Source organism: Plantactinospora sp. WMMB782 (genome assembly GCF_049179135.1).
Lineage (GTDB): Bacteria > Actinomycetota > Actinomycetes > Mycobacteriales > Micromonosporaceae > Plantactinospora.
The window spans coordinates 5,381,218-5,495,433 of the sequence record NZ_JBMHMC010000007.1 but is presented as its reverse complement, the minus strand read 5'-3'; the positions used below and the strand labels follow the sequence as shown (position 1 = coordinate 5,495,433).

General features: G+C 72.3%; 99 protein-coding genes, 2 pseudogenes and 1 riboswitch (1 of these 102 only partly in view). Of the genes and pseudogenes, 51 read left to right on the top strand and 50 right to left on the bottom strand.

Going from position 1 to position 114,216, the window contains the following annotated elements; translation table 11 throughout:
• Positions 1-1,982, top strand: the 3' portion of a protein-coding gene (locus ACN28A_RS26770; protein WP_421399430.1) for a BTAD domain-containing putative transcriptional regulator. 1,102 nt of this gene lie to the left of the window's left edge; only the last 1,982 of its 3,084 coding nucleotides appear in the window; its start codon lies beyond the left edge, outside the window; the stop codon is at positions 1,980-1,982.
• Positions 1,983-2,037: 55 nt separating this feature from the next.
• On the opposite strand, the gene ACN28A_RS26765 is transcribed toward ACN28A_RS26770, so the two are convergent.
• Positions 2,038-5,973, bottom strand: coding sequence for a lanthionine synthetase LanC family protein (locus ACN28A_RS26765; RefSeq protein ID WP_421399428.1), 3,936 nt, complete (start codon positions 5,971-5,973; stop codon positions 2,038-2,040).
• A gap of 367 nt (positions 5,974-6,340) precedes the next feature.
• On the opposite strand from ACN28A_RS26765, the gene ACN28A_RS26760 reads away from it, so the two are divergent.
• The 3 genes from ACN28A_RS26760 (at position 6,341) to ACN28A_RS26750 (ending at position 9,892) form a co-directional block, all read left to right on the top strand.
• Positions 6,341-6,859 carry a hypothetical protein gene (locus ACN28A_RS26760; RefSeq protein ID WP_421399425.1) on the top strand — a complete coding sequence of 173 codons (519 nt, stop codon included), beginning with the start codon at positions 6,341-6,343 and terminating at the stop codon, positions 6,857-6,859.
• 28 nt (positions 6,860-6,887) lie between these two features.
• Positions 6,888-9,140: a histidine kinase gene (locus ACN28A_RS26755; RefSeq protein ID WP_421399423.1), complete on the top strand. Its 2,253-nt coding sequence runs from the start codon at positions 6,888-6,890 to the stop codon at positions 9,138-9,140.
• Between the two features lie 80 nt (positions 9,141-9,220).
• The gene (locus tag ACN28A_RS26750) at positions 9,221-9,892 is read left to right on the top strand and encodes a response regulator (protein WP_421399421.1); all 672 of its coding nucleotides are present in this window, start codon (positions 9,221-9,223) and stop codon (positions 9,890-9,892) included.
• A gap of 31 nt (positions 9,893-9,923) precedes the next feature.
• Here the strand turns inward: ACN28A_RS26750 and ACN28A_RS26745 are convergent, their stop codons facing one another.
• The 8 genes from ACN28A_RS26745 to ACN28A_RS26710 form a co-directional block, all read right to left on the bottom strand.
• Positions 9,924-10,829: an endonuclease/exonuclease/phosphatase family protein gene (locus ACN28A_RS26745; RefSeq protein WP_421399419.1), complete on the bottom strand. Its 906-nt coding sequence runs from the start codon at positions 10,827-10,829 to the stop codon at positions 9,924-9,926.
• Positions 10,830-10,931: 102 nt separating this feature from the next.
• Positions 10,932-12,533 carry a phosphatase PAP2 family protein gene (locus ACN28A_RS26740; protein WP_421399418.1) on the bottom strand — a complete coding sequence of 534 codons (1,602 nt, stop codon included), beginning with the start codon at positions 12,531-12,533 and terminating at the stop codon, positions 10,932-10,934.
• 60 nt (positions 12,534-12,593) lie between these two features.
• Positions 12,594-13,757 (bottom strand): YihY/virulence factor BrkB family protein, encoded by a 1,164-nt coding sequence (locus tag ACN28A_RS26735; RefSeq protein ID WP_421399416.1) that lies wholly within the window; start codon positions 13,755-13,757, stop codon positions 12,594-12,596.
• The gene (locus ACN28A_RS26730) at positions 13,754-14,692 is read right to left on the bottom strand and encodes a diacylglycerol/lipid kinase family protein (protein ID WP_421404652.1); all 939 of its coding nucleotides are present in this window, start codon (positions 14,690-14,692) and stop codon (positions 13,754-13,756) included. The genes ACN28A_RS26735 and ACN28A_RS26730 overlap by 4 nt, the downstream gene beginning before the upstream one ends.
• 213 nt (positions 14,693-14,905) lie before the next feature.
• Positions 14,906-15,490: a Clp protease N-terminal domain-containing protein gene (locus tag ACN28A_RS26725; protein ID WP_421399414.1), complete on the bottom strand. Its 585-nt coding sequence runs from the start codon at positions 15,488-15,490 to the stop codon at positions 14,906-14,908.
• On the bottom strand, positions 15,487-15,723 hold the full coding sequence (locus tag ACN28A_RS26720; RefSeq protein WP_421399412.1) for a helix-turn-helix domain-containing protein: 237 nt from the start codon (positions 15,721-15,723) through the stop codon (positions 15,487-15,489). Before ACN28A_RS26720 ends, ACN28A_RS26725 begins: the two co-directional genes overlap by 4 nt.
• Before the next feature lie 31 nt (positions 15,724-15,754).
• Positions 15,755-16,591, bottom strand: a complete 837-nt coding sequence (locus tag ACN28A_RS26715; RefSeq protein ID WP_421399409.1) for a MerR family transcriptional regulator — start codon at positions 16,589-16,591, stop codon at positions 15,755-15,757.
• Positions 16,592-16,603: 12 nt separating this feature from the next.
• Positions 16,604-17,515, bottom strand: a complete 912-nt coding sequence (locus ACN28A_RS26710) for an alpha/beta fold hydrolase (RefSeq protein ID WP_421399406.1) — start codon at positions 17,513-17,515, stop codon at positions 16,604-16,606.
• A gap of 86 nt (positions 17,516-17,601) precedes the next feature.
• On the opposite strand from ACN28A_RS26710, the gene ACN28A_RS26705 reads away from it, so the two are divergent.
• The 3 genes from ACN28A_RS26705 to ACN28A_RS26695 all read left to right on the top strand — a co-directional run bounded on the left by ACN28A_RS26705 (position 17,602) and on the right by ACN28A_RS26695 (position 19,715).
• A complete protein-coding gene (locus tag ACN28A_RS26705; protein WP_421399404.1) occupies positions 17,602-18,606 on the top strand; it encodes a serine/threonine protein phosphatase in 1,005 nt (334 codons plus the stop codon).
• Positions 18,607-18,707: 101 nt separating this feature from the next.
• Complete coding sequence (locus tag ACN28A_RS26700) at positions 18,708-18,914, top strand: DUF3072 domain-containing protein (protein ID WP_421399401.1); 207 nt, start codon at positions 18,708-18,710, stop codon at positions 18,912-18,914.
• A 78-nt stretch (positions 18,915-18,992) separates the two neighbouring features.
• Positions 18,993-19,715, top strand: coding sequence for a class I SAM-dependent methyltransferase (locus ACN28A_RS26695; RefSeq protein ID WP_421399399.1), 723 nt, complete (start codon positions 18,993-18,995; stop codon positions 19,713-19,715).
• 36 nt (positions 19,716-19,751) lie between these two features.
• Here the strand turns inward: ACN28A_RS26695 and ACN28A_RS26690 are convergent, their stop codons facing one another.
• Positions 19,752-20,369, bottom strand: a complete 618-nt coding sequence (locus tag ACN28A_RS26690) for a bifunctional 4-hydroxy-2-oxoglutarate aldolase/2-dehydro-3-deoxy-phosphogluconate aldolase (protein WP_421399397.1) — start codon at positions 20,367-20,369, stop codon at positions 19,752-19,754.
• 140 nt (positions 20,370-20,509) lie between these two features.
• On the opposite strand from ACN28A_RS26690, the gene ACN28A_RS26685 reads away from it, so the two are divergent.
• From ACN28A_RS26685 to ACN28A_RS26675, 3 genes are all read left to right on the top strand, one after another.
• Positions 20,510-21,532, top strand: a complete 1,023-nt coding sequence (locus ACN28A_RS26685; protein WP_421399394.1) for a PP2C family protein-serine/threonine phosphatase — start codon at positions 20,510-20,512, stop codon at positions 21,530-21,532.
• Between the two features lie 133 nt (positions 21,533-21,665).
• Positions 21,666-22,511: a universal stress protein gene (locus tag ACN28A_RS26680; protein WP_421399392.1), complete on the top strand. Its 846-nt coding sequence runs from the start codon at positions 21,666-21,668 to the stop codon at positions 22,509-22,511.
• Positions 22,512-22,515: 4 nt separating this feature from the next.
• Complete coding sequence (locus ACN28A_RS26675) at positions 22,516-24,885, top strand: phosphoketolase family protein (RefSeq protein WP_421399389.1); 2,370 nt, start codon at positions 22,516-22,518, stop codon at positions 24,883-24,885.
• Positions 24,886-24,910: 25 nt separating this feature from the next.
• Here ACN28A_RS26675 and ACN28A_RS26670 read toward each other — a convergent pair.
• The 4 genes and pseudogenes from ACN28A_RS26670 to ACN28A_RS26655 all read right to left on the bottom strand — a co-directional run.
• Positions 24,911-25,336 (bottom strand): annotated as a pseudogene (locus tag ACN28A_RS26670) (S26 family signal peptidase); the annotation flags it as partial.
• Between the two features lie 27 nt (positions 25,337-25,363).
• Positions 25,364-27,112, bottom strand: coding sequence for an ABC transporter ATP-binding protein (locus ACN28A_RS26665; RefSeq protein WP_421399387.1), 1,749 nt, complete (start codon positions 27,110-27,112; stop codon positions 25,364-25,366).
• A gap of 86 nt (positions 27,113-27,198) precedes the next feature.
• Entirely contained in the window at positions 27,199-27,738 is a 540-nt protein-coding gene (locus ACN28A_RS26660) for a TlpA disulfide reductase family protein (RefSeq protein ID WP_421399384.1), read from the bottom strand.
• Positions 27,739-27,870: 132 nt separating this feature from the next.
• Complete coding sequence (locus tag ACN28A_RS26655; RefSeq protein WP_421399382.1) at positions 27,871-28,053, bottom strand: hypothetical protein; 183 nt, start codon at positions 28,051-28,053, stop codon at positions 27,871-27,873.
• A 144-nt stretch (positions 28,054-28,197) separates the two neighbouring features.
• On the opposite strand from ACN28A_RS26655, the gene ACN28A_RS26650 reads away from it, so the two are divergent.
• On the top strand, positions 28,198-28,965 hold the full coding sequence (locus tag ACN28A_RS26650; RefSeq protein ID WP_421399380.1) for an AfsR/SARP family transcriptional regulator: 768 nt from the start codon (positions 28,198-28,200) through the stop codon (positions 28,963-28,965).
• Between the two features lie 28 nt (positions 28,966-28,993).
• On the opposite strand, the gene ACN28A_RS26645 is transcribed toward ACN28A_RS26650, so the two are convergent.
• On the bottom strand, positions 28,994-29,521 hold the full coding sequence (locus ACN28A_RS26645) for a MauE/DoxX family redox-associated membrane protein (RefSeq protein ID WP_421399377.1): 528 nt from the start codon (positions 29,519-29,521) through the stop codon (positions 28,994-28,996).
• A 65-nt stretch (positions 29,522-29,586) separates the two neighbouring features.
• Complete coding sequence (locus ACN28A_RS26640) at positions 29,587-29,736, bottom strand: hypothetical protein (RefSeq protein WP_421399375.1); 150 nt, start codon at positions 29,734-29,736, stop codon at positions 29,587-29,589.
• Positions 29,737-29,823: 87 nt separating this feature from the next.
• Here ACN28A_RS26640 and ACN28A_RS26635 point away from each other — a divergent pair, with 87 nt between their 5' ends.
• Positions 29,824-30,336: an NUDIX hydrolase gene (locus tag ACN28A_RS26635; RefSeq protein ID WP_421399372.1), complete on the top strand. Its 513-nt coding sequence runs from the start codon at positions 29,824-29,826 to the stop codon at positions 30,334-30,336.
• 13 nt (positions 30,337-30,349) lie between these two features.
• Here ACN28A_RS26635 and ACN28A_RS26630 read toward each other — a convergent pair whose 3' ends face one another.
• The 5 genes from ACN28A_RS26630 to ACN28A_RS26610 all read right to left on the bottom strand — a co-directional run bounded on the left by ACN28A_RS26630 (position 30,350) and on the right by ACN28A_RS26610 (position 33,673).
• Positions 30,350-31,783, bottom strand: a complete 1,434-nt coding sequence (locus ACN28A_RS26630) for a xylulokinase (RefSeq protein WP_421399370.1) — start codon at positions 31,781-31,783, stop codon at positions 30,350-30,352.
• Between the two features lie 217 nt (positions 31,784-32,000).
• Positions 32,001-32,387 carry a VOC family protein gene (locus tag ACN28A_RS26625; RefSeq protein ID WP_421399368.1) on the bottom strand — a complete coding sequence of 129 codons (387 nt, stop codon included), beginning with the start codon at positions 32,385-32,387 and terminating at the stop codon, positions 32,001-32,003.
• On the bottom strand, positions 32,387-32,707 hold the full coding sequence (locus ACN28A_RS26620) for an ArsR/SmtB family transcription factor (RefSeq protein ID WP_421399365.1): 321 nt from the start codon (positions 32,705-32,707) through the stop codon (positions 32,387-32,389). The genes ACN28A_RS26625 and ACN28A_RS26620 overlap by 1 nt, the downstream gene beginning before the upstream one ends.
• 92 nt (positions 32,708-32,799) lie before the next feature.
• Complete coding sequence (locus ACN28A_RS26615; protein ID WP_421399362.1) at positions 32,800-33,429, bottom strand: disulfide bond formation protein DsbA; 630 nt, start codon at positions 33,427-33,429, stop codon at positions 32,800-32,802.
• A 79-nt stretch (positions 33,430-33,508) separates the two neighbouring features.
• Positions 33,509-33,673, bottom strand: a complete 165-nt coding sequence (locus ACN28A_RS26610; protein ID WP_421399360.1) for a hypothetical protein — start codon at positions 33,671-33,673, stop codon at positions 33,509-33,511.
• A 707-nt stretch (positions 33,674-34,380) separates the two neighbouring features.
• Between ACN28A_RS26610 and ACN28A_RS26605 the strand changes: the two genes are divergently transcribed.
• On the top strand, positions 34,381-34,998 hold the full coding sequence (locus ACN28A_RS26605; protein ID WP_421399358.1) for a helix-turn-helix domain-containing protein: 618 nt from the start codon (positions 34,381-34,383) through the stop codon (positions 34,996-34,998).
• Positions 34,995-35,327 (top strand): PCC domain-containing protein, encoded by a 333-nt coding sequence (locus ACN28A_RS26600; protein WP_421399356.1) that lies wholly within the window; start codon positions 34,995-34,997, stop codon positions 35,325-35,327. Before ACN28A_RS26605 ends, ACN28A_RS26600 begins: the two co-directional genes overlap by 4 nt.
• Before the next feature lie 101 nt (positions 35,328-35,428).
• Here ACN28A_RS26600 and ACN28A_RS26595 read toward each other — a convergent pair whose 3' ends face one another.
• From ACN28A_RS26595 to ACN28A_RS26575, 5 genes are all read right to left on the bottom strand, one after another.
• Positions 35,429-36,598 carry an alpha/beta hydrolase family protein gene (locus tag ACN28A_RS26595; protein ID WP_421399354.1) on the bottom strand — a complete coding sequence of 390 codons (1,170 nt, stop codon included), beginning with the start codon at positions 36,596-36,598 and terminating at the stop codon, positions 35,429-35,431.
• Positions 36,595-36,942 carry a transcriptional regulator gene (locus ACN28A_RS26590; RefSeq protein ID WP_421399352.1) on the bottom strand — a complete coding sequence of 116 codons (348 nt, stop codon included), beginning with the start codon at positions 36,940-36,942 and terminating at the stop codon, positions 36,595-36,597. The genes ACN28A_RS26595 and ACN28A_RS26590 overlap by 4 nt, the downstream gene beginning before the upstream one ends.
• On the bottom strand, positions 36,939-37,640 hold the full coding sequence (locus ACN28A_RS26585) for a hypothetical protein (RefSeq protein WP_421399350.1): 702 nt from the start codon (positions 37,638-37,640) through the stop codon (positions 36,939-36,941). The genes ACN28A_RS26590 and ACN28A_RS26585 overlap by 4 nt, the downstream gene beginning before the upstream one ends.
• A 174-nt stretch (positions 37,641-37,814) precedes the next feature.
• Complete coding sequence (locus tag ACN28A_RS26580; protein ID WP_421399348.1) at positions 37,815-38,186, bottom strand: hypothetical protein; 372 nt, start codon at positions 38,184-38,186, stop codon at positions 37,815-37,817.
• Between the two features lie 46 nt (positions 38,187-38,232).
• Positions 38,233-39,213 carry an aldo/keto reductase gene (locus ACN28A_RS26575; protein ID WP_421399345.1) on the bottom strand — a complete coding sequence of 327 codons (981 nt, stop codon included), beginning with the start codon at positions 39,211-39,213 and terminating at the stop codon, positions 38,233-38,235.
• A gap of 177 nt (positions 39,214-39,390) precedes the next feature.
• On the opposite strand from ACN28A_RS26575, the gene ACN28A_RS26570 reads away from it, so the two are divergent.
• Both ACN28A_RS26570 and ACN28A_RS26565 read left to right on the top strand, forming a co-directional pair.
• On the top strand, positions 39,391-41,175 hold the full coding sequence (locus ACN28A_RS26570) for a P-loop NTPase fold protein (protein WP_421399339.1): 1,785 nt from the start codon (positions 39,391-39,393) through the stop codon (positions 41,173-41,175).
• A 351-nt stretch (positions 41,176-41,526) separates the two neighbouring features.
• Positions 41,527-45,141, top strand: coding sequence for a discoidin domain-containing protein (locus ACN28A_RS26565; RefSeq protein ID WP_421399336.1), 3,615 nt, complete (start codon positions 41,527-41,529; stop codon positions 45,139-45,141).
• Positions 45,142-45,203: 62 nt separating this feature from the next.
• On the opposite strand, the gene fxsT is transcribed toward ACN28A_RS26565, so the two are convergent.
• Positions 45,204-48,776, bottom strand: a complete 3,573-nt coding sequence (gene fxsT / locus ACN28A_RS26560) for an FxSxx-COOH system tetratricopeptide repeat protein (RefSeq protein WP_421399334.1) — start codon at positions 48,774-48,776, stop codon at positions 45,204-45,206.
• Between the two features lie 427 nt (positions 48,777-49,203).
• On the opposite strand from fxsT, the gene ACN28A_RS26555 reads away from it, so the two are divergent.
• Together ACN28A_RS26555 and ACN28A_RS26550 are read left to right on the top strand one after the other, a co-directional pair.
• On the top strand, positions 49,204-49,839 hold the full coding sequence (locus ACN28A_RS26555; RefSeq protein ID WP_421399332.1) for an RNA polymerase sigma factor: 636 nt from the start codon (positions 49,204-49,206) through the stop codon (positions 49,837-49,839).
• The gene (locus ACN28A_RS26550; RefSeq protein ID WP_421399330.1) at positions 49,836-50,906 is read left to right on the top strand and encodes a hypothetical protein; all 1,071 of its coding nucleotides are present in this window, start codon (positions 49,836-49,838) and stop codon (positions 50,904-50,906) included. Before ACN28A_RS26555 ends, ACN28A_RS26550 begins: the two co-directional genes overlap by 4 nt.
• A 164-nt stretch (positions 50,907-51,070) precedes the next feature.
• Here the strand turns inward: ACN28A_RS26550 and ACN28A_RS26545 are convergent.
• From ACN28A_RS26545 to ACN28A_RS26525, 5 genes and pseudogenes are all read right to left on the bottom strand, one after another.
• A pseudogene (locus ACN28A_RS26545) lies at positions 51,071-51,997 on the bottom strand (ADP-ribosylglycohydrolase family protein); the annotation flags it as partial.
• A 107-nt stretch (positions 51,998-52,104) separates the two neighbouring features.
• Positions 52,105-53,139 carry a questin oxidase family protein gene (locus ACN28A_RS26540; RefSeq protein ID WP_421399327.1) on the bottom strand — a complete coding sequence of 345 codons (1,035 nt, stop codon included), beginning with the start codon at positions 53,137-53,139 and terminating at the stop codon, positions 52,105-52,107.
• Positions 53,140-53,268: 129 nt separating this feature from the next.
• Complete coding sequence (locus tag ACN28A_RS26535; RefSeq protein WP_421399325.1) at positions 53,269-53,916, bottom strand: hypothetical protein; 648 nt, start codon at positions 53,914-53,916, stop codon at positions 53,269-53,271.
• 142 nt (positions 53,917-54,058) lie between these two features.
• A complete protein-coding gene (locus ACN28A_RS26530; protein ID WP_421399322.1) occupies positions 54,059-54,925 on the bottom strand; it encodes a class I SAM-dependent methyltransferase in 867 nt (288 codons plus the stop codon).
• 32 nt (positions 54,926-54,957) lie between these two features.
• Entirely contained in the window at positions 54,958-56,229 is a 1,272-nt protein-coding gene (locus ACN28A_RS26525) for an FAD-dependent oxidoreductase (protein ID WP_421399319.1), read from the bottom strand.
• 243 nt (positions 56,230-56,472) lie between these two features.
• On the opposite strand from ACN28A_RS26525, the gene ACN28A_RS26520 reads away from it, so the two are divergent.
• The 3 genes from ACN28A_RS26520 to ACN28A_RS26510 all read left to right on the top strand — a co-directional run bounded on the left by ACN28A_RS26520 (position 56,473) and on the right by ACN28A_RS26510 (position 58,615).
• Entirely contained in the window at positions 56,473-57,291 is an 819-nt protein-coding gene (locus ACN28A_RS26520; protein ID WP_421399317.1) for a CoA transferase subunit A, read from the top strand.
• Positions 57,292-57,355: 64 nt separating this feature from the next.
• Complete coding sequence (locus ACN28A_RS26515; RefSeq protein ID WP_421404650.1) at positions 57,356-58,105, top strand: CoA-transferase subunit beta; 750 nt, start codon at positions 57,356-57,358, stop codon at positions 58,103-58,105.
• A gap of 45 nt (positions 58,106-58,150) precedes the next feature.
• Positions 58,151-58,615 carry a PPOX class F420-dependent oxidoreductase gene (locus ACN28A_RS26510; RefSeq protein ID WP_421399315.1) on the top strand — a complete coding sequence of 155 codons (465 nt, stop codon included), beginning with the start codon at positions 58,151-58,153 and terminating at the stop codon, positions 58,613-58,615.
• Positions 58,616-58,645: 30 nt separating this feature from the next.
• Here ACN28A_RS26510 and ACN28A_RS26505 read toward each other — a convergent pair whose 3' ends face one another.
• The 3 genes from ACN28A_RS26505 to ACN28A_RS26495 all read right to left on the bottom strand — a co-directional run bounded on the left by ACN28A_RS26505 (position 58,646) and on the right by ACN28A_RS26495 (position 62,862).
• Positions 58,646-59,023, bottom strand: coding sequence for a VOC family protein (locus ACN28A_RS26505; RefSeq protein ID WP_421399314.1), 378 nt, complete (start codon positions 59,021-59,023; stop codon positions 58,646-58,648).
• 70 nt (positions 59,024-59,093) lie between these two features.
• Complete coding sequence (locus tag ACN28A_RS26500) at positions 59,094-60,674, bottom strand: sulfatase (protein WP_421399311.1); 1,581 nt, start codon at positions 60,672-60,674, stop codon at positions 59,094-59,096.
• A gap of 562 nt (positions 60,675-61,236) precedes the next feature.
• Entirely contained in the window at positions 61,237-62,862 is a 1,626-nt protein-coding gene (locus ACN28A_RS26495) for a glycosyltransferase 87 family protein (protein ID WP_421399309.1), read from the bottom strand.
• 103 nt (positions 62,863-62,965) lie between these two features.
• On the opposite strand from ACN28A_RS26495, the gene ACN28A_RS26490 reads away from it, so the two are divergent.
• The 4 genes from ACN28A_RS26490 to ACN28A_RS26475 all read left to right on the top strand — a co-directional run bounded on the left by ACN28A_RS26490 (position 62,966) and on the right by ACN28A_RS26475 (position 67,005).
• The gene (locus tag ACN28A_RS26490) at positions 62,966-64,027 is read left to right on the top strand and encodes a hypothetical protein (RefSeq protein ID WP_421399306.1); all 1,062 of its coding nucleotides are present in this window, start codon (positions 62,966-62,968) and stop codon (positions 64,025-64,027) included.
• Positions 64,028-64,173: 146 nt separating this feature from the next.
• The gene (locus ACN28A_RS26485) at positions 64,174-65,259 is read left to right on the top strand and encodes a WD40/YVTN/BNR-like repeat-containing protein (protein WP_421399303.1); all 1,086 of its coding nucleotides are present in this window, start codon (positions 64,174-64,176) and stop codon (positions 65,257-65,259) included.
• A gap of 5 nt (positions 65,260-65,264) precedes the next feature.
• Entirely contained in the window at positions 65,265-65,540 is a 276-nt protein-coding gene (locus ACN28A_RS26480; protein ID WP_421399300.1) for a MoaD/ThiS family protein, read from the top strand.
• Positions 65,541-65,844: 304 nt separating this feature from the next.
• Positions 65,845-67,005 (top strand): magnesium and cobalt transport protein CorA, encoded by a 1,161-nt coding sequence (locus ACN28A_RS26475; RefSeq protein WP_421399297.1) that lies wholly within the window; start codon positions 65,845-65,847, stop codon positions 67,003-67,005.
• A gap of 62 nt (positions 67,006-67,067) precedes the next feature.
• On the opposite strand, the gene ACN28A_RS26470 is transcribed toward ACN28A_RS26475, so the two are convergent.
• Complete coding sequence (locus ACN28A_RS26470) at positions 67,068-68,198, bottom strand: magnesium and cobalt transport protein CorA (RefSeq protein ID WP_421399295.1); 1,131 nt, start codon at positions 68,196-68,198, stop codon at positions 67,068-67,070.
• Positions 68,199-68,296: 98 nt separating this feature from the next.
• Positions 68,297-68,355: riboswitch (guanidine-III (ykkC-III) riboswitch) on the top strand.
• Between the two features lie 7 nt (positions 68,356-68,362).
• On the opposite strand from ACN28A_RS26470, the gene ACN28A_RS26465 reads away from it, so the two are divergent.
• On the top strand, positions 68,363-68,656 hold the full coding sequence (locus tag ACN28A_RS26465) for a CBU_0592 family membrane protein (RefSeq protein WP_421399293.1): 294 nt from the start codon (positions 68,363-68,365) through the stop codon (positions 68,654-68,656).
• 55 nt (positions 68,657-68,711) lie between these two features.
• Positions 68,712-69,224 carry a VOC family protein gene (locus ACN28A_RS26460; RefSeq protein ID WP_421399291.1) on the top strand — a complete coding sequence of 171 codons (513 nt, stop codon included), beginning with the start codon at positions 68,712-68,714 and terminating at the stop codon, positions 69,222-69,224.
• 61 nt (positions 69,225-69,285) lie between these two features.
• On the opposite strand, the gene ACN28A_RS26455 is transcribed toward ACN28A_RS26460, so the two are convergent.
• Together ACN28A_RS26455 and ACN28A_RS26450 are read right to left on the bottom strand one after the other, a co-directional pair.
• The gene (locus ACN28A_RS26455) at positions 69,286-70,410 is read right to left on the bottom strand and encodes a 5-methyltetrahydropteroyltriglutamate--homocysteine S-methyltransferase (RefSeq protein ID WP_421399288.1); all 1,125 of its coding nucleotides are present in this window, start codon (positions 70,408-70,410) and stop codon (positions 69,286-69,288) included.
• Between the two features lie 77 nt (positions 70,411-70,487).
• The gene (locus ACN28A_RS26450) at positions 70,488-71,243 is read right to left on the bottom strand and encodes a FadR/GntR family transcriptional regulator (protein ID WP_421399285.1); all 756 of its coding nucleotides are present in this window, start codon (positions 71,241-71,243) and stop codon (positions 70,488-70,490) included.
• Positions 71,244-71,487: 244 nt separating this feature from the next.
• On the opposite strand from ACN28A_RS26450, the gene ACN28A_RS26445 reads away from it, so the two are divergent.
• From ACN28A_RS26445 to ACN28A_RS26415, 7 genes are all read left to right on the top strand, one after another.
• On the top strand, positions 71,488-72,666 hold the full coding sequence (locus tag ACN28A_RS26445) for an ABC transporter substrate-binding protein (RefSeq protein ID WP_421399282.1): 1,179 nt from the start codon (positions 71,488-71,490) through the stop codon (positions 72,664-72,666).
• Positions 72,667-72,770: 104 nt separating this feature from the next.
• A complete protein-coding gene (locus ACN28A_RS26440) occupies positions 72,771-73,697 on the top strand; it encodes a carbohydrate ABC transporter permease (protein ID WP_421399280.1) in 927 nt (308 codons plus the stop codon).
• On the top strand, positions 73,697-74,521 hold the full coding sequence (locus ACN28A_RS26435; RefSeq protein WP_421399278.1) for a carbohydrate ABC transporter permease: 825 nt from the start codon (positions 73,697-73,699) through the stop codon (positions 74,519-74,521). The genes ACN28A_RS26440 and ACN28A_RS26435 overlap by 1 nt, the downstream gene beginning before the upstream one ends.
• A gap of 66 nt (positions 74,522-74,587) precedes the next feature.
• Positions 74,588-75,736: a galactonate dehydratase gene (gene dgoD, locus ACN28A_RS26430; protein ID WP_421399277.1), complete on the top strand. Its 1,149-nt coding sequence runs from the start codon at positions 74,588-74,590 to the stop codon at positions 75,734-75,736.
• Positions 75,737-75,791: 55 nt separating this feature from the next.
• On the top strand, positions 75,792-77,021 hold the full coding sequence (manD, locus tag ACN28A_RS26425) for a D-mannonate dehydratase ManD (protein WP_421399274.1): 1,230 nt from the start codon (positions 75,792-75,794) through the stop codon (positions 77,019-77,021).
• A complete protein-coding gene (locus ACN28A_RS26420; RefSeq protein ID WP_421399271.1) occupies positions 77,011-77,661 on the top strand; it encodes a gluconokinase in 651 nt (216 codons plus the stop codon). Before manD ends, ACN28A_RS26420 begins: the two co-directional genes overlap by 11 nt.
• A 61-nt stretch (positions 77,662-77,722) precedes the next feature.
• Positions 77,723-78,904 (top strand): DUF5685 family protein, encoded by a 1,182-nt coding sequence (locus ACN28A_RS26415; protein ID WP_421399268.1) that lies wholly within the window; start codon positions 77,723-77,725, stop codon positions 78,902-78,904.
• 131 nt (positions 78,905-79,035) lie between these two features.
• Here the strand turns inward: ACN28A_RS26415 and ACN28A_RS26410 are convergent, their stop codons facing one another.
• Positions 79,036-80,301, bottom strand: a complete 1,266-nt coding sequence (locus tag ACN28A_RS26410; RefSeq protein WP_421399265.1) for a hypothetical protein — start codon at positions 80,299-80,301, stop codon at positions 79,036-79,038.
• 717 nt (positions 80,302-81,018) lie between these two features.
• Here ACN28A_RS26410 and ACN28A_RS26405 point away from each other — a divergent pair.
• The 3 genes from ACN28A_RS26405 (at position 81,019) to ACN28A_RS26395 (ending at position 84,726) form a co-directional block, all read left to right on the top strand.
• On the top strand, positions 81,019-82,071 hold the full coding sequence (locus tag ACN28A_RS26405) for an LLM class flavin-dependent oxidoreductase (RefSeq protein ID WP_421399262.1): 1,053 nt from the start codon (positions 81,019-81,021) through the stop codon (positions 82,069-82,071).
• Positions 82,072-82,227: 156 nt separating this feature from the next.
• Positions 82,228-82,902: a hypothetical protein gene (locus tag ACN28A_RS26400; protein ID WP_421399259.1), complete on the top strand. Its 675-nt coding sequence runs from the start codon at positions 82,228-82,230 to the stop codon at positions 82,900-82,902.
• Between the two features lie 276 nt (positions 82,903-83,178).
• Positions 83,179-84,726, top strand: coding sequence for a serine/threonine-protein kinase (locus tag ACN28A_RS26395; RefSeq protein ID WP_421399256.1), 1,548 nt, complete (start codon positions 83,179-83,181; stop codon positions 84,724-84,726).
• A gap of 10 nt (positions 84,727-84,736) precedes the next feature.
• Here ACN28A_RS26395 and ACN28A_RS26390 read toward each other — a convergent pair whose 3' ends face one another.
• The 3 genes from ACN28A_RS26390 to ACN28A_RS26380 form a co-directional block, all read right to left on the bottom strand.
• Positions 84,737-85,291, bottom strand: coding sequence for a hypothetical protein (locus ACN28A_RS26390; RefSeq protein ID WP_421399253.1), 555 nt, complete (start codon positions 85,289-85,291; stop codon positions 84,737-84,739).
• Between the two features lie 4 nt (positions 85,292-85,295).
• Positions 85,296-85,844, bottom strand: coding sequence for an RNA polymerase sigma factor (locus ACN28A_RS26385; RefSeq protein ID WP_421399250.1), 549 nt, complete (start codon positions 85,842-85,844; stop codon positions 85,296-85,298).
• A gap of 132 nt (positions 85,845-85,976) precedes the next feature.
• A complete protein-coding gene (locus ACN28A_RS26380; RefSeq protein WP_421399247.1) occupies positions 85,977-86,816 on the bottom strand; it encodes a hypothetical protein in 840 nt (279 codons plus the stop codon).
• 265 nt (positions 86,817-87,081) lie between these two features.
• Here ACN28A_RS26380 and ACN28A_RS26375 point away from each other — a divergent pair, with 265 nt between their 5' ends.
• Positions 87,082-88,380 carry an aldehyde dehydrogenase family protein gene (locus tag ACN28A_RS26375; protein ID WP_421399244.1) on the top strand — a complete coding sequence of 433 codons (1,299 nt, stop codon included), beginning with the start codon at positions 87,082-87,084 and terminating at the stop codon, positions 88,378-88,380.
• Between the two features lie 154 nt (positions 88,381-88,534).
• Here ACN28A_RS26375 and ACN28A_RS26370 read toward each other — a convergent pair whose 3' ends face one another.
• Positions 88,535-90,067 carry an MFS transporter gene (locus tag ACN28A_RS26370; protein ID WP_421399241.1) on the bottom strand — a complete coding sequence of 511 codons (1,533 nt, stop codon included), beginning with the start codon at positions 90,065-90,067 and terminating at the stop codon, positions 88,535-88,537.
• 178 nt (positions 90,068-90,245) lie between these two features.
• On the opposite strand from ACN28A_RS26370, the gene ACN28A_RS26365 reads away from it, so the two are divergent.
• Entirely contained in the window at positions 90,246-91,223 is a 978-nt protein-coding gene (locus ACN28A_RS26365; protein WP_421399238.1) for an SDR family NAD(P)-dependent oxidoreductase, read from the top strand.
• 76 nt (positions 91,224-91,299) lie between these two features.
• Positions 91,300-92,349, top strand: a complete 1,050-nt coding sequence (locus tag ACN28A_RS26360; RefSeq protein WP_421399235.1) for an SEC-C metal-binding domain-containing protein — start codon at positions 91,300-91,302, stop codon at positions 92,347-92,349.
• 274 nt (positions 92,350-92,623) lie between these two features.
• On the opposite strand, the gene ACN28A_RS26355 is transcribed toward ACN28A_RS26360, so the two are convergent.
• Complete coding sequence (locus ACN28A_RS26355; RefSeq protein WP_421399232.1) at positions 92,624-93,280, bottom strand: TetR/AcrR family transcriptional regulator; 657 nt, start codon at positions 93,278-93,280, stop codon at positions 92,624-92,626.
• Positions 93,281-93,415: 135 nt separating this feature from the next.
• On the opposite strand from ACN28A_RS26355, the gene ACN28A_RS26350 reads away from it, so the two are divergent.
• From ACN28A_RS26350 to ACN28A_RS26335, 4 genes are all read left to right on the top strand, one after another.
• The gene (locus ACN28A_RS26350) at positions 93,416-94,336 is read left to right on the top strand and encodes an alpha/beta hydrolase family protein (RefSeq protein WP_421399229.1); all 921 of its coding nucleotides are present in this window, start codon (positions 93,416-93,418) and stop codon (positions 94,334-94,336) included.
• A 217-nt stretch (positions 94,337-94,553) separates the two neighbouring features.
• Entirely contained in the window at positions 94,554-94,895 is a 342-nt protein-coding gene (locus ACN28A_RS26345; protein ID WP_421399226.1) for an ArsR/SmtB family transcription factor, read from the top strand.
• 1 nt (position 94,896) lies between these two features.
• Complete coding sequence (locus ACN28A_RS26340) at positions 94,897-95,361, top strand: SRPBCC family protein (protein ID WP_421399223.1); 465 nt, start codon at positions 94,897-94,899, stop codon at positions 95,359-95,361.
• A gap of 16 nt (positions 95,362-95,377) precedes the next feature.
• Positions 95,378-95,935, top strand: coding sequence for a dihydrofolate reductase family protein (locus ACN28A_RS26335; RefSeq protein ID WP_421399221.1), 558 nt, complete (start codon positions 95,378-95,380; stop codon positions 95,933-95,935).
• A gap of 69 nt (positions 95,936-96,004) precedes the next feature.
• On the opposite strand, the gene ACN28A_RS26330 is transcribed toward ACN28A_RS26335, so the two are convergent.
• A complete protein-coding gene (locus tag ACN28A_RS26330) occupies positions 96,005-97,414 on the bottom strand; it encodes an NAD(P)/FAD-dependent oxidoreductase (RefSeq protein WP_421399218.1) in 1,410 nt (469 codons plus the stop codon).
• Positions 97,415-97,600: 186 nt separating this feature from the next.
• On the bottom strand, positions 97,601-99,079 hold the full coding sequence (locus ACN28A_RS26325) for a family 43 glycosylhydrolase (RefSeq protein ID WP_421399215.1): 1,479 nt from the start codon (positions 99,077-99,079) through the stop codon (positions 97,601-97,603).
• A 199-nt stretch (positions 99,080-99,278) separates the two neighbouring features.
• Here ACN28A_RS26325 and ACN28A_RS26320 point away from each other — a divergent pair, with 199 nt between their 5' ends.
• Positions 99,279-100,784, top strand: a complete 1,506-nt coding sequence (locus tag ACN28A_RS26320; protein WP_421399212.1) for a family 43 glycosylhydrolase — start codon at positions 99,279-99,281, stop codon at positions 100,782-100,784.
• A gap of 92 nt (positions 100,785-100,876) precedes the next feature.
• On the opposite strand, the gene ACN28A_RS26315 is transcribed toward ACN28A_RS26320, so the two are convergent.
• The gene (locus ACN28A_RS26315) at positions 100,877-102,190 is read right to left on the bottom strand and encodes an endo-1,4-beta-xylanase (protein ID WP_421399209.1); all 1,314 of its coding nucleotides are present in this window, start codon (positions 102,188-102,190) and stop codon (positions 100,877-100,879) included.
• Positions 102,191-102,337: 147 nt separating this feature from the next.
• On the opposite strand from ACN28A_RS26315, the gene ACN28A_RS26310 reads away from it, so the two are divergent.
• The 4 genes from ACN28A_RS26310 to ACN28A_RS26295 all read left to right on the top strand — a co-directional run bounded on the left by ACN28A_RS26310 (position 102,338) and on the right by ACN28A_RS26295 (position 106,286).
• Positions 102,338-102,643 carry a hypothetical protein gene (locus ACN28A_RS26310; RefSeq protein WP_421399207.1) on the top strand — a complete coding sequence of 102 codons (306 nt, stop codon included), beginning with the start codon at positions 102,338-102,340 and terminating at the stop codon, positions 102,641-102,643.
• Positions 102,644-103,008: 365 nt separating this feature from the next.
• On the top strand, positions 103,009-104,031 hold the full coding sequence (locus tag ACN28A_RS26305) for a tripartite tricarboxylate transporter substrate binding protein (protein ID WP_421399204.1): 1,023 nt from the start codon (positions 103,009-103,011) through the stop codon (positions 104,029-104,031).
• 122 nt (positions 104,032-104,153) lie between these two features.
• Positions 104,154-104,642 carry a tripartite tricarboxylate transporter TctB family protein gene (locus ACN28A_RS26300; protein WP_421399201.1) on the top strand — a complete coding sequence of 163 codons (489 nt, stop codon included), beginning with the start codon at positions 104,154-104,156 and terminating at the stop codon, positions 104,640-104,642.
• The gene (locus ACN28A_RS26295; protein WP_421399200.1) at positions 104,643-106,286 is read left to right on the top strand and encodes a tripartite tricarboxylate transporter permease; all 1,644 of its coding nucleotides are present in this window, start codon (positions 104,643-104,645) and stop codon (positions 106,284-106,286) included.
• Between the two features lie 54 nt (positions 106,287-106,340).
• Here ACN28A_RS26295 and ACN28A_RS26290 read toward each other — a convergent pair whose 3' ends face one another.
• From ACN28A_RS26290 to ACN28A_RS26280, 3 genes are all read right to left on the bottom strand, one after another.
• On the bottom strand, positions 106,341-109,670 hold the full coding sequence (locus tag ACN28A_RS26290) for a ThuA domain-containing protein (RefSeq protein WP_421399197.1): 3,330 nt from the start codon (positions 109,668-109,670) through the stop codon (positions 106,341-106,343).
• An 85-nt stretch (positions 109,671-109,755) separates the two neighbouring features.
• Positions 109,756-110,862, bottom strand: a complete 1,107-nt coding sequence (locus ACN28A_RS26285) for a sugar phosphate isomerase/epimerase family protein (RefSeq protein ID WP_421399194.1) — start codon at positions 110,860-110,862, stop codon at positions 109,756-109,758.
• Positions 110,863-111,279: 417 nt separating this feature from the next.
• Complete coding sequence (locus ACN28A_RS26280; protein ID WP_421399191.1) at positions 111,280-112,521, bottom strand: alanine racemase; 1,242 nt, start codon at positions 112,519-112,521, stop codon at positions 111,280-111,282.
• Positions 112,522-112,710: 189 nt separating this feature from the next.
• On the opposite strand from ACN28A_RS26280, the gene ACN28A_RS26275 reads away from it, so the two are divergent.
• On the top strand, positions 112,711-112,932 hold the full coding sequence (locus ACN28A_RS26275) for a hypothetical protein (protein ID WP_421399189.1): 222 nt from the start codon (positions 112,711-112,713) through the stop codon (positions 112,930-112,932).
• 108 nt (positions 112,933-113,040) lie between these two features.
• A complete protein-coding gene (locus ACN28A_RS26270) occupies positions 113,041-114,144 on the top strand; it encodes a hypothetical protein (protein WP_421399187.1) in 1,104 nt (367 codons plus the stop codon).
• Positions 114,145-114,216: the final 72 nt, after the last annotated feature.

The window sequence follows — 114,216 nt, the reverse complement described above, 5'->3', positions numbered from 1 at the left end:
CCCGCCGTCGGCCCAGTGGCCGGGACGGTACGGCCGGGCAGCCGTCCGAGCACTGCGGCGAGCCGCCCGCCCCGCTTCCAGCGGGGGACGGACAGGCGGGCGACGGGCTGCCGGGCAGGCCGTGGCAACTACCGTCGGCGGTGGCCGACTTCGTCGGGCGGGAACTGGAGCTGGCCCGGATCCGAGCCGCGCTCGGCGGCGACAGCGGCCGAGCCGGACCTGCGCTGGTGGTGGTCGCCGGGATGCCCGGGGTCGGCAAGACGGCACTGGCGATCCGGGCGGGCTGGGACGTCGGCCCGGATCACCCGGACGGCTGCCTCTACGCCGAACTCGTCGACGACCGGGGCAGCCCGGTGGACCCGTACGAGGTGCTCGGCGGCTTTCTCCGCGCCCTCGGCGTACCCGAGGGATCGGTTCCGGTCGGGCGTTCCGAGCGGCGCGACCTCTACCGGTCGGTGGTGGCACAGCGCCGGCTCCTGGTGCTGCTCGACGGCGCCGTCGACGAAAGCCAGGTACGCCCGCTGCTGCCCACCGGCCCGGCCTCGGCAACGCTTGTCACCGCCCGGCACCCGCTGACCGGACTGGACGGCGCGCACCTGCTCCCCCTCGACGTGCTGCCGGTCGAGCCGGCGGTCCGGCTGCTCACCGCGATGCTGCCGGACCGGGTCGCCGACGATCTTCCGGCCGCGCACCGGGTGGTCCAGTTCTGCGACCGGCTTCCGTCGGCGATCCGGGTCACCGGAAGTCGGCTCGCGGCCGGCCGGGACGGGTCGCTGGGCCAGGCCGCCGAACGGCTCGCCGACGGCCCGCGCCGGCTCGACGGGCTCGTCGACGGCTCCCGGGACGTACGCCGGGGGCTGACCGAGGCGTACCGGCGGCTGGCAACCGGGTCGGCGACCCTGCTGCGGCGGCTCGGCACGCTGCCCGTGGCCGAGTTCCCGGGCTGGCTCGCCGTCCCGCTGCTGGACACCGATCAGGACAGCGCCGAGCAGGCACTCGCCGAGCTGGCCGACGCCGGGCTGGTGCGTGCCGTCCCGGACCGCCGCACCGGGCTGCCCCGTTACCGGATGCCCGAACTGGTCCGGCTGTACGCCCAGGAGCGGGTGGCGGTCGACGATCCCCCGCCGACCCGGGGCACGGCACACCGCCGGGCGTACTGGTGGCTGCTGGACCTGGCGCTGCGCGCCGACGGCCAACTGCCGGACCAGGTCTTCCCGGCCGGCGCACTGGGCCTGCCGGAGGGGTTCGGACCGTACGCCGGGATCCTGCGTGCCGTCGACGCCGACCCGCTGGGCTGGCTCACCGCCGAACGCCACCTGGTGGTCGGCGCCGCCGGACAGGCCGCCGCGCTCGGCGACACCGAACTGGCCTGGCGGCTCGCCGTGGCCCCGACCAACTTCCTGCGTCAGCGCCGGCTCACCGGGCTCTGGCAGCGTGCCGTCGACCACGGCCGGCGCGCGCTGCGGGGTCACGGCGGTAGCGACCGTGCCCGAGCCCTGCTCTCCCTGGGCAACGCCCTGCTGCTGCTCTCCCGGGCGGAGTCCGCGGCCGCCTGGACGTCCGCGCGGACCGCTCGGCAGCTCTTCGACGAGTTGGGTGACCGGGACCGGGCGGCGGCCTGTGCGACCGCCCAGTGGCTCGCCGAGCAGCACAACGCCCCCGTCGGCAGCCCGGTCGAGGAGCGGCTCGTCGTCCCGTGCGGGACCGACGAGCCGGCCGCTTCGGCCCGGAGCCGGACCCGGGGAACCCTGCGCGGTGTGATCCGGCGGATCGGTGTGCCGCCGAGGGCGACTCCCGTCCTCTGTGCCGCCGACCAGCCGGAGCCACCGCGCCGGGCTGCGCCGTCCGGGACGTGGACGGCGTCGGGCACCGCCAGCCTGGCCACACCGCGCCGGACCCCGGTCCAGCGGCCGTCGGAGGTGGTGACGGTGTTACCGGGCAGGTTCCGTCCGCCGGATCCCGCCCTCCCCCGCGGCGCCTGACTCCGGGCACACCCCACACACCACACCCACACCCACACCCGCACCTGTCGCCGGGTCAGCACCGACAGGTGGTGCCACCGGCGCAGGGTACGGTCGACCCGCCGACTCCGGTCCGCCAGGCGCCGATCCCGACAGCTCCGGCCGGGGCGCCCATCGGCTGTCCTGTCCCCGGATAGCCCGACTCCGTCGCCGGATCGGGGTGGAACAGCCGTGCACCGCCGAGGCGGAGCCGGAGCAGGAAGGACAGTCGGCCGGCCGGATCGGCGCCACCCGTGGCCGTCCACCACCGCCCGTCCGACCGATCCGCGCCCCCGACGTGCCGGACCTCTGTCGCCCACCACCGCGCGGCCAGCGCCTCGGCCCAGGCGGCGTACCGGACATCGCCGGTAGCTCGGGCCAGGTCGAGCAGGAACTCCCCGTCAGCGGGGGCCGCCGATCCGGCCCCGGATCGGACTCCGGCCGGCCCGATCTGATCGACCCCGACACTGCCGCTCGCGCCCACGAGGGGTGCCACGCCGCCGCTCCGGTGCCGGATCCAGCTGCTCGTCACGACCGCATGCGCGGCTGCCACCGCCGCTGCCCGGTATCGGGAGTCGCCGGTGTGGACGTACACGCGGCACAGGAAGGAGCCGATTCCGGCCGCGTCGCCGGACCAGGACCGCTGTCCGGGGCCGGCGTCGGACGACGGGTTCGGCCAGCACAGGGTCCCGTCGACGGTCTCGGCCGCGTCCAGCAGCGTCTCCGCGCAGCGGACCGCCGCGGCTGCCAGGTCCCGCCGCCCGAGCAGGTGTCCGGCGGCCAGCAGGAACGCGCCGATTCCCGCGGTACCCCCCGCCAGGTCGTACGTCCGCAGTCCGGCGCGTACCGAGTCGAAGGACGGGGGTACCGTCCAGACCATCGCGCCGCCCGGATCGACGGTGTCGAGCAGTTGTCGGGCCACTGCCGTGATCCGTTCCCGCAGGACGGGAAGATAGGTGTGCCGCCACAGGTGCAGCAGGCCGCTGCCGAGACCGGCGAGCCCGTACCCGAGCCCCGGGTCCGGCCAACGCACCGGCTGCCGGAGCGCCAGCTCCACGGCCCGGTCCACCAGATGCGGCCGGCCGAGCAGCCGGCCGGCGTCACAGAGTGCCCAGACCGTCGCGGCGGAGCCGGCCGCGAGTCCGGGCAGGCGCTGCCAGCCGCCGTCGGACGAACACAGCAGCCGGTCCAGCAGCAGGTCGAGTACCTGGCTCACCCGGGCCGGTCCCTCGGGCCCGCCGGCCACCGATCCGGCGACGACCAGCCGGGTCAACGCCGCCACCGACCGGGCGGCGTCGGCGCCTGCCGGATCGGAGGCGCCCTGTCGACCGGGACCCGGTCCTGCCCAGACCTGGCCCGCGCGTTCCAGCCGGCCGGACAGGTGGGCGCCGGTAGGCCGGCCCCGGGCGTCCGCCCAGCTACCGGAGACGTCACTCGCGTCCGAAGTGGATCCGTGTTCCCGGCTCGGGTCCAGTCGCCGGACCGCTTCCTCGACCAGGCCCGACCAGGCCGGTTCCGACAGCGTCGCAATCGCCTCCGGCGGCATCGCCAGGGGCCCTGGCAGCGTTTCCACCGCCTCCAGCGGCCTCACCGTCAGCCCCGCACGCCCGTCCGGACCAGCGCACGGACAGTCGCCCGCAGCAGCGTGCGCGCAGTCGTCCGAGCCAGCGTACGCGCAGTCGTCCGAGCCAGCGTGCGCGCAGTCGTCCGAGCCGGCCTGCTTCTCCCGCCCGGCCCCGACCTGCGGGCCGACGTCCGGATCGGGGTGCGGGACGGCGGCGCGCTTGGCGGTCGTCGCCGGTCGGCCCGGGGCCGGGCCGTCGGCGGCCTCGGCGCAGAGCGCGACCACCTCGTCCAGCCCGATCCGGTCGGCGGGCTCGACCCGGACCAGCCCGCTGACGATCCGGCGCAACAGCGCCGGAACCGGTGGTCCGCCGAAAGAAGGCTCCAGCAGCGCCGCCACCATCTCCTCGGGGGACCGTACCGGCGGCTCGCCGGGCCCGGCAGGTGAGCCGGCGAACACCGTGACCGCGTCCGCCGGCCAGACCCGACCGGCGAGCCACAGCGCCAGCACGCCGAGGCTGAACAGATCTGCCGCCGGGTCCGGCGTGGCGCCGTGCCACTGCTCCGGCGCCACGAACCCGGCCTCGCCGAAGTGCCGCAGGTCGAGGTACGACCAGTCGTCCCGCCCGCCGGTACGCAACGCGGCCAGTTCCAGGTCCACCAGCCGGAGTTCCCCGTCCGGCAACAGCAGTACGTTCTCCGGTGCCAGGTCCCGCAGCACGACGCCGACCGCGTGCACCGACCCGACCAGCCGGGCCAACCGGTCGAGCAGGTGGTTCCAGCCGAACCGGCCCGCCCCGGCCCCCGGAAGGGCTGCACCGGCCGTCGACGGGTCCGACGGATCGGCCGACAACGGCTGCCCGGCGAGCAGTTCCTCGACCAGGAACCGATGGTCGCCCTGCACGAACTCGCGGAGAGGCCGAGGCGTCACACCGAGCGGGAGCAGGTGCCGCAGAACCCGCGCCTCGTGCCCGAGCAGGTCCCGGACGTCCCGGTCGGACGCGTCCGCCCCGACGTACGGCCGGGCCTCCTTGATCAGGACGTCCACCCCGGTACGCAGGTCCCGGCCACGGTAGACACCGCCCTTGTTCGCCTGCCGGATCGCGCCGGTGACCGCGTACCTGCCGCCGATCAGTACCTCGGCCGGTCCGGCCGGGCCGACAGGCTCCCACGTCCCTGTCGACCCGGCCGCCCCCGTTGACCCGGCCGCCCCCGCAGGCCCGACCGGGCCCCCCGACCCGGCCGGTCCCCCCGACCGCGCGACTCCCCCGAGCCGCACGTCCACCCCCGACCGCGCGACTCCCCCGGGCCGCACGTCCACCCCCGACCGCGCGACTCCCCCGGGCCGCACGCGCTCCCCCGGCCGTGCCGGGCCCCCCGACCCGGCCGGACCCTCCTGCTCGGTCGAACCCCCCGACCGAACAGGTACCCCGGGCCCGGCCGGGCCCCCCGGTCCGCCCCCCACGGACCCGGCCGTCCCCGCCGCACCGGTATCCGGGTCGGCGGCGGACGTCCCCAAGACCTGCATCGACGCGATCGACCAGTTCGACGCCGTCGGACCGGTCGGCCACGCCGGCGCCCCTGATGCCGGTGCGGCCGACCGCTCCGGTACCGGGCCGAACGGCAACTCGACCCAGGCGGGTGGCCGGAAGACCGGCTCGCAGCGGTCCTCGACAAGGTTGCCGTCCGGGTCGACCAGACAGCGCCGGTACCGGCCGTCGTTGTCCCGCACGCCGAACTCGCCGAAGGCGCCGTACCGGTAGTGCACCACCCCGCCGGACCGGTACGCCCGGTCGGAGAGGATCGCCGGGCCCCCCTGGCCGGCCGTCACCTCGTCGAGCCGTCCCGCCAGTTCCCGGAAGAGCTCGTCGCCTGCCGGATAGACGGTGAGGAACTTTCCGGCCCCGGCCCGTGGCGCCCGGGGGCCGTTGAGTTCGGCCAGCCCGGCGGCGGTCGCGACGAAGGCGAACGCGGTACCCGACTCGACAAGCACGGGTACGCACGCGGCGAGCACCTCCGGAGCGTTCGACGGCGTCGCCGAGACGTGCAGCTTCCAACCCTGCATCCGGGCAACCGCCAACGGCGGAGCGACAACGGTCCGACCGGCCCGGTGCTGGACCGTCCAGCCGGTCAGGCTGATCAGGTCGAGCAGTTCGGCCACCAGGTCGGCCGGCTCCCGCTGCCCGACCGGCACCGCCTGCCCGGACCGTGCCGGGTGCCCGGACGACGAGGGATGGCCGGACCACGCGGGGCGGCCGGATGACGTCGTCCGGCCGAGCCAGGACGGGTGACCGGGCTGCGGCAGGTGACCGGACGACGGCCCGCGACCGGCCGGAGGCCGGGTCCGTCCGCGCAGCGGCACGGCGAGGCCGGGATCCCGGCTCGCGGCGGCCGACGACTCGGACGTCATAGGTCTCCCCAGGTAGCGGTTGACGAAGCGCCGGCCGTGGTGAGTGGCGACTGGCACCGCCGACGAGAGTGCCGGTCCGGCGCATCGTCCGGGCATCGACCCGATATCGAGTACCTCCGGCCGGCGGCCGCCGCCACTTCCGGCCGGGAACCGCCGCGCTCCGGTCGGGTAGCCGTCGAAGATCGGGTCGGTTACCGGACCGTACGGAGACAGACCAGATTTTCCCGAGTGGACTGGGACACCGGTCCCGGGCCCACGGGACGCCCGACGGGCCATGATGCTGAGCCGACGGACCGATCCGCCCCGTTGAACAGCGGGCCTAGGCTGCGGAGGGAAACGTCGCCCACCAGCGCGAAGACCGTCGAGATTGGATTACGAGGGGAGTGTCATGACCGCTAAGCCGATTCGCCCGGTTCACCCTACGGAGATCGAACCGATCGTTCTCGCCAGCGACAACAGCTTCGCGCACGCCTACGGCAGCGTCGCCGAGTTACTGAGTGAGAAGGACATCGGCGCCAAGGCCCAGGGCGGCCTGGAGTTCTTCGACAAGGCGGGCCGCCGACTGGCGCCGGTGTTCAACCACGAGTGGGCGTTGGAAGGGCTGGTTCCGACGCTCGAGGATCCCGACCCGGAGCTGATCCAGGGCCGGCTCCAGGCCGTCGTCCAGCATGTCGGGGACTACATCCGCCGGAATCCCGAGCTCGTCGCGGACTCCGGGCTGACCGTCGACGAGGCGATCGCCGCCCTGCCGCAGATCGGCGGCGGCACGCTGGCCGAGGACGCGGCGCACTTCCCGGGCGGCGACTCGCCGTCCGGCGGCGTCAGGCTGATGACGCAGGGCGGGTGGTTCCACAACTCGCTGCACGCCGCCGGTTGGACACACTGAAGTACCTGATCAGACAGGGGTCATAGGGGTGACGTCCACGAAGGACACCAGGCGGTGGCCCGCACGTCGGGTCGCCGCGCTGGTCGGGGCAGCCGTAGTCGTCGCGCTCGCGGTGACCGGGCAGGTGATCAACGCTGGCGGCACCACGCTCGTACTGACCGGCGAAACCGCGGTGATCGCGGTGGCATTCACCGCCATGGGCGCGTTGACTCTGGTAGGCGTACCCGGGCATCTCGTGGGCCGGCTTATGCTCGCCGCCGGGGGGGCGGCGAGCATGGCTGCGCTCGCGGAGAGTTGGGGAAACTGGTTGCCCGCCGCCTGGCTCAGCCAGTGGGCCTGGTGGCCGCCGTACGGACTGATCTTCCTTGCCCTGTTGGTCTTCCCCGACGGCCGGTTGCCGTCCCGGCGGTGGCGGCCCGTCGCCGTGCTGATGGCCGTCGCCATCGCCGTCGCCTCGCTGGCCTACGCGGTAGCTGCGCTGGACGATCCACAGAGTTTGGTCAGTGTCGCGGAAGCGGCTCCTACCCAGCGGGCACGCACGCTCGTCCTGGTCGGGCTCATCAGCATCGGAATCACCCTGCTCGGGCTGGTGGCGACCCTCTTCTCGCTGGTGCTGCGCTGGCGGCGGGCCGACGGTGAGACCCGGGCGCAGTTGGCCTGCCTGCTGGGTAGCGCGATCCTGCTGTTGCTCGGCCTCGTGCTGGAGGCCATCGACCTGCCCGGATCTTGGGTGATCATGGTCGTCGCGCTCCCGGTCGGAATGGCCGTCGCGGTGCTGCGCTACCGGCTGTACGGGCTCGACCAGGTGATCAACCGGACCATCGTCTGGCTGGTGATGAGCCTGCTGGTGGTCGCCGCCTTCGTCGGACTGATCACGCTGCTGCGGGACCTGCTGATGGCGGGCAGCACCTCGAACGCCTCGCTGGTGGCGACCGGCCTGATCGCGGTCGCCTTCGAGCCGGCCCGCGGCCGGGTGCAGCGGGGGGTCAACCGGCTGCTCTACGGCGACCGGGACGACCCGTACCAGGTGATGGCGCGGCTCGGCGACCTGCTCGGCCGTACCGTCGAGCCGGGCGCGGTGCTGCCGCAGCTCACCGACACGATCGCGCGGTCGCTGCGGGTGCCGCACGTCGCGGTCGAGGTCGAGGGGCGGGAGGGGCCCCGGGTCCTCGCCGCGCACGGCAGCGCGAACACGCCGGTAGAGGCGTTCGACATGGTCACCCGGGGGGAGCGGGTCGGTCGGCTGCTGGTGGCGAACCGGAGCGCGGCGAGCCGGTTCACCCCGGTCGAGCGGCGCCTGCTGGGCGACCTGGCGACGCAGGCGGCGGTGGCCGCCGACAGCGTCCGGCTCATCCACGACCTCCAGGACTCCCGGGAACGGCTGATCACCGCCCGGGAGGAGGAGCGTCGCCGGCTGCGCCGCGACCTGCACGACGGTCTCGGCCCGACCCTGGCCGGGATGGCCATGCAGGTCCGGGCGGCGCACAAGCTGGTCGCCGGGCAGCCGCGCACCGGCCGGATCCTGGACGCGCTCAGCGCGGACCTGCAGACCTGCACCGCCGAGGTACGCCAGCTCGTCGACCAACTCCGGCCGCCCGCGCTGGACCGGGGACTGGCCGCCGCGCTGCGCAACGAGTGCACCCGGTTCGACAGTCCGACCCTCTCGGTCCGGTTGCACGTCGACGGCAATCTCCAGGGGCTGCCGGCCGCGATCGAGGTGGCGGCGTACCGGATCGTCGCGGAGGCGCTGAACAACGTGACCCGGCACTCCCAGGCCACCACCTGCCGGGTGAACGTGCAGCGGGACCGGGCGCTGACCGTGGAGATCGTGGACGACGGGGTCGGGCTCGGGCCACGCCGGCCCGGCGGGGTCGGCCTCGACTCGATGCGGGAACGGGCCACCGAACTCGGCGGCGAGTTCGACATCACGCCGGCGAGTCCACACGGTACGTCGATCCGGGTGCGTCTGCCGTTCCAGCCGACCGTCCCGGACCAGGCGACCGGCACGCCGTCCCGGGACGGTCACCTCAGTTCCGACCGGGCGGCCACCGACACACCCGCCGCGGATGACGCCGACGGTGTCCGTACGGGCAGCGAGACCGGTACGGGTCCGGAGTCGGGCGGTCCGGACGGGTGCTGGGGGGTGGCCCATCGGGCGCTCGACCCCGACCCGGAGGCGGAGTTGCCGCAGCCGCGCGGCGCGGCGGCCCAGCCCGCCACCACCGCCCCACCGACCGGCGTCAGCCAGACTCCGGACAGCGACGCGGGGCGGATCGGCTAGCCCGCTACGCTGAACCCGCGATGCGCAGTCCGGCTCCGCGGTGCCATTTCGCCGGCCGCCGACTGCGCACAGGACGCGGCGTGCGGGCAGAGGCGGCGACGAGCATGGTGCACGGTGGACGGATCCTCATCGTCGACGACCACCCGGTGGTGCGCCGAGGGCTGCGCACCATGCTCGAAGGCGAGTCGTGGGTCAGCGAGGTCTTCGAGGCGGCGACCACCGCCGAGGCGATCAGCACGGCCGTCGGCGAGCGGATCGAGGTGATCGCGATGGACGTGACGCTGCCGGACGGTGACGGTGTCGACGCCACCGCGCGGATCATCCAGTCCCGCCCGGAGACCAAGGTACTGATGCTGACCATGGCCAACGACGAGGAGATCGTGGCTCGGGCGCTGCGGGCCGGCGCCCGGGGCTACGTGCTCAAGGACACGGATCCGGACGCCGTCATCGACGCGCTGCGCACCGTCGCCCAGGGCGGGGTGGTGCTGGGTCCGGGCATCGGGCCGTCGGTACTCACCGCGATGCACCGGGGGCCGGCCGAGCTGCCCGCCCCGTTCAACCAGCTCACTGCCAGGGAGCGGGACATTCTCGGCCGGCTCGCCTTCGGAGACACCAACGCCAAGATCGCGCGACACTTCGGGCTCAGCGAGAAGACGGTACGCAACCAGCTCTCCGCCATCTTCGCGAAGCTCGGTGTCGCCGACCGGGTCCAGGCGGCGCTGCTCGCCCGCGACGTCGGACTCGGCACCTGAACCGTTCCGCCGTTCCGCCCGGTCGGCCCAGTCACAGGTCGAGGTCGACGACCAGCGGGTAGTGGTCGGAGGCGGACTCGGCCGCTCCGCCGGTCACCACCCGGGGCGGCCGGGCCAACCGGGCGAGCGGCGGCGTGCCGAGCAGATAGTCGAGTCGCATCCCGGTGAACTCGACCCCGCCACCGGCGCTGGTCGGCACGGTGTCCGGCGGCTCCACCCGCCCCGCCGGCCCGGCGCCGCCCGCCGGCCCGGCAGCACGGTCGCCGGCCGGCGGCTCCAGGTCGGGGCTCGCCGCCGAGAAGAGGTCCACGAAACCCGCCCGGTAGAGCGCGGCGACCGCCCTGGTGTCCACGGTCACCCCGTCCGGCATCAGGTGCCGCCCCCGGTACTCCGGTGGCAGCCGGCTGATCCGCTCGGCGTGCCGGCCGTCCGGGTCGAGCGTGTTCAGGTCGCCCATCAGCAGGACCAACCGCTCCGGCAGCGACCCGCGGTCCGGCCGACCGCCGTCCCGCATTCCCCGATGGCCGCGCCGGGTTCCGCCGGCCGCGCCGACCAGCCAGCCGGCCTCGCGCAGCCGGCGCCGCCCGGAGTACGGGTGCAGGTGCGTGCCCAGCACGGTCAGCGGCCCCCGTTCGGTGGCCAGCACGATCCGCTGTGCCCCGTGGTGGAACGGGCGGCGCACCGGTGCGACCCGGAGCGGCTCGACCGGCGGGCGGACGAGTACGGCCACCGGCTGCCCGAACCAGCCGCCGGTCAGGTACGCCCGCATCCCCAGCCGCCCGGCGACCGCGTCGAGCCGCCGGCTGTCCCGGCGCAGTCCGCGAAGTTCCTGCAACGCCAGCACGTCCGGCCGCTGGTCGGCGACCACCTGGAGTACCCGGTCCAGCCGGCTCGGGTCGCCGCCGTCCAGCCCGCCGTTCTTGATGTTGTACGTCATCGCCCGCACCCGGCACCCACCCCGTCCGGTCCACGTGAAGCTCATCCGCCGGTGGGGGTGTGTCTGGTCTCGGCCACCCCCCGGCGGACGTGCGTCTGGTCGTCAGTCCGGGCGTGCCGCTCGGGCCAGTTCGTCGTCGAGACTCGACAGCCCGGCCGGCGAGCTGGGCACCTTTTCCCGCTCCGCCGTCCGCGCACCGCCGTCCGTGTTGTCCGGCACCCCCGGATCCGCGTCGCCACCGTCCCGGCGCCGCTCGTCCCGCCCGGCAGCGCCCCGTTCCGCCGGGCCACCGTCGGAGAGATCCTCGTTGGGGCGTACCACGAGCCAGAGTAGGCCGATCCAGAGCGTGGTGAGCAGCATCGCTCCGGCGAAGTCGCTCGGGTGGTGCATCCCCCGGTACATCCGGGAGGTGGCCACCAGCAGCGGCATGACGACCGCGGCCAGTACGGTCAGCCAGCGCCACCAGCGGTCGGTACGCGGCATCACCAGCAGGGCGATCGCCACCCACAGGCACATCGTGGCCGCGATGTGCCCGGACGGGAAGGACGCGGTCGGCAACTGGCCGTCCAGGTGCTCGACCGGCGGGCGGGGCCGGTCCACCGCGCGGGCCGTGGCGAGGAAGAGGGTCAGTTCGCCGAACATCGTCAGCGCGAGGAAGAGCACCGGACGCCAGCGCCGCCACCAGGCCAGCACCAGCGGGCAGAAGACCAGCGAGACGAGCAGGATGGCGTGCGTGTCACCGGCCTTGCTGGCCAGGTAGCTGAGGTGGTTGAGCGTCTCGGTCCGGTGCGCGGCGAACCAGGCCGGCACCTCCCGGTCGAGGGTCTCGACGAAGGTCCCGCCGAGGCGGTAACTGACCAGCATGCCGAAGCCGTAGAGCGCGCCGAAGACGAGTACCCAGCCGGTGAGCACCTCCGCGACGGCCGCCCGGGGATGGTTCAGCACGTGGTCCTCGGCCGGCGCCGGGGTGATCTCCCGACCCGCCTCCGGCTCCAGCCCCTCGCCGAGCGGCCGGACCGGGCGGCCCCGCTCGCGCCGCCACAGCCGGAAGGCGTACGCGGTGACGCCGAGCCAGGCGATGCCGAGCAGCCAGCCGGCGAGTACGTCGGTCAGGTAGTGCACGCCGAGCGCGACCCGGGTAACCCCGACCGCCAACACCAGGGCGATCACCAGGCCGATCGCCAGCTTGCGCCACCGGGGCCGCATCGCCGGCAGGAAGACCAGCAGCAGGGCACCGTAGGCGACCATCGACCCGAGGGCGTGCCCGCTGGGGAAGCTGTTGCCCGGCGCCGAGGCGACCGGGATGTCGACCACCGGCCGGAGCCGGCCCACCAGTTCCTTCATCGACGGGTCGAGCACCAGGGCGCCGAGACCGGTGACGATCAGATATACGGCCAGCCGGCCCTGCCGACGGATCAGCAGGCCCAGCACCGCGATGGTGACCAGCCAGATCATGATCGGCCGCCCACCCAGCGAGGAGATCGCCTCCAGCACGGTGACCAGGCCGCCGTTGGCCGAGACCAGCTCGTTGAACCAGGCCGCCGTCTCGTGGTCGGCCCGGTGCAGCGGGCTCCAGTGCACCCTCACCAGCAACAGGAGGATTCCGAACCCGGCTCCGGTACCGGCGACCAGCGCCCATCCGGCCAGGCTCCGTTCGGCAAAATGCCCGAGAGGTCGCCGCAACACTTCGCTCACGGTGGCCACGCCAGGCTCCCTTCTCGATCCTGGCCTGCCGGTACCCGGCACGCGGCCGGCGTACACCCGTCAGCGCTCGCGCGGCTCCCCGCCCGAGCCGACGACGTTGGCGGCCGGAGTGTCGGCGGCGGCGGCCGGAGTGTCGGCGGCGGCCGGCCCGGCACCGTCCGGCCCCGCGCCGGCCCGGTCCTCGGCGATGCGCGGGCCGGGTACGCCCGGACCGAAGGTCACCGCCGGATCGATGTCCATGATGTTCAGTTGCCCGGGGTCGGTCCGGTCGGGCTCCCAGCGATCCGGTTCGGCCGGCTCGTGGTCGCCGATGCGCAGTGCCTCCAGCTGGGCGGCGAAGGCCAACCCGCCGAAGAGCGCGATCCCGGTCAGGTTGGCCCAGAGCAGCAGCGCCATCATCCCGGTCAGCGCACCGTAGGTGGCGCCGAAGGCGTCGCTGTAGGACACGTACCCGGCAAGCAGCACACTGGCCAGCCACCACAGCGCGATGCTGAACCCGGCGCCGAAGAGCAGCCAGGACAGACCCGGCTGCCGGCGGCGGGGCGCGTGCCGGAACAGCACCGCCACCGCGAAGACGGTCAGCCCGAGGCTCAACGGCCAGCGCAGTACGGCCCAGGTGAGGCCGACCGACGGCCCCCACCAGTCGTAGTGCCGTTCCATCGAGCGGCCCATCTCGCCGCCGCCGACCAGGATGAAGAAGCCGGCCAGTGCGGGCGCCCCGGCGGTGAGCGCCAGGACGGCGGACCGGAGGTACTTCCACAGTGCCGGCCGGTCCCGCTCCACCCCGTAGATCCGGTTCGCCCCGCGCTCCACCTGGGCCATCGTGGTGGTCAGCGCGAACAGGCCGGTGAGCAGGCCGAGGGCCAGGGCAAGCTCGCCGGCGTCCTCGGTCTGCTCCGTGTCGACAAGCAACTCCTTGACCATCTGGTCGCTGGCGCCCGGCGTCAGCGCGATCACGGTGTCGGCGACGACCAGGCCGCCCTCGTCCGCACCCAGGTTACTGATCAGACCGGCCAGCGCGATCATGAACGGCACCACGGCGAGACAGAGTTGCAGGGCCAGGGCGCGGGCGTGGCTGAACGCGTCGCCGTACCGGAACCGGATGAAGGCGTCCCGGACCAGGTGCCAGCCGCCGTGCCGGCGCAGGGTGTGCCAGGCGTCGTCGGCGGAGAGCTCGTCGTCCGGCATGCACCGGGTCTCGGGTACCAGCCGGGTGCTGCTCACCGCGCCTCCTCCACCCGCCGCTCACCCCGCTCGGCGACCGCGTCGGCGTCCTTGGACAGGTCCGGCTCGCTCTCCGGCCTCGGCACGCAGAGCCAGAGCGCGTCGGGGCGTACCGACACCTTCAGGGAGCGGCCGGCGGGGATGACGTCCCCGTCGAGTTCGCGCGGCTGGGCGCGGTTGCTGGTGATGGTGACCCGGCGGCCCCGCAGCACCTCCATCCTGGGCACCCGGTGGCGTCGCCGCAGCACCGCCCAGCCGAGCGAGAGCCAGTGGTTGAGGGTCCGGGGGGTCAGCACCGCCACGTCCAGGTAGCCGTCGTCCGGCTCGGCGTCGGCGAGCAGGCGTACCCCGCCCTGCAGCCGCCCGACGTTGGCGACCAGAACCGTCCGGGCCCGGCGGCGCCGGGGCGGCTGGTCGTCGATCCGGATCGACACCCGCATCGGCCGGTCCCGCAGGTGCCGCAGCGCTCCCATCACGTACGCGGGCCAGCCGACCCGGGCCTTGGTGGTCTCGGAGGTGGCTTCGAGCATCTTGGCGTCGAAGCCCATCCCGGCCATCACCGTGAAGTACTGGTCGCCGCAGGAGCCGACGTCGATCCGCCGCCGGCCCTGCTCGATCGCCACCTCCAGGCCGGCGGCCAGGTCGTTGGAGATTCCGAGGTTGGCGGCGAGCAGGTTGCCGGTGCCCGACGGCAGGATCGCCATCGCCGCCTCGGTGCCGACCAGGGCACCGACACAGGACATCACCGTGCCGTCGCCGCCGCAGACGAAGACCACCTCGGCGCCGGCCTCGATCGCCTGCCTGGCCTGCCCCTGACCGGGGTCGTCGACCGTGGTGGTGTACCAGTCCGGTTCCGGCCAGCCGGCGGCGGCCAGTGTCTCGGTGACGGTCCGGCGCAGCCCGTCGAGGTCGTCCTGTTTCGCCGGGTTGACCACCACCGCCGACCGGGGGCCGGCCGGACCGCCGGACCGGGAACCCGCCGTCCGGGAATCGGCCGGCACGCCGGCCGGCGCGTCGTCCGTGCTCTGCTCGTCCGCCTTCACGGCCGCCAGTGTGCAGCAGCTTGCCGCCCGGAGCGACCCGGACCGGCGTGAGGTTTTCCGCACGCCGGGCAGGTTTCGGCGGTCAGCCCGGCCGGCCGGCGCCGGTCAGGCGGCCTCGCGGAAGGTGTCGAGGGTGCGGCGGCGAAGCTCGGCCGGGTCGAGGCCGGCCTCGGCGAGCAGCAGCGCGGCCAGGCCGTTCCCCTCCCGGAGCAGCCCGAGCAGGATGTGCTCGGCACCGATCTCCCGGTGCCGGAGCTGGATCGCCTCGCGCAGGGCCAGCTCAAGCACCTTTCTGGCCCGGGGCGAGAACCGGCCGGAGAACTCCCAGCCGCCGAAGAGCCTGCGTCGGGCCGACGGGGGCGACGGTGCCTCCAGGGCTCCCTCGCCGAACGACTCCTCCAGCCTGGCCCGGACCGCCGCCAGGTCGATGCCGATCGCGCGCAGCGCCTCGGCGTCGCGCTCGCCGAACTCCTCGGTGTCCCGGTCGATCCTCCGGTCGATCGCCTCGGTCACCCGTGCGGCGTCCAGGCCGGCCCGGTGCAGCAGCCCGGCGACCGAACTGCGCTGCTCGTCGAGGAGGGCGAGCAGCAGGTGCTCGGTGCCGACGTTGCGGTGCCCCAGCCGCTCCCGCGCCAGCACGGCCCCCCGGACCACGTCCCGGGCCTGCACCGTGAACCGCTCGAACATCATGCCCCTCCCTGGGTACGCGCCGACGCCCGGCCGGCGTGCTTCTTGTGTACTCCCTGCCTGCTGACTTCCAGCGCGTCGGCGATTTCCTGCCAGGACCAGCCCTGCCGCCGGGCGTTGTCGACCTGGACGATCTCCAGGCGCTCCAACAGCCGGCGCAGGGCCACCACCGCACGCAGCCCGACCCGTGGGTCGGTGCTGCCGGCCGCCGCCGCCAGATCCGTTGCCTGACTCATGCTGTCAACATAGGTTGACATGGCCCAACTGTCAACCCAAGTTGACATCATCCGGCGAGAGCACCGGGGATCGAGTGGTGCGGCGATTGTCGAGTGGCGCGGCGTCCACCCGTTTGAGTTCGGTCCAGCCGGTCCAGCCTCGCTGCCTGAGCAACTCGATCAGCCGACGGGCCGGCGGCACGCTGTCGAACACCAGCGCGTCCATCAGTTTGACCAGCGGTGGCTCGATGCCCGTGTCGTCGACGTAGTCCTCGCCCAGCTCGTCGGCCATCCGGGTGAGGTAGGCAGCCAGTTCGTCGGCCAACTCGACCAGCCGCGGGTCGTCCTCGGCACGGTCGAGTGCCCGACCGAGGGTGAGATAGAAGTCGACGAGCCGCGGGTCGGCGAGCTGCTCACGCTTGCGTGCCATCCACTCCGGGACCCGCTCGGGTGAGCGCGCGGCCAGCGGGATCCAGCCGTCGCGCTCAACCTGAACGATCCGCTCGTCGACCCCGAGCGCCCGCAACCGGTCGAGATAGTCGACCACCATCGGCGGAAGTACCAGGTTCTCCCCGGAGGTGAGCCGGGCGATCCGCTCCCGGCGCCGCTGCCGCTGCCGGATCTCCGCCCGTAACCGCTTGTCGATCTCGGCGACAGCCGCCCGGAACTCCTCCTCGCCGGCCTGGAGCAGCTCCCGTACCCGGGTGAGCGGAACCCCCGCCTCGGCGAGGGTCCGGATTTTGATCAGCTCGACCATGGCGGTGGCGTCGTACCTGCGGTAGCCGGAGTGGTCCCGCTCCGGCTCCGGCAGCAGGCCCCTGGCGTGATAGTGCCGAACCGCGCGCACCGTCACGCCGGCATAGAACGCCAGTTCACCAATGGTCAACATCACGTCAGTCTGCTACGCGCCGGGCAAGAAGCCGGCTCGGCCGGCTACACCTCGGGTCCCGCGGATGATCTGGGCGATCTCCGGGGCGTGGGTGAAGGCGAGCCGGTGGTCGGCCTCGAGCCAGAACGTGGCGACGTGCGGCTGCTCGCGGACGAGCCGCTCGACTCCGGCACGCCAGTTCTGGTTGAGACGCGGCGCCGGTCCCTCGCCGCCGTCGCCGGCCATCGAGGTCGACATGATCATGCTGATCGGCCGGTCGATCGTCCGGTACCGGTCCAGGATTCCGGACCGGACCACGTCGACCTCGACGTTGAGGTCGAAAATCTCCTGGGCGGTGAGCAACACCCGACGGGCGGCGTCCCGCCCGGACCCCTGCTGCGCGGCCAGCTCCTCCCACATCGCGAGAAAGTCCGCCGCGTCCGCCTCGGTGACGAACGGTTCGGGCACCGGGTTCGCCCCGTCGACGAGAACAAGCTCGGCGACGGTGCCAGGATGCTCGGAGGCGTAGTGCACGGCCAGGTCCGCACCCAGTGAATAGCCCACAAGCACGGGCGTCGAGGGCAGGTCGAGGCGGTCCAGCTCCGCCATCACGGCAACGAGATCACCGAGGAAAGCCTCGAAGGAGTACCGGTCGGCGGCGGAGGTGTGGCCGTGGCCGCGCAGGTCGAAGGTCAGCACGTCGTGGTCGTGCCGCAGCAACCCGGTCAGCTCGCGCAGGTCTGCCTGGGTCGAGTTCAACCCGGGGCACAGAACCAGCGGTCGTCCCCGACCGCCCCGGGAGACCGGGATCGTGACGCCGGCGTGCCGGATCGTGAACTGCCGTACCGCCCGGTCGCCTCTTGCGGCCCGCTCCCTGCCGTCGCCGTGCCCGCCGTGCGACCTGCGCGATCCGGCCAGCTCCGCAGCACTTGTTCCGTCGGTCATGCCACCATGCTCGAAGGTTGACCCTGGGTCAGGGTCAACCCGCCTCCGCCACCCGCCAGGGCGCGGCGTCTGGCACCATCGGCACGATGCCGGCCACCCGCCACTCCCGCCACCACCAGGTCTCGACCTGGCTCACCGCCCGCGACGACGCCGAGCTGGCGGCGATGCTGGCCGGCGCGCCCACCGTCGCCGTGGGCGTGGGCGGCGGCTGCGTCAGGCTCGACGTCGAGGGCGTGCCGGTGTTCGCCAAACGGATTCCGATCAGCGACCGGGAACTGGCCAGCCCGCACAGCACGGCGAACCTCTTCGACCTGCCGACCTACTGCCAGTACGGCATCGGCGGACCCACCTTCAACGTCTGGCGCGAGTTGGCCGCCAACCTCGTCGTCAGCGAGGCGGTCCTGGCCGGCGAGACGGAATCCTTCCCGCTGCTCCACCACTGGCGGGTGCTACCCGGCCGACCGCCGACAGCCGCCGAGCACCTCGACGTCGATGCGGTGCTCGCCCGGGTCGGTGGCGCTCCGGCTGCGGGTACCCGGCTCGCCGAACTGGCCGCCGCGACCCACAGTCTCGTGCTCTTTCTCGAACACGTTGGCTTTGCACTGCCCGAGTGGCTGAACGAGGACCCGGTCGGCAGAATCGAGACCGCCGAGCGGCAGATTTCGGAGACAGTGGCCTTCCTACGCGACCACGAACTGCTGCACATGGACGGGCATCTCGGCAACATGCGGTCGGACGGTGATCGGATCCACCTCGTCGACTTCGGCCTGGCCACCTCACCCCGGTTCGATCTCTCCGAGCCCGAACGCGGCTTCGTCGCCCGGCACGCCGGCCACGATGCCGGATACGCCGCGATGGTACTGGTGAACTGGCTCGTCACCACTGTCGGCGGGGTGCCGACTCCGGTCAGCGGCGGCCCTGTCGCCCGCAACGAGTACGTGCGTCGGTGTGCCGGCGGTGACATCCCGGCCGACGTACCCACGGTGGCAGCGGGGATCCTCGCCCGGCACGCTCCGGCAGCGGCCAGGATGAACGAGTTCTACTGGCGGTTGTTCGACGGCGACGTGCACGCCGAATATCCCGGTTCCTGAACGAGGACCCGGTCGGTCGACCCACGCTCGCTGCCGGGCTGGACGGCCGGGGTTCGGCGCCGAACCCGCGGGGTATAGGACACGCGTTCGAGAAAGAGGAGATGAGCATCGTGGCCGAACGCAACCCGGAGAAGGACCCCGAGCAGTGGGTGACCGGCGACGAGCCGCCGACCGGACCGCAGGAGTCGTACCTGGGCACCCTCGCCCGGGAGGCCGGTCGGGACGTACCGGACGACCTGACCAAGGCGGAGGCGTCGCAGCTCATCGACGAGCTGCGGGAGCAGACCGGTCGCGGCGGCCAGGGCTGAGCCGCACCCCGGTGGTTCCGGAGCAGGTGGCCGCCCCGCCGTCCGGCGGGGCGGCCGTCCGGCAGGTACCCTCGGCCGGTGTTCTCGCCCCAAGGCCCCTCCCTGCGTGAACTCTGCGTCCAGGCGCTCTCCTCGGTGGAGCGCGGTTACGACCTGCTGGCTCCCAAGTTCGACCACACGCCCTTCCGCACCCCGGAACGGATCCTCGGGGCGACCACCCGGGCGCTGGCCGAACTCGGACCGTTCGACGACGGGCTGGACGTGTGCTGCGGCACCGGCGCGGGCATGCGGGTGCTCGGTCCCCTGTGCCGAGGACGGACCACCGGCGTCGACTTCAGCGCCGGCATGCTTGCGCAGGCCCGCAGCGCACACCCGGACGCCACCTGGGTACGCGCCGACGCCCGCGCCCTGCCCTTCGTCGACGCCTTCGACCTCGCGGTCAGCTTCGGGGCGTTCGGGCACTTCCTGCCCGACGAACGGCCGGCATTCTTCGAGGGGGTGTACCGGGCCCTGCGGCCCGGCGGGCTCTTCGCCTTCGCGATCGGCACGCCGCCACCCGCCACCTCGGCCTGGCACTGGGCCACGCTCGGATTCGACCTGGTGATGCGGGTCCGCAACGCCGTGTGGCGCCCACCCTTCGTCATGTACTACCGCATCACCCCGCTGCCCGCCCTCCGTGCCGACCTGACGGCGGCCGGCTTCGCCGCGACGACCGAACCGCTGACCGACCTGGGCAGCCATCGGGACGGCAGCCCGGGCTACTGGCTCGTCCTGGCCCGCAAGCCGGCCGTCGCGACCTGAACGCACGCACCGACAAGTCGGGCCGGGCGGACCGGTTCAGGAGACGGCGGCGCGGAAGGCGGTGGCCCGCAGCCGCAGCGCGGCCAGGTCACCGCCCTGGGGCGCGGTGCCGAGCAGCGCCTCGGAGGCGCCGACCGCCAGCGCACCCGCCGCCAGGTATTCCGGAGCGGACTCGACGTCCACCCCGCCGAACGGCACGAACGGGACGTCCGGGAACGGCTCCCGGAGCGCCCGCAGATAGGCCGGGCCGCCGAGCGAGGCGGGAAAGAGTTTCACCGCCGCCGCGCCGGCCAGGCTGGCCGCGACGACCTCGGTCGGGGTCAGCGCGCCGACCAGGACCGGCAGGCCGAGCCGGACCGCCTCGGCGACCGCCGGGACCAGTCCGGGCGTCACCACGAAGGAGGCGCCCGCCTGTTCCGCCTGCACCACGTCGGCCTCGGTGAGCACCGTACCGGCGCCGAGCGGCGCGTCCGGCCCCAACGCCGCCCGGGCCCGGACGAGTACCCCGGCCTCGTCGCGGGAGGTCAGCGACACCTCGACCAGCGCGATTCCGGCCTCCGCCAGTGCCAGTACGCTGGCCAGCGCCGCATCCGGGTCGTCGCCCCGCACCACGGCGAGCAGCCGGTGTCGGCGCAGCACTTCCGGCAGGTTCACCGTCCCATCGTCGCAGTCGGAGTCCGGCCCGCGCGGCACAACGGGACCGGGACGAGCCGGCACCCGGCGATCCGGCGACGGGTCGGCCGGGATTCGCATATCGCACCGGGCCGGTCGGCGATCCTGCTAACCTCCCCGCCATGCACCGTAGCCCTGTGACGGGTCCCGACCGGATGCCCGCCGAGGGCGACGTGAGCCGCAGCTACCCGGTCGGCGCCCACCGGCTCAGTGTCGCCGGAGGCAGCCGGGTGGGCCAGCGCTACTCGGCGAACTTCGACGTACTGCACGTCGATCCGGTGCTGCCGTTCGTGGCGGTGGCCGACGGGATGGGCGAGGGCCGGGGCAGCACGGCCGCCGGTGGCACCACCATGGAGACGATGGTCGCCGGGGTACGCGTGGCAGCGCCGCAGATCGGTCCCGACCAGTTGCGGGCCGCGATGGCGCAGGCACAGTCCCGGGTCCGGGCGGCCGGTGCCGAACTCGGCGAACTGACCGGCTGTACCTTCACCGGCCTGGTCGTCGTACCGCCGGCCGGCGGGGCTGACGACGCCGGACGGGTTCCGGCACCCGGCGAAGGGCTCCCCGAGGCGGCCTACCCGGGCGGGTCCGGCGCCGCCGACCAGGTGCTCCGGGTGCGGCGTACCGCACCGGTCGCCCGAACGGCACCGGGCAGCGCGCCGGCCGGGCCGGCACCGGGCAGCGCGCCGGCCGGGACGGCACCGGGCAGCGCGCCGGCCGGGACGGGCGGGACGGGCGAACTCACCGGCTGGATCGTGCAGATCGGCGACTCCCGGGCGTACCGGCTGCGGGACGGGCTGCTCGAACTGCTCACCGTGGACCACACCGCGGCCTGGCTCGGTGCCGTCTACGGCTGGTATCCGGCGGACTCGCCGGCGGCGGCGGCCGCCCGCTACCAGCTCACCCGCTACGTGGGCCATCCGGCGATGCCCGAACCGGATCTGCTCAACGTCTCGTTGCGCCCCGGCGACGTCTACTGCCTCTGCACGGACGGGGTCGCCGAACAGCTCGACTACCAGCGGCTCTCCGGACGGCTCGGCGCGGCCGGCAACCTCCTCGAGACGGTCCGGGGCGTACTCGCCGACACCCTGGTCGCGGGCGGTCGGGACAACGCCACGATCGCCGTACTGCGGGTCGAGCCCTGACCGACCCTCCCGGTACGGCCGTGCTGGCCGAATCCGGCGACGGCCGCCGCCCGGCCCGGATACTCTCGGCTGGTGCGAGGGACACGGCAGGTGACCGACGCCGGGCCGGTGACCAGGTGATCGCGGGGCGACGGTGACCGCCCCGCCGGACGCGCTGGTCGTGGTCGGGATCGACGGCTCCCGGACGAGCATGACGGCGATCCGGTTGGCGGCCCGGGAGGCGGTCCTGCACTCCCGCCCGCTGCGCCTCGTGCACACCTTCAACTGGGTGGCGGACCCGTCGGAGCCGATGCCGGAGGAGCCGCGCCGTCCCGCCGAGGAACTGCTGTCCCGGGCCGCCGCCCTGGCGTCGCAGGCGCAGCCGGGACTCGACATCTCCTGCGCGCTCATCGAGGGACCGGTGATCACCACCCTGCTCCGCGAGTCGGGTTCCGCCGCGCTGCTGGTGATCGGCGACGGCGGGCTGGGGATCGATCCCGACGTGACGGCGTCCTCGGCGGCCACCGCCGTGCAGATCGCGGCGCGGGCCGGCTGCACCGTGCTGGTCGCCCGGCAGCAACTGCCGTCGGTCGGGCCGGTACTGGTCGGCGTGGACGGCTCGGCCAGCTCGCTGAGCGCGCTCGACTACGCCTTCGACACCGCCGCGCGGCACTGCACCGATCTGATGGTGGTGCAGGTCTGCGATCCGGACGGTACGGACGGCGGGCCGCCGCCCGAGGTGGTCGAGCAACTCGCCGAGGCGGTCGCGCCGTGGCAGCGGAAGTACCCCTCGGTCCGGGTCGACCAGCAGGTCCGGACCGGCGATCCGGAGTCGGCGCTGGCCCAGGAGACCCGCCGGGCCGAACTGGTGGTGGTCAGCGCGCGCGGTGACGAACCGTGGCGGGGCATGCTCGGCTCGGTCAGCCAGGCGATGCTCTACCACTCGGCCTCCCCGGTGGCCGTGGTACGCAACGCGCACGGCCTCTACGTCCAGGCGTGAGCCGGTGAGCGTACCGGAGCCGCGGCCCCGACTGGCCGACGAGGAGCTGGGCCGGATCGACGCGTACTGGCGGGCCGCCAACTATCTCAGCGTCGGGCAGCTCTATCTGCTGGCCAACCCGCTGCTGCGTGAGCCGCTGCGGCCGGAGCACGTCAAGCCTCGGCTGCTCGGCCACTGGGGGACGGATCCGGGGCTGAACCTGGTCTACGTACACCTGAACCGGGTGATCGTGGCCCGCGACCTGGCCGCGATGCTGGTGACCGGCCCCGGGCACGGTGCTCCGGCCATCATCGCGAACACCTGGCTGGAGGGGACCTTCACCGAGTTGTACCCGTCGGTGGGCCGGGACGAGGCCGGGATGGCCCGGCTGTTCCGGCAGTTCTCCTTTCCCGGCGGGCTGCCGAGCCACGTCGCGGCCGAGGTGCCGGGTTCGATCCACGAGGGCGGCGAGTTGGGGTACTCGCTCGCACACGCCTACGGTGCGGCGTTCGACAACCCGGACCTGCTTGTCGCGTGCGTGGTCGGCGACGGCGAGGCGGAGACCGGGCCACTGGCCGCCAGCTGGTTCTCCACGATGTTCGTCGATCCGGCCCGGGACGGGGCGGTGCTGCCGATCCTGCACCTCAACGGCTACAAGATCGCCAATCCGACGGTGCTGGCCCGGATGCCCGAGGAGGACCTGCTCGGCATGCTGCGCGGCTACGGCTACCAGCCGTACGTGGTGGCCGGGGAGGAGCCGGCCCGGGTGCACCGGGACCTGGCGGCCGGGCTGGACCGGGCGCTTGACGAGATCACCGAGATCCAGCGGCGGGCCCGCCGGGGTGGGCCGGTGCAGCGGCCGCGCTGGCCGATGCTGGTGCTGCGTACCCCGAAGGGCTGGACCGGGCCGGCCGAGGTGGACGGCGAGCAGGTCGCCGGAACGTGGCGGTCCCACCAGATCCCGCTGGCCGGGGTACGCGACGATCCGGACCACCTGGCCCAGCTGGAGCGCTGGCTGCGGTCGTACCGGCCGGAGGAGCTGTTCGACGCGGACGGCGCGCCGCTACCGGCGCTGGCCGCCCTGGCTCCGCGCGGCGACCGGCGGATGAGCGCGAACCCGCACACCAACGGCGGCGGCCTACTCCGTGACCTGGTACTGCCCGACTTCCGGCGGCACGCCGTCGGGGTGGACCGGCCGGGCAGCCCGTCGACCGGGGCGACCGGGGTGCTCGGCGGCTGGCTCCGGGACGTTCTCGCCGCCAACCGGGACCGGTTCCGGCTGTTCGGCCCCGACGAGGTGGACTCGAACGGGCTGGCCCCGGTCTTCGAGGTCACCGACCGGGCCTTCCTGGGCGCGACCGGCCCCGGCGACGAGCACCTCTCCCCCGGCGGTCGGGTGCTGGAGGTGCTCTCCGAGCACCTGTGCCAGGGCTGGCTTGAGGGCTACCTGCTGACCGGCCGGCACGGCGTCTTCACCAGTTACGAGGCGTTCACCCACATCGTCGACTCGATGGTCAACCAGCACGCCAAGTGGCTGAAGACCACCCGGGACATCCCGTGGCGGCGCCCGGTCGCCTCACTCAACTACCTGCTCTCCAGCCACGTCTGGCGGCAGGACCACAACGGCTTCTCGCACCAGGACCCGGGCTTCATCGACCACGTCACGAACAAGAAGGCGGAGATCGTCCGGGTCTACCTGCCACCGGACGCCAACACCCTGCTCTGCATCATGGACCACTGCCTGCGCAGCAGGCACCTCGTCAACGTGGTGATCTCCGGCAAGCAGGCCGCCCCGAACTGGCTGCCGATGGCGCAGGCGGAGCTGCACTGCCGGCGCGGACTGGGCATCTGGGACTGGGCCAGCAACGACGCCGGTGCCGAGCCGGACGTGGTGCTCGGTTGTGCCGGCGACGTACCGACGCTGGAGACCCTGGCCGCCGTCGACCTGCTCCGCCACCACCTGCCCGAGCTGCGGGTGCGGGTGGTGAACGTCGTCGACCTGATGCGGCTGCAACCCGAGAGCGTGCACCCGCACGGGCTGGCCGAGCCACAGTTCGACGCCCTCTTCACCCGGGACCGGCCAGTGATCTTCGCCTACCACGGCTATCCGTCGCTGATCCACCGGCTCACCTACCGCCGGGCCAACCATCCGAACCTGCACGTCCGGGGTTATCGGGAGGAGGGCACCACCACCACGCCGTTCGACATGGTGATGATGAACGACCTCGACCGGTTCCACCTGGTCATGGACGTCGTCGACCGGGTTCCCGGGCTGGCCGTCCGGGCCGCCCACCTGCGGCAGGCGATGGCCGACGCCCGGCAGGAGTGCCGTGACCACACCCGCCGCTGCGGCGAGGACCATCCGATGGTCGCGAAGTGGCGGTGGCCGGGCTGACCCGGAGCACCCGGTGTACCGACCCGAGTACCCGTTCGCCGGGGACGAAGCCGAAGTCCCGCGAGTCGCAGCTCTCACGGGGGTTGTCGCCGAGCACCACGAAATGGCCGGTCGGAACCCGGGGCCGGGCGTCACCGGCCGCCGGCGGCAGCGTGGCCGGCACCGGGTCCCCCGGGCCGGCGACGGCGCGTTTCACGATCCATCGGCGCTCGCGTCCAGGTGCGGCACCGTCGGGAAGCGGCGGGGTGTCCCAGGTGCCGTCGACCGGATCCTCGACGACGACCATCTGACCGATCCGCAACGCGGCGGGCGGAACGCGGCGGACCAGTACCCGGTCTCCCGGTCCCAGCGTCGGCAGCATGGACCGGCCGTCCACGGTGACGAGTACCCACCCGCGTCGGAGCCAGATCACCAGGGCGCCCAGCGCCAGGCCGACCGATGCGGCAAACATCGCCGAGGCCATCGTCCACCGCCTCTCTCAGCCCGCCACCGGCTGGTATCCGGCGGCTTGGAGGTTGAACAGCCGGGCGTACTCGCCCTGGGCCGCCATCAGCTCGTCGTGGTTGCCCTGCTCGGCGACCGCACCGTCGCGGAGCACGACGATGCGGTCGGCGTCCCGGACCGTGCCGAGCCGGTGTGAGATCAGCAGCGTGGTCCGGCCCTCCCGGAGCCCACGCAGCCGCTGCTGCAGGTCCGCTTCCGCCTCCGCGTCCAGGCCGGCGCTCGGCTCGTCCAGGATCAGCAGGTCCCGGTCGGCCCGGAGGAAGGATCGGGCGAGCGCGAGGCGTTGCCACTGACCACCGGAGAGCAGCACACCGGTGGCCGCGTCGTCGCGGTCGGCCGGGTCGGCGAAGATCCTGGTCAGCTGGGTCGCATAGCCGTGCGGCAGTGCGGTCAGGGCGTCGTGCACACCGGCCCACCTGGCTGCGGTGACGATCCGTTCCGGGTCGTCGAGAGTGCTGACGTCGCCGACGCCGATGTTCTCGGCAGCGGAGAGGTCGTAGGACATGAAGTCCTGGAAGGTCGCCCCGATCCGGTCACGGAGCCCGCTGACGTCCAGCTCGCGATAGTCGACACCGTCCCAGAGCACGCTGCCGCGGACGGGGTCGTAGAACCGGACGAGCAGCTTGACCAGCGTACTCTTGCCGGCGCCGTTGAGCCCGACGACCGCGACAGTGCGGCCACGCGGGATGGTCAGGTCGACGCCGCGCAACACCCACGGGTGCCCGTCGGCGTAGCGGAACCAGACGTCGCGCAACTCGACGCGACCGTGCAGTGGCCGCACCGGCATCGGGTCGGCGGGCAGGGCCAGGTCCGGGGTGCAGGTCAGCACCTCCCGGTAGTGGGTGAACCGCAGCAGCCCCTCATGGGCTATGGCCAACCGGCTGATCCCGTTCGCGACAGCCCCCTGTATGCCGGCCACGGCGGCGATGAAGATCGTCACGTCACCGACGCTCAACCGGCCACCACGGGCGGCCAGAATCGCCCAGACCAGCCCGACTCCGGCGACGACGGCCCCCACTACCGCCAAGCCGATCTGGACGAAGAGCTCCCGGCGGTCCATCCGGCGGTTCGCCGCGTTCAGCGCCCGGAGTTCCGTGAGCATCCGTTGGCCGAACAGGCCGCCGAGGTCGAACAGCCGAATCTCCTTGGCGGCGGCGAGGCCGGTGAGCAGCTCCGCGTAGAAGAACTGACGCCGCTCGGTCGGGCTGAGCTGCCACATCAACTCGGCCCGCCGCCGCGACAGCCGCAGTTCGGCGTGCGCGGTGGGCAGCACCGCGAGCGCGAGGAGTCCGACCATCCACGGATTGAGCAGCGCCAGGGTGCCCGCGAAGCCGGCGATGGTGACGACCCCGCGCAGCAGCTCCAGAGCACTGCCGGTGACGGCGATCGGGCTGTGCCGGCCCGCATCGTCGGCGAGGTTGAGGTGGTCGCGGAAGGCGGGGTCCTCCAGCCGGCCGAGGCCGGGAAGCCGGTTCACCGCCGCGTAGAGGTCGGCCTGGGCACGCACCGCGACCGCCCGCCGCCAGTCGGACTCCACCCGCCCGAGCAGGTGCGGCAGGGTGGCCACGGCCACGCCGGTCAGGGCGAGCCCGAGGCCCAGCCCGATCACCGTCCCCAGCCGGCCGCTGTCCGGGCCGGCGAGCCGGTCCACCAACAGTTTGGTGAGTACGCCCGCCAGGACCGGGACCACACCGGCGGCGATCGCGAGGAGTGCCTGCGCCACGGCCGCACCCGGCGAAGCCCGGTAGGCCAGACCGACGGCCGCAGTGATCAGTCGGAGATCCGCCTTCCGCCGGGTGTGTCCCGACGTCATGCAGGTACCGGCATGGGAAGCTGCGTCCAGCCGCTGCCGCTGCGCCGTACGGTGCCGGTCGAGTCGAGCAGGCACCAGCACGGGAAGGCGCGCGCCTGGAAAGCCGCCGCCAGGCCACCGTCGACGCCGTCGAGCACCACCCGCGCCACGCCGGTCAGCCGGCCCGCCATCTCGGACACCTCCGGCCCGTCACCGGTCACGACGGCGAGTACCTGATCGCGCCCGCCAGGGAACTCGGCCGCCTGGGTGGCGAACCGGGGCAGCGCATCGGTGCACGCCGGACAGTTCGGGGAGAAGAAGGTGACGAGCACGTCGCCGCTGAGGTCCCCCCGGCGGACCGGCCTGTCGTCGGTGTCGGCTGCGACGAAGTCGCCGGGCGTCTGTCCGGCCTCGATGATGCCGTTGTCCGCATGGGACGCATGGTTGGCCAGCAGCTCGGTGTGTTCCCGCAACCGCCGGACGACGGCCAGGGTGAGCAGCAGGTTCAGGGTGCCCAGCGCGCATGCCAGGACCACGGCGGTGACGAGATACGGCATAGGTGCTCTCCTACTTCCGACTTGGCCGATCCACCCGGTCGGCGACACGCTGGCGCGGTGGCGCGGCCGGCGACGGGCCGGCTGGCCTCGCCGCCGGACGCGCCCGGCTGGTACCACCTGTTGCTGTCCGCCTCAGCAGAAGTGGGTCGTCGGCTCGCAGCTCAAGCAGGCGCAGTTGCTGTTGGAGAAGCAGCGGCAGACGTACTCGATGCCGCCCATGCACTTGATCCGCTGGACGATGTAGCCGCAGTCGCGGGCAGCAGCGTCAACCTGCGGCACGAAGAGTGCGAGCATCCGGTCGCCCAACTTGTTCATGGCTCTCACCATTCGATTCACCTCCTCCTATCGCTCCGATGTGGCAGTCATTGTGGATCGTCCGGTTGGATATCGACTGGACGTGGATTGGATGATCTCAACGTCAGAGCTCGATTACGACTAGTAGCGACTACGGGGGTTGCTGTGGGTTCGAGCAAAGAGTCGGAAAAGCTGCGATTGTGCCTGTTGGGCCGGGTACGGCTGTGGCGGGGCGAGGTCGAACTGCCGACCGGCCCACCGCAGCGACGGGCCGTGCTGAGTCTGCTCGCGCTGGCCGAGGGGCAGTCGGTCGGCCGGGACGAGCTGACGGACGCCCTGTGGCCGGCCGGGTCGCCGAGCAGCGCCACGAATGTCATCCAGACGCATGTGAAACATCTGCGTCGGGTGCTGGAGCCGAGCCGACCGACCCGGATGGCGAGCCTGCTGCTGCCGTCGGTGGGCACCGGATACCGGTTGGCGACGTGGTTGATCGCGATCGACGTCATCCAGTTCAGAGCGCTGATCGCCGAGGCCCGCACGGCGCGGGCTCGCGACGACCACATGAGACTGTGGCACCTGGTCGAGCAGGCGTTGCGGCTGTGGCAGCCGCCGCTGGCCGACGTACCGGTGCTCGCCGGGCATCCGCGGGCGGCGTCCCTGTGCGCGGAGGCGCAGCTGGCGCTCTCCTGGCAGGTCGCCACCGCGATCCGGCAGGGACGCGTCGAGGAGGTGCTGGCCCTGGCACGCGAACAGGCCGAGGGCCGTCCGCTGGACGAGCAGGCCCAGGCCCACCTCATCCGGTGCTACAGCGCCCTCGGCTGGCGGGCGGAAGCCTTCGACGTCTTCGACACCACACGTCGGCGCCTGATGGCGGAGCTGGGTGTGGCGCCGGGGTCGGTACTGATCGAGGCCCATCGGGAGTTGCTCGTGTAGCCCGGATCGCCGCCCGCCCCGGTTGTCCCTATCGGAGTGGCCTGAACAGCGAGACGATGTCCTCGGCCGCCGTCACCAGCGTGCCGAGGACCACTCCGGTGACCCCGGCGAGCAGCACGTAGGGCGGCTCGACCACGCCCTCGGTCGTCATCGCGGCCAGCCCGAGGACCGCGACACAGACCAGCGTGCCGTTGCGCACGAGGTGAGGCCAGCCGAGTGGCGTGCTGGAAACCCCGAAGCATCGACACGGAGTCCGGTTGCCCCGCGCCATCGCCAAGCCGATCACGACGCTGAACGCGCCGAGCAGGCACGCCGCCAGTGCGAAGCCGAGGGCTCCCACCGCACGGACCGGTACGAGCAACAGCACGGCGACGAGGACCTCGACCGTCACCGTCGCGGTCGCCGCCGGCCGTACCGCGGCATCCGGCAGCTGCCGCAGCTCGCGCAACGACTGGACGAAACCTGGCCAGGCCGCCCTGCCGAAGACCTTGTTGGCGACGGCCACGACGAACACTGCCGCGAGGAGAGCCCGGCAGACCACCTCCAGAAACCTCACGACCGGCAAACCTACTGGCTCCGCCGTCGTGCGCCAACCGCTGCTGCGGTGTCCAGACGGCGGCCTCACGACGGCACCAGACCGGGATGATGACGTGCGGTGGGCACGAACCGGGCCCGGCCGTCCCGCAACGCCCGCTCGGCCCGGTGGCACGGCGGCGGGCGGAACGGCTCGCCCCGTCCGCAGCGGCGCCAGGAGTTCAGTACGATCACCAACGGCGATGCCGGTACGCACACCGGCAGGCGGGTGTTCGACGTGTGAGGCGGTGCGGCGTGGAAGGCGGTGCCGAGGGAGCAGGTCCTGTGACGCGTTCGGCGGACGAGATCCTGGACATCGTCGACGAGCGGGACCGGGTGGTCGGGCAGGCCCCGCGCGGCGAGGCGTACGCCCGGCGGCTGCGGCACCGGGCCGTCTTCGTGCTCGCCCGCGACCCGGCGGGCCGGATCTTCGTGCACCGCCGCACCGCGCAGAAGCTCGTCTTCCCGTCGCACTACGACATGTTCGTCGGTGGTGTGGTCGGCGCCGGCGAGAGTTACGACGAGGCGGCGCGGCGGGAGGCCGAGGAGGAGTTGGGCGTCACCGGGCTGCCCGCGCCGACGCCGCTGTTCCGGTTCCTTTACGAGACACCTGAGCACACCTGGTGGTCCGCCGTCTACGAGGTGCGTTGCTCCTACCCGGTCAACCCCCAGGTCGAGGAGGTTGCCTGGCACGCCTTTCTCACCGACGAGGAGGTGGCGCGACGGCTGCCCGAGTGGGAGTGGGTGCCGGACGGGCTGGCCGCGTACCACCGGCTGCTGGAGTGGCGACGGCGCTAGGCAGGCAGCGGAGCTAGTGTCGTCGGTCGGCCCGGTCCGCCCGGTCGGAGACGTTCGCGCAAGCCACGGCGTACCGTTCGCGGATCGCCGGAACGGCGTCCGCCTCGTACGTCTCGACCTGCCCGGCCGTCCACGACGGCGGTCGCTGCTCACCCGACAACACCCAGGCCGCCTGCCGGGCGGCGCCGTCGGCGACGTATTCCCGCAGGGGTGGGACGAGCACGGGGCGGCCGAAGATCGTGGGTGCGACCCGGCGTACCGCCGCCGAGCGGGCACCGCCGCCGACCAGGATGACCCGGTTGGCCGTCGTGCCCTGCGCGATCAGCGCGTCCAGCCCGTCGGCGAGGGCGCACAGCATGCCCTCCACCGCCGCGCGGGCCAGGTGCGCGGGAGTGGAGGTCCGCAGGATCAGGCCGTGCAGGGCTCCGGTGGCGTGCGGGCGGTTCGGTGTCCGCTCACCCTCCAGATAGGGCACCAGGACCAGCCCGTCGGCACCCGCCGGGGCGGACAACGCCAGCGCGGACAACTCGGCGTGGTCGACCCGCAGCATGGTCGCGGCGGCGTCCAGCACCCGGGCGGCGTTGAGCGTACAGACCAGTGGCAGGAAGCGGCCGGTCGTGTCGGCGAACCCGGCCACGATCCCGCTCGGGTCGGCCGCCGGCACGTCGGCCACGGTGAACACCGTGCCGGAGGTGCCGATCGACACGATCACGTCGCCCGGCTCGGCTCCGACACCCAGCGCCGCCCCGGCGCTGTCGCCGGCACCGGGGCCCAGCGGCGCGCCGGTGCGCAGGTGTCCGGCACGACCGGTCGGCCCGAGCACCTGCGGCAGCAGGATGTCGTCCCGACCGAACGCCAATCGGATCAGGTCAGAACGGTATTCACCGGTCGCGGCTGACCAGTATCCGGTCCCGCTGGCGTCGCTGCGGTCGGTGCGGAGCGCGTCCAGTCCCGGTGCGCCAGCCAGTCGCCAGGTCAGCCAGTCGTGCGGCAGACAGACGGCGGCCGTGCGGGCGGCGTTCTCCGGCTCTGCCGACGCCAGCCAGCGCAGCTTGCTGACGGTGAAGCTGGCCACCGGCACCAGGCCGACCGCCTCCGCCCAGGCTCGCCGTCCGGTCTCGCCACCGCCGAGGTCGGAGATCAGGTCGGCGGCGGCGCCGGCCGAGCGGGTGTCGTTCCACAGCACGGCGTCCCGGATCACCGCGCCAGCCGCGTCCAGGCAGACCATGCCCTGCTGCTGTCCGGCGATCGAGGCGGCGGCCACGTCGTCCAGCCCACCAGCCTGGGCGACCGCGTCGGAGAGCGCGGCCTCCCACGCCGATGGCGGCACGCTCGTGCCGGCGGGGTGCGGTGCCCGACCCTCGCGCACCAGCTTCCCGGTCTCGGCGTCGCGGATGACGACTTTGCACGACTGGGTCGACGAGTCGACCCCGGCGACGAGGGGCACCGGTCCTCCCGGGGGCTGTCGGGTACGGCTGGCGCCGCCGACCATGGCAGGGCCGAAGACCTGCCCGCACAGCTATTTGTTTATTGGCTGAATTATTTGGGCCACGGCGTGGCGATGTCAAGGCCGTGCACCAACCGGACCGGTAAGACGGACTCCCGGGTGGAGGTGCGGGCCGCCCTCCCCCACCCTGTACCGAGGGAGGGACGGCCCGGCGCGGTCAGTTCAGTTGAACGATCTGGATCAGGTTGCCGCAGGTGTCGTCGAAGACGGCCGTGGTCACCGGACCCATCTCCGCCGGCTCCTGGGTGAACTGGACACCCAGGCCGCGTAGCCGCTCGTACTCCGCGCGGACGTCGTCGACAGCGAACTGGGTGTACGGGATGCCGTCGTTCACCAGCGCCTCCTTCCACGGCTTGGCCGCGGGGTGGCCGTCCGGTTCGAGCAGCAGCTCACAGCCGTCGGGGTTGTCCGGCGAGACGACGGTGAGCCAGCGCGCCCCGCCGGCCGGGACGTCCGTCTTCTTCACGAAGCCGAGTTTCTCGGTGTAGAACTTCAACGCCTCCTCCTGGTTGCTGACGAGGACGCTGGTAACGGTGATGCGCATCATTTCTCCTTGGTCTCACGCTTGAGCCATCGATCGGTCAGGCGTTCGAGGGGCCCGGTTTCGAGGTGGTGGAACTTGTAGCGACCCTCCCGGCGGCTGGTGACCAGCCCTGCCCCGATCAGCACCTCCAGGTGCTGCGAGGTGGCCTGTCGGGAGGAGGTGAGCTGGTATTTCATGCTCAGCCGGGTACAGATCTCGAACAGCGTCTGCCCGTCGCGTTCCGCCAGCTCGTCGAGGATCTTCCGACGGGTCGGGTCGGCCAGGGCCTTGAACACGTCGACCTCCCTGGCCACACGCTCGGGTCCGGCGGTATCACTCACCCCGCGATGATAGGCAAGTAACCACTTGCCTATCAAGTCCGGTCGGCCCGTGGCCCGAGGTAGCGGACGCGAACCCGCGACGCGGTCGCAGGTCAGAGCTGCGGTGCGGCGTGCGGGGCACCCTTGAGTTCGTGGAAGCCGGGCACACCGGCCACCAGCAGGGTGCCGTCCCAGAGCCGCCCGGCCTGCTCACCGGTCGGAATGCGGGAGATCACCGGGCCGAAGAAGGCGACCCGGGCACCGTCGGCACCGGTCGCCGCGATGATCGGTGTGCCGACATGCCGGCCGACCAGACCGATCGCCTCGGCGTGCGAGGCGCGCACCGCGTCGTCGTACGCCGTCGACATGCCGGCCTCGGCCAACTCGCGCGGCAGGCCGGCGGTGGCCAGCGCGACGTGCAGGTCGCCGAGCCAGTCCCCGTCACCCCGGGCGGTCGTCCACATCGCCGTGTAGAGCCGGGCCATCGCCGCCGGGCCGTGTTCCTGCCGCGCCGCCGCGCAGATCCGCACCGGGACCCAGAGGTAACCCTCCGGGTCGCCCTCGGGGTCGTCGTCGCGCCCCTCGTTGAGCACCGACAGGCTCATCAGGTGCCAGCGCGGCTCGACCGGCCGGACCTTCGCCACCTCCAGCAGCCAGCGCGAGGTCGTCCAGGTGTACGGGCAGGAGGGGTCGAACCAGAAGTCCGCGACCATCGCCCGCGCCGTCACGTCCGCCTCCCCCATGTCGTCGGAGCCTAGTTCAACGGGGTCCCGCAGGAGGTGCGGCCGGGGCGCGGGGTCTCGCTGACGGTATTAGCTGGGGTTACCGGCGGCGCCGAGGTAGCCCGTGGAGGATCTGACCGGCGATGAGCGCGGGGTGCGTGTCGGGCATCGCCTGTAACGCACGGGTCAGGTGTCCGGCGAGGTACACCAGCAGCCCCAGCCGGTCGCTCTCGAAGTCGACCAGCAGGGCCAGCCGGGCGGGCACGCAGGGCCACGGGTCACAACAGGTCTCGCAGCGGTAGGCCCGCCCCGGGGTGTGCCGACCGGGCTCGCGACGTCTCTGGGCGAGCCGTCGCGTGTGGCGGATCCAACGCTCCTGCGGCCCGATCACGACTCACATCCGGGCGTCGTGCCGCAACCGGTGCCGCTGCGCAGGGGTCAGGTTGCCCGCCCGGCCGTTCGAGAGTCGAGGCACCGTCCCGGGCCAGCGGTTCCATGCCAGACGCTGGTTGGTCGGCCGGGGCCATCCTTCCGGGTCGCGCGGCACGGCCGCCGACTCGCGGGCGATCGCCGCGCCGGTCGCGGCTTCGCGAACCGCCCGGCGGAACTCGGCTCGGGTCAACTTCTGGCACGGGCGCCGGTCGGTAGGGCATCGGGACCGGAGCGAAAGAGTCCGGGCACACCCATCGGAATCCGCACCGGCAGTACCGCCAGAGCCGGCGCCAGTCCCGACGGTGCGTCGGGCGCGGGCGGTGAAACACTCTCATGGCTTCTGTCTCCCGTCGGCGTAGTGGAACGGGGACGGCACCATGGGTTGCCGCCCCGGTGCCGGCCCCGTAGGCAGCCCCGGCCCGTCCTGGGTGAACTTCGGGTGTGTCCGAGCAGGAGCGCTTGCTTCCACCCTGTACCCAAACCGCCTACGCTCGGGAGTCGTACCCGTGCCGCAACAAACGTGCGGCAACCGGAGTGAAGATGAGGACAGGACCAGAGCTACGGCAGGCGCGACGAACGGCGGACCTCACACTTGCCGAGGTCGCGCGCCTCGGTGGGCTGTCCGCAAGCCATCTGTCCCGGATCGAGGCAGGCGAACGTCCGGTTACGCCGGCCACCGTCGACCTCTATCAGCGAGCGGTCCGGCGGGCGCTCGGCGAGGCGTCGTGGCCTACCGTTGACGACGTGAGACGCAAAGACCTCTTCGCGCTGGCAGGCGCTGCCGTCGCCGGTGCCGTGGCTGGCACCTCGTCGGTGGATGACCTGGACGGATGCGCTCAGTGGATCGCGTGGGAGATCTGGCTCGGAGACGGGCACGAGCTGCACCAGAGCCTGATACCAGCGGCCCTGCGGCCCGGTACGGCCCAGCTCGTCCAGCGGCGCCAACTCGTCCGCACCCCGGCCGGCGCCGTCCGCTTCGCTCACCCGGGCCTGCTCGACTTCCATCTGGCCTGCCGGGTGTTCGGCGATATCGCGGCCGGTGCGAGCGGTCGGCTTGAGACCACCCGGGCCGAGAGCGCATCCGAGAACCTACGCACCATGGCCGGACTCCTGGCTGGCGCCGACCCGATCACTACGACAGCAGAGAGGTCCCGATGATCCTCGTCTCCGTCCAACCTGGACAGGAAGTCATGGCAACGCTGACGGCCGAGCTTCGGTCACGTGGCGTGGTGAACGGCGCGATCGTGTCGCTGATCGGCGCCGTCGAGGGCTGCGCGATCTCGACGATGGCCGCCGACGACTACGCGAAGGACATCGTCACGGAATACGGCGAGCCGATGGAGCTGACCGGAACCGGCGAGGTGCAGGACGGTGCGGTGCACGTCCACGTCGTACTCGGCCGCCAGGGTGACGAAGCGAAGGCCGGACACCTGCACTGGGGCAGGGTTCAGCACTTCTTCGTCAACGCCTATGTCATGCCACTCTGACGATCGCCCGGCGATTGACCCGGTCCGGATACCGGCCGCCCGGGCAGGGCGTCTGCCCTGCCCGCGGCGACGGTGGCGAGGCGGATACCTGAGTCGAGCGGTCAGGCGACGAACCGCACCTCCGGAAAGGCAGTACTCGGGCCCTCCAGTAGGCGCTGCCGCCGGTGGCGTAGATGCAGGTCGAAGAACGCGAGCGGGTACGCCTGCTGGATCCGCACCGCCTGGAACGGGGCGAGGGTGCCGATCCAGCCGGCGAGGTCCTCGTCGCTCATCCCCGTGATCGCCGCCAGTTGCGGGATCAGCCACTGGTGGTCGCAGTACGTCCCGTGGGCCGCGCCGTCGGCGTGCACCTGGAGCCGCCACCCGTGCAGAAGCGGCCAGAACTCGGCGACGCCGGACTCCTCGGCGCCCGGGGTGAACGCCGCCGTCATCAGCATGAACGGCCGGTCGAGGTCGGCGGCCGGCGGTTGGGACAGCATGGGGCCGTCGAAGCTGAGCCCGGCCCGCACTCGCCGGTCGACGTTCATCGCCAGGGCGGTCGCGGTCGCGCCCTTCGACCAGCCGTACATGCCGATCCGACGGAGGTCGAGCACGGCACCCAGGCCGGCCGGTAGCGGGCGGCGCTCGACGTCGGGGTTGCGGCCGGCAGCGAGATCCTCGACGCGGTCGAGAACGAACCGGATGTCACGTACGTAATCCCATGGCGTGACCGACACGTCGTCGGCGGGGACGCTGGTCCGGCCGTCGGGAAATTCGCTGAACGAGTCGTACGGGTGGTCCACGGTGAGCACGACGTAGCCGTGACTGGCGAGTTCCTGCACCACAATTGTCGTTTCGGAACGGTGCCCGCCGGCGCCGTGGGAGAAGACGACCACGGGCAGCCGGTTGGCCGTTCGGAGTAGCGGTGCCCCCTCGTGACCGGCGGTGCGCGGCGCACTCGCGACATCGGCGCCGAAGTCGGCGGACTCGAGCAGCGCACGCATCGGCGCGGCGGGCATCCACGGTGCGACCGGATGACGCCGGGCGTCCCGACCGGCGGGATACCAGATGCTGACCATGAATTCGCGGTGGTGACCGGTAGGGGCGACGGGATCTGGGCGGGACGTGTCAACGAGGTGCAGTGACACGGTGCCGACCGGGTGCGGCCCGGTGGGTGCGGGCAGCGTGAGCCGTGCCGGGGCCGCCCAGCCGCGACCGGCGTCGAGCGGCACGGCGACCGCGGCAGCGAGCGCGGTGCTGAGTAGGTGTCGGCGGGTCAGTGAGGTGGTCATCGGTCCTCCGAGGCAATCGTGGATTCGACCCGCACGATGAGCAGCTTCAGTCGCCGGATCTCGTCGGCCAGCGCGGTGGTGCCGGCGGCGGTGAGGGTGATCCAGGTCCGGCCGCGCCGGCCCTCGTAACCCTTCTCCACCTCGATCAGGCCACCCCCTTCCAGCACGCTGAGATGTTTGGAGAGGTTCCCGGCGGTCAGGTCCAACTGGTTGCGCAGGTAGCCGAACTCGACGCGGCGCGCTTCGTGCGCGATGGTGAGGATGCCGAGCCGGACCCGCTGGTGCACGACGTCATCCAGCCCGAGGACCGGATGGGTGGCAACCGGGTCGGGGATGTCGGTCACGGCGTTCGCCGGTGACGTCGGTCGGCGAGCGCGAAGCCGGCCGCGCCCAGCAGCAGCACGATGCCGACGACGAGTTGGGGCACCGCCATTCCGGCCCGGACTCCGAAGTGGGGCGGGCCGAAGCCGTCGTTCATCGGCAGCACCAGCAGCACCAACGTCAGGTAGCCGACGGTGAACAGCAGCAGAGCGGTGTTGCGCTCCAGCCAGGCCAGCACCAGCATCGTCACCCCGATCATGCCCCACGGCATGACCAGCCGATCCAGCACCAGGAGCCAGTACGGGAGCGGCATGTCCGGGTACGGGTGGCTCCGGAAGTACAGGTCCACCGCCAGCCACGCGGCGGGGAACACGAGGGTCGTCACGGCGCCGGTGATCGCGTACGGCAGCACCCGCGCGCCCAGCCCTCGCGCCCGGGCGGCGCGCAGGTAGCAGACGGCGATGGTCGCGTACGCCAGCACTGTCGCGGGCGGCCAGTAGTACAGCATGCCCCGGCGCGCGAACACGCAACTGCCGTCCGGGTTGCAGTCCACCCTCATGGCGAGCCAGTCGAACGGAATTCCGATGAGCGTCACCGCCGCCAGCACCAGCAGCGCCGCCCAGGTCATCCGTTGGTCGAGACGCACGCGATGGGCGAGGGCACGCACGTCGGACAGCAGTCGGCGGGGGTCACCGCCGGCAGGTACCGATTCAGCGGTCATGCCAATAGGTTTCCATAACAAACCTATTGGCGCCAGTGCAGAACTCGCTGACTCCTGAGTTGACCTGTCCAGGGATGCTCCGACGGCGGACCAAGCCGTAGTCGTGCCGGGAGCGGGCCGCCCGGCGCGTCCGGCATCGTTACCCGGCCGGACGGCACGCGCCGATGCTGACGGTCAGCCCGGCGGTTGACCCGGGCCGGAGACCGGCCGCCCGGCCGGGGCGTACGTCGGGCGGGCCGGTCCGGGCGGCGGACCCGGCAGCGGCGGGACGAAGCCGGCCGGTGCCACCGGAGCCGCCGCGACGACGTTCCGGCCGACCTGGAAACCCACCGCGCCGAGCATCGTCGTCAGGCTGCCGATCGCCGTCACGATGGCCAGCGTCTGCACCCCGTCCGCCTCGTACTGGCAGTTCGGGTCGTACGCCTCGCCTGGGGTCGGCATGCAGATCTCGATTGCCCAGGCGACCAGGATCGGCGCGACGACCAGGCCGACGAAGGAGAGCAGCAGCAGCACGATGAAGACTGGGTGAGGACCGGCGCGTCGCATGATCGCGAAGTGTAGGTGATCAGACGGGGACGCGTGGCCCGCCAGGTCAACGCGGGTCCAGGCGGTCGGCGTTCGGGCCGACGAGCCACTCCGTCTCCTCGCACTCGGCGATGAAGTCGGTCGGAAATCCGGCGGTGAAGCCGACGGCCGTCGCCAGTCGCCGCACCGCCTCGGCCGGCAACGTCAGCGCGACCGCGCCGAGATTCTCCGCGACCTGCCGCACGCTGCTGGCCCCGAAGATGGGGTGGACGTTACGGGATCCGGATCTGGTCCAGGCGAGGGCAACCTGTGCCGGGGTGGCGTCCAGTTCGGCCGCGACCTCCCGGACCGCCTCGACGGCGGCCCGGGCCCGTGCGGTGGGCGGGTCGGACCGTCCGGCCAGCAGGCCGTGCGCCAGCGGGGACCAGGTCGCCACGGTCATGCCGTACGCCTGCGCCATCGGCAGCAGTTCCCGTTCGATGTCCCGCTCCAGCAGGTTGTACGGCACCTGGAGGCCGACGAACGGGGTCCAGCCGCGCCACTCCGCGAGGGTGTTGGCCCGGCTGACCACCCAGGCCGGGGCGTCGGAGATGCCGACGTAGAGCACCTTGCCGGTCCGGACGGCGTCGTCAAGCGCCCGCATGGTCTCCTCGACCGGGGTGTGCCGGTCCCACACGTGCACCCAGTAGAGGTCGATGTGGTCGGTGCGCAGCCGGCGCAGGCTGGTCTCCAGGGACAGCCGGAGGTTCTTCCGGTGGTTGCCGTACCCGTTCGGGTCGGTGCGGTCCCGCGACGCGGTGTACTTGGTGGCCAGCACCACCCGGTCCCGCCGGCCGGTCAGCAACTCGCCGAGTACACGCTCGCTCTCCCCGCCGGAGTAGTTGACCGCCGTGTCGACGACGTTGCCACCCCCGTCGAGGTACGCGTCGAGAATGTCCCGGGCGACCGGCATCGGGACGGCACCGTCCCGCTCCGCGCCGAAGCCCATCGCGCCGAGGAAGAGTTCGGAGACGCGCAGGCCGCTCTGGCCCAGTAGTCGATAGCCCAAGATGTTCCCTTCGCCGTGGCTGGATGCCGCCCACCCTGCCGGCTGCCGGCGCCGGAAGGGAGGCCCTGCGAGGGCCAGCTTCCGACACCCGGCCCGCACGCGGGTCCGGGGTGGGAGCCGGGACCGCGCATCGCTGGCGGAACGCCCACGGCCGGCGCCGGGAATACACTCCTCGCCATGGTTGCCGTCGACGAGGGCGAATTCGTGCTGCTGAACGACCTCCCCGTCGAGGACGCGACCCTGGACCTGCCGGGCACCTCGATGGTCGCCGGTGAGCTGGCGAACCTCATCTACGGTTCGCGCGGCAGTACCCCCTTCGTGTTGGCGGTGGACGGCCGGTGGGGGACCGGCAAGAGCACGTTGATGAGGCAGCTCTCCGAGATCCTGGCCCGGCGGCCGGACGTGGAGACCGTGTGGTTCAACGCCTGGACCGCGAGCGGGGTGAGCGCGCTGACCGGCATGCTCAAGCTGGTGCTCGGCCGGCTCGACCGCAATGTGGTGCGGCGCGCTTTCCGGCGGCTGCGCGACAACGAGGTGCTGGGCGGCTCGCTCCGGATCGGCGCGGGGGTCGCCGCGTCGTTCTTCCGGCTCGACCGTGCCCTCGACCAACTCTGGGCGCAGATGTCGGTGGACGCCCGCGCCCGGGAGCAGGCCCGCGACCTGCTGGCGACGGCGCTGGGTAGCTGGATCGACGAGCAGACCGGGCAGCCCAGGCACACCATCGTGGTCTTCGTCGACGATCTGGACCGCTGCGGCGAGGCCACCGCGATCGAGATCTGCGAGGCGATCAAGCTCTATCTCGACCTTCCCGGCATCGCCTTCGTGCTCGGCTGTGATCTGGCGGTGCTCTCCCGCATCTCGTTGCCGGCCGCCGAGTCGGGCGGCCACGTCCGGGAGTACCTGGAGAAGATCGTCCAGGTCAACTACCAGATACCGGTGGCCGCCGAGGCGACCGTCACGACCATGATCCGGGGGTACGCCCAGCGGTCGCGCACCGCACATCTGCTTACCGAGCCGCTGGTCGCACTGATCGGCCGGCAGTGTGCGGGCAACCCGCGCCGGGTGAAGCGGCTGATCAACAGTTTCGTGGCCGAGTACCAGCTCGACCCACGCTGGCGGGAGTTCGGCGCCGACGGCCTGCTGAAGTCGGTGCTACTGCAGCATCTCTATCCCGACCTCTACCGGGAGATCCTGACCACCGGCGGCGACGTCCTCGGCGGGCTGCTGGCATACCGGGCGGCCCGGGACTGGCTGTTGACCCATGGCCGGGTGCCGACGGGCGAGGACCTCCAGGCCGGCCGGCAACTGCTGGTGGCCTACGGCATTTCGCAGCCGTCCGCGCAGGACCCGGCGGATGTGTGGGAGCGGGCGGTCGGACAGTTCGAAGGGCGGGTGCCCGAGGCGTGGCGGCTGCTCGCCGGCAACGAGGACTGCCGGATGCTGGTCCGGGATCTCGGTCCGGAGCCGGAACGGCTGCGGCTGCAACACCGGCTGCGCCGGCGCCCGCTGAGCACCGCCCCCACCCCGGTCGAGCCGCCGGCCGCCGACGAGGCCCGGTACGAGGGGCTGCGGCTGCTCTGGATCGACGCCTCCCCGGCCGGCAACGAGCCGATGATCGACGGCCTGACGGCCCGGGGTGCCCAGGTGCGGACGAGTACGGACACCCGGCAGGCGCTCGAGATCCTGCCGCTGTTCCAGCCGAACGCCGTGATCTCGGACATCAGCCGCGGTGGGGAGGAGCGGGCCGGCTTCGAGGGACTGCGGGTGCTGCGCCAGGCTGGCTACGCCGGTCCGGCTCTGTTTTTCACCTCCCGGGTGGACGACGACCGACGGCGGCTGGCGGCCGCGGTCGACGCCGCGATAACCGCCTCGGCCGGCCGGGTCGGCGAGTGGGCCCAGGCCCAGGCGGCGGTCGCGGCACAGCCTGGGCCGGTGGACGACCGGGCGCGTGGCCGCAAATAACGATCGACCGGGATAATTCTGTCCACTTCGACCGATCGACCCGGACTGATCCGCCCGGAGTGTTGACGCGTCGGTAGCAGGTCTGCAACATTACGACGACACCACGCAAGTTCCGGGTCAAGAGTTGCCGCATAGCGCTCTATCGCTCGGAATTTCTGGACAGGCGTTCTCTGTGCTCCTTCCCCGGCTGCCTCGGGGATCGGCCCTCGGCGGGGTCGTGGCGGCAGTGGAGAGGCGGACGGACTGCGCCACCGCCCGCCTTCGGCGGCGGGCGGCAGCCGGGCCAGCCGCCGACCAGGCCCGGCCGCTCGCAGCACCCCAGTCGGTTCCGACGAGCGCCAGGGGAACACGATGAGACGACTACCACCACTACCGCGCCAGCTCGCGGCGACGCTCGCCGCCGGCCTGCTCGTGGCCGCCGGATCCCTCTTCCCGACCGCGGCCGCCGCCCGCCCCGACGCCGGACCCGCGCCCCGGGTCGCGGTCGCCGCCAGCATCAGCGCCAGCAGCTCGCACCCGGAGTATCCGGCCGGCAACGCGGGCGACGGCAACCCGGCGACCTACTGGGAGAGCGCCAACAACGCGTTTCCACAGTGGATCCAGGCGGACCTCGGCTCGGCCACCGAGGTGAACCGGCTGGTACTCAAGCTGCCGCCCGGCTGGGGCACCCGGACCCAGACCCTCTCGGTGCAGAACAGCGCCAACGGCTCGACGTTCAGCACCCTCGTCGCCGCCACCGGATACACCTTCGACCCGGCCGGCGGCAACACCGTCACCGTCGACCTGCCGACCACGAACACCCGCTACCTGCGGCTGCACATCACCGCCAACAACGGCTGGCCCGCCGGGCAACTCGGCGAGTTCGAGGTGCACGGCCCCACCGGCGGCCCGGACAGCCAGGCCCCGAGCGCACCGACCAACCTGGCCTACACCCAGCCGGCCAGCGGACAGATCCGGCTGACCTGGAACGCCGCCAGCGACAACGTCGGCGTCACCGGCTACGACGTCTACGCCAACGGCACGCTGCGGGCCAACCTCGGCAACGTGCTCACCTACACCGACAGCCAACCGGCCGGCGCCACGGTCTCCTACCACGTCCGGGCCCGGGACGCCGCCGGGAACGTGTCGGCGAACAGCAACACGGTGACCCGCAACGGCACCGGCAACCCGCCGACCGGGACCAACCTGGCGCTCGGCAAGCCGATCACCGCCTCGTCGACGGTGCACACCTTCGTGGCCGCCAACGCCAACGACGACAACGTCTCGACGTACTGGGAAGGAGCCGGAGGGGCGTACCCGAGCGTGCTCACCGTGCGGCTCGGCGCGAACGCCACGGTCAGCTCGGTGGTGGTCCGGCTGAATCCGGACCCCGCCTGGGGGCAGCGCAACCAGACCATCCAGGTGCTCGGCCGCGAGCAGAGCGGATCGTCGTTCGGCAGCCTGTCGACGGCCACCTCGTACAGTTTCAACCCGGCCAGCGGGAACAGCGTCACCATCCCGGTCAGCGGAAACGTGGCCGACGTCCGGCTCTCGATCACCGCGAACAGCGGGGCGCCGGCCGGCCAGGTCGCCGAGTTCCAGGTCTTCGGGGTGCCGGCGCCGAACCCGGACCTGACGGTCACCGCCGCCACCTGGAGCCCGGCCGCGCCGGTCGAGACGACCGCGATCACCGTCTCGGCCACCGTCCGCAACGCCGGCACCGCCGCCTCCGGCGCGACGAACGTCAACTTCTACCTGGGTACGACCCTGGTCGGCACCGCCGCCGTCGGCGGGCTCGCCGCCGGGGCCAGCAGCACCGTCACCGCGAACGCCGGGCCACGCAACGCCGGCAGCTACCAGTTGACCGCCAAGGTCGACGAGGCGAACGCGGTCGTCGAGCAGAGCGAGACGAACAACAGTCACACCAACCCGGCCGCGCTGACCGTCGCCCCGGTGGCCAGCTCGGACCTGGTCGCCGTGCCGAGTTGGTCGCCGAGCACCCCCGCCAACGGCCAGCAGGTCACCTTCTCGGTGGCGATCCGCAACCAGGGCAGCACCGCCTCGGCCGGCGGAGCGCACGGCATCACCGTCACCCTGCTCAACGCCAGCGGCGGCACGGTGCGCACGCTGACCGGCTCCTACACCGGCACCATCGCGGCCGGGGCCGGCACCGCGCCGGTCAACCTCGGCAGCTGGACGGCGGCGAACGGCCGGTACACCGTCCGCACGGTGCTGGCGGCGGACGCCAACGAACTGCCGGTGAAGCAGGGCAACAACACCAGCGACACCCCGTTCTTCGTCGGGCGCGGCGCCAACCTGGGGTACGAGATGTACGAGGCCGAGGACGGCACCCTCGGCGGCGGCGCGACGGTGGTCGGCCCGAACCGGACCGTCGGCGACCTCGCCGGTGAGGCGTCCGGGCGACGTGCGGTGACCCTGAACAGCACCGGCGCCTACGTCGAGTGGACCACCCGGGCTCCGACCAACACCCTGGTCACCCGCTTCTCGATCCCGGACTCGGCGGGCGGCGGCGGGATCGACTCGACGCTGAACATCTACGTCGACGGCACCTTCCACAAGGCGATCGAGCTGACCAGCCGGTACGCCTGGCTCTACGGCAACGAGGCGAGCCCGAACAACTCGCCCGGCTCCGGCGGACCCCGGCACGTCTACGACGAGGCGAACGTGCTGCTCAACTCGTCTGTCCCGGCCGGCAGCCGGATCAGGTTGCAGAAGGACCCGGCCAACAGCACCAGGTACGCGATCGACTTCGTCAACACCGAGCAGGTCGCACCGCGGGCGAACCCGGACCCGGCCCGCTACGCCACCCCGGCCGGTACCGGTCACCAGGACGTGCAGAACGCGCTGGACCGGGTCCGGATGGACACCACCGGCAACCTGGTCGGCGTCTACCTGCCGGCCGGCACCTACAGCACCGCGCAGAAGTTCCAGGTGTACGGCAAGGCGGTGAAGGTGGTCGGCGCCGGCATGTGGTACACCCGGTTCGCCACCCCGCCCGGCCAGGAGAACACGGACGCCGGTTTCCGGGTCGAGAGTACGGCGAACGGCTCCTCCTTCGAGCACCTCGCCTTCTTCGGCAACTACACCTCCCGGATCGACGGTCCCGGCAAGGTCTGGGGCGAGTTGCAGAACGTGTCGAACCTGACCTTCGACAACGTCTGGGTCGAGCACACCGTCTGCATGTTCTGGGGGGTGCACGTCAGCAACGTCACCATCAAGAACTCGCGGATCCGCAACACCTTCGCCGACGCGGTCAACATGACGAACGGCAGTACCAACAACCTGGTCAGCAACGTCGAGGGACGCGGAAACGGGGACGACGCGTTCGCGCTCTTCTCCGCGACCGACTCGGGTGGCGGGGCGAACACAGGCAACGTCTTCGAGAACCTGACGGCCACGCTGACCTGGCGGGCCGCCGGTGTCGCGGTGTACGGCGGACAGAACAACACCTTCCGTAACATGTACATCGCCGACCAGCTCGTCTACTCCGGGATCACCATCAGCTCACTCGACTTCGGCTATCCGTTCGTCGGGTTCGGGCCGGGGCTCACCCGGGTGGAGAACGCCTCGATAGTCCGCTCCGGCGGGCATTTCTGGGGCGCCCAGACGTTCCCCGGAATCTGGGTCTTCTCCGCGTCGAAGGAGATGCGCGGAATCCGGGTCAGCGACGTCGACATCGTGGATCCGACCTACCACGGCATCATGTTCCAGACCAAGTACAACGGCAGCAGTCCGGAGAATCCGGTGACCGACACCGTCTTCACGGACATCTCGATCAGCGGGGCGCAGCGCAGCGGCGACGCGTACGACGCGAAGTCCGGCTTCGGGATCTGGGCCAACGAGATGCCGGAGCCGGGCCAGGGGCCGGCGGTCGGCTCGGCGGTCTTCAACAACCTCCGGATGAGCAACAACCACCAGAACATCCGGAACACCACGTCCACCTTCACCATCACCGTCAACCCGTAACCGGGCCAACGTGGGTGCCGCCGGCAGCATCACCTGCCGGCGGCACCCCGACGGCATGTCCACTACAGCGGCAGCGGATCCACGTCGCAGTCGATCCGAACCTGCCGGATCACGTCGATCGTGGCCGGGTGCCGGTCCCCGAGCACCTGGCGCAGTCGCGTCATCGTGTCGGCGAGCAGCTCGTCCGCCTCCCGCACCCGGCGCAGCGCCCGCAGGTCCATCGCCACGTTGGCGCTACAGCCCAGGCTGACCGGATGGTTGACGCCCAACACGTGGTCCAACCGCACAAGCGTCTCGACGTCGCACTCGTAGGCGGCCTGGAAGCTGTGCAACGCGTACAGGTCGCTGGCGAGATTCGTGGCACAGGCCAGGCTCACCGGGTGCTCCTCACCCAGGCTCTCCCGCAGACCCGCACACACCTCACGGTCGTGCTCCAGCGCCAGCTCGGCATCACCTCGCGCCCGGTGGACCACCGCCAGGTTACTCCGCACCGCGAGCGTGTACGCGTGCTGCGGACCGAACATCCGGTCGTAACGTTCCAGCGTCTCCGCGCACATCGCCAGGGCGGCCTGGAGATCACCCGCGTACCGGAGGTCGATCGCCACGTTCACCGCCGCCGCGACCGTCTCCGGATGGTCGCCGTCGTAACGCCGCCGGTACTTTTCGTAGATCTCCCGGCCCAGGATCGACGCCCCGGCGTGGTCCCCGGCCTTGCGCCGGGCGACCGCCAGGCTCCGCCCGGTGCGTAGCGTGGCCGGCGCGTTCGGACCGAAGACGGCCAGGTGCCTGGCGTACAGCTCCTCGTGCTGCCGGTGTGCCTCCAGATAGGCCCCGGACTCCCGCAGGTCGATCAGCAGGCAGTGCTGCGTGTTGAGCGTGGTCTCGTCGTCCGACCCCAGGACCACGGCCTGCCGGACCAGGGTGTCCCGGTCGAGTTCCGCGGCACGGCCGAACTCACCGGTGAGCCGCAGGCCCAGCCCCAGCCGGTGCGCACAGGCGAGCGTCACCGGATCGTCGGCACCGAACTCCCGGCAGGCGACCTCGAACGTCCGCTCGTCCAGGTCCCGGGCGGCGAAGAACTGCCCACTGGTACGCAGGTCCAGGGCCACCATGCTGGTGGCGTCGATCGTCCCCTCGTTCTCGTCACCCAGCGTCGAACGGTACAGCTCCAGGGTCCGCCGGTTCAGCTCCCGGGCCTCGGCGTACCTGCCGTTGGTCCATCGGGTCCAGCCGAGCCACTTCGCCAGTCTTAGGGCGCGCGGGTCGGCCTCGCCCTGCCGGCGTACCCACAGCTCGTGCGCCTCCTGCGCCAGCCTCTCGCTACCGACGTGGTCGCCCCAGTGGTGCAGGAACTGCACCATGCCGAGGACGAGGTCCTGGACCCGGGGGTCGGTGGACTCCACCGCGCGGGACTCCACGACGTGCGGCCGGAGCGCGTGGTAGGTGTCCCAACGCTCACGGCGCGCCGGAGCGTTCGGGTTGCCGGCGGCCAGCAGCGTGTGTGCGCCCCGCCAGAAGAGCGCGCGTTCCTCGTCGTCCATCGCGCCGATCAGCACCGCCTGGATCAGTCGGTGGATCTGCAGGGTGTTCCGGCGGTGGTCGATCCGGGCGAGGGCGTAACGCTGGATGTCCCGGATCGACCGGCTGAGGAGGATAGCGTCACCCAGGATCGCGTCCAGGACCGGCGTGACGGGTGCGGTGGGCCGGCCGACGAGCAGGTCACGCGAGATCGGTGCCGGCGCGAAGAACGAGCAGACCTGCAACAACTGGAAGGCCCCATCGTTGACCTCGCGCAGCTTCTCGAGCGAGAGCTTCCACGCCGCCGCCACCGATCGCCGGTCGTCGAGCGACGAGGAGTCGTCGAGCAGCTCCATGTGCTTGTCCCGCAACAATTCGAGGTACTCGTCCACCGGCATGCCGGTGGCCGCCCGCCACGCCGCGGCCTGCTCGACGGCGAGTGGCAGATCGCCCAACGCCTCGGCGAGCCGGTCGGTGTCGGCGTCGGACAGGTCGGGATTGCGCATCCGCAGGAAGGTCCGGCTCTCGTCGCGGCTGAAGACGTCGACCTCGATCGCCTGGCCGAGCCACGCCCACTCCGGGTTCCGGGAGGTGACCAGGATCTTGCCGGCCCCGCCGGTCGGGAAGTACCGCGAGACGTCGGTCGGCGACTCGGCGTTGTCGAAGACCAGCAGCCAGCTGGCGTAGGGCACCTGGCCGGTGCTGAGCGCCGCACGGACGGCGGGTACCGCCCGGTTGGCCTCGGGACCGACATCGAGGTCCAGGCGCTGGGCGAGTTCGGTGAGCGAGGCCAGGATCTGCCCGTCCTGCTCGGCCGGCACCCACCAGATCAGGTCGTAGTCGCCGCTGTGCTGGTGCACGTACTCGATGGCGAGCTGGGTCTTGCCGATGCCGCCCATGCCGTGCAGGGCCTGCGGCAGTACCGCCGTCTGCCGGACGGTCTGGAGCTGGTGGTGCAGGTGGTCGAGCAGGTCCTCGCGGCCGGTGAAGTTCGGATTCCGCTGCGGTACGTCGCCCCAGACCTTCGGCAACCGCACGGCGGCGACCGGGGCGACATCGGTGACCTTGTCGTTCGGGCCGACGGAGGGGGCACCGCCGGTGGACATCGCCGGAGCGTCGAGGCGGTGGGTCGGGAGGTCGGGCAGGTCTTCGTAGTCGTCCCAGTACGATCGGTCCCGAATGGCCGACCGAGCCGGTCTGGGCGGTCGCCGGGGCCATGCCCTCCCGCCCGGCTCTCCGGTCCCGGCTTCTTCGCCGCCGGCGTCCGGATCGGTGCCCATGACGCCAGGATCCGCGTCGGTGGCCCAGGCTTCCCCGTCGACGACCTTCCCGTCGTCGGCGCGGGACTCGATGTCGGCCGGCTCGCCCCGGGCGCCGACGGGCTCGTCGGTCGCACCGTCAGGCGGCTCCACCACCGCCTGGTCGGCGGGCACGTCGGACCGACCAGCGGGCACGTCGGACGACCGGTGGACCGGCTGCCGAGATCGGCGGAGCGTGTCCATCTGCGCCAGCACTTCGAGGAGTTCCGCCTGCCGCCACACCCAACTCGACAACTCGGCGGCGGTCGGCCCGTCGAGTCCGGCCGCGACGGTGTCGACCAGAACCAGTGCCGGCGGCAGGCGCCCCCGACCGTGCGACTGGCCGGCGAGCTGATCGAAGACCTGGGACAGCGACCCGGACGCCTCCCCGCCCGGTGCCAGCTCCCGCACCGCCGGGCGCCACCAGCCCGGCTCCGGCACTGCACCCTCCGCCCTGGCCAACAGATCGTGAATGCGCAGTACCTCGCCTTTCGGCAGTCGGCTGCGCAGCGGGGCCGACTCGACCAACTCTCGTACGTGCCGGCTGGCGGGTGTGTCGGGAGCCATCGTCCACAGCGCGGCCAGCAACGCCCGAAGACCGCCGGGATGTGTCAGACACGCCATCACGATCTGCACGACGTGCGACCGGACCTGCGGACTCTCCGCTACGTCGGGGAAGCCGGCGACATCGCGCCGGACAAGGTTGACGAGCAGCCGCCGGTCCGGAAGTGCCTCGGCGAACCGCACCTGGACCAATGCGTCGACGAGGGCGTTCCGCAACTTCGTGTAGGGGTCTTCCTGGCTCGAGCCCTGCGCCACGCGCTCCCCCAACACCTGTCCAACAACGGCCGGGACCGGTCAGCCCCCATGATGCACCGTCGTGGCGAGCGCGGACAATTGACCGATAAGCGCGCGATGACCGTAGGACGATCGCGGGTCGGCCACACCGAGCCGGCCTTCTGCAGGGGACAGCGTCGGCGTGCGCCTTCCCGTTACCGGGACTCACCGGTCCAGCAGGCGGAGATATCTCACTCGTTCCGGCCCGTCCACCACTTGCCCGGCGCCCCGACCGCACCTAGCGTAGGGCGGCGATCACGTGGACGGGGGACGGACCGGTGCGGATCGGAATGCGACGAGAACGCACGGTACGGCCAGGCGCTGCGGGACGGGCTCCGGCAACCTGTCACGACGTCCGGACGGCACCCCGGACGGACGGGACCGGAGCACCCCGCAGCGGAGCCGGAACGTGCCGAGCGAGCTGACCGAGCTGGTCCGGTCCGCGCAGGATGGCGACGAGGAGGCGTTCCGGCTGCTCTACCGGGAACTCCAACCCGGACTGCTGCGCTACCTCACCGTGCTCGTGGGTGCGGACGCCGAGGACGTCGCGTCGGAGACCTGGTTGCAGATCTCCCGTGACCTGGACAGCTTCGCGGGCGGGCCGGGCTTCCGGGCCTGGGCCACCCGGGTCGCCCGCAACCGGGCCCTGGACCACCTGCGGCACCAGCGTCGCCGGCCGAGCGTTCCGGTACCGGTCGAGGCGCTCTCCGAGCTGCCCGCCGCCGAGGACACCGCCGAGCGGGCCACCGAGGGACTGGCCACCGACAGCGCCGTGGCGCTGATCGCCACGCTGCCCCGGACCGAGGCGGAGGCGGTGCTGCTGCGCGCCGTGATGGGACTGGACGCCGAGAGCACCGCGCGGGTACTCGGCAAGCGGCCCGGAGCGGTACGCACCGCCGCACACCGTGGGTTGCGCCGGCTGGCGCAGCTGCTGGCCGAGGAGGGCGCGGGCGGGCCGGCACCGGACGGAGCTGCGACGGGGTCCGCACCACTTGCCGGGGTACCGTCCGGAGAAGACGTCGAGGCGGGACGGGGACGCCGTTGAGCGGCATGTGGATGGTCTTCCGCCGGACGGACGGGCTCGATCCGGAGACCGCCGAGCGGCTGCTCGACGCCTCCGCCGGGAACGTCACCGGTGCCGCGCAGCCGGAGCACGCCGGAAACGTCACCGGTGCCTGGCACTCGACGGGTGACCGGGCCGATCCGCTGGCCGAACTGTTGGCGGCGGCGTCGGCACCGGCCCGTCCGGCGGAGTTGGCCGGCGAGCAGGCGGCACTGGCCGGCTTCCGTACCGCTCGGCAGTCACCGGTGCCGTCCGGCAGGGCGACCAAGGAGTTGCCCGGCACGGGTCGGGAGGCCGCCACCGGCACGGACCGAGAGGTACCCGGTCGCGCGGGCCGGAAGGCTCGCCGTGCCGCGGCGACGCGGCAGCACCGCAGCGGCCCGCGCCGCCTGACGGTCGGGGCCGGTGGTTGGGTGGTGGTCGTCCTCGCCACGGTCACCGCCGGTGCGGCACTGGCCACCGACATCCCCCCGCTGGGCGGGCCGGAGACGCCGCCCAGCCGGCCGAGCACCGGCGCACCGGCACCGGTGCCGCCGCCCGACATCGCGCCGCCGACGGCCGTACCCGGCAAGGCCCCGTCGCCGAGCCTGCCGGCCCGGACCGGACAGGCCACGCCGCCCCCCTCGGTCTTCGGGCAGTGCCGCGGCTACCTGGCTCGGGGCGGTGCGGACAGTGACTCTCCGGCGAACCGCTCACCGTCCAAAGCGCTGCTGGACGCGGCCGGCGGCCGGGCCGAGATAGAGGGCTACTGCCGGCGCCTGCTCGCCGCGGACGAGCCCGAGAAGAACCGCAAGCCTGAGGATCGTAAGCCCGACGGCCAGAAGCCCGACAAGAACCGCAACCCCGACCGGCATCGCAAGCCGGAGAAGACCCGCAAGCCCGACGCGAACGCGAAGCCCGACGCGAACGCGAAGCCCGACGCGAACGCGAAGCCCGACGCGAACGCGAAGCCCGGCCCCTCGGAGGCGGTCGACGTGGCCTTGGCGGCGGAACAGGCTCGGGATCCGGAGAAGAGCGGGCGGACGGAGCGAATCGGCGAGCCAGGCTGAGCGGGCAGCCCGACCGGTGGCGACGAGCGGGACTAGCCCACGGTCGACCCGGTCGACCCGGTCGACCCGGGCTCGGCTCGGTGGCCACCCGGCTGGCCTGTCGGGCCAGAAAGCCCGGCGTCCGGCGTACCGGAGGCGTCCGGCTCGTGGCCGCCGGTGTAGGCCCAGTCCGGCAGCGCCTCGCGGGCGGCCAGCCACTCCTCCGGCACGCCGATCGCGCCGGGCCGCTCACCGAGCCCGGTGTAGGCCGCCACCACACCGCCGACGATCGCCCCGGTCGTGTCGACGTCACCACCGGCGAGCACGCAGGCGGTGATCGCGGCCGGATAGTCCGCCAGGTGGGTCGCGGCCACCCAGAGGGTGAACGGAACGGTGTCCTGGGCGGTCACCCGCGACCCGTTACCCAGCTCGTACGCCGCCTCCTCCACCGTCACCGCCGTGCCGGTGAGCAGTCGGCGGGCCCGCTCGACGCCCCGGCGCACCTGCCCGTCGACCAGGTACGGCTCCAGCCGGTCCAGCAGAGCCGCCCCGGACGGGCGTACCCCGGTCAGCCGGGCCTGCCCGGCGAACGCGGCGGCGACCGCGACCAGGATCGCCCCGGCGATCCCCTCCGGATGGGCGTGGGTCACCTCCGCCGACCGGATCGCCAACTCGGCGGCCCGGCGTGGCCGGTCGGCGTGGTAGGCACCGACCGGGGCGACCCGCATCGCGGCGCCGTTGCCGCAGGAGCCCTCCCCACCGAACGCCTCCCGGGTCGCCTGCCGCCACGGCACGCCGTCCCTGATCTGGTGCAGGATCACCACCGCGCCGGCACCGTATCCCCGGTACGGCTCGCAGCGCTCGGCGAACGTGACGGCGAGCCGGTCCGGCCCGATCTCGCCGTGTTCGGCGAGTTCGGCCACCACCGAGCAGGCCATGTGGGTGTCGTCGGTCCACTCCCAGGGGCCGGCGGGCGGCCGTCCGGCCGCGAGTTCGGCCGGTGACCGGCCGACCATGAAGAACTGGGCGCCGAGGGCGTCGCCCACGGAGAGCCCGTGCAGGCTGTCGTAGCAGAGGTCGAGCCGGGCCGGCTCGTGCAGCACGAATGACATCACCCGCGATCATGCCTCAACCGGGTCCGCGCCCGCCTCCCCCGCCCGGCCGTCCGGCGGCCGACCTGCCCGCCGAGGGATGCGGCCGACCTGCCCGTCGACGGGATTCAGTCGCCGGTCAGCGGGCGGATCGCGTCGGCGACCCGGGCCGGCAGCGTCGGGTCGCAGCTCCGGTGGTGGGTCTCGACGGCCGTGTCCACGAACTTGATCGCATGCTCGTCCCCGGAGTGCACCGCCCGGTTCCACGCCTCGTCGAACCGCAGGCCGGGGTGTGGGTCCGGAAGTGGGCGGGGCTCGGCCGGCGCGTAGGCGGCGGTGACCGCGGCCGTGGCGGCCCAGGCGGCGGCGAGGCTCGGCCGCCAGAGCTCCGTCGGCAACGCGGGCAGGGTGCGCAGCACCGCGTTCGGGGCGGTGGCCGCGTGCACCAGCATGACCGGGCTGGCGTAGCCGTGGCTTTCGTACCGGACGACGGCGGCGTCGACGATTGCCGCCAGCCGGGTCGGGACGGCCGTGCCGGGATCTCCGGGGACGGCTCCGGCAGCCTCCGGCCATCCGGTCGCTCCGGCGAGTTGGGCGAGCCGGGCCCGGATCCCGAACCGCTGGTCGGGAACTCGGGGCACCCGGTCGAGTGCGGTCCTCGGGTCGGTGGCCGGATAACGACCGGCGCCGGGCGGGGCGAGTGGCTGCCACCGTGCCGCCCAGTAGCCGAGCGCGGCACCGAGTTCGGCGATCCTGGGCGGTGTCTCGGCAGCCCGCAGAGCGCGTACGGCGTGCCCGACCCGGATCACCCCGTGGGTTGCTCCGGCGGCGATCCCGGGCAGCAGCCGGGGCCACCAGCGGACCAGCACCGCCGACCAGGGTTCGTCGGCCAGTTCGCGGGCGAAGTAGTCCAGCCAGTCGCCGGTCCGGGTGGGGTCGCCGAGCGGGTCCCGCCACTGCGCGGCCGGGATCGGTGAGATTCCCCGTGGTCGCTCGGTCAGCCGATCGGCGTAGCGGTCCAGCCAGCGGTGTACCCGTGCCCCGTACCCGTGCCGGGCCAGGGCCTCCGCGGCCATCGGGGCGTGGTTGGACAACCAGCCGTCACGCTCGGGACCGGTCGGCTGGAGACGCTCGTACGCCTCGTCGATGATGGAGTCTGACATGGTCACCAGGTTGCGAGTTGAACCTCGCTTCATGTCAACCCATCGACGCCACCGGCTCGGGCGCGCCAGGGGTCGGGTGTCGCCGGGGTCGACCGGTGGCGGGCAGGACCAGCGGCGGGCGGCGGCCGGTCAGCGCCGGCAGGGCCGGAGCGGGGTGCTGGTCCGGGCCGACCTGGTGGAGCCGTCCCGGAACCTCACCGTCGCGGTGACCGCGATGGTGCCGCCCGCCGAGTTGCGCGGCTCGGCCCGGAACGGTCCCAGTCCGGCCAGCCAGGTGCCCCGGTCGTTGCCGACGGTGCGGGCGGACCCGCTGCCGTCGAACGGCACCGGGGTGTTCACCCGGTATCGCAGCGACACCGCCGAGACGTTGGCGCCGGCACCCACCCGCACCTGGACCAGCCCGAAGGTGGGGCTGCCGCAGCCCTCCTGGTGCAGGCCACCGGAGTTCTGCGACTGCCCGAACCCGCCGGTCACCCTGGCCGTCGCCGTGGTCTGCTCGGCCATCGTGCGGGCCCGGCGGGTCGTCGTGGTGTTGGCCGGCGGCCGGGTGGCGCGGGCTGCGGTGGGTTTCGGCGTGGGCGTCCCGGTCGGCGTCGGGCTCGCCTCGGTCGGGGTCGGGACGGCCGTGCCGGAGTCGGCGCCCGGCACTCCCTCCGACCACTGTGGACGCTGATCGCCGTTGCCGGCACAGGCCGTGCCGAGCGCCAGCACCGCCGCGCACGCCACGCCGAGCGCGACGCCTGATCGGGTACGCCGAAAGTCGAGGACAGTCACCATGATCCCATCGGTCGCGTCGACCCCGTTTCCACCGCATCAGCCGGTCTTGACCGTAGTACCATCCCTCGATGTCGCCAAATCCACACCGGAAAGTGGGACAAGTCAGCACTTGACCCCCTCTGGTGGCGAACCCGTCAGTCCGCTACGGCCGCCACAGCACCAGCTCGATCTCCCCGGTCCGCTCGGCGAACCGCCCGCCCGGCGAGGCGGTACGCAGCACCCGCCGCAGGTCGCCCTCGAAGTCCGGCAGCCGGTCGGCGAAGAGGTGCGGGGCGGACGACGACAGCGAGAAGACCCCCGCCACCACCTCGTCCTCGGTCCGCTCCCGCACGATGCCGCCGCCGACGGCCAGCCGGTGCGGACCGTGGTAGCCGGCAGCGCGCATCACCTCCTCCTCGCCACCCGCCGTGCCGCCGGGCAGCGTCCCCCGACCCGCCCGGCGGACCGGGCCGAGATAGCGGGCCACCAGTGCGGTGATCTCGTCGTGCGGCGGGCGGGGGAACGGCAGCGGGTCGACGCCGTCCACTCCCCGGTGCGTGGTGGCGCCCACGTGCACCCAGACCCCGTCACCGCCGAGCATCGGGCGTACCGCGCGGGCGACCAGGGGGCGGTCGAGCCAGTGGAACGACTGCGCGAAGGTGACGACCCGGAAGGTGCCGAGGCCGGCCGGCAGTTCCTCGGCCCGCAGCCGCTGCCAGCGCACGTTGCCGATCCCGGCCTCCCGGGCCGCCTGCCCGGCCCGGCGCAGCATGTCCCGGTCGGCGTCGATCCCGACCACCGCCGCGAAGAGCGGCGCGAGCAGCAGGGTCAGCGAGCCCGGTCCGCAACCCACGTCGAGCAGCCGGCCACGGCCGTCCAGCCGGAGTTCGGTGGCGAGGGTGTCGGCGACCTCCGCCGGGTACGGCATCCGGCCGACGGCGTAGTGGTCCGCGCTACCGGCGTAGAGCGTCTCGTCCCACCGGAAGGCGGGCTGGCCGCTTCCGTCGCGTACCCGGGGGTCGTCCGGCATGGCCACACCCTATTGTCCAGCCGGCCCCGTGTTCAGCCGGCCGCTCCGTCCGTCCGGACCGGGGCCGGCGGCCGGCGGGCGAACGGTGGTGCGTGCTCGGGGCGTACGCCGATGCCGATCAGGTAGGCCGGACCGAGGGATGCGAACGGGAAGCGCCGCAGCACGGCGAGTACCGCCCGGGGCGGCCCGGCCCGGCGCCCGTCGAGGATCGGTGCGACCAGGCCCCGGTGCATGAGCCGCTGCAACCGTTGCACCAGGATCGTCGGCAGCAGTCGCCGGGTGCGTACGCCGGCCAGGTCCGCCTCGGTCACCGTGCCGCGCCGCAGCGGCTCGGCGAGCAGGGTGGCGGCGGCCACCGCGTCCTGGACGGCGAGGTTGATCCCGACCCCGCCGATCGGGGACATCGCGTGCGCGGCGTCGCCGAGGCAGAGCAGGCCGGGCACGTGCCAGCGGTCGAGCCGGTTCAGCCGTACGTCGAGGTGCTTGACGTCGTCCATCGAGCTGATCGCGTCGACCCGGTCGGCGAAGTCGGGAGCCAGTTCCGCGACGTCCCGGCGGAACCGCTCGACACCGTCGGCCCGGAGCCTGGCGTCGCCGCCCTTGCGGGCGATGTAGGCGATCTGGAGGTAGCCCTCCCGGGGAACGACCACGGCGACCCGGCCCGGCCCGATCCGTGGGGTGAGCCCGGCCGGGTCGTCGTGCGGGTGGCGGGGCAGCCGGAACCACCAGGCGTCGATCTGCACCGGGAACTCCCGGACCGGCAGGTTCGCCTGGGTCCGGGCGATCGACCACCGGCCGTCGCAGGCCACGGTCAGGTCGGCGCGCAGCTCACCGGTCCCGCCGTCCGGCCGCCGGTAGCGTACGCCCCGGACCTGGCCGTCCTCGCGGACCAGCTCGGTCACCTCGGTGCTCATCCGCAGCGTGAACGACGGCTCGGCCGCCCCCGCCTCGGCGAGCAGGTTGAGCAGGTCCCACTGCGGCACCATCGCGACGTACGGATAGCGGGTCCGCAACCGACGGAAGTCGGCGATGACGATCTGCTGCCCCGGCGCCACCGGGAAGGCGACCTCGTCCAGCCGGCTCTGCGGCAGGGCGGCGAACCGCTCCCCGAGGCCGAGTTCGTCGAGGAGCCGCAGGGTCGACGGGTGCACCGTGTCGCCCCGGAAGTCGCGCAGGAAGTCGCCGTGTTTCTCCAGCACGGTCACCTCGACGCCGGCTCGGGCCAGCAGCAGGCCGAGCACCATGCCGGCCGGTCCACCGCCGACGACGACGCAGGTCGTACGCTCGTCCACCGCGACCACCATATTCAACAGTTGATGAATTGTGCGTCCACGGTACGCCCGGGACAGGCGCGATCGCAACCGCCCCGCACTGTCGGGCGGCGCCGCCGGCACACCGCGGCCGCCGCGCCGCCGACGTTGACGGGTCGGAGTCGTCACGCTACGTTCGTTCTCAGAACAGACGTACGCAACACGAACGATCGCACCCGCCTGCCGTCACCCGCACCGTCCAGTGCGGAGACGACCGGCGAAGGAGACTGGGGACGGATGGCTGAGATCGTCTCGTTGGCCGAAGGTGTGGCCGAGTTGGTCGACGACGGCGACAGCGTCGCGCTGGAGGGCTTCACCCACCTGATCCCGTTCGCCGCCGGACACGAGATCGTCCGGCAGCGGCGGCGCGACCTGGAGCTGGTCCGGATGACCCCGGACGTCGTCTACGACCAGCTCATCGGGATGGGCTGCGCCCGGCGGCTGGTCTTCTCCTGGGGCGGCAACCCCGGCGTCGGCTCGCTGCACCGGTTCCGGGACGCCGTCGAACGCGGCTGGCCGAAACCGCTGGAGATCGAGGAGCACAGCCACGCCGGGATGGCCAACCGCTACGTGGCGGGAGCGTCCGGGCTGCCGTTCGCGGTGCTGCGCGGCTACACCGGCACCGATCTGCCCCGGCACACCGCCACCGTCAAGCCGATCACCTGCCCGTTCACCGGCGAGGTGCTGACCGCCGTACCGGCACTGAACCCCGACGTCGCGATCGTGCACGCCCAGCGCGCCGACCGGGCCGGCAACGTGCAGATGTGGGGCATCACCGGCGTGCAGAAGGAGGCGGTGCTCGCCGCCCGGCGGTCACTTGTCACCGTCGAGGAGATCGTCGACTCGCTGGAGCCGGTGCCCAGCCAGGTGCTCCTGCCGACCTGGGCGGTCAGCGCGGTGGCACTCGCCCCCGGCGGTGCGCACCCCTCCTACGCGCACGGCTACTCCGTCCGGGACAACGCCTTCTACCAGGCATGGGACGCGATCAGCCGGGACCGGGACAGCTTCACCACCTGGATGCGCGAGCACGTCCTCGAAGCCGGGACGAAAGCATGAACGCGCGCGGCAACGGGCACGGGAGGTGGCAGCGTTGACGACGACGGAGTGGACCGCCGACGAGATGATGACCGTCGCGGCGGCCCGGCAACTGCGGGACGGCACGGCGTGCTTCGTCGGCATCGGCCTGCCGAGCACCGCCGCCAACCTCGCCCGCGCGACACACGCCCCGCGGCTCGTCCTCGTCTACGAGTCCGGGTGCCTCGGCGCCAAGCCCGACCGGCTGCCACTCTCCATCGGCGACGGCATCCTGGCCGACACCGCCGACACGGTGGTCAGCGTGCCGGAGGTCTTCAACTACTGGCTCCAGCCGGGCCGCATCGACGTCGGGTTCCTCGGCGGTGCGCAGCTCGACCGGTACGCCAACATCAACACCACCGCCATCGGCGACGACTACCGCGACCCGCGGGTACGACTGCCCGGCGCCGGCGGCGCCCCCGAGATCGCCGCCTCCTGCCGCGAGGTGGTCGTCGTCATGCGGCAGAGTCCGCGTACCTTCGTCGAGCGGGTCGACTTCGTCACCTCCTTCGGCCACGGCACCGGTCCCGGCGAGCGGCAGCGGCTCGGGCTGCGTGGCGCCGGGCCGCAGGTGGTGATCACCGATCTGGGGATTCTCCGGCCCGACCCGGCCAGCCGGGAGCTCGTGCTCACCGAACTGCACCCGGGCGCGACGGTCGAGCAGGCCCGCGCGGCGACCGGCTGGCCGCTGCGGGTCGCCGACGACCTGCGTACCGGCGCACCGCCGACCGGCCCCGAACTCACGGTGCTGCGCGCCCTCAAGGCCGCCACCCGCGACGCCGGGGCGGTCGGGTAGGTCCCGGCCGGTGCCCGCTGACGGGCGGCCTGGTAGAAACGGGCGATGACCCGCACCGTCGCGACAAACACCCGAGTCGACCGCGCCGCACTGCTCGACTTCCTCCGGCCCCGGCACCGGGCCGTCCTGATGACGACCCGCCCGGACGGGCGCCCGCAGTCCTCGCCGGTGACCTGCGGCGTCGACCGGGAGGGCCGGATCGTCGTCTCGACCTACCCGGAGCGGGCGAAGGCGACGAACGCCCGCCGGAATCCCCTGGTCTCGGTCTGCGTGCTCTCCGACGACTGGAACGGCCCGTGGGTCCAGGTCGACGGCACCGCCGAGGTACTCGACCTGCCGGAGGCGCTGGAGCCGCTCGTCGAGTACTTCCGGTGCATCTCCGGCGAGCACCCGGACTGGGACGAGTACCGCGAGGCCATGCGCCGGCAGGGCAAGTCGCTGATCCGGATCACCGTCGACGGTTGGGGACCGGTCGCCACCGGCGGCTTCCCCGCCCGCCTCGCCGACTGACCGGACACCTGCCCGGTCGGTGGCGAACAGTCAGTCGAGGTAGAGGCAGAAGGGATGACCGGCGGGGTCGAGGTGCACGAGTACGTCCGCCTGGGGTTGGAACTCGGCCCGGGTCGCCCCGCACTCGACGGCGTGCGCGGCGGCGCTCGCCAGGTCGGCGACCCGGATCTCCAGGTGCATCATCATCTGCTGGTCACCGGGGCCGGCCGGCCAGGTCGGCCGGGCGTACGGCGACTCGGTCTGGAAGGCCAGCCCCACTCCCCCGGCCGGATCGCGCATCAACACCCAGTCCGGTTCCTCCTCGGTGATCTCCCAGCCGAGCAGCCGCTGGTAGAAGCGCGCCAGCTCGCCCGGATCCGGCGCGCTCAGGTTGACTGTGGTCAGGGTCAGGGCGGCGCCGTCGAGCATGATGCAAACCTCCGGGTGCTGGTCGGAGCGGCCACGCGGGCACGCGTCCGGGAATCCTAGCGGCGCGGGGCTACGGGCCGAAGGCGGTGAGGAAGCGGTCCCGGAAGTCGCTCATCCGCCAGACCGGGGTGTCCGGCCCCGGCTTCAGCCCGTCCTGCCAGTTCCAGCCGGAGATCCGGTCCAGCACGGCCGGGTCCTTGGCGACGATCGTCACCGGTACGTCGTGGCCGGCGTTCTCCCCGGTGACCAGGGGGGCGGGTTGGTGGTCACCGAGGAAGACGAACACCAGGTCGTCGTCGCCGTACCGCTCCAGGTAGGAGACGATGGTGTTCAGCGAGTACTCGACCGCGCGACCGTACTGGACCCGTACCCTGGCGCTGTCCCGCCACCCCTCGTCGGAGGAGTCGCCGGTCTCCGCCATCGGCCCGAAGACCGACCCGTCGCCGAGCTGGTCCCAGCCGATGAGTTCCGGGATCGGATTCCAGGGCGCGTGGCTGGACACCAGCGGAATCGTCGCCATCACCGGCGGGTGCCCCGGCGCGGCGTGTTCGCGCTGCTCGAAGACCGACAGCGTGTACTGGTCCGGCATCTGGGCCCAGCTGAACTGCGGGCCGCGGTAGCCGAGCTCCTTGGAGGCGTGCACCTCGTCGTAGCCGAAGAACCGCCCCTCCGGCCAGGTCTGGGTGATTCCCGGCATCACCCCGACGGTGCGCCAGTCGGCCCGCTGGAAGGCCCGGTTGAGGGTCATCCGGTCGCTCGCGACGAGATGCGTGTAGCGCTGCTGGTTGTTGATCCAGAGGCCGGAGAGCATCGTGGCGTGCGCCAGCCAGCTGCCGCCGCCGGTCGTCGGCGAGGTGAGCCAGCCGCTGCGGGCCGCGTAGCCGGCGGTGCGCAGCCGGGCGTAGCCGTTGTCGAGGGTGGCGCCGACCCCCGGTGCGATGGCCGGATCCTCGATCGCCGAGCGGCCGTAACTCTCGACGAAGGCGAGGACCACGTCCCTGCCCCGCAACGAGGTGAGCAACCGGTCGCCCGGGACGTCCCGGAACGCGTCGACCCGGGCCTCCGCCGCGAAGACCTCCTGGTCACGGAGGGCGGCCTGCACCTGGAGCACCCGGTCATAGCTCAGGGTACTGACCGGCACGTCCGGCAGGATCTGCACGCCGAACAGGGCGCAGACGACGCAGGCGGCCCCGAGCGCCGAGACGGTGTGCGTCGCCGCGCGACGGTGTCCGACGACCAGGCGGGTCAGCCGGAGCACCGAGAGCGTCATCAGAACCAGCAGGCCGACCGCGAGCAGCCCGGCGGCCACCATCGCGACGACGGCGCCGGTCCGGCCGTACGACTCCGCCAGGTAGTCCGCGCCGGCCCCGAAGGAGACCCAGTCGAAGACCGGGTTGAACGGTCGGGCCAGTACCGCGAAGAAGCCCATGTCGACGACCTTCACGATGGCCAGCAGCCCGAGGGCCACCCCGACCGGTACCGCCACCACCCGGCGTCCCCAGGCCGGCAGGAGGAGCACCAGGGCGACCACCAGCAGGGCCTCCACCGGAAGGCGCAGGAACGCGCCTGGGGTGAGCAGGGTCAGCTGGTTCGGCGCGAGCAGGGCGAAGACGACGAGCAACAGGGCCAGGATGCTGCTCAGCCAGGCCACCCCGGTCCGGAACCGGCCGGGTCGGCGACCGGCACCACCGCCGTCCTCCGCCGCGCCGTCGACCGCGACCTCGGCACCGCCGGCCCCCGGACTGTCGTCGTCGACCGCTCCCGGGGTCGTGTCAGCGCTTCCCGCCGGTGTTTCAGCTGTTGTCGCGGGTGTTTCAGTCGTTGCCGCAGGTGCGTCAGTCGTTGCCGCAGGTGTGTCAGTGGGTCCGGCGGGTGCCTCGGTGGCGGTCCGGCGGCGCGTGAAAACCGACAATCCAAAGGCCCTTTCCTGTGAAGCCTGGTGACGCCCGCTCGCCACTGGGAGGGACCGCCCCCGCCGACCCGCAGGTCGCCGGAGGTCGGCGACGCCGGCACCGTCCGGCCGGCGCAGGCCGGTCGAGACGCCGACCCGGCCGGGCACCGTGCCGCCGCCGTGATCCGGGCGCCACGTTAACACTGTCGGGTCGAGCGGACCCCGGCCACCGCCCGGGCAGCTCGGCTGAGCCCTACGCCGTGGCGCCGTCGTCATCCGCCGCCGGCACCCGCCATCGGCACCCGACACCGTCCCGGCGTCGTCACCCGGCGGTGAGTTCCTCGGTGTACGCGGCGACCGGCGTGCCGTCCGCCCGGTAGGCGGTGAGCCGGCCGTGCGACAGGTTCGCGGAGCGGAACGAGAAGAGCAGCTGCCCCGGATAGACCTCCAGCAGCGGGATCGTCCGGGCGGCACCCCCGGGCGCGGACTGGTATTCGAGTCTCGCCACCACGGCCGGGTCGACGACGCCGTTGACGCGTACCTTCGTCTTCTCGGCGGTGACCCCGAAGGTGACCGGCGCACCCGCGCCGAACGCGGCGCACCCGGCCGCGCTGCGGCAGACGAAGAAGTAGCGCGGGTTGTGCACGTCGGACATCGCGTACGCCTTGAAGGTCGGATCCGCCCCCGCCGGCAGCGGCTGTACGGCGAAGAAGGCCACCCCGGCCACGGCGGCAGTCGCCACCCGCAGCCAGCCCCGGACCGTGTCGGTACGCCGACCGGCGGCGACCGTCGCCACCGTGACCCCGCCGAACCCGACCAGGCAGAGCGTGACGACGGCCAGCGAGCGGGAGTTCTCGAAGAGGAACTGGAGTCCCTGCGTCGTCGAGACCGCACCGAGCAACGCGCCCAGCGACAGCACCATCACGACCAGCAGGGCGGCTCCGGCCACCCGCCGGGCGACCCCGTACGCCCCGACCAGCAGCATCGCGGCGAGCACCGGCCAGATCTGGTGGTGGGTCCAGGAGACCGGCGAGACGGCGACCGTGGCGCAGCCGACGAGTACGGCCGCGTGCGCCGGCTGGCCGGCGCACTCCAGTTGGCGGGCCCGCAGCAGCGCGATCCCGCCGATGACCAGCACCAGGCTGAGCCAGAGCAGCGGGAAGGTCGCGCCGTCGACGCCGATCCGCAGCAGCATGCCGTGCAGGGACTGGTTGCCGAGCGAGGCGAGGTTGCCGACCCGGGAGGTGTTCAGGAACGTCCCGGTCCAGAAGGTCACGCTCTCCGCCGGCAGCACGGCCGCGCCGGCCAGCCCGCAGAGCAGGAAGGCCGCGAGGGCACGCCCGGCGTCCCGGAAGCGGCGGGCCAGCAGGAAGTAGAGCACGAAGAGCAGCGGGGTGAGCTTGATCGCGGCGGCGACGCCGACGAGTATGCCCCGGTAGCGGGCCGGGGTCAGCCGCATCCCGTCGACCAGCGCTAGCAGTACGACGAAGACGCTCACCTGGCCGAACCGCAGGTTGCTCTGTGCCGGCGCGGAGAGCAGCAGGGCGACCGCGGTCGCCGCCACCACCAGCGGCCGGCGGTGCCGGTCCGGTGCGACGGCGCTGCCCACGGCGACGGCGATGGCGGCGACCGCCGCGCAGGTGAGCACGAGCCAGCCGAGCTGGAGTGTCCCCTCGGGCAGCAGGCCGATCGGCGAGAGGACCAGGGCGGCGAAGGGCGGATAGGTGAACGGCCCGCCGTTCTCGGCGACGAACTCGTAGAGCGGCCCGCCCGCGTGCAGGTGGCGGATCGCCCCGTAGTAGATGTGCAGGTCCGACAGGCGCTCCCACGCGGGGCGGCGCAGCACCAGCACCGAGGAGACCACCGCCACCACGCCGTAGACAATCCAGAGTGCGGCCGGAGCGACCCGGATGCGCACCGTCGACGTCTCGGTGTGGGAGGTCGCCATCCGCCGAGTGTAGACAGTCGGACCACCCGAAGATCGATCGATGCCGTACCTTGCAGAAGCTCGTACGCCACGGTTTTCCGATCGATCGACATGGGGGCACGCGATGGCAGCTTCGGTATCCCGGCGCGGTTTTCTGGCCACCGGTGGTGGGGTGGCGCTCGGCGCCCTGGCGGCGACCGGCGCGGCCCCGGCCGGCGCGGCCGCCCGGGGCGCGGCGGCGGCCCCGGTCGCCGCGTCGGCGTTGCCCAGCTCGCGCAGGTTCGACCTGACGGACTCCTCCGACCCGCTGTTCCGGGAGAAGCCGCTGCGCAACGCCACCGTCATGCAGTCCATGGCCTTCGACAACGTCAACCGACGGATCTACACCGCACAGGTGATCCAGGGCGGGATCCAGCTGGCCGAGCCGGCGGCGCTCAACGGCGCGGCCCGGGACGCCGCCGGGGACCTCTGCGTCACCCAGCTCGACTTCTCCGGCAACCAGCTCGGCCAGATGTACCTGCTCGGTTTCGGGCACGGGGTGTCGATCGGCGCCGAGCCGTCGGGCGGCTCGGCATACCTCTGGGCCGAAGTGGATCCACCGGCCAGCGACAGCGCCCGGGGCACCCGGATCGCCCGGTTCCCGTTCGTCGACCGCGCGGTGGTCACCAGATCCTCCCCGATCGAGAAGCACACCCCGGTGGCCGGCGCCGTGAACGTCACGGTGTCGGTCGACTGGGCCTACAAGCTGCTCGTCACGCGGTATTCGCTGGGCGGGCAGTGGCGGATCTCGGCGTACGACCTGACGGCGTTCAAGGCTGGCTCGTACACGCCGCTGGCCACGGTGAACCAGCCGGCCGTGGTCGCCGACGGGCGGCCGTTCCAGGGGTACACCAGTTTCGGCCGGTACCTCTATCTGATCGAGGGCAGCGGGTACGGCAGCTACGACTCGACCGAGGCGAACCGGGGCAACACCTGGATCACGAGCGTCGACCTCGGCACCGGCAGCCAGGTGCAGCGGGAGTGGACCCAGGCCGGTTACACGCTCCCGGTCCGGGAGCCGGAGGGCATGGGCGTGCAGCTGACCGACCCGGCGGACCTGGACTCCGCCCGGCTCTGTTTCGGCTTCGCCTCCCGGGCGGCGCCGAACCGGCTGGCCAGCATCTACTACAAGGACCTGCTGGTTTGACCGAACCCGGCGCCGCGACACGCCCGCCGTCGCCCGGACACGCCGTGCCGTTTGTCGGACACGCCGTACCGGCCGGTTTCTGTCGGTGCCGCTCGGCATACTGCCGCCGGACATCGACGGCGCAGGTCCGAACGGAGGAAACGACCATGGCAACATTGTTGGCGATCGGCACCGGCAAGGGCCTCTTCCTGGCCACCAGCGGGGACGGACGCAAGAGCTGGGAGGTCAGCGGGCCGCATTTCGCGATGACCGGGGTCTACTCGGTGGCCGTGGACAAGCGGCGGGGCACTCCACGGTTGCTCGCCGGGGTGACCAGTTCGCACTTCGGGCCGAGCGTGGCGACAAGTGACGACCTCGGCGCCAGCTGGCAGGAGCCGGCGGGGCCACCTGTCGCCTTCCCGGACGGCGCCGGGGCCAGCCTGGAGCGGGTCTGGCAGCTCACCCCCGGCCCGGTCGGCGAGCCGGACCTGGTCTACGCCGGCACCCAGCCGTCGGCACTGTTCCGGTCGGTCGACGGCGGGCTCACGTACGAGCTGGTCCGCCCGCTCTGGGACCATCCGCACCGCGAGCAGTGGGCGGGCGGGTTCGGCGGGCAGGCGATCCACACGGTGCTGCCGCACCCGGCCGACCCGGCGCAGGTCCTGGTCGCCATGTCGACAGGTGGCGTCTACCGCACCGGTGACGCGGGGGCGAGCTGGCGCCCGCAGAACACCGGCATCCGCGCCTACTTCCTGCCCGACGAGTGGCCCGAGTTCGGGCAGTGTGTGCACAAGGTGGCCCGGGACGCGGCCGACCCCGACCGGCTCTACGCGCAGAACCACCACGGCGTCTACCGGTCCACCGACGGTGGGGTGAGCTGGCAGTCGATCGCCGAGGGCCTGCCCAGCGACTTCGGCTTCCCGATGGTCGCCCACCCGCACCGGGGCGACACCATCTACACCTTCCCGCTGGTCGCGGACGGGGAACGCTTTCCCGTCGACCGGCGCTGCCGGGTCTTCCGTTCCAGCGACGCCGGTGACAGCTGGCAGCCGCTGACCGAGGGTCTGCCGACCGCGCCCTACTACCCGGCGGTGCTGCGCGACGCGATGTGCGTCGACGACGCCGACCCGGCCGGGGTCTACTTCGGCACCCGCTCCGGCGAGGTCTACGCCAGCCGCGACGAGGGCGACTCGTGGTCGCTGGTCGCCGCCCACCTGCCCGACGTGCTCTGCGTCCGGGCGGCGGAGGTCTGAGCCGGATGGTCACCGTGATCGTGCCGGCCGCGCTGCGTGGCGAGACGTCCGGGGCCGGCCGGCTCGACATCGCCGCGTCCGGCACCCTCCGAGCCGTGTTCGACGAGGTGGCCGCCGGGTGGCCGCGGCTGATCCGGCGGATCCGGGACGAGCAGGGCGAGTTGCGTCGGTACGTCAACGTCTACGTCGACGGCGAGGACTGCCGACAGACCGGCGGCCTCGACACGGCGGTGCCGGACGGCGCCGAGGTCCAGGTCATCCCCTCCGTCGCGGGCGGCTGACCCTCGACGGCTCCGCTCCGGGCCCGGCGGCGCTGCTCCCGCCCCCGGGGTAGCTCCGGGCCCGGGTGGCGTTGCTCCCGGCCCGGGTGGCGTTGTCCGCAACTCGGGGTGCGAAGGGGCGCGGCTGCGCCTACCGTGGAAATGGTCAACGTTTCCGTGCTGTTGGCCGGCGGTTTGTCGTCCTCGGCCGGGGACGGGCGTGGGATGGGACGGCGGGCCGGCCGGGTCGCCGACCCGGTATGTGATCCACTCTCCGTGGGGTCCCCGCACGTGTCGCTCGTCGTCTTCGTTGTGGAGGCTGCCCATGTCCGACTGGCGTTCGCGCGCCCTCCGTCCCGCGAAGCGGGCCCTGCGCCGCTCGCAGGACCGCTATCCGCAGTCTCCCCCGGAGCTGTCGATGGATCCGCGGGCGGCCGAGGAGGGCAGCGCGCCGCCACCGGCCGAGGAGAGTGTGGTCACCTCGGCGATCTACCGGGACGGCCAGCGGATCGACGGACCACCGAACCTCGCGGAGACCTGTCGACGGCTGCGGGAACATCCCGGGACGATGGCCTGGATCGGCCTGTACCGGCCGACCGAGGGGCAACTGCTCACCGTGGCCGAGGAGTTCGGGCTGCACGAGCTGGCCGTCGAGGACGCGATCGTGGCGCACCAGCGGCCCAAGCTCGAACGGTACGGTGACACCCTCTTCGTGGTGCTCCGGGCCGCCCGCTACCTCGACGAGGCCGAGGAGGTGGACTTCGGCGAGGTGCACGTCTTCGTCGGGGCCAACTTCGTGCTGACCGTACGCCACGGGCAGGCTCCGGACCTGACCGCCGTACGACGGCGGATGGAGAACGATCCAGACCTGCTGCGACGCGGCCCGGAGGCGGTGCTCTACGCGGTCCTGGACAGCGTGGTCGACGGGTACGCGCCGGTGGTCGGCGGGTTGCAGAACGACATCGACGAGATCGAGACCGAGGTCTTCCGCGGTGACCCCCGGGTGAGCCGGCGGATCTACGAACTCTCCCGGGAGGTGATCGAGTTCCAGCGGGCCACCCGGCCACTGCTGGACATCCTCCAGGGGCTCGAGGGCGGCTTCGAGAAGTACGGCACCGACGAGGAGTTGCGGCGTTACCTGGGCGACGTGGCCGACCACGCCACCACCGCCGCCGAGCGGGTGAACGAGTTCCGGCAGATCCTGGCGGACATCCTCGCCCTGAACGCCACGCTGGTGTCCCAGTCGCAGAACGAGGAGGTCAAGAACCTCACCGTGGCCAGCTACACGCAGAACGAGGAGATCAAGAAGATCTCCGCCTGGGCCGCGATCCTCTTCGCGCCGACCCTGATCGGCACGGTGTACGGGATGAACTTCGACTACATCCCCGAGCTGCACTGGGTCTTCGGCTATCCGTTCGCGCTCTTCCTGATGCTGGTGGTCTGCACGACGCTCTACGTGATCTTCAAGCGCCGCGACTGGCTCTGACCGGACGGCCGAACGGCCGGACTCACCCGGGTGACCGGACGCCGGTGCGGGCCGCGTATCGGTCAGAGCCAGTTGTTCCGCCGGAAGCCTCGGTGCATCGCCGCCGCCAGGACCAGCATCACCACCAGCACCACCCAGAAGCCCTGGGCCGCCTTCGATCCGGGGATGAACTCGAAGTTCATCCCGTAAATGCCGGCGATGAAGGTCTGCACGGCGAAGATCGCCGCCCACGCCGCGATCTTGCGCATGTCGTTGTTCTGGTCCACCGAGACCTGGGCCAGCCGCGCCTGGAGAATCGAGTTGAGCAGGTCGTCGTAGCCGGTCACCCGCTCCACCGTCCGGGAGAGCACACCGTGCAGGTCCCGGAAGTACCGGATCACGGGTCGGGGCAGTTCCCGGTCGTCGAGCAGCGCGCCGAACGGCCGCTGCAACGGCGCCACCGCCCGCCTGAACTCCATCAGCTCCCGCTTGAGCTGGTAGATGTGCGCGATCCGGTCCCGGGCGGTCCGCGGGGCGAACACCTGCTCCTCCACCGCGTCGATGTCGGCCTCCACGGCGCCGGCCACCTCGACGTACGAGCCGACGATCCGCTCGCAGACCGCGTAGGCGACCGCCCAGGGACCGAGGGCCAGTAGGGCGGGCCGGGCCTCCAGGTCGGCCCGGACCGGCCGGAGTGCTCCGGGTGCGCCGTGCCGGACGGTGACCACGAAACGGGGGCCGACGAAGACGGTCACCGAGCCGGTCTCCACCACTTCGGAGGTCTCGGTCAGTTCGGAGTGCTCGACGTACCGCGACGTGCGCAGCACTATCACCGTCACCTTGTCGTACCGCTCCACCGCCGGCCGGTGCTCCGGGTTGAGCGCGTGCCCGGCCACCAGGTCGTCGAGGCCGAACGTCCGGGCGACCGGCGCGAAGTCCGCCTCCTGCGGATCGTGCAGTCCCAGCCAGACGAACCCCCGGCCGCGCCGCGCCGCCGCCAGCGCCGCGTCGTGGTCGGCCGGGCCCGGCAGCCGGCGGCCGTCGAGGTAGGCCGCACAGTCCACGATCCGGTCGGTCCGCCGGCCAGGCGGTGCCGGGGCGTGCCCGGCGGAAAGGCCGTCCGGGTCGAGCATCCGGGCGAGCGCCCGGCGGACCGGTGCCACCCACCTGGTCCGGGTACCCTCCGCCGCCGCGTCCTGTCCGTGCCCCAGCATTCCCGGTTGCCCCTTTCGCGCGCCATCGCTGGCGTGCATGGAACCACCCGGCGGCCACCGGGACGCGGTCGGGCTATCCTCGGTGGTCAGGCGGCGCCGTCAGGCGACCGCCCCGGACGAGAGCGTGCCGTACCCGGCCCCGCAAAGACGGCGCGCAGAAACCCATGACTGCCGTAGACATCATCGAGATCGTCGGTTCGCTGCTGATCCTGTCGGCCTTCGCCGCCGCCCAGACCCGCCGGCTCTCCCCGCACTCCGTCCGCTATCTGCTGCTGAACATCGTCGGCTCGACCGTGCTGGCGGTGATCGCCCTGCTGCACCAGTCGTGGGGCTTCCTGCTCCTGGAGGCGAGCTGGGCGGTCATCTCCGCCGTCTCGCTGGCTCGGCTGCTCCACCGGGACCGGCACGGCGGAGAGCCGGCGCGACGGTTTGCCGCCGCGGAGGGCGGGAAGAGCTAGCGGGCGCCGCTTCGCCGCACCGGGGACAGGCGCCGGTTCGTCGGGAGGGGGCAGGATGACAAACGCCGTACCCGACCCGTCGGCGGTGTCGATCGGCCTCGACACCGCCGCGCACGTCGGGATCTCCGTGGCCGACCTGGACCGCTCGGTCGCGTTCTACCGGGCGCTCACCGGGCTGGACCCGGTGGTCCGGGACGAGGGCATGCACGGGGCCGGGTTCGCCCGTTCCCAGGGGCTGCTCCGGACGCGGCTGCGCTACGCCACCTTCCGGCTGCGCAACCTCGGCATCGACCTGATCCAGTTCGAGGATCCGGCCGGCGTACCGGCGGAGGTGGCCGCGAACCGCCCCGGTGCGATGCACCTCTGTTTCGAGGTGGCCGACCTGCCCGCGGTCTACCAGCGGATGCTGGCGGCCGGGGTGGCGTTCCTCGGGCCGCCGTACACGTTCGACACCGCCGAGGTGTCGCCGCCGGAGGCCGCCGGCACCCAGGTCGCGTACTTCAACGACCCGGACGGCACCAACCTGGAGATCATCGCCCCGAGGGGCGGCTTCGCCCGCTCGGAGTGAGCAGCGGCCGGAACCGGCGGCGCCCCGGCCGGACGCGGCACCGGGCGGGCGGCGCCCCGGTTCAGCCGTCGCCCCAGACCTCCTCGGCGGTCTCCACGATCAGCCGCAGCTTCGCCACCTGCTCCTCCTGGGTCAGCGCGTTCCCCTCGACAGTCGAGGAGAAGCCGCACTGCGGCGAGAGGCAGAGCTGCTCCAGCGGCACGTACCGGGCCGCCTCGTCGATCCGGCGCTTGAGCGCGTCCTTGCTCTCCAGTTCGCCGCGCTTCGTGGTGACCAGGCCGAGCACCACCTTCTTGCCGGGCGGGACGAAGCGCAGTGGCGCGAAGTCACCGGAGCGCTCGTCGTCGTACTCCAGGAAGAAGCCGTCGACGTCGAGCTGGCCGAAGAGCGCCTCGGCGACGAAGTCGTAGCCGCCCTCGGCGGCCCAGGAGGACCGGAAGTTGCCCCGGCACATGTGTGTGGTCACCGACAGGCCCGCCGGCCGGTCGGCAAGCGCGGCGTTTATCTGCCGGATGTAGCGCTCGTGCTGGTGCTCCGGGTCGCCGCCCTGGGCGGCCACCAGGTCCCGCTGCCGGGGGTCGTTCAGGTACGCCAGGCTGGTGTCGTCGAACTGGAGGTAGCTGCAGCCCAGCTCGGCGAGCCGGCGAACCTGTTCGGCGTAGGCGGCGCTCAGGTCGACCCAGAACTGGTCCAGGTCGGGATAGACGGCGGTGTCGACGGCGGCCCGGCCGCCCCGGTAGTGCACCATGCTCGGCGACGGGATGGTCAGCTTCGGGGTGGCGGTGCTGACCTGCTGGGCGAGGAACGAGAACGCGTCGCCGAAGATGGTGTCGGTCAGCTTCACCCGGTCGTGCACCCGCAGCGCCGCGGACTGGAACTCCAACTTTCCGGATTCGTTGAAGAACTGCACGGTCAACTTCTCGTCGGCCGGGTCGATCCCGCCGAGCTGGTAGATGAAGTCCATGTGCCAGGAGGTACGCCGGAACTCGCCGTCGGTGGCGGTGCGCAGCCCGATGCTCTCCTGTAGGCGTACCACCTCGCGGATCGCGTCGTCCTCGACGGCGCGCAGCTCTTCGGCGGAGATCTTCCCGGCGGCCCGGTCCGACCGGGCGGTCAGCAGCCGCGCGGGGCGCAGCAGGCTGCCGACGTGGTCGGCGCGGAACGGCGGGCGGGACGGTGCGGCCATGGTGGTCCCCTCTGTTCCCGGATATGCGGCATTGATGATCTTAGAGAAAATACCGCCGACCCGGGTCGTTCGACAGCTCAGGAGGCGGGTCCGGGGCCGCTCTGTGCCCAGATGGTACTCATTTCCTTCATCGCCTGCTCCATGAGCCGCACCATCGCGGCCCTGGCCCGCTCGCCGTCGTGCCGCTGGATCGCCTGGGCGACGTCGGCGTGCAGTTGCAGCGCCTCCTCGTGCGGGAAGTGCGGCATCAGGTGGTAGTGGTAGCGGCCGGCCAGCACCTCGGCGACCAGCTCGTGCAGCTTGACGAACATCTCGTTGCCGGAGTCGACGAGCACCTGCCGGTGGAACTCGATGTCCAGCCGGAGGAACTCGGCCTCGTCACCGGCTTTTCCGGCCGCCCACATCTTGGCGGCAAGGCCGACCAGCTCGCTCGCCTCCTGCGGGGTGGCCCGCTCGGCCGCGAGTGCGGCGGCCTGCGGCTCGACCGCCGTGCGCAGCTCGGTGATCGAGCGGAGTTGGGCTATCCGGCCGGCCGAGGCGAGCCGCCAGCGGATCACCTGGGGGTCGAAGACGTTCCAGTCGGCGGCGGTGCGGATCTGGGTGCCGACCCGGCGGCGCGACTCGACCAGCCCCATCGAGGCGAGCACCCGGAGCACCTCCCGGACCACCGAACGGGAGACGGCGTACCGCTCGACCAGGTCGTCGATGTAGAGCACCGAGCCGGGGGCGAGCTGGCCGGCACAGACGGCCGTGCCCAACTCGTCGAGCAGCCGGGCGTGCAACCCGGAATCGCCGGGGTCGAGCCGGACAGACGCGACCTCTGGTGACGGCATGGCCATAAATAAAGCCTATCAGTGAGTAGCCTGGTCTTGCTTAAGTCAGCTTTATCGGCCTAGCATCCGGCATTAGGCGGATGTAGAAGTCCGCGGCGGCGCCCAACGGCGGGTGGCCGCGACGGAAGGGGAGATGGACGTGTTACGTCGCTCGGTAATCGGAACATCTCTGGCCGTGGTTGCTGCCCTCGGCCTGTCCGCCTGCGGAGGGGGCGACGACGGCGGCGGGTCGGACACGCTGCGCGTGACGCTCGTTAACCACGTCTGGACGGAGAACATCAAGCAGGCCCTGCCGGAGTTCGAGCGGCAGTCCGGGCTGAAGGTCGAGGTCACCCAGCTCGGCGAGGACCAGCTCTCCGACCAGTACAACGTCAAGCTGAACGCCGGCTCCCGCGACATCGACGTGATGATGTACCGGCCGTTGCAGGAGGGGAAGCTCTTCGCCAAGAACGGCTACCTCGCCGACCTGACCGACAGGGCCAAGGAGGACTCGGCGTTCGAGTACGCCGACTTCCAGGACTCGCCGGTGCAGGCCACCAGCTACGAGGAGAAGCTGGTCGGCGTCCCGATCATCACCGAGCAGGAGGTCCTCTACTACCGTAAGGACCTGCTGGAGAAGTCCGGCTTCACCGCACCGCCGAAGACCCTGGACGAGCTGAAGACCATGGCCGCCAAGGTCGAGGCCGACAACCCCGGCACCGCCGGCTTCGTGGCCCGGACCGGCAAGGCCGCGGCGGTCACCCAGTTCTCCAGCTTCCTGTACAGCTTCGGCGGCGACTTCGTCGACGGGGGCGGCAAGGCCAGCGTCAACACCGAGGCGGCCAAGCAGGCGTACGCGTACTACGGCGGGCTGCTCCGCGAGCACGGCCCGGAGAACATCAGCACCGACATGAGCTGGTCCGAGGCGATGGCGATCTTCACCCAGGGCAAGGCGGCCTTCTACACCGAGGCGAACTCGCTCTACAAGAACGCCACCGACCCGGCCAAGTCCAAGGTCTCCGACACCGTCGGGTTCGCGCCGTTCCCGGCCGGTCCGGCCGGCTCCAAGCCGTACAACGTCCCGTCCTGGGCGCTCGGCGTCAACGAGAGCTCGGAGAACCAGGCCAACGCCTGGAAGTTCATCCAGTGGGCGGCCGGCAAGGAGCAGACGCTGGCGCAGCAGAAGGGCGGCGTACCCAGTGCCCGCACCTCGGTCTGGGCCAACCCGGAGGGGACCGCGACCTACCCGAAGGACCTCGCGGACGCCATCAAGGTCAGCACCGAGAACGGCGTCGGGCACGACCGGCCACTGGTGGTGAAGGTCGCCGAGTCCCGGGAGATCGTCGGCCAGCCGATCGTGGACGCGATCACCGGCAAGGACGTGGCCGGCTCGGCCGACACCGCGAACGAGGCGTTCCAGAAGCTCCTCGACGACGAGAAGTAGGCCAGCGCGCGGGGTGACGGGACGATCCGTCACCCCGCGCCGCTTCCTCGGGGCGAAACCCGTCATCCCGCGTCGTTCCCTCCGCCGAAACCGGAGTCCACCCCATGGCATCCCTGGCATCCCCCCAGGCGTCCGGCGAACTGACCGGCTGGACCCGCTGGGCGAACAACCACCGCAAGTGGCTCTTCGCGGCACCGGCCATGACCTTCGTCGGTGCGCTGATCATCTTCCCGCTGGCCTGGACGATCTACCTCAGCCTCACCGACGCCGAGGGATCGGTCCGGGCGGAGTCCGAGTTCATCGGCTTCGCGAACTACCTCGAGGTGCTCACCGACACCGACCGGTTCTGGCCGGCGGTGCTGCGTACCGTCGCCTTCACCGGGGCCGCGCTCCTCTTCGAGATGGTCCTCGGGATGGCGGTGGCGCTGCTGCTCTGGCGGCCCTTCCGCGGCGAGCGGTGGGTCCGGGTGGCGATCCTGCTGCCCCTGGTCGCCACCCCGGTCGCGGTCGGCATGATGTGGCGGCTCATCTTCGACCCGAACATCGGGATGGCCAACCAGATCCTCGGCTGGGTCGGGATCGGCCCGCAGCCCTGGCTGGCCGGCCAGCACAGCGCGCTGCCGACCACCATCTTCATCGACATCTGGCAGTGGACCCCGATGGTGGTGCTGATCCTGCTGGCCGGGCTGACCGCGCTGTCGAACGAGCCGGACGAGGCGGCCCGGGTGGACGGGGCGAACGCCTGGCAGCGGTTCCGGCACGTCACCCTGCCGCTGCTGATGCCGACGGTGATCGTGGCGATCCTGCTGCGCGGCATCGACGCGCTGAAGACCTTCGACATCCTGTACGCCACCAAGGGGCGCGGCGGCGGCTCGTTCCACGAGGTCGAGACGCTGAACGTGTACGCGTACGGGCTGAGCTTCGACTACAACGACTACGGCATCTCGTCGACCGTGCTGATCATCTTCTTCCTGATCATCATCGGCTCGATGTGGGCGCTGACGTCCCGCCGGAAGAAGGGCGCACTCTGATGGCCCGACGCAGACGCCGCACCCCGTACCAGGTCTTCCGGGCGGTGGCCCTGGCCGTGGTGGTGGTCTCGCTTATCGCCCCGCTGCTCTGGATGGTCGCCGCCTCGTTCAAGACCAACGTCGACATCTACGACTCCGGCAAGGCGTTCGCCTTCACGCCGGTGCTGGAGAACTACACGAAGGTCCTCGACCAGGCGAACTACCTGAAGTTCATCGGCAACAGTCTCTGGGTGGCGCTCGCGGCCACCGTGCTGTCGCTGATCCTCGGCGTGCCGGCCGCGTACTCGATGAGCCGGTTCAACATGCGCAAGTCGGCGCTTGTGGTGTTGATGGCCCGGGTGATCCCCGGCGTCTCGTTGCTGGTGCCGTGGTACTACGTCTTCTCCAACCTGCGGCTGGTCGGCGGCTTCACGGTGCTGATCCTGAGCCACATGTTCGTCTCGCTGCCGCTCGTCGTCTACATCCTGATGGGCTTCTTCGACGGGCTGCCGGAGGAGTTGGAGGAGTCCGGTCAGGTCGACGGGCTCACCCCGATCGGGGCGTTCCGGCGGATCACCCTGCCGCTCTCCGCGCCCGGCATCGCCACCGCCGGCATCCTCTCCTTCATCTTCTCCTGGAACAACTTCATGTTCGCCCTGGTGCTCTCCGGCGCCGACACCAAGACCCTGCCGGTGGCGATCTTCGATTTCGTCGGGTACGCCAGCATCGACTGGGGCGGCCTGATGGCCGCGTCCACAGTGGTCACCCTGCCGATCATGCTCATCGCGCTCTTCGTGCAGAAGTACGTCGTCTCCGGCCTCACCGCCGGGGCGACCAAGGGCTGAGGGCGGCGGCAACGTGACAGAGATGGCGAGCCGGGCGGGCGTGACAGCGACGGCGAGGCGGGCGGCGTGACCAAGATCGAACGGGTCGAGACCTTCCTCGTGCCGCCCCGGTGGCTCTTCGTCCGGATCGAGACGTCCGACGGGATCGTCGGCTGGGGCGAGGCGACCTGCGAGGGCCGGTCCGAGACGGTACGCACCGCCGTGCACCAGCTCAGCGAGGTGCTGGTCGGCCAGGACGCGCTGCGGATCGAGGACCACTGGCAGGTGATGACCAAGGGCTCGTTCTACCGGGGCGGGCCGATCCTGGCCAGTGCCGTCGCCGGGCTCGACCAGGCGCTCTGGGACATCGCCGGCAAGCACTTCGACGCCCCGGTGCACCAGTTGCTCGGCGGCCCGGTCCGGGACCGGGTCCGGGTGTACGGCTGGGTCGGCGGCGACGAGCCCGGCGAGGTCGCCGAGCACATCGCCGCCCAGGTGGCGGCCGGGCTCACCGCGGTCAAGATGAACGCCTCCGGCCGGATGAGCCCGGTCGCCTCGGTCGCCGAACTCGACGGGGTGGTCCGGCGGGTCGCCGCCGCCCGGGAGGTGCTCGGCGAGCACCGGGACGTCGCGGTGGACTTCCACGGCCGGTTCAGCCTGGCCAACGCCCGCCGGGTCGCCCCGCTGCTGGAGCCGTTCCGGCCGTTCTTCCTGGAGGAGCCGGTCGTACCGGAGAACTCGCACCTGCTCGGCGAGTTCGTCCGGTCGACGAGCACCCCGGTCTCCACCGGCGAGCGGCTCTACAGCCGGCAGGAGTTCCTGCCGGCGCTGCAGGCCGGCATCGCGGTGGCCCAACCGGACCTGTCGCACGCCGGCGGGATCACCGAGGTCCGTAAGATCGCGGCACTGGCCGAGGTGTACGACGTACAGCTCGCGCCACACTGCCCGCTCGGACCGCTCGCGCTGGCCGCCTGCCTCCAGGTCGGCTTCGCGACGCCGAACTACCTGATCCAGGAGCAGAGCATCGGGATCCACTACAACGCCGACGCCGAGGTGCTCGACTACGTGCTGGACCGCACGCCGTTCGGGTTCGCCGACGGGCACATCCCCCGGCTGACCGGCCCCGGCCTCGGCATCCAGATCGACGAGAACGCGGTACGCCGGGCGGACCAGCGCGGGCACAGCTGGCGCGGGCCCGTCTGGCGGCACCCCGACGGCTCCTTCGCGGAGTGGTGAGCCGACCCGCCGGCCCGCCGCTCCCGCCTTCCATCCCAGCGCAGAAAGGCAAGTCGTGAAGATCGTCGCCGCGGACGTGAACGTCACCAGCCCGGACCGCAACTTCGTCACACTCAAGATCACCACAGACGAGGGGATCACCGGGCTCGGCGACGGCACCCTGAACGGGCGGGAACTCTCCGTCGCCTCCTACCTGACCGACCACGTCGTACCGCTGCTGATCGGGCGGGACCCGCACCGGATCGAGGACACCTGGCAGTTCCTCTACCGGTCGGCGTACTGGCGGCGCGGGCCGGTGACCATGGCCGCGATCGCCGCCGTCGACGTGGCGCTCTGGGACATCAAGGCGAAGGCCGCCGGGATGCCGCTCTACCAGCTCCTCGGCGGCGCCTCCCGGACCGGCATCATGGCCTACGGGCACGCCTCCGGGCGGGACGTCCCGGAGCTGTTCGACTCGATCCGGCACCACCTGGAACTCGGCTTCCGGTCGATCCGGGTGCAGACCTCGGTCCCCGGCATCGAGGCGGTCTACGGGGTCGCCGCCCAGACCAGCGTGGACGGCAAGCGCTACGACTACGAGCCGGCCCAGCGCACCGCACTGCCGGTCGAGGAGGACTGGGACACCCGGGCCTACCTGCGACACCTGCCCACGGTCTTCGAGGCGGTCCGGGGCGAGTTCGGCCCCGAGCTGCCGCTGCTGCACGACGGGCACCACCGGATGACCCCGATCCAGGCCGCCAAGCTCGGCAAGGCGCTGGAGCCGTACGACCTGTTCTGGCTGGAGGACTGCACCCCGGCCGAGAACCAGGAGGCGCTGCGGCTGGTCCGGCAGCACACCACCACCCCGCTGGCGATCGGCGAGGTCTTCAACACCGTCTGGGACTACCAGACGCTGATCCGCGAGCAGCTCATCGACTACGTCCGGTCCGCCGTCACGCACACCGGCGGGATCACCGCGATGCGCAAGCTGCTGGACTTCGCCGCGCAGTACCAGATCAAGTCCGGGATTCACGGGCCGACCGACATCTCGCCGGTCGGGATGGCCGCCGCGCTCCACCTGGACCTGGCTATCCACAACTTCGGCATCCAGGAGTACATGAAGCACGGTCCGCTCACCGACGAGGTGTTCCGGCAGTCGTTCACCTTCACCGACGGCTACCTGCATCCGGGTGAGCAGCCGGGCCTCGGGGTCGAGCTGGACGAGGAGGCGGCGGCGCGGTTCCCGTACCAGCCGGCCTACCTGCCGTTCAACCGGCTCAAGGACGGCACCGTCCATGACTGGTGAGGCCGGCACCGGCCGGTCGCCGGCCGGCACCGACCCGAGCCCGGCGGGCGACACCGGCCCGGCTCCGGTGGGCGGCACCGGCGGGCCGGAGCGGTCCACCCGGCACGTGGTGGTGATGGGTGTCTCCGGGTCGGGCAAGACCACCGTGGCCAAGGGGATCGGTGCGGCGACCGGGCTGACCTTCGCCGAGGCGGACGAGTTCCATCCGGAGTCCAACGTGGCGCTGATGCGGGCCGGAACGCCGCTCGGCGACGGCCACCGCTGGCCCTGGCTGCGCGAACTCGCCGGCTGGATGGCCGAACGTGCCGCCGAGGGGATCTCCACCGTACTGGCCTGCTCGGCGCTGCGCCGCTCCTACCGGGACGTACTCCGGCAGGGGCCGCCGAGCGTCGACTTCGTCTTCCTGGACGGCTCGGCCGAGGTGATCCGGGAGCGGCTCTCCCGGCGGGCCGGGCACTACATGCCGGCCAGCCTGCTCGACTCGCAGATCGCCACGCTGGAGCGGCCGGGACCGGACGAGCGGGTGCACATCCTCGACATCGCCGCGACTCCGGAGGAGCTGGTCGAGGCCGCGGTCGAGAGTCTCGCCCTGCCGCACCTGGAGGCCGGCCGGGAGGGAGGGCCGCCCGCCCTGCCCTGACCCTGCGGGTGCACCGGGTCGCTACGCTGCCGCAGCAGTCGGATCGATCGAGGAGGGCGCCTTGTTCGGGATCGTGCGGCCGTGCCGGCACCGGATGTGCGGGAAGCTGCACGCCGCCTGGCTGGGCCACCTCTGCGGACTCTGCCTGACCCTGCGGGACGAGCACGGGCACCGGGCCCGGCTGGCCACCAACTACGACGGCCTGCTGGTCTCCGTACTCCTGGAGGCGCAGCGCCCCGCCGAGTACCGGTCAGCGGCGCCGTGTGCCCTGCGCGGCTTCCGGTCCGCCCCGGTGCTCGCCCCGACCGATCCCGGCGCCCGGCTGGCCGCCGCGGTCTCGCTGGTCCTCGCCGCCGGCAAGACCCGGGACCACGTCATCGACCGGGACGGCGCACTGCGGGTGCCCGCCCTCGCCGGGGTCGCCGGCCGGCTGGCCGACGGGTGGGCGGCGGCCGGCGCCCGGACCGGCGCCGGGGTCGGCTTCGACACCGGTGTGCTGTGGGACGCTGTCGCCCGGCAGTCGGCACTGGAGTCGGCGGTGGTCCCCGGCGGTTCGGTACTTGTCGCCACCGAGCCGACCGAGACCGCCGTGGCGGCCGCCTTCGCACACACCGCGACGCTGGCGGGCCGGCCCGGCAACGCCGTCGGGCTGGCCGAGCTCGGCCGGTACTTCGGCCGGATCGCCCACCTGCTCGACGCGGTCACCGACCGCGCCGACGACGCGGCAAGGGGCGCGTTCAACCCGTTGCTGGCCAGCGGCACGGATCTGGCGCAGGCGCGCCGGCTCTGCGCGGACGCGCACCACGGCCTGCGGCTGGCCCTGGCCGACCTGGAGCTGCGGGACCGGAGGCTGGTCCGGGCGCTGCTCGACCGCGAGGTCGGCGACGCCATCGAGCGGACCTTCGCACTGGCGGGCGCGTCGGAAGCCGGCGGGACACCCCTGGCGGCGTCCGGTGGCAGCGGCGACGCCTCGCGCCATGGCCCGGACCGCGGGCACGGGCTACCGATCGTCCCGCACGCTCACACCGCTCAGCCGGCCGGGCAGCCCGGCGAGGCTGCGGCGACGAGGCCGGACGGCTGCGGCGGAGCGATGGTGACCGGCGGCGCCTGCGTCCTCACCACCTGCACCTGCGGGCTGTGGCAGCCGCGCTGGAGCAGACGCCGGCGCGAAGGCTGCGGAGACCGCTGCTGGTGCACCCGGCACTGCGACTGCAACTGCTGCGACTGCTGCGACTGCAGCTGACTCCGGCGCCGGACCGGACTTCGACCTGAACCTGAGCGCCCCGGCCCGCCGGGGTGGCGCAGGCCGGATCCGCACCGGGGTCCCGACGCCGGTGCGGATCCGGTCTCCGCCAAGGGGCGGGAGCGGCCACGTCAGCTCACGGTGATCGCTCCGCTTCCGGAGCGGACACAGGCCACCGTCCGGTTCGCCGTCGCCGCGGCACCCGCCAGGCACTGCCCGAGCACCGCGTGCCCGGCCGCGTTCGGATGCCAGGACTCCTGGCAGGTCTGGAAGTAGGTCACGCAGGCGTTGGCGATCCGCTGAATGGCGATCTTGTCATAGCCGGAGAGGCTGGTCACCGGGGTTCCGGTGGGGCCGTCCTGCAGCCGGATCGGGGTGGCGAGCGCACCGGTCGGGCTGGCGCCGGTCTCGCAGAGCCGGGCACCGTCGAAGGCCCGCTGCACGTTCAGGTAGACCAGATCGTCGCCGGGGAACTCGGCGCGCATGGTGCCGTGCACCGACCGCACCAGGGTGCCGAGACCGGTGGAGAAGAGGTGCCCGGCGGCCAGGCTGGCCCGGTGTACGGGGCAGCCGGCGGCGTACCGCTCGGCGCCGAGGGCCCGGAACTTGTCCCGGCTGTCGTCCCGGTTGTCCTCCTCGTGGAACCGGGACTCGAAGTCGAACGGCAGCGGGTTGGTGTAGTCCTGGAAGACGATCCGGTGCTGCCCGTCGGCGTCGACCTGGTCCAGTGTGGTCAGCAGTTGCCGTACCGCGTCGGTGGTCTCGGCGGTCGCCGCCGCGAACTCGGCCTGGGTGCCGAGGTCGTCACCGGCGCACGGCGCCTGCTCGACCGGCCCACCCAGGTACGCCCAGAACTCCCACCAGCCGGTCCAGGCGTCCGCGATGAACCGGTTGGCGCAGTCGGAGGCGACGTCGCCGAAGGTGAACGAGCTGTTGTTGGAGCCGAGCCCGAGCAGTACCAGGTCGATGTCGTGGGTCTGCGCCACCGCCCGGAGCTGGTCGAGCTGCGCCGCCACCGTACGTCCCTTGGCCCGGCCGGCCGAGGCGTTGGCGATGTCGTACGGCTGGCCGCCCGAGCAGGCGAGGTTGAACCGGGCCGAGATGCCGGGCAGGCTCGCCCGGTGCAGCGAGGCGTTCGCGGACCGGTGGCAGAAGAACGCGTTGCTGTTCGGCGCGGACCAGCCGGGGAAGCTCTGCGCGGTGCCGCCCGCGTCCACCACCGGCTGGTAGGCGCCGGCACCCTCGCCGCTGACGAAACTGTCGCCGAGCGCGACAGCGGCCGTCGGCAGCGCGGCGCCGGCCGTACCGGTTGTGCTGACGACGGCCGACAGCGTGCCGGTCACGGCGAGGGTGATCGCCAGTGCCGCGGCGGACGCGGGTCGACGGAACCCGAACATCTCCGACCCCCAAGAACGTCTGATCGAAATATCGAAGCCTCTTCGCGTCCGGGCATCAGATCATGCGGCCGGATGGGGGTCAACGGATGGCACGGATCCTGGCCGGCATCCGCTTTCCGCCGGCCGGCGACCTGGACCGACAACCTCTTTCCGCAGGCCGGGAGCCTCACCAGACGGTGCGCCCGGCCCTGCCGCCGGAGCTGCCCGCCCGTGCCCGGCAGGCGTGCAGCACCTCCGGGCGCAGCAGGTGACCGACGCCGGCGAACTGTGCACGGTCGACCTACCGGTCGCCGCGCCACCGCGCCGCCGCGCAGCCGAACAGTCCCGCCCGCTGCGCCGGTCGTGCCCGTCGAAGCCCCGGATCCACCACGCGGGTAAGCATGTTCGTGGCTCGTTGCGGTCGGGTTGAGTCCGCCGACCGCACGTCGACGGCGCACCGTGCCGGCAGCCCGGGATCGAGTGGGCACCGCGACGACCCGCCGCCCGCACGGGATCGCCGCCCGCACGGGATCGCGGCGTGCCGTGGATCCGGCCGACGCGGGAGCGCCGCGTGCCGTGGATCCGGCGCACGCCGATCGCTCCGCGAACCGCCAGTCGATCACCGTCAGGTGACGTTTCGCACCCGACCGGGCGGGAATGCGATCATCGGCGCCCCTGTTGCACCGCCCCGAGAGCCGGTCACACCGTTCCGACCGGCGGAAGGTCTTGGAGGACGACATGGCGACGGCCGTGGAATTCGGGTTGGACAGCTTCGGCGACGTCACCGCCGACGCCGAGGGCAACCCCGTGCCGTACGCCCAGGTTATCCGCAACGTGGTCGAGGAGGCGGTACTCGCCGACCGGCTCGGCGTCGACGCCTTCGGGCTCGGCGAGCACCACCGGGACGACTACGCGGTGTCGGCTCCGGAGATCGTGCTGGCCGCGATCGCCGCCCGGACCGAGCGGATCCGGCTCGGTACCGCGGTCACGGTGCTCAGTTCCGACGATCCGGTACGCGTCTACGAGCGGTTCGCCACCCTCGACGCGCTGGCCCGGGGTCGGGCGGAGATCACTCTCGGCCGTGGCTCGTTCACCGAGTCGTTCCCGCTCTTCGGCTACGACCTGACCGACTACGACCGGCTCTTCGAGGAGAAGACCGAGCTGATGTCGCAGCTGCTCACCGAGGACGCGGTCAGCTGGCAGGGCAGCGTACGCGCGCCGCTGACCAGGCAGCAGGTCTATCCGAAGACGGAGTCGGGGCGGATCCGTACCTGGATCGGTGTCGGCGGCAGTCCCGAGTCGGTGGTCCGCGCCGCCCGGTACGGCTTTCCGCTGGTGCTGGCCGTGATCGGTGGCGACCCGGCCCGGTTCGCCCCGTACGTGCAGCTCTACCACCGGGCGCTCGCCGAGTTCGGCAGGGAGCCGCTGCCGGTCGCGGTACACGCGCCCGGTTTCGTCGGCGAGACCGACCAGGAGGCGGCCGACCTGCTCTGGCCGCACGTGCGGGTGCTGTTCAACCGGATCGGCGCCGAACGCGGTTGGCCGCCGATGACCCGGGGCCGGTTCGACGCCGACATCGCCGGCGGCGCCTGGCACGTCGGCTCGGCGGAGACGGTGGCGCAGAAGATCGCCCGTACCGTCCAGGTCCTCGGCGTGCAGCGCTTCGACCTGAAGTACTCCGCCGGCACGCTGGCACACGAGCTGCTGATCGGGAACATCGAGCGGTACGGCACCGAGGTCGTTCCCCGGGTCCGGGAACTCCTCGCCGGCGGCACCGCCTCGACGAGCTGACGACTTCGCGAGCCGAGCCCTTCGGCGTGCGGTGGACATCGGCACCGGAACCGAGGCCGGAGCTGTCGGATTCCTGGCAGCGGCGAGCCGAACAAAACCCGTGCGGCGGCCGGACTAACCGGATGACAGCACCATCCGTCAGACCGGAGGTCCACCATGCACATACCAGCTCGTCTCTCCGTCGCCGGCCTGGGCATCCTGCTCACCGGCCTCGTCGTCACCCCGGTCGCTCCGGCCGGGGCGGTGCCGGCAGCCTCGGCCTCGTCGACCGTCGCCGGCGCACCGGGCCGGGCTGCCACACCGCTCCGGGCCGCCGCACCCGCAGACGGCGGCAGCGGGCTCGGGGCGGTCGTCGGGGTACGCACCGGACGCGTCGCGTTCCGGCCCGTGCTCACCGTCGACGGCATCGGCCCGTACCGGATCGGGGTCTCCACCCGGACCGGCCTGCTCGCTCGGGGGCTGGTCACGAACATCGAGGAAGAGCAGACCTGCAACGGCTTCTACTCCGGCGAGGCGACCGGACGGTACGCCGGAATCCTGCTGCTCAGGTTCCAGGGCAACCGGCTGGTCCTGCTCTCCACCACCGATCCGACGATCCGGACCAGGGTCGGCGGGCGGGTCGGCATGACGCTGGCCGACCTGGAGCAGCGGTACGGCCCGCTCGGTGCCATCGAGTACGGCAAGTGGACGCTGCGCGCGTACGTGGTGTCCAGCGGCGGCCGGATCATCGCCTTCTTCGAGGACCCCTACACCCCGTACGTCTACCGGATCGCCAGCGGCGAACGGGACCGGGTGCTCGCCTCCTTCGTCGGCGGCGACGACCAGTGCTGACGTACGCCGGTCCCGGCTGAGTCCGCCCGATGAGCGGCCCGCACCCCTCGGATGCCTCCTCGGGGTGCGGGCCGTTCATCGCTCCCGACCTACCCGCCGACCACGGGCAGCCTCTCCGTGATGCCCTCGGCGCGGCGGTACCGCATGCCCGGTGTGCCCCTGCCAGCCGTACCGTCCGGATGGTCCGAAGCGCGGCCCGGCTGGCGCCTCGCGGTACCCTGAGCCGGTGACCAGCGCTTCCGGCCTGGTGACCCACGACCGCCACCGGCCGCCCACGTGAACCCGCCGCAGCGGATCGGCCCGTACCGCGTCGAGCGGCTACTGGGCTTCGGTTCGTTCGCCACCGTCTGGCTGGGCCACGACCCTGCCCTCGACGCCCGGGTGGCGATAAAGGTGCTGGCCGAGAACTGGAGCCACGACCTGCGGGTCCGGGAACGCTTCCTGGACGAGGCCCGCCTGCTGTGGCGGCTCGACCACCGGCGGCTCGTCCGGGTGCACTCGGTCGGCGAGTTGCCGGACGGCCGGCCGTACCTCGTGATGGCCTGGGCCGAGGGCGGCAGCCTGCGGGACCGGCTGGCGGCCGGGCCACTGCCGGTCGGGCGGGCGCTCCGGGTGCTGCGCGAGATCGCCGCCGGGGTGGCCGTGCTGCACGCCAACGGCATCGTGCACCGGGACCTGACCCCCGGCAACGTCCTGTTCGACCCGTGCCCCGCCGTCGGCGCAACGGATGCCAGCGCCACGACGTCGGATACCCTGCCGGCGGGCGGTGCGTCGGACGACGCCGGGACCGACGAGTCGGTGCTCATCGCCGACCTCGGGCTGGCCAAGGCCCTCGCCGCAGCGTCGGGGCTGACCGCTCGGGCCGGTACGCCCGGCTACATGGCGCCGGAACAGGACTCCCCGGCGGCGCTTGTCGACGCCCGGGCCGACGTCTTCGGGCTCGGCCGCCTCGGCACGACACTGCTCGGCACGACACCGCTCGACGCGACACCGCTCGACGCGACACCGCTCGACGCGACGATGTCCCCCGGGCCGCCGAGGCCGGACGAGCGCGCCGACGGGCCGGCCGGGTCACCGGCGCTGCGCCCCGGCGTACCTGCGGGGATCGCGGCCGTGCTCCGCCGGGCGACGGCGCGGTCCCCGGCGGAGCGCTACCCGGACGCCGCCGCCTTCGCCGCCGCGTTGGACCTGGCCACCGGCACCGGTCCGACCGGCGCGACCGACAAACCCCTTCCGGTACGCCGGGCGCGTCGCCACCCGCTCCGCGCCGCCACCCTGCTCGGGGCCGCCGCACTCGCCCTCACCGCGTTCACCGTCACCGCCTTCGCCGCCCTCGGGCCGGGCTGGTCGGGAAGGGACAGCCGGATCGGCACCGACTCGACCGGCCGGATCACCGTCGCCCTGCCGGAGGGCTGGCGGGCCACCGGTTCGGGCTGGATCGGGCAGCGCGGGCCGGACGGCGACCTGGAGCCGGCGCTGGTGATGGCGCCGGATCCGGAGCGCTGGCCGACCGACCCGGCGATGCCGGGCGCGTTCCTCGGGCTCTCCCGCGGTCTGGCCGAGCGGCACGACCCGGCGGGTTACCTCACCGAGCGTCCGCACGCCGACTGCGTCCCGGCCCCGGTACGCACCGTGCGGCGCGGGTCCGTCGAATGGCACGTCGCCGCGTTCACCGCCTGCCGCACCGGCAAGCCGGTGATCGTGGAGGCCGCCGGGCTCGCCCCGGACTCCGCCGGCCTGCTGTACGTGCAGATCACGCCCCCGGCGAACGCCTCGGCGGACTTCGTCGACACACTCCTGGCCGGAATCCGGGTACGTCCCTGAGCCGGGCGGCTCACTCGACCACCAGCACGGTGATGGTGTGGCTGCCGCCCGTCTCGAACGCGATCTCCACCTCGACGGTGCCCGGCCGCAGCATCCGGCAGTCGACCACGCCGCCCTCGTAGTGCTGGGCGACCTTCTCCGTCGGCGTCGCCGCGACGGTCCCGGGGCCGACGTTCTGGACTCGCAGGATCGCGGCCACCGTCAGGCAGAGCGCCCTGGGCAGCGCCGCGCTGTCCGACCCGTCCACGGTGAAGATGACCGCCGGCAGGCAGGCCGGAGAGAGTTCGACCGTCGGCGTGGCCCGGGGCGGCGGACGGGTGCGGGTGCGTGGCGGCGTGCCGGCGACGACGGCCGGGGTGCTGGGTGCCGGCGTGGCCACCGGTCGGGGCGGGCCGGCGCTGCCGGTGGGGCTCGCGCCGGCACTACCGGCCGGGGTGGGCGTCGGCCACCGTGCGGGCAGCGGGGCGACCGGAGCCGACCCGCAGCCGGTCATCGCCGTCGTCCCGAGCAGTAGCGCCGGGACGACGAGCCAGCGCCGAAGCGTGCTGGCGGCCGGCTGTCGCACCGGATCAGACCTGTGCGTCGGTGAGCCGGGCCCGCAGCCGCTGCCGCCCCTGGTGGATCCGGGACTTCACGGTGCCCTCGGCGAGCCCCAGCAGTACCGAGATCTCCCGGTACGGCAGCCCGAGCACGTCCCGAAGCGCCACCGGCTCGGCGTACTCGGGGCCGATCGCCTCCAGCGCGTCGAGCAGGTCGAGCCGGGTCCCGGCGACCACGCTGGTCCGGCGCGGGTCGGGGGTTTCCGGCAACGGCACGCCCTGCCCCTCGGTGGCGAACCGCCGACGCAGGGCCGCGTACGTCGAACGGGCCCGGTTGGCCGCGACCCGGTGCAGCCAGGTCCGGAAGGCGGACCGCCCGTCGAATCCGGTGATCCCCCGGGCCACCGCCAGCAGGGTGTCCTGGCAGGCCTCCTCGGCGTCCTCCCTGTTGGGCAGGAAACGCGCGGACATCCGCAGTACGTCGGGGCGTACCGCGACCAGCAGGCGGTCCAGGGCGTCCCGGTCGCCTGCGGCGGCGGCCCGGGCCAGCCCGTCGAGATCGGTGACGCCGGAGGGCACGTGCCGAGTCTAGGAAGCCATGTCCAGCACGGGCGGGTGGAGGAACTTCCGTCAGCCGGCCGGCCCGGGTCGGCTCCGGCCGAAGACGGACCAGGGTCCAGCCGACGCGGATCAGGTCCAGCCCACGCCGGATCAGTTTCGGCCGACGGCGCCGATGGTGACCAGGTAGTCGTCGATCGACGCCGGTCCGACCAGGGCGACCCGGCACCAGTCGACGAGCAACAGGTCAGCCTCGCGCATCGTCAACTCCAGCGCGGCCACCAGTTCTGGCTGTGGCTCCCCCGCCGCCCCCGGTTCGGTCCGCACGGCCAGTACGGCCAGCGCGTCGCCGTCGGTGAGGCCGTACAGCAGTACCCGACCGACGCTCACCGCGAACGAGCTGGGCACGATCCCCCGCAGGCCACGGAATCCGATCCCGCCGCGGTTGCGGGCGTCCGACGGCAGCCGGCCGAGCAGCCGGCGCCGAGACACCGGCCGGGACAGTGGGTTGACCGGGTTGCTCCGGACGTGCAGGTTCCGGAAGCCGTACACCCGGCCCTGCTCGTCGCGCCGGGCGTGCTGCTCGTAGCTGTGGCGTACCGCCCGGAGCTCGGCCTGCACCTCCTCGCCGAGATCGGCGCTGACCAGCTCCACCTGCCGCCAGTCGTCCTCGTGCAGTTCGAGCCGGTCGGCGCCGGCCGGTGCGGGGGCGACCGCCGGCAGGCTGGCGCAGAGCGTCGGCAGCGAGTACAGGATGTCGCCGGGCGGGGCCGACTCGATCCGGCGCAGGGTCAGGGTGAGGACGCCGGTGGCGGCGAACTGCGCCGCCGTCGGCGGCTCGGCCCCCTGCACCGACCAGGTGTCGCCGGCCAGTTCGAGGGTGGTCGCCGACTGGAAGCTGCCCGGAAGCTGCTCGACGGGCAGTTCACTGCGGCCGATCTGGGCGCCGGTGTCGGCGTCGAGAAAGGCGACCCGCACCAGGTTCTTCGACATGGCGGGGACCCTATCCGTATGCCGATCTTGCTCGGTCGCAGGCCCTCGGCGGGATGTCCGGGCCGGACGTCGCTGGCCGCGGCACGGTGGTCCGCCGCCGCACCGGACCACCTCAACGTCCGGGCTCTCGGGTCCGGTCCGGCGGGCGGGTGGTCCGAATAGCGGACACTATTGCTCTCTCGTTGAACAAACGTGTCAGACTCGGTGGCTGCCGCCGGGAGTGCGGCGGGACATGGCGGGCCAGGACGGCGAAGGAGGCCGGCAGATGGGTTCGATCGAGGCGACCGACGCAGCCCCGGGCGGAGCGGACGACCGCGTGCACGACCTGGTCGCCGAGTGCGGCCGGCGGGCCCGCGCCGCGGCGGCGCGTCTGGCCGAGGCACCCGACCCGGTGATCGACTCCGCGCTGACGGCGATGTCCGATCGCCTGGTGGCCGCCGAGCGCGAGATCCTCACGGCCAACCAGCGGGACGTCGAGGCGGCCGGCACCGCCGGGATGAGTTCGGCGTTGCAGGACCGGCTCCGGCTCGACCCGGCCCGGCTCAAGGGCATGGCCGACCAACTCCGGTTGCTCGCCGAGGCGCCCTTCCCGGCCCGGGAGACGCCGCTGCGGTCACTGCCCGGCGGGCTGCGGCTGACCGAGCGCCGCCGCCCGGTCGGGGTGATCGGAGCGAACTTCGAGGCCCGGCCGAACGTGACCGTCGACGTGGCCTCGCAACTGGTGAAGTCCCGCAACGCCGGCGTACTGCGCACCGGCTCGGCCGCGCTCACCTCGGCGGAGGCGCTGCACCGGCACGTCATCGCGCCGGGACTGCGCGACGTCGGGCTCGACCCGGACGCGATCCAACTGCTGCCGGACTCCAGCCGGGCCAGCGCGGTCGCCCTGGTCCGGCAGACCGACCTGATCCCGCTGGTGATCCTCCGGGGCAGTGGTGACGCCACCCGTTCGCTGGGCGCCGAGGCGGCCCGGCACGGCGTCCGTACCCTGGCACACGCCGACGGCGGCGGGGTGTGCTACGTCGACGCCGCCGCCGACCTGGATCGGGCCACCGCACTGCTGGTCGCCGGCCTGGACCGGCTGGGCGTGTGCAACCGGGTCAACCTGCTGCTGGTGCACCGGGACGTCGCCAGGGAGGCGCTGCCCCGCTTCGAGGCGGCCCTGGCCGAGCTGGGCGTACGCACCTCGCTGCCGCCGTACGACCACCCGGTCGGCTACGAGTGGGCGCTGGACAGTGGCCGGGAGGCGACCGTGACCGTCGCCGAGGTGGCCGACCTGGCCGAGGCGGTGACGATCGCCAACACCGAGACGTCGGGACTCGCCGCGACGATCGTGACCGAGGATCCGGCCGCCGCCGAACGGTTCATCGCCAACTCGATCGGCACCGGCGTCTTCTGGAACGCGTCGACCCGGCTACTGGACGGCTTCAAGCTGCATGGCGTACCGGAAACCGGGATCAACGTGGACCACGTGCCGGGGCCGCGCGGCCCGGTCACCTTCCAGGACCTCTACCTGCGGCAGTACGTCGTCGTCCCGGCGGACGTGCCCGGCGGCGCCCGGGGCTGACCGGCTGACCGCCGGCGGCGGGGAATCGCCCACCCGGCGCCGGCTGACCGGCGCGCGCCACACCGGCAGGTAAGCCGCCGGGCGGGCCCGCTCGGACATCCCGTCTTCGGCCGGCGGGCGGCCGCGGCGACCGAAAGTCCCTGGTCGAGCCGCGTTACGGGGTGGCGCCGGACGGGCTCAGTTCGGGCTGGCCCGGACCCGTACCGCTGGCCGGGCCCGTCATGAAGCGCCGGCTCAGCCGCCGGTACGGGCGACTGCGCAGCGCCAGCCCCGTCGCGACCAGCCCGACGATTCCGGTCAGCACGAACACCAGGGCGAGGCCACGGTCGGCTCCGGTGCCGAACCAGCCGCCGATCGTCCGGGCGCCCGCCCCGTCCGTCATGAACGGGATGAAGGCGAACTGGGCGATCGGCGAGATCAGGAACGCCGTCAGTGGCGAGGCGGCCTGCTCGACGCTCTGCGCGAAGCCGAAGACCCGGCCCTGCCGCTCGTACGGCACCACCTTCTGCAGGATCGTCTGCTCGGCTGCCTCGGCGTACGGCACGGCCAGCATGTAGAGGTACAGCCCGACGGTGAGCAGGATGATCGACGAACGCAGCGTGAAGAGCGTGGTGACCGTCCAGAGCAGCACGTTGACCAGCAGCAGCAGCCGGACCGGGTTGCTGCTCAGGCCGGTACGTGCGATGAGCAGCCCGCCGACGATGAAGCCCGTACTCAGCAGTCCCCAGAGCAGGCCCCAGGTCTGCACCGAGACCAGCGACAGCCCGTACGCGTCCATCAGCGCCATGAAGACGCCACCCAGGAAGTTGTTGAACGCCGAGAAGAGGATCAGCGCGGTCAGCCCCGGCACCTCGCCGACCACCCGGATGGTGCCGCGCAGGTCCACCCGCCGCTTCGAGGCGCCCGCCGGCTCGGCCGTGGCCACCGGATCGCCGGATCCCGACGACACGGCCGTGCCCGTGGCCAGCGGCTCACCGGACACCGACGCCGTGGCCAGCGGCTCGCCGGACCGCGCAGGTACCGTGCTGACCAGCGGCTCACCGGGGACCGTCGGCTCGGCGGCCGGGGCCGGAGCGGCCGGCCGGTCCGGCAGCGGGACGGCCGCCAGGTGCAGCACGGCGAGGGCGACCACGACGAGGGCCAGGACCAGCACCCAGAGCATCCCGCCCGCCGCCACCAGCACCCCGCTGATCACCGACGTCACCAGGAAGCTCACCCCGGTGGTGCTGCCGACCAGACCGTTTGCCCGGTCCCTGGTCTCCTCCTCGATCAACGCGGTGACCAGGGTCGGCAGCGCGATGGTCCGGATGTTCCCGGCGATCACCCCGACCATCACCAGCACGACGAGCGTCCACAGTGGCACGCTCGTCGGGTCGGCGAACGACCGGCGCGGGGCGAGCTGGTAGACGACCAGGGCCACCGCGTAGAGCGCGAACGAGACCAGCGCCGACGCCTGCATCACCGTCTTCTTCCGGTGGTGGTCGACCAGGCTGCCGAACCAGATGCCGGTCAGCGCGGTCAGCACGAGGAAGATCCCGGAGATCAGGCCGGTGGCGAAGACCGAGCGGGTCTCCAGGTAGACGTAGAAGGTGATCGCGAACCAGACGGTGTAGTTGACCACCGACACCAGCAGCGTGTTGCCCAGTACCTGGAAGAAGGTCTTCCGGTCCCCGCGGATCGCGTTCATGCCGACGACCCTACGACCTGAACTTAGCTTGATGTCGAAGGGTTTCCGGACCGCCCCGGCGCCGCACCGGGCCACGACCGAGGGCCGCGTCCGCGCAGGGCCGGCCCGGACGCCTACCAAAGAGTGACGGATGCGGGAAGACGGGCAGTCCGGGGCGTCCGCTCGTAGCGTGGAGATCATGGCAACCCACGCCCGGATCAGCACCCCGTTCGGTGCCCGGAGCACTGCCGCCGAGGTCCTCGACGGCGTCGACCTCACCGGTCGCCGGATGATCGTCACCGGCGGCGCCTCCGGCATCGGTGCGGCAGCTGTCCGCGCCCTGGCCGGAGCGGGAGCGGCGGTCACCGTCGCCGCCCGGGATCCGGTGCAGGCCGAACCGCTGGTGGCGGAGTTCGCCGCGCCGGGTCCGGGCAGCGTCCGGGCAGCCGCCTGCGATCTGGCCGACCTGACCTCGGTCGAGGCGTTCGTCGACGTCTGGGACGGTCCGGTGCACGCGCTGGTCGCCAACGCGGGCGTGATGGCCATCCCGACCCGACAGCTCAGCGCGGAGGGTTGGGAACTCCAACTGGCCACCAACTACCTCGGGCACTTCGCCCTCGCCTGCGGCCTGCACGACAGCCTCCGCGCCGCCGGTTCGGCCCGGGTCGTGCTGGTCAGCTCCGGAGCGCACCTGCGGGAAGCGTTCGACTTCGCCGACCCGCAGTTCGAGCGACAGCCGTACGACCGTTGGGCGGCGTACGGGCGGTCGAAGGTCGCCGGGGTCCTGCTGGCCGTGGGTATCGCCCGGCACTGGGCGGCGGACGGGATCACCGCCAACGCCCTCAACCCCGGCTTCATCACGACCAACCTGCAACGTCACATGGACGACGAGACGCTGCGCGCGTTCGGGGCGATGGACGAGGCGGGCAACCGCATCGAGCAGCCCTACTACAAGACGCCCGCACAGGGCGCGGCGACGACCGTGCTGCTGGCCGCGTCGCCGCTGGTCGAAGGGGTCACCGGGCGGTACTTCGACGACAACCAGGAGGCCGAGGTGGTGGCCGGCGGACCGGAGGCCACCGGAGGGGTCGCGGCGCACGCCGTCGACCCGGCCGCCGCGGATCGCCTCTGGGCGTACGCGACCGAGGCCCTGACGTCCCGCCGGAAGACGGCGTAGCCGGCCGACGGCCACGTGCGGAGGGTTACACCGTGACCAGGCGGGTCGCGCCCGACCGCCGCAGTACGGTGAATCCGTGCCCACCGAAGACGTGCTCACCAGCGCAGATCTGACCGAGCTGCGGCGCTCCGCGCTCGGCACGGCCGACCCGCTGGGCATCGCGGCCGAGCTGGCCGAGGCGGTCGAGCAGGGGCGACTCGCCGATCCGGAGGACGCCGGCCGGGCGCTGACCCTGGCCGCCGAGATCGCCGAGACCAGGGCCCGACTCGACGCCGCCCAGCGGTACGCGGACCGCGCTGTCGACGCGTACCGGCACAGCTCCGAGCCCGACGCCGGCTTCGCCCGGGCACTGCACGCCCGGATCCTGTTCCGGACCGGCCGGGACGACGAGGCGCTCGCCGAACTCACCGCCCTGCGCCCACTGCTGGACTCCGAGCCGGACGCGGCCGCGTACCTGAGCGCCGCCCTGGAGGTCGGCGGCCGGACCGGGCTGGCCGAGCAGTGGCTGACCGAGGCGGTGCAGAGTGCGCTGCGCGACCGGGGCACTCCGGCGCCGGGCGCCACCGAGGTCGCCGGCACCGCCGAACCGACCGGGCAGGATGCCTCCGGACTCCTCTTCTTCCTGCTGCAACAGCGCCACCGGGTACGCCGGGAACTGGACCTGCCGCACGACCAGCACGACAACCTGGCCGACCGGTTGGAGAACGAGCTGTTCCGCAGCGCGACAACGGCGGATGCCGACCCGGGTCCGGAAGCCCGGTTGTTCCTGCCGGAGGGCGAGTTCGACGCCCTGCTGTCGCGCTGGCCCGACCTGGCCGAGGCGGTTGGTGGGGACTGGTCCGAGCATCGGGCCCGGGTCCAGCGCGAACTGGTCCGGCTGGCCGACTCGGGCCGGTTCGGGCTCGGCCCGCTGCGCGGCTCGACCGGGCAACTGGCCGGGTACGCGGAGCGCACCGGCGTGGACCCGACCGCCGGACCGGCCCGGACCGGCTACGCGGCGGAGCTGGTCGGGCAGGGTACGCAGCTGCCCTGGCCACCGGAGCGGAACGAGGCGTGCTGGTGCGGCTCGGGCAGCAAGTACAAGAAGTGCTGCCTGCCGCGTGCCCGCGCCAGGTCCGCCGGCTGAGCCACCCGATCGAGGTCCGGCGGCTCCCCGGGCCGACCGCCGGATCGCCGCCGCTCCTGCCGCCTGCCGCCGCTCCGACCGCCTGCCGCCGCCCCGCTGATCCGGGGCGGGTCGGGCCGAATCGGGTCGGGCCGGCGTCCGTTCGGACCGGCGTCCGTTCGGGTCGGCGTCCGTTCGGGTCGGCGTCCGTTCGGACCGGCGTCCGTTCGGTCGGCGTCCGTTCGGACCGGCGTCCGTTCCGAGCCGGAACCGGAGTGTCGGCGGCTGTCGACGGTCAGGGTCGGCGCAGTCCGGCGAGGAGGACCTCGACCATCCGGCGGGCGTCGTACCGGGGGTCCCGGTCGGCGCCGATGCAGAGGTTGCCGACGGCACGCATCAGTTCGAGGGCTTCGATGTCCGTGCGGATCTCGCCGGCGGTGCCGGCGGCGTCGAGCAGGTCGGCGCAGACAGGTGTCAGGCGGTCGAGGAAGTACCCGTGCAGGGTCACGAAGGTGGCGTCGTCGGACTGTAGCGCCTCGGCGAGGCCGTGCTTGGTGACCAGGAAGTCGACGAAGAGGTCGATCCACCGGGTCAGGGCGCTGTGCGGCACCTCGTCGCTGGCCAGCAGCGCCCGGCCCGCCTCGACGCATGCCTCGACCTGGTGCCGGTAGACGGCGACCACGAGATCGGCCCGGGTCGGGAAGTGGCGGTAGATCGTACCGACCCCGACGCCCGCCCTGGCCGCGATGTCCCGTACCGGAGCGTCGACGCCGGAGGCGACGAAGGCCGCGGCGGCTGCTTCGAGCAGGGTCTCCTCGTTGCGCCGGGCGTCGACCCGCTTGCGACGGCCCGGCGTCGCCGCCCCGCCGCCGCCGGACGATGCCGGTCCGCTGCCGGACGATGCCGCCCCGCCGCCGTCGGACGATGCCGGTCCGCTGCGCTTGTCAGCCATGTGCTGCCATCCCACCCTGGTGTCGCCTCCGTCACTCGTGCCGCTCCGTAGCCACCTTGCTAAACGGAACGGCGTTCCGTATGTTGGAAACGGAACACTGATCCGCTAGTTCATGGTGCCAGAGGAGTGACAACGATGCAGCATCCCCACGAAGTGGCCAGCCCGGTCGTCTCGGTGCGACCGGTGACCCTCGCGGCCCCCGGCCGGGGCGACGACCTGCGGATACGGGTCTCCGCCCCGGCCACCGGCGACCGCCTGCCGGTCGTCGTCTTCTCGCACGGTTTCGGCGGTTCGCTGGACAGCTACGCCCCGCTGGTCGACTACTGGGCCGCCCACGGCTTCGTGGTCGTCCAGCCCACCCACCTCGACTCGCGAACCCTGGCGATCACGCCCGAGGACCCCCGCCATCCGGAGATCTGGCGCATCCGGGTCGAGGACCTGCGTGGAGTTCTCGACCAACTGGACCGCGTCGAGGCCGCCCTCCCCGGCCTCGCCGGCCGCCTCGACCCCGGCCGGATCGCCGCCGCCGGACACTCCTGGGGCGCCCAGAGCGCCAGCATGCTGCTCGGGGCGCGGGTCCTCGACGCCCGGGGCGTTCCGGGCGAGGACATGTCCGACCCCCGGATCAGGGCCGGCGTGCTGCTGGCGCTGACCGGAAGCGGCGGCGCCGACCTGACGCCGTTCGCCGCCGAGCACTTTCCCTTCATGAATCCGGACTTCACGGCGATGGCCACCCCGGCCCTGGTGGTCGCTGGCGAGAAGGACCAGTCCGCGCTCACCGTCCGGGGGCCGGAGTGGTTCACCGATCCGTACTTCCTGAGCCCCGGGCCCAAGAGCCTGCTCACCCTGCACGGGGCGGAGCACTCGCTGGGCGGGATTCCCGGCTACGAGTCGGCAGAGACCACCGATGGGAGTCCGGAGCGGGTCGCCCTGATCCAGCGGCTCACCCTGGCCTACCTGCGCAGTGCACTCGACCCTACGGACTCCTCCTGGTCGACGGCGAGCGCCGAACTGGCGGCGGGCGGCGATCCGTCGGGCCGGCTCGAATCGAAGTGACGCTCCAGGCGCAGGTCCGGCGGTCCGTCCAAGGTCGTGGGCGGACCGCCGGGCCACTGCTGACCGCTGGACCGATGGGCCACTGCTGACCGCTGGACCGATGGGCCGTTGCCGGACCGGCCTGGCGCCCGGGTGCCGGAAGGGGTTGACACGGGCCACCGCAGGCAGGATATTCAACTTATCGGTTAATTAACCGAGCGGTTGAGAGGTGGATCGCGTGGACCGGCTGAGCGAGGTGTTCGGCGCTCTTGCCGACCCGACCCGGAGGGCGATCCTGGCCCGGCTGGCGCAGGGGGAGGCGACGGTCAACCAGATCGCCGAGCCCTTCCCGATCAGCCTCCAGGCCGTCTCCAAGCACCTGAAGGTGCTGGAACGGGCCGGGCTGGTCAGTCGGGGCAGGGCGGCGCAGTGGCGACCGTGCCGGCTCGATCCGGAGCCGCTGCGCGAGGTGGCCGACTGGGTCGCCGACTACCAACGGTTCTGGGAGCAGCGCTACGACCGGCTCGGCGATTACCTGCAACGGCTACAGCGGGACGACACCGCGACCGAGGAGGAGTGAGATGGGCGACGACCTGACGGTGACCCTGCCGTCCGACCTGGAGATCAAGATGGTGCGCGTCTTCGACGCACCCCGCGCGCTCGTCTTCGAGGCGCACACCAACTGCGAGCACCTCAAGCACTGGTGGGGCCGGGGCAATCCGCTCGACTGCGAGCTGGACTTCCGCCCGGGTGGCGGCTACCGGTTCGTCGAGCACGCTCCCGACGGGGAGTACGCGTTCCGCGGCGAATACCGGGAGATCCACCCGCCGGAGCGGATCGTGCAGACCTTCGAGTTCGAGGGCATGCCCGGGCACGTCTGCGTGGAGACGCTGGAGTTGACCGAGGAGGACGGCCGGACGACGGTCACCACCGTCACCCGCTTCGACACCCGACAGGAGCGCGACGGCATGATCGCCTCCGGGATGGCGGACGGGGCCCGCCAGTCGTACCAGGCGCTGGCGACGTACCTGACGAAGCTCGGCTGAGCGGCGGGGGCAGCAGATGCGGGAACTGACGGTCGACCTGTTCAGCACCGTCGACGGCTGGTTACGGGGTCGCGACTCCCCCGCCTTCTTCGGCTACGATGGCCCCGACCTGCGGGCCTGGATCGACGAGCAGTCCGATCGTCCACAGGTGATGCTGATGGGCGCCAACACCTACCGGGCCTTGGTGGAGATGGGCGGCGGTCAACCCTCCGATCCGCTGGCCCGGCTGCCCAAGATGGTCTTCTCGAAGTCGTTGCGCCCGCCGCTCGCCTGGCCCGGCACCTCCCTGGTGGCCGAGGCCGTCGAGGTGGCCGTACCCGCGCTGAAGGACGCCCCCGGCGACCCGCTCCGGGTGATCGGCAGCCGTTCGCTGGTCCGCAGCCTGTTCCGGCTCGGGCTGGTGGACCGGCTCCGCCTGATGGTCTTCCCGCAGGTGCTCGGCGAGAGCGGCGAGGAGCGGATGCTGGCCGGACTTCCCGACCTGGATCTCCGGCTCGCCGCGACCGAGGTGTTCGACAAGCGGCTCGTCCTGCTCGACTACAGGCTCGACCGGGCCCCGGAGCCGGCCGGGTAGCGCCCGGCGCCGGGCCGGCCCTGGGGCAGGCTGCGGCGCACCCAGCAGGTTGACCAGGGCGACGGATGCTCACCGTCCGGACGCGCGCCGGCCGGGCACCGTGACGGGCGGGGTCGACAGCGGCGGGGTCGACAGCGGCGGCCGGGTCGGACCGCGCAGCACCCGCAGCGCCACCCTCGGATGCGCCAGCGCCGCCGGCGGCCGGACCAGGTGCTGCACGTCGGTGAGCACCCGCAGCACGTACGGGTCGCGGTCGGCCACGTCGGAGGCGCGGTCCAGGTACCAGTACGAGAGCCGGCCCCGGCGCCCCGGCGGGACCGTACCGGCGGCGGAGAACCGCAGGTCCGTACCGGTGGCGATGGTCCACGCGGTGGCGCTGCACCCGGCCACCGCCGCCTGGGCGGTCCGGCCGAGCCGACCCCGGTGCGCCCGCAGGTGCTCGCCGACCACCACCGCGGTCTGCGCGGCGACGCTCATCCCCTGGCCGTAGACCGGGTTGAAGGCGCAGGCGGCGTCCCCGACCACCAGGAAACCCTCCGGCCAGCGCGACATCGACTCGTAGTGCCGGCGGTGGTTGCCGGTACGCCGGAAGCCGTGGATCGGCCCGTCCGGCTCGGCGTGCCGGATCGCCTCGTAGATCAGCGGACTGCGCAGGTTGCGGGTGAACTCCAGAAAGCCCGCCTCGTCGGTCGGCGGGGTCTGGTCGCCGAACCCGCCGAGCGTGACCATCCAGCAGCCGTTCTCGATCGGATAGAGCACTCCGCCCCGGGAGACCTGCGGCGGCTTCGGCATCACCATGATGTTCTTCCAGCCGTCGGCGACCCCGGGGGCCAGCCGGTAACGCCGGCTCGCGTAGCCCAGCCCGGCGTCGATCCGGGTCTCCTCCGGCCGTCCGTAGCCCAGTTCGGCCAGCCAGCCCGGCGAGCGCGAGCCGCGTCCGCTGGCGTCCACCACCAGGTCGGCGGCACAGGGTTGGATCTCGGATCCGCGGTCACGGGCCCGCAACCGGACTCCGGCGACCGAGTCGCCGTCCTCCCCGGGCAGTAGTCCGACCACCTCGCGGGCGGTCTCGAAGCGGATCCGCGGGTCGGCGGCGAGTCGCTGCCGGATGGTCCAGTCCAGCAGTTCCCGGCTGGCCCCGACCAGGGTGTGGGTGGCCGGGAAGCGTTCGCGCCAGCCGTACGGGCTCAACGACAGCAGGTCGGTCGGAGCGGCCACCGGTACCGCCCCCCGGTCGTACAGCTCGGCCATCAGGCCGGGGAAGAGCCGGTCCAGGGCCCGCTGCCCGGAGGTGACGAGCACGTGCAGGTGCCGCGCCTGCGGGATGCCCGTGCGCAGTTGCGGTCCGTCCGGAAACCGGTCCCGGTCGAGTACGGTCACCCGCTCGACGAAGTCGGCCAGCGCACGTGCGATGCAGAGACCGGCGAAACTCCCGCCGACGACCACGGCAGAACGGGGCTGGGACAGTGGCGAAGGCATACCTCCATCCTTACCGACACCGGCGCCCACCAGCCCAAACCGATTGATCCGACGTGCCGGACAGTCAGCATCACGACTCTCCGGCGCGCCGGCGTGCATCGCGGTCGGGCCGGCGTGCATCGCGGTCGGGCCGGCGTCATGGCGGGACGGAGCGGAGGAGTCGCCTGCGGCGCCGCCCGACCCGGCTCATTCCAGGTGCAGGGTGGCGGATGCCTGCTCGGCGGCGGAGGTCACCGGCTCGACGTAGAGCAGCCCGGCGCGGTGCCGCAGGTACCGGCCGGGGAAGTTCTGCGCCTCCAGCGAGATCGCGGCACCGCTGGCCAGCCCGGCCCGGCGCAGGAAGCTGGCGTCGGCGCGGAACTGCGCCGAACCGTCGTCGCGCTCGACGTGCACCTCGTAGTTGCGGTGCCGCAGGTAGTAGCCCGGGAAGTTGGTCGACTCCAGCGACACCGTGCCGGAGCCGGACAGGCCGGTCACGATCCGGAACTGCGAGTCGGCCAGCGGCGTGACGTCGGCGTCGACCCGGACCCGGTAGTCGTAGGGCCGCAGGTACGTGTCGGCGAGGTCGTGCGGACGCAGCCGGACCGGGGTCGCGCCGTCCGGCACCGGGATGCCCAGGTTCGGGGTGCCGTCGGCGTTCCAGTACAGCTTCTGGATCCGGGTACGCCGGTTGGGGTCGTTCAGCGGGTCGCCGTTGATGTCCCGGTAGTTGCGGTCGTGGTAGACGAGGATGTCGCTCTGGCCGTCCTCGGAGACGGTGAACGAGTTGTGTCCGGGGCCGTACTGGCCGGTGGCGGCGGAGCTGGCGAAGACCGGGGTCGGGCTCTTGGTCCAGGAGGACGCGTTGAGCAGGTTCGCGTTCGCCGGGGCGGTGAGCATCCCGAGGCAGTAGTTGGCGTCGGTGGCGCTGGCCGAGTAGGTCAGGAAGATCCGGCCGTTGCGCTGGATCACCGACGGCCCCTCGGCGACCCGGTAGCCCCGGGTTTCCCAGTCGTACGTCGGCACGGTCAGCCGGGTCACCGTGCCGGTGATCTGCCACGGGTTGCTGCCCATCCGGGCCAGGTAGAGGTTGGAGTTGGTGGAGATTCCCGGTTCGGACTGGGCCCAGACCAGATAGCGGACGCCGTTCGCCACGAATGTCGACGCGTCGAGGCTGAAGGTGTCCCACGGGGTGCTGATCCGGCCGCGCTCGGTCCACGATCCGGTCAGCGGGTTGGCACTGGCGTTCTCCAGTACGTACATCCGGATCCGCCAGATGTCGTCGGTGCGCCCGGCGGCGAAGTAGACGTACCAGCGGCCGTTGACGAAGTGGATCTCGGGCGCCCAGATGTGTGCGCCCATCTCGCCGCTGGTGTGCCGGCGCCAGATCGTCGTCTCGGCGGCGCTGGCCAGGCCCTGCAACGTGGTCGCCCGGCGGAGCACGATCCGGTCGTACTGCGGCACGGTGGCGGTGAAGTAGTAGTAGCCGTCGGTGTGCCGGAAGATGTGCGGGTCGGCGCGCTGGTTCACCAGCGGGTTGGTGTAGCTCACCGCCGGTGCGGCGGCGGCCGGGGCTCCCGGCAGCAGCCCGGCCAGCAGCGCGAGCACGGTGGCCAGTACGGCGATCAGCGGCCCGGAGCCGGTCGACCGGAGCGGGCGGCGCGTCCTGCGCGGATTCGGCTTCATGATCTGTGACCTTTCGTCGAGTCCGGCGGAGGCACCCGCTGTCGTTCCGGGTGTCACGCAGGTCAGTGTTATCGCTAACATCGATGACAGTCAAGGAATCGCCCCGCACAGGCGCACCCCCGGTCAGCCGCAGGACCGTCGTCCCACGGCACCCGCGGCCCGGAACCGTCCACCGGACGGACCGACGGAAGGACACCCCATGGAAGCCCCCGCTTCCCCGCCCCCGACGGCACCGAGCCGGACCCGGCTCGCCCGTTCCACCACAGTGCTCGCGGTCGCCGCCACGCTCGTCGGCGCCGCCGTCGCCCTACCGGTCCGGTCGGCCTCGGCCGCGACCGTCGACCCGAACGCCTGGTACGTCCTGGTGTCCCGGCACAGCGGCAAGGCCCTGGACGTCTACGAACGGTCCACCGCCGACGGTGGCCGGATCGTGCAGTGGGCCCGCAACGACGGCGCCTGGCAGCAGTGGCAGTTCGTCGACTCAGGATCCGGTTACCACCGGCTGCGCTCCCGGCACAGCGGCAAGGTCCTCGACATCCGGGACTCCTCCACGGCCGACGGCGCGGAGGTGGTCCAGTGGGCCGACCGGAACAGCGCCAACCAGCAGTTCCGGCTCGCCGACTCGGACGGCGGGCACGTCCGGCTGATCAACCGGAACAGCAACAAGGCCCTGGACGTCTGGGAGTGGTCCACCGCCGACGGCGGCCGGATCAGCCAGTACGCCGACTCCGGCGGCGCCAACCAGCAGTGGCAGCTGGTCCGGGTCGGCCCGGGCGGCACCCCGGGTCCGACCCCCACCGGCGGTCCGGGCACTCCCCCGGCCGGATATCCGGCGCCGATGCGGGTGACCGGGGACGTCGGGGTGCACGACCCGACCGTGCTCCGCCGCCCCGGCGGGGACTACCTGGTCGCGCACACCGGAGACAACGTCGCGTTGAAGACCTCGACGGACCGGGTGGCGTTCCGCAACGCCGGGTCGGTCTTCCCGAACGGCGCCCCGTGGACCACCGGCTACACCGGTGGCAGCCGCAACCTCTGGGCGCCGGACATCTCGTACCGGAACAACCAGTACTACCTCTACTACTCCGCCTCCACCTTCGGCTCGAACCGGTCGGCGATCTTCCTGGCCACCAGCTCGACCGGCAACTCGGGCAGCTGGACCGACCGGGGGTTGGTGATCGAGTCGGGTACCTCGGACGACTTCAACGCGATCGACCCGAACCTGGTCGTGGACGACCAGGGCCGCTGGTGGCTGGCGTTCGGGTCGTTCTGGTCCGGGCTGAAGATGGTCGCCCTGGATCCGGCCACCGGCAAGCGCGCGGACGGCACGATCCGGAGCATCGCCGGCCGGGGCGGCGGCGCGATCGAGGCGCCGACCCTGGTCAGGCGGGGCGGCTACTACTACCTGTACGTCTCCTTCGACCGCTGCTGCCAGGGCGCCGCCAGCACCTACCGGGTGATGGTCGGCCGCTCGACAAGCGTGACCGGGCCGTTCGTCGACCGGAACGGCACCGCGCTCACCTCCGGCGGCGGCACCCAGGTGCTCGCCGGCCACGGCAGCGTGCACGGGCCGGGCCACCAGACGGTGCTCACCGACGGGGACGGCGACTTCCTCGTCTACCACTACTACGCCGACAACGGCACGGCGCTGCTCGGCATCAACCGGCTCGGCTACGACTCGGCCGGCTGGCCGTTCCTGTACTGAGCAGCTCCACCGCCTCCGCAGAAGCAGCGCGACACCGGTGAGGAAGGGCCCCGCGTACCTCGTGGCGTTCGGCGACAGCGCGGGGCCCCTCCTCACAGCTCGACGCTGAGCGTCGCCGCGCCCGGCTGGTCGAGCCGGAACGTCGCGGTACGCCCGCCGGCCGACACCTCGTACTCGCCGAGGAAGCCGGTGAACCCGACCCGGCCCCGCTCGTCGGTGCCGAGGGGCGTCGGGGCGAACCACCACTCGTCCCGGACCAGCGCGCGCAGGGCGTGGTAGGACGGTTTCGGCGTGCCGTCGGCCCGGACGAAGCCGCCCGGCGCGCCGAGCCAGCCGCCGTCCACCATGCCCCAGTAGGTGCTGGCCCGCACCGACGGATGCGACAGCAGGGTCCTGTAGTGCCGGACCACCTCGTCGGCCTGCCGCTCCTCCCCCTCCGGGGTGCTCGGCCACTCCGGGATCTGGTAGTCGTTCAGGTCCACGATGTCCGCCGGCATGAGGTGGCCGGAGAGCAGGGTCGTCTCGGTGAAGTGGATCGGCAGGCCGTACCGGGCGAACCGGTCGATGATGCCGAGCGTCTTCTCCTCACCCCAGTAGCCCTGGTGCATGTGGCTCTGCAGGCCGAGTGCGTCGATCCGGATCCCCGCCTCCAGCACCCCCTCGATCAGGCACTCGTAGGCGGCGGACATGTCGAAGTCGTTGAGCAGCAGGGTGGCCCGGGGGTTCGCCTCGCGTGCCGCGTCGAAGACCATCCGGACCAGCGGGATGCGTCCCAGCTCCCGGCAGATCCGGGTCAGACCGTTGTCGTACCTGTCGAAGATCGGCATGATCACGACCTCGTTGACCACGTCCCAGGTGTCGATCAGCCCGGCGAAGTCGGTCACCTCCCGGCGGATCCGGTCCAGCTGAGCCTCGGTGATCTCCGCGTTGGAGAGCCCGGTCAACCACTGTGCGCTCTCGGTGTGCCAGGCCAGCGGATGGCCCTTGACCAGGCAGCCCCGGTCGGTGAACCAGCGTGCCGCCGCCCGGAGGCGCCGGGTGTCCGGCCGGCCGCGCTCGGGCTCGAACCAGCCCCAGTAGAACGGCAGGGTGGCGAAGTTGAACAGGTCGAGCCAGAGCTCGGCCATCCGTTCCGACCGGGCGGCGGCACTGCCGGCCGCCGCCTCCGATCCGGACTCCGACGCGAGAGCCTCCGGGGCGACGGCCTCCGGGGCGACCTGTGCGACGGCGTCCTCCGGCTCGCCGGCGGCGTGCGGGACGGAGTCGAGGCCGGTGCAGCCGAAGAGGAAGGCGTGGTCGCGCTGCGCGACCACCACCTCCTGACCGCTGAGCGGAGCACCTCCACTGGTCAGGGTGAGGGTGGCGGTCGCGGTCCGGTGCTGCCGGATCAGGGAGTCGGACGACATCGAAGATCCTCCATCGGTGGGGGCACTGCGGTCGGCCAACCGTACGCCCCGGCGCCGGCATACGATCAGTGCGCGATCTGTCCGCATGTGCAAATGCACGTGCATCTGCACTTGCGCCACGAAGTCGCCGGCCGGCAGAATTGCTTGATGTCGATGCGGGGCAAGCAGCTGACCGGAACGCGGACGCGGCGCCCGACCGGGCCGCACGGGCCGTCGGCGGCGGTCGCCATCCTGCTGCTCGGGACGGAGTTGCTGCTGATCAGCCTCTCGATCTGCGCCGCCGTGCTGGATCAGTCGGCCCTGGCCGTGATGGCCGGCACCGCTGCGGTCACGCTGGCCGGGGAGATCGTGCGCCGCTACCTGACGCCGCCGACGGGCGGACGCTCCGGGTTGGACGGCACGACGGACCAGGAGCCGGAGGCACCCGCACCGCCACCCGGGACCCACACCTGAAGGACATCCCGGTCGTCCATCCCGGCCCGCCCCCGGACCGACGGAGTCGAGGCGACCGCCGCGACCCGGCACCTGGCACCGCGCCCGAGCCGCCGGACCGGGCCGCCGGACCGAGCCGTCGCCCGGATCGCCTGACCGCCGGAAGCCACACCCGCGCGGCGAGGCGATGCCGCCCGGAGCTGCTGCGATGATTCGAAGGCCGGTGACGGTTCCGTCCCCTTCGTACGGCTGCCACCCATTTGATTGACAATCCATAGATGGGCATGTATCAAGGTGACACTCTTCGAAGACCAGCATCCGCGGCCCCGGTCGAGGAATTCCCCACGCCAGCCAGATCTCCAACCTGAGCCAACGGGGAGGACCCAGTGACCGGATCGAACCGACACGCCATGGACCGACGGGCGGTGCTGCGTCTGGGCGCGGGGCTCGGCGCCGGAGCCTTCCTCGCCGGTTGCAGCGTGCAGACCGGGAACGGCGGCGACGACGACGGCTCCAGTTACCCGGAGCGCTCGGTCGAGCTGATCGTGCCGTTCGCCCCGGGTGGCAGCACCGATCTGATCGCCCGGACCCTCGGGAAGGCGATCGAGAAGCCGCTCGGCCGGTCCATGGCGATCATCAACCGGGACGGCGCCGCCGCCGCCGTCGGCACCAGGGAGGTCGCCTCGGCCGAGGCCGACGGCTACAAGATCGGTTTTCCGCCCAGCTCGCTGTTCACCCTCACCCCGCAACTCGGCAAGGGCGCTGCCACCGTCTCGCTGGACGAGCTGCGGGTGGTGATCGGACTGACCGTCGAGAACATCGTGCTGGTCGCACACCGGGACTCCCCGTTCAGGACCATCGACGACGTCATCGCCCTGAAGGGGAGCGGGCGGCGGATCACGTACGGCCATTCCGGGGTGGGCACCGGGGCGTACTTCGCACAGACCGCCTTCTACAAGCTCGCCGGGCTCGACGCCACCGACGTACCGTTCGGTGGTGGCGGTCCGGCGGTCACGGCGGTGCTCGGCAAGCAGGTGGACATCGGTGCCTCCCAGCCGGCCGAGTCGATGCGGCTGGTGCAGTCCGGTGAGCTGCGCTGGCTCGGGGTGTTCAGCCAGCGGCGCAGCCCCTCGCTGCCCGACCTGCCGACCGCCCTGGAGAAGGGCTTCGACCTGACCGTCGACCAGGCCCGGTTCATCGCCGGACCGAAGTCGATGCCCGACGGTGCGGTGACCGCGCTACAGGAGGCGTTCCGGGAGGCGGTCAAGGCACCAGAGTACGACGACTTCCTGAAGAAGAACTTCATCGACCGTTTCGAGGTCGACGGCGCTGAGGTGACGAACAAGATCAGGGGTGACTTCGACCGGTACAAGGCGCTTATCGACCGGTTCGGGCTGGCACCGAAGTGAGCCGGAGCGACCCCGGCTCGGCCTCCCCACCCGACGGCCGGGCCGAGCCGGGCCCGGCGGCACCCTGCGGATCGGGCCCGGCGCTACCCGGCGGGTCAGGGCCGGCGTCCGAGGGCGGGCTGGTGATACCGGTGGAGGGCGAGCCGGGGCTGCCTGGCGACGACATACCGCCGGCCGGGCCGCTCGGCCAGCTCGTCGCGGGCGTGCTGCCGGTCGCGCTGGGCCTGGTCGCGCTCGGGTACTCGGTCACGCTCACCCTCGGCACCCCAGCCGAGGCCGGGCCCGGACTGTGGCCGGCGCTGGCCAGCCTGCTGCTGCTCGGCGCCGGAGGATGGTCACTGCTCTTCGAGCGGAAGGCGGGGACGGTCGAACGGTTCGGCCGGAGCGGGCTCGGGATCGTCGTCGGGGTGGTCAGCCTGGTCGGTTACGTGCTGCTGATCGGCCGGATCGGCTTCGAGATCTCCACCCTGCTGGTGATGGCCTGCTGGCTCAGGCTGCTCGGCCGGGAGTCCTGGCTGGTCACCGCCGTGGTCAGCAGCGCCACCACGGCCGCGCTCTACCTCCTGTTCGTCGTGCTACTGGACGTGAAGCTCCCGAGATTGGTCTTCTGAGTGGACTTCCTCGACCCCGTGCTGGCCGGCTTCGAGGTGGTCTTCACCCCGGCGAACCTGCTCTACGTGCTGGCCGGCGTGGTGATCGGCATGGTCATCGGGGTACTGCCCGGACTCGGGCCGGTCGCCACGATCGCCCTGCTGCTGCCGATCACCTACGAGATACCGGCCGAGTCGGCGATCATCATGCTCGCCGGCATCTACTACGGCGCCATGTACGGCGGCACCATCACCTCGGTGCTGCTGCGGCTGCCCGGCGAGGCGGCCACGGTCATCACCACGATCGACGGCTACCAGATGGCCCGGCAGGGGCGGGCCGGATCGGCGCTCGGCATCGCCGCGATCGGGTCCTTCATCGGCGGCACCGTGAGCATCGTCGGGCTGACCCTGGTGGCCCCGCTGCTGGCCCGCTTCTCGCTCGGCTTCGGACCGCCGGAGAACGCCGTACTGGCCGCGATGGGGATCCTGCTGGTCGCCACCCTCGGGACGGTCTCGACGGCGAAGAGCCTGGTCGCGGCCGGGCTCGGGCTGCTGCTCGCCGCGGCCGGGCCGGATCCGCTGTTCGCCTCGCTCCGGTTCACCTTCGGCAACATCAACCTGGCCGACGGCGTCGACTTCGTCGCCCTGGCGATGGGGCTCTTCGGGCTCGGCGAGATCCTCTACCTGCTCGAACACCGGGCCCGGAACCGGCTGCCGAAGCCCCGGGTCAGCAACGCCTGGCCGTCCCGGCAGGACTGGCGGCAGTCCCGGGGAGCGATCGGGCGCGGCTCGGTGGTCGGCTTCTTCATCGGCCTGCTTCCCGGCGGCGGCGGGGTGCTGTCGTCGATGGCCGCGTACGCCCTGGAGAAGCGCCGCAGCCGGACGCCGGAACGGTTCGGCCGGGGTGCGATCGAGGGTGTCGCCGGCCCGGAGACCGCGAACAACGCGGCGGCGACCTCCTCGTTCATCCCGCTGCTGACGCTCGGCATTCCGACCAACCCGGTGATGGCGCTGATCTTCGGCGCGCTGCTGCTCCAGGGCATCCCGCCCGGCCCCCGCCTGATCGACGAGAACCCGGAGGTCTTCTGGGGCGTCGTCGACTCGATGTACGTCGGCAACGTCTTCCTGCTGATCCTCAGCGTCCCGCTGGTCGGCGTATTTGTCCGGCTGGTCTCGGTCCGGGACAGCATCCTGGCCCCGATCGTGGTGACCGTGACGATGCTGGGGGTCTACACCGTCAACAACAGCACCTTCGACATGCTGCTGGTGATCTTCTTCGGGGTCGTCGGGTACCTGATGAAGAAGACCGGCTTCGAGCCCGGGCCGCTGGTGCTGGCGTTCGTGCTGGGCAGCCTGCTGGAGACGGCGTTCCGGCAGTCGATGCGGATCTTCGACGGCGATCCGACCGGCTTCCTGACCCGGCCGATCTCCGGCACCCTCTTCGCGGTCGGCGTGCTGGTCCTGCTCGTACCGGTCGGCGTCCGGCTGCTCCGGCGACGCCGCCCGGCGACGGGAAAGCCCGCCCGGGACACGGCGACCGCAGAGCCGGCCCGGGACACGGCGACCGCAGAGCCGGCCCGGGACACGGCGACCGAGGACGTGCTGGCACCAGAACAGCGGACGCCGGCAGAGGACAACGGGGCGACCGATGGCAGATCGCCGTGAGCCGGTGCCCGCGGTGGCCCGGACTGCGCCGGCCGGGCCACCGCGGACGCTCATCTACCTCGGTGTGAACTCCACCCAGTTCAGGTTCACCAGGCCGGTGGTCGGGCCACCGGTGACCGGTTGGAAGACCAGGTAGAGCCGGTGCCCGCCGGCCGGCTGCTCCACCGGCAGGGTCTGGCTCGACCAGGCGTTGTTGCCGGCCGTGGCGTTCAGCGTGGCGGTGCCGGCCAGCGGACCGGTCGGCGAGTCGAGCCGCAGCTCGACGGTGGCCCGGGGCGTACCGGCGGTGGCGGCCGAGCCGCCGGAGTAGCGGAAGGTGACCGCACTCGCGTCACCCAGGTTGATCGGGTCGAACGCGATCGCGTCACCCGCGTCGATCCCGTTGACGTGCTGGCCCCCACCGGTGTCGCTGGTGTTGGCGATCGTCACGTTCTGCTTCACCTGGGCGAACTCGGCCTGCTGCCGGGGCACCTGGATGACGACCTGCCCCACCGTGGTCAGCGCCGGCTGGCCGCCGCCGCCGAGGTCGGTGTAGGAGGCGCTGATGCCGCCGTACAGATAGCCGCCGGCATGGTCGGCGCCGTCGGCCGGGGACTGGAGGATCCCGGTGCAGCCGGTGGTCGAGCCGTGCTCGTGGCCGTGGGTGTCGTGTCCGAGTACGAAGCTCACGGTCACCCGGGAGCAGTCGACGGTGCCGTCCTCCGGGTCGGTGACCGTCACCGTGTACGGGACCGGGTCACCCCAGTCGAAGAAGGAACCCGCGATCGGGCTGGTCACCGTCACCGTCGGGGCGGTGTTGCCGACCGTGATCGTCCGGGTCAGCACCCCCGTCTTGCCGCTGGAGTCGGTGACCGTGAGCCGCGCCGTGTACGTCCCGTTCGCGGTGTACGTGTGCGACGTGCTCGGGTCGGCCGAGTCGACCGTACCGTCGCTGGTGAAGTCCCAGGCGTACGAGATGGACTCGCCCGGGTCCGGGTCGTACGAGCCGACGGCCGAGAAGTCGACGGTCAGCGGGGCCTGCCCGGAGGTGGGGCTGGCGTTCAGCACCGCCACCGGCGACCGCTTGCCCTTCACGTAACGGATCACCGAGAGCTGGGCGTCCGGGTTGGCGGTGAAGAAGCCGTCGCCGTACTCCAGCAGGTAGAGGCTGCCGTCCGGGCCGAACTCCAACTCCATCGGGTTGTCGAAGACGAAGCCGGGGAGCAGTTGCTCGACGCCGACCAGGTTGCCCCGGCCGTCGGTGCGCATCATGAAGATCTTGTCCCGGGTGAACTCGCCGAACGCCACGGCGTCGTGGTAGTACTCCGGGAACTTCGTCTCCGAGGTCGACTCCGGGTCGTAGGAGTAGATGGGTCCGCCGTGCGGGCCGACCCCGCCGGTCCCGATCACCGGCCACCTGAAGTCGCAGGTCGTCGGCGGCGTCTCCAGGTACGCCCCGGGGCACGGGGTACGCGCCTCGTAGGTGTACCGGAACTGCGGGTCCTGCACGGGCGGCAGCACCGTCCGGCCGGTGTTCCGGGGCGAGTCGTTCACCGGGGCGCCGCAGTTGAACGGCTGCCCCGAGGTGCGGGTGGCGAAGTCGTAGTCGACGTACGGCAGGTCCGGCGAGTAGCAGTACGGCCAGCCGTAGTTGCCGGCTTTGTTGGTGGTGAACCAGCGTCCGGTCCCCTCCGGCCCGCGTGCCGGGTTGGCGGTGCGGCTGTCCGGGGAGTAGTCGCCGACGTAGACCCGGCCGGCGGCGTCCACGTCGAACCGGAACGGGTTGCGCAGCCCCATCAGGAAGATCTCGGGTCGGGTCTTGTCGTCGTGGTCCTGCGCCTCCGGGAAGAGGTTCCCGTTCGGGATCGTGTACGTCCCGTTCGGCCGTACCCTGATCCGCAGCAGCTTGCCGCGCAGGTCGTTGGTGTTGCCGGAGGAGCGCTGGGCGTCGTAGCCCGGTCCCTGGGTCGGTGACTCGTTGATCGGGGCGAAGCCGTCCGAGCCGCCGGCGTTGGTGTCGTCACCGGTGATCAGATAGAGGTTGCCCCGGCCGTCGAACTTCACCTTGCCGGCGACGTGGCAACAGATGCCCCGGTCCACGTCCACCCGCAGGATCTGCTGCTCCGTGCTCATGTCCAGGTGCGGGTTCTCGCCGTCGACGAACTTGACCCGGGAGAGCTGGTTGTAGCCCCTGAACTTGTCCCAGACCGTCGGGTCGGTGCTGGTGGCCGGCGCGTCGCCCTCGTTGACGCCGGGCGTGGCCGGGTTGTCGACCGGCGTGTTCAGCGGCGGCGCGTAGTAGAGGTAGACCCACCTGTTGCTGGCGAAGTCCGGGTCGATCGCGACGGTCTGCAACCCGTCCTCGTCGTGGCTGTAGACCGGGATCGTGTTGATCACCGGGCTGGCGCCGCTGGCCGGGTCGTAGAGTCGCACCTGGCCGCCCCGGGTGTTGTGCAGCACCCGGCCGTCCGGGAGTACGGCCAGCGACATCGGCTCGCCGGGCTCGTCGTTGAGGGTCACCTTCTCGTAGTTGCCGATGATCGTGGCCCCGCAGTCGCCCTCGACCACCCCGGCCGCCCACTGGATGCCGCCGAGCAGGTGCCGGGTGAACGGCTTCGACCGGTAGGTTTCGATGGAGTGGCCGAGTCCGGTGTACCAGGAGCGACCGCCCTGGTAGTCCTTGCACCAGGCGACCGGGTGGTCGAAGCCCATGCCGCCGCCGGCGAAGCTGCGCTCGTCGGCGGTGGCGAGCACGTGCGAGACGCCCCGGACGTTCGCGGAGAAGTTGTACCACTCCTCGGTCAGGGTCAGCGTGCGCGGCACGGTCTCGGTGGACGGGTGCGCGCGGTCGGCCACCTCGACGTTGCCGGGTTCGACCGGGGAGGCGTCGGTGGCCTTCGCCCCGAGCAGGCTCTGGTAGAACGCCCAGTCCGGCTCGGTCTCGGCCGCCGCGTGCACCCCGGCGTAGCCGCCGCCGGCCTTCACGTAGGACTCGAACGCGGCCTCCTGGGCGGCGTTCAGGATGTCACCGGTGGTGTTGAGGAAGACCACCGCACGGTACTTCCCGAGGTTCTGCTCGGTGAACGCCGCCGCGTCCTGGCTGACGGTGACCCCGAACCCGTGCTCCCTGCCCAGCTCGCGGATCGTCCGGACACCGTCGGAGATGGACGCCCGCCGGACCCCGGCGGTCTTGGTGAAGACGAGCACCTGGTAGTCGCGCGGTGCCCGGACGTCGGAGCGGAGCGTGGCCGGGCCGTTCTCCCGGGCCACCAGGGTCTCGGCGGGAACGGCGCCGATGCCCGGTCCCGGGTCCGGCACGGCCGCGGCCGGTGCCTGGAGCGTCAGCGGGGCGATCGTCGCGGTCGCCGCCAGCACGGTAAGCCAGCGGCGCATGGTTCTCTGCATGGTTCCTCCGTTGGGCACACGGGCACACACGGTCCTGGTCACGGAAGGTGGGTGGGGCGCGCGCCGCCGCACCCCACCCGGAAGGTCACCGCCGGTAGATGGTCAGCTCCGACATGTTGGTGTAGCTGAGCGCCGCGAAGTCGAGCGACTGGCCGGGGTTGGCCGCGCCGCCGGGCGCGGTGTCCTGCTCCCAGTTCGCGTGCCGGAACTCCGGGTCGCCGATGGTCTGGAAGAACTGCTGGAAGTTGATGTCGCCCTCGCCGAGCGGGACCATCTCGTAGCCGTTGGCGAGCGCGCTGTTCCGGTTGCCGTCCTTGGCGTGGAAGAGCGGGAACCGCTTGCTCTGCCCGACGACGTTGAGGATCGGGTCGAACAGGTCCGTCTTCTCCCGCCCCCACCGGTCGACGTACTTCTGGTGCTTGAAGCGGGCCACGTAGGCCCAGTAGATGTCGAGTTCGAAGAAGACGTACCGGGGGTCGGTCTTCCGGAAGAAGTACTCCAGCCGGCGGGTGCCGGAGGAGCGGGTCGGCCGGCCGCTCGCGTCCAGCGGGCCGGAGTCGAGCAGGAACGAGTACGCGGCGTCGTGGTTGTGCGTGTAGAGCCGCAGTCCGCGCCGCCGGGCCTGCCGGCCGAGTTCGTTCCACACGTCCGCCGCCGCGTCCCAGTCGGCGGGGTACGCCGAGTTCGTCGGGTCGCTGCCGGTGCCGATGTTCTGCATGCCGAGGGTCTCGGCGATATCCATCTGCTGCTCGAAGGTGGCCGGGTTGATCGAGGTGTGCGTGCCGTTGGCGACCAGCCCGTTGTCGTCCAGGATCTTGCGGATCTCGGCCGGGGTGATCTGTCGGCCCAGGATCTCGGTGCTCTGGTTGTATCCGGCGAACTCCACCTCCTGGTAGCCGAGTTCGGCGATCCGGGCGAGCACCCGCTCGAAGCCGTACGGCACGCCGCTGTCGTCCGGGGCGGCGGAGATCCGGTCCCGGACGCTGTAGAGGATGATGCCCCGGCGGCGGGGCGGGATCAGCGGTTCGGCCCGGAGCTGTCCGTGCGCGACCGCGGGGGCGTCGGTGCCGAGCACGTTGGCGCCGACCGCGCTCAGTGCGGCGGCCGCGCCGGCCGAGGCGGCCAGGATGCCGCGTCGGGTGAGCCGGCGTCGCTGCGCCGGGTCCATCGGTTCGCCCTGCGTCTTCCCCATTTCCTGCACCTTCCCGGGCGGCGATACCTCCACCACCCATGCTTGGATCGATTCAACAGGTCCTCGGTGCGCAACCCGGACAGCTCGCCGGGTGCCGCGTGAAGTGGTCGACGATGGGGCGCGCTCACGTGCCACGCGTGGCGCGCGGGGATCTGCGTCGCGGCCGTGGCGGGGCCGGACACCTGCCTCGTTCCCGCTCCGGGTGGCCGCCCGGGGCGGGATTATGACGATCGCTGGTCGTCTCTGTTACGAATAGACACACGCTAGAGGCTGCGCGGCGAGAAGAAAAGAGCAGAGCTCGGCAACTTTGGTCGCTGTCTACAAAAGTTCGTTGCTTGTGGCGGAAAGTAACTGTCGAGTGTGGTCGAACCGGCCGTCTCCGCTTCGACGGCGAGCAGAGCGCTCGGAGCCGGGTTCTCAGAAGTAGGTGCGCAGCAGATCGACCACGACGTGCCCGTCGTCGACCACCGGGAGTACCCGCCACCTGTCGAAGGCGCTGCACGGGTGGGAGATGCCGAAGCAGACCAGGTCGCCCGGGTCCAGCTCGACGCCGGGCGGCACCGCCAGATAGCCGTGGTGGTCGTTTAGCCGGCTGACCGCCAGCCCGCGGCCGGGCCGCAGCTCGCCGCCACGCCGCCGGACCAGCAGCGGCACCGGCAGGCCCTCGTCGTACGGGGCGTCCCGCTTGCCCATCCCGACGATCGCCAGCCCCGGCTCCGGAGTGGAGGTGACCTGCGCCCAGAGTTCCAGGGCCGGGTCGAGAAAGCCCTGGCCGGCGATCCGCCGGAACGGCGTGTGCTCGGCGTAGAAGCCGTGGTCGTGCGTGACGTAGGCGCCGCTGCGCAGCACCACCCGCAGGTCGTACCCGGGCAGCCAGTCGCCGCCGAGCACCTCGGCCACCAGGTCGAACCAGGCACTGCCACCCGCACTGACCAGCACCTCCGGGCCGACCAGCCCACGCCGGGCCAGCTCGGTCGCCGCCGCCCGGAGCCGCCGCAGGTACGCCGAGACCGCCGCGCCGTCCGGCAACCCGCCCTCGTAGCCGGCGACACCGTGCAGGCGTACCCGGGTGGCGGCGGCGACCGCCTCGGCGACCTCGACCACCTGCTCGACGCTGCGGCAGCCGGCCCGGCCACCGGGGAAGCCGAGTTCGACGAGTACCCGCAGCGGGACGCCGGCCGGCTCCTCGGCCAGTGCCGCCTCGGCCGCAGCGACGCCGGCGACCGAGTCGACGAAGAAGTACGCCTCGAAGCCCCGGTCGGCCTCGCGGGCCAGCCAGCGCAGCGGCGCCGGGTCGAGCAGCTCGTTGGCGAGCAGCACCCGGGGCACGCCGAGGGCGCGGGCGACGAGCACCTGGTTGGCGGTGGCCATCGTGATCGCCCAGGCACCGGCGGAGAGCTGGGCGCCGAGCAGCGAGGGGGCCATCGTGGTCTTGCCGTGCGGGGCGAACAAAAAGCCGTGCCGGGCACAGAAGTCGGCCATCGTGCCGACGTTGTGCGCGACGGCGGAGCGCCGGACGGCCAGCACCGGCCAGCTGACGGCCCCGCCGAAGAGGGAGTGTCCGGCGGCCGCGAACGCCGCGTCCGGGACCGGCCCGTCGGGCTGCCAGAACCCCTTGGCCCGCCAGTCGAGCGCGGCTCCGTCGAGGTGGTGGTGCACCGGCTCGCTCCCCCGTACCGCTCCGGACGTGGCTCACTGTCGGCTGCCCAGCCTACCGAGGTCGGGTACGCCGGCTCATCCGCCCGCACCGCACGGTCCAAGATCGGGTCTGCGACTTGATCATCCAATCTGGAACAATGCTGGCCGGGTCCGGCGCCGTGCCGGGCCGATCGTCTGATTGGAGCATCCGTGCCGGTTACCGCCGACCTCGCCAAGCTGGTCGACAAGGACTACCAGGACAAGAGCGTCGCCGAACTCGTCGACGCCCCGGTCGCCGCCCTGGCCGGGGTCAGCGAGCGCGCCGCGACCCACCTGAAGGAGGCGCTGGGCATCAAGACCATCGGCGACCTCGGCCGCAGCCAGTACTTCCGGACCGCCAGCGCGCTTGTCGCGCTCGCCGACGACAAGTAGGCGGCACAGCCGGCCGGCGGCGCCCAGGGCACGCCGGCCGGCTGCTGCGCCGCTCCCCTGCATGCTGACCAACCGTCAACTTCCGTACCAGTGGAAAGGCAGAACCTCTTGTCGATACCTCGAACCGTGCCCGGCTCGTCGCCGACTCCGGCACCCACCACGAGTTCCCGCCGCTCGATGATCCGTGGCGGCGGTCTCGCCATGGCCGGTCTGGTGGGCGTCACCGGCGCCGCGGCGGTGGACCCGGCGCCAGCGTCGGCCGCCGCCGTCGGGCCGTGGGAGTACGTCGCGCCCGGCGGCTCCATCCAGGCGGCGATAAACGCCGGCGCCACGGCCATCCAGCTCGGCGCCGGCAGGTACACAATCGCCGCGCCGATCGTGCCGACCCGGGGCTGCATGCTCCGTGGCGTGGGCCGGCTCACCGAGATCGTCGCCTCGTCGACGATGACCGCCATGATCGAGATCGGCCAGGGCCGGGCCACCGACGGCGTCTACGTCGGAGACCTCGTCCTGGACTGCCAGCAGCGGGCCAGCACCGGGATCGACGTGCACATCGTCGGCACCGACGGCAACTACAAGGGCGAGCCGGACTCCATGTGCCGGCTGGACAACATGTGGATCTACAACCCGGTCCGGGACGGTGTCGCCTACCGGGGCACGGACACCCAGGCCACGGTCTCCAGCCGGCTCCGGGTGCGCGGCGCCGGCCAGTACGGCTTCATGATCGACGCGCCGGACAACTGGTGGCACGCCTGCGAGGCGACCACCCGCGACTCCACCGGGGCGAACGCCGGCTTCTACGTCGGCGCCAACGCCGCCAACAATTTCTTCCAGGTGTGCAAATCGTGGTACACGAGGGGCTACGGCTGGCACGTCCGGGCGAACCGGAACAAGTTCGTCGGGTGTGAGGCCCAGGACACCAGACTGCACGGCTGGTACGTCGAGTGGGACCGGAACACCTTCGTGGGTTGTGTCGCCGACACCGCCGCGATGTACGACGTCCAGGGCACCGCCGACACCGCGGACGGGTTCTACGTCGTCGACGGCGCCGCCACCTCGATGGTCGGTTGCCAGGCGTTCGACCGGAAGCCCGGCGGCCGGGCCGCGCAGCAGCGTTACGGCTTCAACGTGCCGGCCACGATGGTCAGCGGCGGACGGCTCGTCGCGGCGACCGGATGGGACAACACCACCGGGCTGATCCGGCAGCGGTAGGGCGACCGACCGCCGGACCTTCCCGGCGGTACGTCCGGTTGCGAGCGGGCGTCCGGGCTGGTTGATTGAGGC

What these genes read in the sequence shown, in the direction of transcription:
- ACN28A_RS26765 (WP_421399428.1), bottom strand. Translation starts at nt 5,973, where the DNA reads ATGACGTCCGAGTCGTCGGCCGCCGCGAGCCGGGATCCCGGCCTCGCC.
- ACN28A_RS26745 (WP_421399419.1), bottom strand. Translation starts at nt 10,829, where the DNA reads ATGACGTACAACATCAAGAACGGCGGGCTGGACGGCGGCGACCCGAGC.
- ACN28A_RS26725 (WP_421399414.1), bottom strand. Translation starts at nt 15,490, where the DNA reads ATGATGTTCGAGCGGTTCACGGTGCAGGCCCGGGACGTGGTCCGGGGG.
- ACN28A_RS26720 (WP_421399412.1), bottom strand. Translation starts at nt 15,723, where the DNA reads ATGAGTCAGGCAACGGATCTGGCGGCGGCGGCCGGCAGCACCGACCCA.
- ACN28A_RS26715 (WP_421399409.1), bottom strand. Translation starts at nt 16,591, where the DNA reads ATGTTGACCATTGGTGAACTGGCGTTCTATGCCGGCGTGACGGTGCGC.
- ACN28A_RS26710 (WP_421399406.1), bottom strand. Translation starts at nt 17,515, where the DNA reads ATGACCGACGGAACAAGTGCTGCGGAGCTGGCCGGATCGCGCAGGTCG.
- ACN28A_RS26705 (WP_421399404.1), top strand. Translation starts at nt 17,602, where the DNA reads ATGCCGGCCACCCGCCACTCCCGCCACCACCAGGTCTCGACCTGGCTC.
- ACN28A_RS26700 (WP_421399401.1), top strand. Translation starts at nt 18,708, where the DNA reads ATGAGCATCGTGGCCGAACGCAACCCGGAGAAGGACCCCGAGCAGTGG.
- ACN28A_RS26685 (WP_421399394.1), top strand. Translation starts at nt 20,510, where the DNA reads ATGCACCGTAGCCCTGTGACGGGTCCCGACCGGATGCCCGCCGAGGGC.
- ACN28A_RS26660 (WP_421399384.1), bottom strand. Translation starts at nt 27,738, where the DNA reads ATGCCGTATCTCGTCACCGCCGTGGTCCTGGCATGCGCGCTGGGCACC.
- ACN28A_RS26655 (WP_421399382.1), bottom strand. Translation starts at nt 28,053, where the DNA reads ATGAACAAGTTGGGCGACCGGATGCTCGCACTCTTCGTGCCGCAGGTT.
- ACN28A_RS26625 (WP_421399368.1), bottom strand. Translation starts at nt 32,387, where the DNA reads ATGCGCATCACCGTTACCAGCGTCCTCGTCAGCAACCAGGAGGAGGCG.
- ACN28A_RS26615 (WP_421399362.1), bottom strand. Translation starts at nt 33,429, where the DNA reads ATGGGGGAGGCGGACGTGACGGCGCGGGCGATGGTCGCGGACTTCTGG.
- ACN28A_RS26605 (WP_421399358.1), top strand. Translation starts at nt 34,381, where the DNA reads ATGAGGACAGGACCAGAGCTACGGCAGGCGCGACGAACGGCGGACCTC.
- ACN28A_RS26600 (WP_421399356.1), top strand. Translation starts at nt 34,995, where the DNA reads ATGATCCTCGTCTCCGTCCAACCTGGACAGGAAGTCATGGCAACGCTG.
- ACN28A_RS26595 (WP_421399354.1), bottom strand. Translation starts at nt 36,598, where the DNA reads ATGACCACCTCACTGACCCGCCGACACCTACTCAGCACCGCGCTCGCT.
- ACN28A_RS26585 (WP_421399350.1), bottom strand. Translation starts at nt 37,640, where the DNA reads ATGACCGCTGAATCGGTACCTGCCGGCGGTGACCCCCGCCGACTGCTG.
- ACN28A_RS26580 (WP_421399348.1), bottom strand. Translation starts at nt 38,186, where the DNA reads ATGCGACGCGCCGGTCCTCACCCAGTCTTCATCGTGCTGCTGCTGCTC.
- ACN28A_RS26570 (WP_421399339.1), top strand. Translation starts at nt 39,391, where the DNA reads ATGGTTGCCGTCGACGAGGGCGAATTCGTGCTGCTGAACGACCTCCCC.
- ACN28A_RS26565 (WP_421399336.1), top strand. Translation starts at nt 41,527, where the DNA reads ATGAGACGACTACCACCACTACCGCGCCAGCTCGCGGCGACGCTCGCC.
- ACN28A_RS26540 (WP_421399327.1), bottom strand. Translation starts at nt 53,139, where the DNA reads ATGTCAGACTCCATCATCGACGAGGCGTACGAGCGTCTCCAGCCGACC.
- ACN28A_RS26535 (WP_421399325.1), bottom strand. Translation starts at nt 53,916, where the DNA reads ATGGTGACTGTCCTCGACTTTCGGCGTACCCGATCAGGCGTCGCGCTC.
- ACN28A_RS26530 (WP_421399322.1), bottom strand. Translation starts at nt 54,925, where the DNA reads ATGCCGGACGACCCCCGGGTACGCGACGGAAGCGGCCAGCCCGCCTTC.
- ACN28A_RS26525 (WP_421399319.1), bottom strand. Translation starts at nt 56,229, where the DNA reads ATGGTGGTCGCGGTGGACGAGCGTACGACCTGCGTCGTCGTCGGCGGT.
- ACN28A_RS26520 (WP_421399317.1), top strand. Translation starts at nt 56,473, where the DNA reads ATGGCTGAGATCGTCTCGTTGGCCGAAGGTGTGGCCGAGTTGGTCGAC.
- ACN28A_RS26515 (WP_421404650.1), top strand. Translation starts at nt 57,356, where the DNA reads ATGATGACCGTCGCGGCGGCCCGGCAACTGCGGGACGGCACGGCGTGC.
- ACN28A_RS26510 (WP_421399315.1), top strand. Translation starts at nt 58,151, where the DNA reads ATGACCCGCACCGTCGCGACAAACACCCGAGTCGACCGCGCCGCACTG.
- ACN28A_RS26505 (WP_421399314.1), bottom strand. Translation starts at nt 59,023, where the DNA reads ATGCTCGACGGCGCCGCCCTGACCCTGACCACAGTCAACCTGAGCGCG.
- ACN28A_RS26495 (WP_421399309.1), bottom strand. Translation starts at nt 62,862, where the DNA reads ATGGCGACCTCCCACACCGAGACGTCGACGGTGCGCATCCGGGTCGCT.
- ACN28A_RS26490 (WP_421399306.1), top strand. Translation starts at nt 62,966, where the DNA reads ATGGCAGCTTCGGTATCCCGGCGCGGTTTTCTGGCCACCGGTGGTGGG.
- ACN28A_RS26485 (WP_421399303.1), top strand. Translation starts at nt 64,174, where the DNA reads ATGGCAACATTGTTGGCGATCGGCACCGGCAAGGGCCTCTTCCTGGCC.
- ACN28A_RS26480 (WP_421399300.1), top strand. Translation starts at nt 65,265, where the DNA reads ATGGTCACCGTGATCGTGCCGGCCGCGCTGCGTGGCGAGACGTCCGGG.
- ACN28A_RS26475 (WP_421399297.1), top strand. Translation starts at nt 65,845, where the DNA reads ATGTCCGACTGGCGTTCGCGCGCCCTCCGTCCCGCGAAGCGGGCCCTG.
- ACN28A_RS26470 (WP_421399295.1), bottom strand. Translation starts at nt 68,198, where the DNA reads ATGCTGGGGCACGGACAGGACGCGGCGGCGGAGGGTACCCGGACCAGG.
- ACN28A_RS26465 (WP_421399293.1), top strand. Translation starts at nt 68,363, where the DNA reads ATGACTGCCGTAGACATCATCGAGATCGTCGGTTCGCTGCTGATCCTG.
- ACN28A_RS26460 (WP_421399291.1), top strand. Translation starts at nt 68,712, where the DNA reads ATGACAAACGCCGTACCCGACCCGTCGGCGGTGTCGATCGGCCTCGAC.
- ACN28A_RS26455 (WP_421399288.1), bottom strand. Translation starts at nt 70,410, where the DNA reads ATGGCCGCACCGTCCCGCCCGCCGTTCCGCGCCGACCACGTCGGCAGC.
- ACN28A_RS26450 (WP_421399285.1), bottom strand. Translation starts at nt 71,243, where the DNA reads ATGCCGTCACCAGAGGTCGCGTCTGTCCGGCTCGACCCCGGCGATTCC.
- ACN28A_RS26440 (WP_421399280.1), top strand. Translation starts at nt 72,771, where the DNA reads ATGGCATCCCTGGCATCCCCCCAGGCGTCCGGCGAACTGACCGGCTGG.
- ACN28A_RS26435 (WP_421399278.1), top strand. Translation starts at nt 73,697, where the DNA reads ATGGCCCGACGCAGACGCCGCACCCCGTACCAGGTCTTCCGGGCGGTG.
- ACN28A_RS26420 (WP_421399271.1), top strand. Translation starts at nt 77,011, where the DNA reads ATGACTGGTGAGGCCGGCACCGGCCGGTCGCCGGCCGGCACCGACCCG.
- ACN28A_RS26410 (WP_421399265.1), bottom strand. Translation starts at nt 80,301, where the DNA reads ATGTTCGGGTTCCGTCGACCCGCGTCCGCCGCGGCACTGGCGATCACC.
- ACN28A_RS26405 (WP_421399262.1), top strand. Translation starts at nt 81,019, where the DNA reads ATGGCGACGGCCGTGGAATTCGGGTTGGACAGCTTCGGCGACGTCACC.
- ACN28A_RS26400 (WP_421399259.1), top strand. Translation starts at nt 82,228, where the DNA reads ATGCACATACCAGCTCGTCTCTCCGTCGCCGGCCTGGGCATCCTGCTC.
- ACN28A_RS26380 (WP_421399247.1), bottom strand. Translation starts at nt 86,816, where the DNA reads ATGTCGAAGAACCTGGTGCGGGTCGCCTTTCTCGACGCCGACACCGGC.
- ACN28A_RS26375 (WP_421399244.1), top strand. Translation starts at nt 87,082, where the DNA reads ATGGGTTCGATCGAGGCGACCGACGCAGCCCCGGGCGGAGCGGACGAC.
- ACN28A_RS26370 (WP_421399241.1), bottom strand. Translation starts at nt 90,067, where the DNA reads ATGAACGCGATCCGCGGGGACCGGAAGACCTTCTTCCAGGTACTGGGC.
- ACN28A_RS26365 (WP_421399238.1), top strand. Translation starts at nt 90,246, where the DNA reads ATGGCAACCCACGCCCGGATCAGCACCCCGTTCGGTGCCCGGAGCACT.
- ACN28A_RS26355 (WP_421399232.1), bottom strand. Translation starts at nt 93,280, where the DNA reads ATGGCTGACAAGCGCAGCGGACCGGCATCGTCCGACGGCGGCGGGGCG.
- ACN28A_RS26350 (WP_421399229.1), top strand. Translation starts at nt 93,416, where the DNA reads ATGCAGCATCCCCACGAAGTGGCCAGCCCGGTCGTCTCGGTGCGACCG.
- ACN28A_RS26340 (WP_421399223.1), top strand. Translation starts at nt 94,897, where the DNA reads ATGGGCGACGACCTGACGGTGACCCTGCCGTCCGACCTGGAGATCAAG.
- ACN28A_RS26335 (WP_421399221.1), top strand. Translation starts at nt 95,378, where the DNA reads ATGCGGGAACTGACGGTCGACCTGTTCAGCACCGTCGACGGCTGGTTA.
- ACN28A_RS26330 (WP_421399218.1), bottom strand. Translation starts at nt 97,414, where the DNA reads ATGCCTTCGCCACTGTCCCAGCCCCGTTCTGCCGTGGTCGTCGGCGGG.
- ACN28A_RS26325 (WP_421399215.1), bottom strand. Translation starts at nt 99,079, where the DNA reads ATGAAGCCGAATCCGCGCAGGACGCGCCGCCCGCTCCGGTCGACCGGC.
- ACN28A_RS26320 (WP_421399212.1), top strand. Translation starts at nt 99,279, where the DNA reads ATGGAAGCCCCCGCTTCCCCGCCCCCGACGGCACCGAGCCGGACCCGG.
- ACN28A_RS26315 (WP_421399209.1), bottom strand. Translation starts at nt 102,190, where the DNA reads ATGTCGTCCGACTCCCTGATCCGGCAGCACCGGACCGCGACCGCCACC.
- ACN28A_RS26310 (WP_421399207.1), top strand. Translation starts at nt 102,338, where the DNA reads ATGTCGATGCGGGGCAAGCAGCTGACCGGAACGCGGACGCGGCGCCCG.
- ACN28A_RS26290 (WP_421399197.1), bottom strand. Translation starts at nt 109,670, where the DNA reads ATGCAGAGAACCATGCGCCGCTGGCTTACCGTGCTGGCGGCGACCGCG.
- ACN28A_RS26285 (WP_421399194.1), bottom strand. Translation starts at nt 110,862, where the DNA reads ATGGGGAAGACGCAGGGCGAACCGATGGACCCGGCGCAGCGACGCCGG.